We start from the raw sequence: 112597 nt of genomic DNA on the forward strand, positions 1-112597 counted from the left end.
GATCAAGGCCAAATCCAAGATCAAGGCCGTCGTCGAGCGTGAGCCGCCGCCGCGCGTGGTCGCGCTGGTCGAGCGCTATCTGCCGCGCCGGGTCGGGATCAGCCTGACCGTGCTGCTGTTGATCGGCAGCTGCGGCCTCGGCATCGTCAAGGGCGGCCACCTCCAGGATTTCATCACCGCCGTCAGCGACGCGCGCAACGCCGTGGCCAATTCGGCCGGCTTCCGCATCACCTCCGTCGTGATCAACGGCCGCAAGCAGCTGAGCCAGGACGAGGTCCTCGCGATCGGCGGCGTCAGCGGCCGCTCTTCGCTGTTGTTCCTCGACGCCGACGACGTCCGCGACAAGCTCAAGGCCAATCCGTGGATCGCGGATGCGACCGTGCTGAAGCTCTATCCGGGCCAGCTCATGATCGAGATTACCGAGCGGAAGGCGTTCGCGCTGTGGCAGGAGGCCGGCCGGCTCTCGGTCATCGCCGACGATGGTGCGCTGCTCGAGCCCTATGTCTCGCGCCGGTTCCTGACGCTGCCGCTCGTGGTCGGCAAGGGCGCCGATACCCAGGCGCGTGATTTCCTCACGTTGCTGGCCCGCTATCCGCAGGTCAATTCGGTGACGAAGGCCGCCATCTATGTCGGCGAGCGGCGCTGGAATCTGAGATTGAAGGACGGTCTCGACATTCGCCTGCCCGAGCAGGACGTCGGCAACGCGCTCGCCGCGCTCTCCAAGCTCGACAAGGATGACAGACTGTTCTCGAAGGACATCGTCGCGATCGACATGCGGCTGCCCGACCGGCTGGTGGTGCAGCTGTCCGATGACGCCGCCAAGGCGCGCGATGATCTGTTCAAGGACAAGAAGAAAAAGAAGGCCGGGGACGCCGCATGACCGGTCTTGATCGCACCCAGACTCCGAAGACGCGGCCGATGCCGCACAAGCGCGGCGGCCTGGTCGCCTGCCTCGACATCGGCACCAGCAAGATCGCCTGCATGATCGCGCGGCTGAAGCCGTCGGCGCCGAGCGAAGCGCTGCGCGGCCGAACCCACGCGGTGGAACTGATCGGTTACAGCCAGATCCAGTCGCGCGGCATGAAGGCCGGCGCGGTGGTCGATCTCGGCGAATGCGAGCAGGCGGTGCGCCAGGCCGTCGGGCTCGCCGAGAAAATGGCCAAGGTTCGGGTCGAGTCCGTTTTGTTGTCGGTCTCCGGCGGCCGGCTCGCGGGCCAGCTGGTCGAAGCCGCGGCCGATATCCGTGGCGGGGCGGTGACGCCGGCTGACGTCAGCCGCGTCACCTCCACCGGCATGCGCCACGCCACCGGCGAGGGCCGCACGGTGCTGCACGCGCTGCCGGTCGGCTATACGCTCGATGGCGTCAAGGGCATTCGCGATCCGCGCGGCATGGTGGCGCATCAATTCGGCGTCGACATGAACGTCGTCACCTGCGACGCCACCGTGGCACGGAACCTGATGCTGGCGGTGGAACGCTGCCATCTCAATGTCGAAGCCATGGCCGCCAGCCCCTACGTGGCGGGCCTGTCGGTATTGACCGACGACGAGGCCGATCTCGGCGCCGCCGTGGTCGAAATGGGCGCGGGCACCACCACGATCGCGGTCTATTCCGGCGGCCGCTTCGTGCACGCGGCCGGATTCGCGGTCGGCGGGCAACACATCACGATGGATCTCGCGCGCGGACTCTCCGCGACCATTGCCGATGCCGAGCGAATCAAGACGTTATACGGCACCGTCATCACCGGTGGATCGGACTCGCGTGAGCTGATGTCTGTACCGACAGCCGGTGACGACCAGGACCTGCCGCAGATCGTTTCGCGCGCCACCATCGCCAACATCGTCAAGCATCGTGCCGAGGAAGTCTTCGAAATGGTTCGGGACAAGCTGAAGGATTCGCCCTTCGCGGCAGAGCCCAAGGGCCGCGTCGTGCTCTCGGGCGGCGCCTCGCAGCTGACCGGTGTCGTCGAACTCGGCACCCAGATTCTCGGCCGGCCCGTGCGGGTCGGACGTCCGCTCGGTTTCGGCCGGCTGCCCAACGAGGCGAAGAACGCCGCGTTCGCGGTGCCGGCCGGACTTCTCGTCTACCCGCAATACGTTCACCACGAACATGTCGAACCGCGGCATACGCGGCAGCAGGTCAGAACAGGAACCGGCGGTTATTTCGGAAAGGTCGGACGATGGCTACGCGAGGGCTTCTGATGACTCATCTCCGCAAATGTCTGATTTCACCAACTCCCGCGGCCGCAGGCCGGGGCGAACCCACGCGCGCGTGATCGAGAGGCAAACATGACCATCAGCATCAACGTTCCTGATATTCACGAGTTGAAGCCCCGCATCACCGTGTTCGGCGTGGGGGGCGCCGGCGGCAATGCCGTCAACAACATGATCACGGCGGGCCTCCAGGGCGTCGATTTCGTGGTCGCCAACACCGACGCGCAGGCGCTGACGATGTCCAAGGCGCAGCGCATCGTGCAGATGGGCACCGCGGTCACGCAAGGATTGGGCGCAGGCTCGCAGCCGAACGTCGGCGCCGCCGCTGCTGAAGAAGTGATCGACGAGCTGCGCGACCATCTCTCCGGCGCCAACATGGTGTTCGTCACCGCCGGCATGGGCGGCGGCACCGGCACCGGTGCTGCCCCCGTCATCGCCAAGACTGCGCGCGACATGGGCATCCTCACAGTCGGCGTGGTGACCAAGCCGTTCCACTTCGAGGGCGGCCGCCGCATGCGCACCGCCGAAGCCGGCATCAACGAGCTGCACAAGGTGGTCGACACGCTTCTGATCATCCCGAACCAGAACCTGTTCCGGGTCGCCAACGAGAAGACCACCTTCGCCGACGCCTTCGCGATGGCGGACCAGGTGCTCTACTCGGGCGTCGCCTGCATCACCGATCTGATGGTCAAGGAAGGCCTCATCAACCTCGACTTCGCCGACGTCCGCGCCGTCATGCGCGAAATGGGCAAGGCGATGATGGGCACCGGCGAAGCCTCCGGCGACAAGCGCGCGCTGACCGCCGCCGAAGCCGCGATCGCCAACCCGCTGATCGACGATTCTTCGATGAAGGGTGCCAAGGGTCTGCTGATCTCGATCACCGGCGGCAAGGACCTGACCCTGTTCGAGGTCGACGAAGCCGCGACCCGCATCCGCGAGGAAGTCGACCAGGACGCCAACATCATCGTCGGCGCGACCTTCGACGAAGCCCTCGACGGGCTGATCCGCGTCTCGGTCGTCGCCACCGGCATCGAGCAGGCGGCGATCGCCCGCAACAGCCAGGCATCCTCCGCTCCGGTGGCGAACGCCGCGCCGCAGCAGCAGGCTCCCGCGGCTCCGGCCGTTGCTGCCGAGAGCCGTCTCGCCGACCTGACCGCGCGTCTGCGCGCCGACAACCAGCGTCTGGCCGAGCGTGCCCAGAAGATGGAATCGCAGATCCCGGCTGCGGCGCCAGCCGCCGCCGCGCCCGTCGCGCCGCGTCCCAATGTGGAGCGTGCGGCGCTTGCCGCCATCGCAGCTGCCGTTTCCGAAGCCCCTCCGGCGCCCGCCCCGCAGACCTATGGCGACGTCACCGTGCGCCCGATCGCGCAGAAGCCCACGCTATTTCCGGAGCCCGAGCAGGCGCCGGTCGCCATGCACGAGCCGATGACCCCGGAAACGTTCATCCCGCCGCAGGCCGAGCGCGCGCCGGTTCGCGCGCCGCGGATGCCGCGCCTCGAGGAGTTGCCGATGCCGGCCCAGGCCGAGCTTCGTCAGGCCCGTGGCGAGGTCGAGGAGGAGACCCCGCAGAAGACCCGCCTGTCGCTGCTGCAGCGCCTCGCCAATGTCGGCCTCGGCCGTCGTGACGAGGAGACCGAGGCTCCGATCGCCGCTCGTACCTCCGGCCCCGCCATGCCGGCGCTGCCCGAGCGCAAGCCGCAGCGGACCGTGCAGCAGCAGATCGCTGCCAGCGAACCGGTCTCGGAATATGCCCGCCGGCCCGCGCCGCAGGGTCTGGACGCCCATGGCCGTCCCGCACCTGTTGCTCCGGCGCCACAGGGAGACGACCATCTTGATATCCCGGCCTTCCTGCGGCGGCAGGCGACCTGAGGATTGTTACAATAAGGCAGACGCAAAAAGGTCCCGGCAACGAGCTTGCCGGGACCTTTCCTTTTGTCCCGTGCATCTCCGGATTGCGCGCTCAAGCAACTGATTTTAAACCATTAATTACTTGTTCGGTGCTTCAGTAAAGCCGCCGATAACGGAGCCAAATCCCGGCGCAATTTGGTTAAGCCTTGGCGCGAATACGGCGGGTTTGGGGTAACAATCGGTAAAAAAGCGTGAGTTGGCGCTGTTTGAGGCAGTGACTATGGTTCGACGTGACTTGGGGATACGGAGATTCGGACGGTCGATCTCAATCGATCAGTCTGGTCCAGTATAAGTCGCAGTGGGTCGTAGCGGGGCGGGTTCCTGATGAAATTTAGCCGGCAAACAACGCTTCGTGCGCAAGCCACAGTGGCCGGCGTGGGCGTTCATTCCGGTCTTCCCGTCACCCTCACGCTCGGACCTGCACCAGTTGATGCAGGTTTTATTTTCGTCCGCACCGGCCTTGAGGGAAGTGACCGCGAAGTCCAGGCGACCGCCGAGCAGGTGATTGCCACCGATTTCGCGACCGTTCTTGGCGACCGCAGCGGCCCGCTGGTTTCGACCGCGGAGCATGTGCTGGCGGCATTGCGCGGCATGGGCGTCGACAACGCCACCATTGAGATCGACGGTCCGGAAGTGCCGATCATGGACGGCAGTGCTGCGGCCTTCATCGCGGCCATCGATCAGGCCGGGATCGTCAGCCAGCCGGCACAGCGCCGGTTCATCCAGGTTTTGAAGCCGATCTCGGTCAAGGTCGGCGACTCCTTCGGTGAGATCAGACCCTACGGCAACGGCTTCCGCGCCGAAGTCGAAATCGACTTCACCAATCCCGTCATCGGTCGGCAGAGCTATGCCTTCGACCTCAGCCCGGAGCGCTTCCGCCGTGACGTCGGCCGCGCCCGGACCTTCGGTCTGATGGGCGACGTCGCCCGGCTCTGGAGCGCGGGCTATGCGCTTGGCGCCTCGTTTGAAAATACCGTGGTGTTCGACGACGAGCGGCTGCTCAACACCGAGGGCCTGCGCTACGCCGATGAATGCGCCCGCCACAAGGTGCTGGACGTGATCGGCGACCTTGCGCTGGCAGGCCTGCCGCTGCTGGGCGCCTATCGCTCGGTGCGTGGTGGCCACAAGCTCAACCACGCGGTCCTGACTGCGCTGCTCGCCGACCGTACGGCCTGGCGGGTGGTCGAGGGCGAGGTGGCCCGGCGCTCCACGCGTGCGGTGGCCGAGGTCGGTAGCGGCATCGTCGGTGGCCGGATCGCTGCGGCCTACGGGCCAGACGTGTCCTGAAAGCCGGTTGCGGCAGGCCGCCAGGCAAGACTTTCCCCGGGAAACTCCTGGTAACCATGATCGACCAGGATTGCGGCGATTTCGCCTTAATCCGGGCGGAATGCCTGCCTATCCGGTCGGCTCGAATGTTTTTCGGTTGCACCGCCGTGCCGTATGGCAGGCACCACGGTCAGATGTCGCGCCCGTGACGGGGATCATGGGCTTGCGGGCACGCATCACAGAGCGTCAGGTCTAAAATTCATGTCGGCACAGCGTATCACGCGCGGATCTTTATTAGTTTCGCCTCGGGCCCGTGGACTGCTTCAGGTCGCCACGCTTGTCCTGTTCGCGCTGCCGTTGGCCGGCTGCGGCACCGGCGCCCTATGGGACAAGTTCACCGCCAAGGACGACACCTTCGTCGAGGAGCCTGCCGACAAGATCTATAATGAGGGCTTGTACCTCATGAACGAAAAGAAGGACATGAAGGCGGCGAACAAGAAGTTCGAAGAGGTCGACCGCCAGCATCCTTATTCCGACTGGGCACGCAAATCGCTGCTGATGTCGGCCTACGCATCCTACCAGGGCGGCGACTATGACGGCTGCATCGGGGCTGCGACCCGCTACGTCACCCTGCATCCCGGCAGTCCGGACGCCGCCTATGCGCAGTACCTGATCGCCGCCTCGCATTACGACCAGATCCCGGACATCAACCGTGACCAGGGCCGCACCGAGAAGGCGATTGCGGCGCTGGAAGAGGTGGTGCGCAAATATCCGACGTCGGAATATGCGACCTCCGCCAAGGCCAAGATCGAGGGTGCACGCGACCAGCTCGCCGGCAAGGAAATGGCCGTCGGCCGCTACTACATGCAGAAGAAGGACTACACGGCCGCGATCAACCGCTACAAGGCCGTGGTGACGCAGTACCAGACCACCCGGCACGTCGAGGAGGCGCTCTACCGTCTCACCGAGGCCTATATGTCGATCGGAATCGTCGGCGAGGCCCAGACCGCCGCCGCCGTGCTCGGCCACAATTTTCCTGACAGCCGCTGGTACAAGGACGCCTATAATCTTGTAAAATCCGGCGGTCTCGAGCCGAGCGAGAATCAGGGGTCCTGGATCAGCCAGACCTTCAAGAAGATAGGCCTCTAGGTCTCGGCTAGGAAATTTGGTTCCATGCTGGCGCGTCTGTCGATCCGTGACATCGTCCTGATCGAACGGCTCGATATCGAATTCGCCACCGGGCTTGCGGTTTTGACCGGCGAGACCGGTGCGGGCAAATCCATCCTGCTCGATGCCTTTGCACTGGCGCTCGGCGGCCGCGGCGACGCCGGCCTCGTGCGGCATGGCGCGGAGCAGGGGCAGGTCACCGCCGTCTTCGATGTCCCGAAGAATCACCCCGCAACGAAGATCCTGGCCGAGAACGGGCTTGAGGATACCGGTGAGATGATCCTGCGCCGCGTCCAACTCGCCGACGGTCGCACTCGCGCTTTCATCAACGACCAGTCCATCAGCGTGCAGACGCTGAAGGCGGTCGGCGCCGCGCTGGTCGAGATCCACGGCCAGCATGACGAGCGCGCGCTGGTCGATGCGGCCACCCATCGCCGCCTGCTCGATGCCTTTGCCGGTCTCGAAAAGGATGTCGCCGCGGTAGAAGAGCTCTGGGACGCGCGCCGCACAGCCAACACCGAGCTCGAAGAGCATCGTGCCAGCATGGAGCGCGCCGCGCGCGAAGCCGATTATCTGCGTCATGCCTCGGCCGAGCTGAAGCAGCTCGCACCGAGGGACGGCGAGGAGACCGCGCTCGCCCATCGCCGCACCACCATGATGCAGGGCGAGAAGATCGCCTCCGATTTGCGCGAGGCGCAGGAGGTCGTCGGTGGCCACAATTCGCCGGTCACGGCGCTGTCGGCCGCCGTGCGCCGGCTGGAACGTCGTGGTGTGAATTCGCCGGCACTGGTCGAGCCTGCGGTCAAGGCGATCGATGTCGCCATCAATGCGCTGGAGGAAGCCGACCAGCATCTCCAGGCCGCGCTGGCCGCGACCGATTTCGATCCGGCCGAGCTCGAACGCATCGAGGAGCGGTTGTTCGCGTTGCGCGCCGCGTCCCGCAAATATTCGACGCCTGTCGACGGCCTCGCCGCGCTCGCCGCCAGATACGCCGCCGACGTCGTGCTGATCGATGCCGGCGCTTCGCGCCTGAAGAAGCTGGAGCAGGCCGCGGTCGAGGCAGATGGCCGCTATGCGGCTGCGGCGAAAAAGCTCTCAGCGGCGCGGCAGAAATCGGCCGAGAAGCTCAACAAGGCGGTCGACGCCGAGCTCGCGCCGCTCAAGCTCGACCGCGCAAAATTCATCACCCAGGTTACGACAGACGAGGCCGCGCCCGGACCGCAAGGCTTCGACCGCGTCGAGTTCTGGGTGCAGACCAATCCCGGCACCAAGCCGGGCCCGATGATGAAGGTCGCTTCCGGCGGCGAGCTCTCCCGCTTCCTGCTGGCGCTCAAGGTCGTGCTGTCCGATCGCGGCTCGGCCCCGACATTGGTGTTCGACGAAATCGACACCGGCGTCGGCGGCGCGGTTGCGGATGCCATCGGCGGTCGCCTGGCGCGGTTGGCGGGCAAGGTTCAGGTGATGGCCGTGACCCACGCCCCGCAGGTCGCCGCCCGCGCCGACCAGCATCTGCTGATCTCCAAGGATGCGCTGGACAAGGGCAAGCGCGTCGCCACTCGCGTCAATGCGCTGGCCGCCGACCACCGCCGCGAGGAGATCGCCCGCATGCTGGCCGGTGCCGAGATCACCGCCGAGGCGCGGGCGGCTGCGGACCGGCTGCTCAAGGCGGCGACGGCTTAGCTTTGTCCCGGACGCGCGTAGCGCGAGCCGGGACCCGGAATGTTGCGCTGGGCCCCGGCTCTGCATCGCACCGCTGAAGAAGCGCCGCGTGCGTCCGGGGCACAAGACTTTAACCGCCTTTACCGTCCCGCCCGCTCCGTCGTATCCAAACACCATGGCCAGAGCAGAAAAATCCAAAGCAAAGCCGCTTCGCGACGTCACGGACCTCACCAAGGCGCAGGCCAAGGTCGAGCACATGCGGCTCACGCTCGAACTCGAAGAGCACGACAAGCGCTATTATCAAGATGACGCGCCGACGGTGACGGACGCCGAATATGATGCGCTGCGCCAGCGCCTCAACGCGATCGAGAAGCGCTTTCCTGAACTCGTCAGCGCGGACTCGCCGTCACAGAAGATCGGCGCGGCGCCGTCCGGGCGCTTCAGGAAGGTCCAGCACTCCGTTCCGATGCTGTCGCTCGACAACGCCTTTGCCGAAGAGGACGTGCGCGATTTCGTCGGCCGCATCGTGCGGTTCCTCAAGCTCGACGACGACAAGATCAATTTCTCGGCGGAGCCGAAGATCGACGGCCTGTCGATGTCCCTGCGCTATGAGGGCGGCGAGCTCGTCACTGCGGCGACGCGCGGGGACGGTGCGGTCGGCGAGGACGTCACCGCCAACATCCGCACGCTCGAAGACGTGCCGCAGAAGCTGAAGGGGCGCAACGTCCCTGACGTCTGCGAGGTGCGCGGCGAAGTCTACATGACGAAGAAGGCCTTCCTCGCGCTCAACGAGCGGCAGAAGGCCGCCGGCGATACCATCTTCGCCAACCCGCGCAATTCCGCCGCCGGCTCGCTCCGTCAGAAGGACCCGACCATCACCGCCTCGCGTCCGCTGGGCTTCTTCGCCTATGCCTGGGGCGAGATGAGCGCGATGCCGGAGGAAACGCAAAGCGGCATGATCCACTGGTTCGAGCGTTGCGGCTTCAAGACCAACCCGCTGACGAAGCTGTGCCACTCCGTTGAGGAATTGATCGCGTTCCACCAGAGCATCGAGGAAGAACGCGCCGAGCTCGACTACGACATCGACGGTGTCGTCTACAAGGTCGATCGCATCGATTGGCAGGAGCGTCTCGGCTTCGTCTCGCGCACGCCGCGCTGGGGCATCGCGCACAAATTCCCGGCCGAGCGGGCCATGACGGTGCTGCGCGCCATCGAGATCCAGGTCGGACGCACCGGCTCGTTCACGCCTGTCGGCAAGCTCGAGCCGGTCGGCGTCGGCGGCGTGATCGTGCAGAACGTCACGCTGCACAACGAGGACTACATCAAGGGTATCGGCAACAAGGGCGAGGTATTGCGCGAGGGCCGCGATATCAGGATCGGCGACACCGTCGTGATCCAGCGCGCCGGCGACGTGATCCCGCAGATCGTCGACGTCGTCCTCGACAAGCGGCCGAAGAGCGCCGGGGAATACCGGTTTCCGAAGAAATGCCCGTGCCCGCTGCATACCGATGTCGTGCGCGGCGCGACGGCCGCCGGCGAGGAAGAATCTCGCGCCCGCTGCACCGGCGAGTTCGCCTGCCCCTATCAGAAGATCGAGCACCTAAAACTGTTCGTGTCGCGGCGCGCCTTCGATATCGATGGTCTTGGCGAGAAGCAGCTGCAGTATTTCTTCGATCAGGGCTGGGTCAAGGAGCCCGCCGATATCTTCACGCTGGAGAGCCGCAACGCCAAGCTCAAGCTCGAGGAGATCGAGGGCTATGGCGCGACCTCGGTGCGCAATTTGTTCGGCGCGATCGAGAGCCGGCGCAAAATCGCGCTGGAGCGCTTCGTCTATGCGCTCGGCATGCGCCATGTCGGCGAGACCACGGCCCTGGCGCTGGCGCGCGGCTACGGCTCCTGGGACGCCTTCCACGACGCCTGCCTCAAGGTCGCCAAGGGCGACGAGGAGGCGATGGCGGAGATGGACGCGCTCGACCAGATCGGCGATACCGTGATCAAGAGCATCGCCGACTATTTCGGCGAGAGCCACAATCGCGGCATCGTCGAACGGCTGACCAAGGAGGTCGAGATCATCGACGCCGAGAAGCCGAAGAGCAACTCGGCGGTCGCCGGCAAGACGGTCGTCTTCACAGGCTCGCTGGAGAAGATGACGCGGGACGAGGCCAAGGCGACAGCCGAGCGGCTCGGTGCCAAGGTATCGGGCTCGGTATCGAAGAAGACCGATCTCGTCGTCGCAGGCCCCGGCGCGGGCTCGAAGCTGGCGGAGGCCAACAAGCACGGCGTCCAGGTGCTGACGGAAGACGAGTGGCTGAAGCTGATCGGGGAATGAGGATTTTCTTCGTCATTGCGAGCGCAGCGAAGGCAATCCAGGGTCTCTCCGCAGTGGCAGTCTGGATTGCTTCGTCGCATGGGCTCCTCGCAATGACGGGCAGGGGGCGAACGGCCCCTTCACATCATCCCCGTCTCTTCCTCTTCCGCCTGCTCGATCAATTCCTCGCTCACCAGGACGTCGCGTCGGGGGACCACGAACGTCATCGTGCAGGCGCAAAGCAGCGAGATCGCGAGAACCGCCGAGGTGAGCGGTAACGTGGTCGCGGCGTGGCCGCCGAGATAGGCGCCGAATTGCGACATCAGCGCACCGATGCCTTGCTGCAGGAAGCCCATCGCGCCTGATGCGGTGCCGGCGGCTTCGGGCCGGATGCTGATGGCGCCGGCTGCGGAATTCGCCATCACGAAGGCATTGCCGACCATCACGATCATCTGCGTGCCGAACAGCCAGGCGGGCGCCTCGTTCCAGCCAGTCAGGCTCCAGAGCAGGTTCAGGAGGCTGCCGCAGAGTTGCAGGGCCAGCCCGAACCAGATCAGCTTTTCCAGCGAATGCCGTGGCGCGAAGCGCACGCAGAGCAAATTGCCGACCAGATAGGCGAAGCCGGTCGTTGCGAACCAGGCGCCGTATTCGGCGCTGGACCGGCCCATCTGCGTCACGACGATGTAGGGGCCGCCGCCGGCGAAGGTGAAGATGATCTGCGATGCCAACACCTGGCACATCACATAGCCGATGAAGGCGCGGCTCTTGATCAGCACGCCAACGTCGGCGCGAAAGCCGCCGCTGCCGGCCGCGGGGTCGCGGCGGGTCTCTGGGAGTGCGATCGCGATGCCGATCGCGACCGTGATCGCGCCGATCGTGACGGCGTAGAAAATGGCGCGCCAACCGAACGCGGTCTCGATCAGGCCGCCGGTGAGTGGCGAGACCATCTGGCCGATCATCAGCGCGGCGACCACGAGGCTGATCATCGAGGCGACGCGGTCGCGCTCATAGATGTCGCGGATGATGGCGCGGCTCACCACCATGCCGGAAGCGCCGCCGAGTGCCTGGAAGAAGCGCGCGGCGATCAGCTGCGGCAGGGTTTCGGCGAAGATACACGCAACGCTCGCCGCGACCATCAGCGCAAGGCCGCCAAGCAGGACCGGGCGCCGGCCGAACTTGTCCGAGAGCGGCCCCATGATGAGCTGTGACAGCGCGATGCCGACCATGTAGAGCGACACCGTCATCTGCGCAATCGAGATGTCGCGGCCGAACGTCGCCCCCAGCGCGGGCAGCGCCGGCACCAGGATGTAAAGCGAGATCGGCGCGATCCCGGTCATCGCGACCAGCAGCAGCAACATCAAGCGCGAGGTCGCGATGTTGGTCGCTGCTCCCGGCGGTCGGCTGATCATACCGTGCATGGATCGACACTAGCCGGATCGCCGCGGCCGCGAACATGGCCGTTTCGGTATGCGGCTATGCGTGATGCTGGAGCCTTGCGCCGATCGCGTAGTGCTATGCGGGCGCCGTCTAGGCCTTCAGCTCCGCGGTGGCCTGATCGAGCCAGGACTTCGCTGGCTCATCCAGCCCCGGTCCGACTTCAGCGCGGACGCGCGCGTGGTAGGCGTTGAGCCAGGCGAGCTCGTCGCGGTTCAGCATCGCGGTGTCGATCAGCCGGCGGTCGATCGGCGCCAGCGTCAGCGTCTCGAAGGCGTTCATCGATTTCTCGGCGCCCTCGATGTCGGCGGCGACGACCAGCTCGAGGTTCTCGATGCGGATGCCAAAACCGTCGGTCTTGTAATAGCCAGGCTCGTTGGAGAGGATCATGCCGCGCTTCAGCGGCGTGGTGCCGAGCTTCGAGATCCGCGCCGGGCCTTCGTGGACACTGAGGTAGCTGCCGACGCCGTGGCCGGTGCCATGCTCGAAATCGACGCCGGCGGCCCAGAGATATTGCCGCGCGAGCGTGTCGAGCTGCGCCCCGGTGGTGCCGTCGGGGAAGACGGCGCGCGCGATCGCGATATGGCCGCGCAGCACGCGGGTGAAGCGGTCGCGCATCTCCTCGGTGGGCTCGCCGATCGCCATGGTGCGGGTGACGTCGGTGGTGCCGTCTTCATATTGCGCGCCGGAATCGATCAGCAGCAGATCGCCGGGCACGATCCGCCGGTTGCTCTTGCGGGTGACGCGGTAATGCACGATGGCGCCGTTCGGGCCGGTGCCTGATATGGTTGGGAACGACACGTCCCTCAAGGCGCCGGTGTCGCGGCGAAAGGTCTCCAGCGCTTCGACCGCGTCGATCTCGGTGAGCTTGCCGCTTGGTGCCTCGCGATCGATGAAGGCGAGGAAGCGCGCCAGTGCGACCGCATCGCGCCGGTGCGCCGTCTGCGCGCCCTTGATCTCGGTCGCGTTCTTCACGGCCTTCAGCAGCGCGATCGGATCGCTGCCGCGTACGGGCTTGCCGCCCCCGCCCGCGATCAGCCGGCTCAGTGCGTCGGCCGCCGTGGCGGCGTCGAGCGCGATCGCCGCGCCGCTCTTGGCGAGCGCCATCAGGGTCGGCGTCAGCGCATCGGGCTCGCGCACGTCGGCCGATTGCTCGAGATGATCACGCGTCAGGTTGGAGAGCTTGCGGTGGTCGATGAACACGGTGGGACGGCCGACCTTGGGCACCAGCGCGTAGGACAGCGGCAGCGGCGTATGTGCGACATCGGCGCCGCGGATGTTGAAGGTCCAGGCCACCGCATGGCTGTCCGACAGCACCAGCGCGTCGGCGCCCAGTCTGTCGATCTCGCTCTTGATCTGCGCCACCTTCTCGGCCTCGGCGACACCGGCATATTGCAGGCCGTGGATCGCGACCGGTGCGATCGGCGGCTGCGGCCGGTCCTGCCAGACCGCGTCAATGGGATTGCTGTCGACTGCCACCAGTTCGGCGCCGGCCTTGGCGCAGGCGGCGGCGAGGCGCTCGGCTGCCGCGAAAGTGTGCAGCCACGGATCAAATCCTAGGCGGTCGCCAGATTTAAGATGCGCTGAGATCCAGCTCTCCGGCGGCGGATCGACCAGCGATTCCACCGTCCACGCCTTGGCGTCGACCTGCTTGGCCGCCTGGATCGTGTAGCGGCCGTCGACGAAAACCGCCGCCTTCTGGGTCAGCACCACCGCGAGTCCCGCCGATCCGGTAAAGCCGGTCAGCCAGGCGAGCCGCTCTTCGGAGGGCGCAACATATTCATTCTGCTGCTGATCGGCCCGCGGAATGACGAAGCCGGTCAGCTTGCGGCGGGCGAGCTCTTCACGGAGTGCGGCAAGCCGCGCCGTCATTGCGACGCCAGCTTCGGGCTCCTCGAATGTCTGGAAGTGCGCTTCGAACATGGCTCAGTTTAGGGTCATCAGGATCAGTCCGCAATGCGGACGCAATTGCATGGAATTTGGCACGGACTGTGCTTGAAAATGTTCCATCCAAACTGAGTGGAGTATTGGATGCGGCAGTTGCGCTTCGTCCGGACATCGGGGACATTCGAGCAGGTGGTTCATCTCAATGGCGAGGGGACACACGATGCCATCGTTCACGTTTGAGAAGATTTCGCCGCCGGTGCGTCGCGCGCCGGCAGCGCCGACACCGAAGAAGCCGCGCGGCCTCATCAGCCAGATGATCGACCGCGTCTCCGAGCGTCGCGCCCGGCGGGCGGTGCCGGCCGAGCCGCCGATGCGCCGGGATGACAAGCCGGCGGAGTAGGACGGCGAAGGGGCGCGTCACCCGTGAATGCGCCTCACCCCATCTTCCGCAGCAACAAACTGCTCCAGCCCTCGATCCGCAGATGCCGGAGCGGCATCAGGCCACGCGCGCGGTAGGCGGCGATCACGGCGGGGGCCTGATGGCTGAGCAGACCGGAGAGAATGACACGCGCGCCGGGTGCAAGATGCCGCGCCATCGGGCCGGCCAATTGCCGGAGCGGATTGGCCAGGATGTTGGCCAGCACCAGGTCGAACGGGCCGCTTCTGGCAAAATCCGGCGCGGCGAAGCCGGTGGCGCGGATCACCCGGACATGTTGACCGGCTTGGTTCAGCGCCGCGTTCTCGGCCGCGACCCGCACCGACGGCGGATCGATGTCGGAGGCCAGCACCGCACGGTGCAGCGATTTTGCGGCCGCGATCCCAAGCACCCCGGTTCCGGTGCCGAGGTCGAGCACGCGCTTTGGCCGCGCCTGTTTCAGGACATGGTCAAGCAGGAGTAAACAGCCGCGCGTGGTGCCATGGTGGCCGGTTCCGAAGGCGAGGGCGGCCTCGATCTCGATCGCGAGCTTGTTCGGTGCCACGCGATCGCGGTCATGGCTGCCATGGACAACGAAGCGTCCGGCCGGCACCGGGACCAGATCCTCCAGGCTCGCCTTGACCCAGTCCTTGGCTTCGACCGTGTCGAAGGCAAGGTTGGCGGCAATGTCATTTCCTGCTGAAGTTGCAATGATTTCGCGGAGCAATGCCTGATCCGGCGCCTCGGCGAAATGCAACGTGACATCCCATTGTCCGTCCGGCCGCTCGAACGCGGCCACTGCCGCATCGCCCTCGAGAAACACCTCGGTGAGTACGTCGACGACGCGCCTGGCGGCGGCCTCGTTGCCGATCGAGAAAGTAGCGCGATGGGTCGGGGACGGCTTCATTCCAGGGGCCTGTTGGTTTCAATTTGGGGAACTTTTGTTCCTGATTTCCGTATAACTTGTGGTTTCCCGGTTAACTTGACCGAAGGCTGCGCTCCGTAGATTTCCGGATGTTGGATCCAACGATACACCCTGGAAGTGAAACGGAGGCGAGTCTTGAAGCGCATGGTTTCGAAGTTTTGGTCTGATGAGTCTGGCGCGACCGCGATCGAATACGGCCTGATCGCAGCCGGTATCGCGCTGGCGATCATCACCGTGGTGAACAGCCTCGGCACCTCATTGAACGACAAGTTTGGTTCGGTTAGCAGCTCCTTGAAGTAATTTCTGCCTCCCAATTCCCAGCGGGGCCACTTTCTTCATAGACGGCTTTTCGATGAGCGCCCGCTGCGGAGATTGTCCGTTGGCGGGCGACGTCGTTTGGGCGATTATCGTGGCCTATACCCGCCAAATCGTTCGATGATGATTCACCGGCCTATACCCGGTTTATCAAGTCGCTTCTCCACAGCCCGCTCGGCGCTTATACGATGCGATCGAGCCGTGCCTCCACGGCTTCACCACAGCTTTGCCAACAGGCCTTTCCACAGTCCGTCCACAAATCTATCCACGGCTTGCGAACAGGCTGCGGTGATCCCGCAAGATCGCCTGCGCGGCATTGTGGCCGGGGGCGCCGGTGACGCCGCCGCCGGGGTGGGCGCCGGAGCCACAGTGATACAGGCCCTTCAGCGGCCCACGGTAGTCGGCATGGCCCAACATCGGCCGGGCCGAGAACAGCTGGTTGAGCGACAGCGCGCCATGGAAGATGTCACCCCCTAACAGGCCGAATTGCCGCTCGAGATCGAGCGGGGAGAGCATCTGGCGGCCGAGCACGCTGGACGCAAAGCCCGGCGCGTAGCTATCCACCGTCGCGATCATGAGATCGGCGACCTCGTCGCGATGGTCGTCCCAGGATTTGCCGTCGGGCAGTTCGGGTGCAACATGCTGGCAGAACAGGCTTGCAACGTGTTGGCCCGCAGGCGCGAGCGTATCGTCGAGCGTCGAGGGGACCAGCATCTCGACGATCGGCTGCCGACTCCAGCCCTGCGCCCGCGCATCGAGATACGCGCGGTCCATATAGCCGAGATCAGGGGCCAGGATGATGCCGGAGGTGAGGTGATCGCCGTGACCAGGCAGCGCCGTGAAGGAGGGCAGGCGATCCAGCGCCACGTTCATGCGGAAGGTGCCGGAGCCGTTCCTCCAGTGGCGAATGCGGGCGAGAAAATCCCGGGGTAGGGCATCGGCCGCGATCAGACGTGTGTAGAGCAGTTTGGGATTGACGTTGGCCGCGACGTACTTTGCGCGGATGGCCGTGCCGTTTTCCAGCACCACGCCGACGGCGCGGTCGCGCGCGACGATCACCTCGCGCACGCCGGCATCAAGCTCGATCGTGACGCCGCGCGCACGGGCGGCTCGGGCCATCGCCTGCGTGATCGCGCCCATGCCGCCGATCGCGTGGCCCCAGGCACCCTTCTTGCCGTTCACTTCGCCGAAGGCGTGGTGCAGCATCACGTAGGCTGAACCGGCGGCGTAGGGGCTCGCGTAATTGCCGACGATGGCATCGAAGCCGAACAGCGCCTTGACCAGATCGTGCTCGAACCGCTCATCCAGCATCTCGCCGGCGGAGCGGGTGAAGAGGTCGAGCAGGCTGCGGCTTTGCTCCAGCGTGAGGCCGCGCAGGATGTTGGCTGTCGTCAATGCGTTTGCGGCCTCGCGGATGGCGCCAATGCCGAAACTGCCGAGCAGGTTTGGCGGGGCGCGCAGCACGAACTGTCGCAGCACGTCGGCGATGTCCCCGAGCTCGCGCGAGAAGCCGTCGAGCGCATCGGCATCGCGCGCGCTGAGCCGCGCGACGGACGCCTTGGTCCGGCCCTCGCCGGTGAGGAGATAGTTGCCGTCGGGGGCGGGCAGGAAATTCTGTGCGCGCCGCTCGACCACGCGCAGGCCTTGTTCCGCAAGACCCAAGTCGCGGATGACCTGCGGGTTGAGCAGGCTCACCGTGTAGGCCGCGACCGAGTTGCGAAAGCCCGGATGAAATTCCTCCGTGACCGCGGCCCCGCCAACCACCTTGCGGCGCTCGACGACATGCACGCGCAACCCCGCCGTCGCGAGATAGGCCGCGCAGGTGAGGCCGTTATGGCCCGCGCCGATGATGACGACGTCGGTTTCGGTCATGACTTCCCTGGTTGCCGTCGCGATGCGGAGCATCGAATTACGGTGCGGGCTCCCGCATCGCAGAATCTCGAAATTCCGGGTTCGCGCTTCGCGCCCCGGAATGACATCTCTATATCAAGCATTGCTCCCTGCAACATCACGAGAGCATTTATTGCCCGTTCAGGCGCGGTGTGCTCCATTGCGCCCGCCCGGCGCCCGCCGGGCCTTTGTTCGACACGTTTTCTCGGGCGAACCGGTGCCCACTTCGCTGGAAAACGCTTTGGCCGGAGCTCCCATGGATTCGATCGTGCAACCCGCCGCCACGGAGCAGCCGTCCTTGTCGCGCAACCGGCTGCTGCTGGCGGTCTACACCGCCGCGATCTTCGTCAGTGCGCTGCTGCTGTTTTCGGTGCAGCCGCTGTTCACGAAAATGGTGCTGCCGCGGCTCGGCGGCTCGCCGGCGGTGTGGTCGGTGGCGATGGTGTTTTTCCAGTCGCTGCTGCTGGCGGGCTACGCCTATGCGCATCTGCTCATGCAGATCAGGAATCGCGCGGTTCCGGTCGTGGTGCATCTGGTGCTGCTGATTGCGGCCTTCATCACGCTGCCGCTCGGCATCGCCAGCGCCTATGGCGAACCGCCGGCGTCCGGTTATGCGGTCTGGCTGCTCGGCCTGTTCGTGATGTCGATCGGCCTGCCGTTCTTCGCGCTCGCCGCCAACAATCCGCTGCTGCAGGCCTGGTTCGTTCGCACCGGCCATCCTGACGGCCATGATCCGTACTTCCTCTACGCCTCCTCCAACATCGGCAGCTTCCTGGCGCTGTTGTCCTATCCGTTCCTGCTGGAGCCGATGTTCACGCTTCATGCGCAGAACCGGCTCTGGACCGGCGGCTATGGTCTCCTGATCCTGCTGATCGCAGCCTGCGGCGTGCTGCTGCTGCGCTCGCCGAAGCCGGCTGTCGTCGCTGCGCAAACCGAAGAGGCACATGCGCCGGCGCCCACAGTGGCGACGCGGCTGCGCTGGATCTTCCTTGCGGCGGTTCCGTCGGGACTCCTGATCGCAGTCACTGCGCACATCTCGACCGACGTCGCGGCCGCGCCGCTGCTCTGGGTGTTGCCGCTGTCGCTGTACCTGCTGACCTGGGTGGTGGTGTTCCAGAAGCGTCCCTTGCTGCCGCACAAATGGATGCTGATGCTGCAGCCGGTCGCGATCGCGGGCGTCATCTTCCTGCTCGCCTTCGGCGGCGAGCAGAATTTGCTGCTGACGCTCGGTGGCCACCAATTGTGCTTCTTCATCATCGCGATGGCCTGCCACGGCGAACTGGCGCGGACCCGTCCCGCAGCCAGATATCTCACCGGCTTCTATGTCGCGCTGTCGTTCGGCGGCATGGTCGGCGGTCTCTTTGCCGGCCTTGTCGCGCCCTTCACCTTCTCCTGGATCGCCGAATATCCGATCCTGGTCGCGCTCGCGGCGCTGTGCCGGCCGTCGGCGAACGAGCGTGTTGCGGGCATCGTGAGATGGTACTGGCTGGCGCTGGCCATGCTCGCGGTCGCGCTCGTTGTGCCGTCCACCATGACGGGCGATCTCTCGACCTGGTTCGAGGATCAGCGCGTCTGGGTCGCCTGCGCGGTCGGCATGCTCGCCGCGCTCCTGGCGCTGGCGTTCAATGCGGGGCGCTGGAAGATCTTTGCCACCGTCGCGCTGGCGCTGGCCTTGACGCGGATCTATCCTTCGGACGAAGGACGGGTCACCACCGTGCGCAGCTTCTTCGGTGTGCACAAGATCGTCGTGACGCCCGGCGGCTATTTCCATGTGCTGATGCACGGCACCACGATTCACGGCGCCGAGCGCTTCCGCAACAATGACGGCACGCCGGTCACCGGCCGGCCCGAGCCGATCACCTACTATCACAAGGACGGCGGGATCGGTCAGGCCGTCACCGCGGTGCGCGAGCGCAAGGGCGCGCCGTTGAAGGTCGCGGCGATCGGCGTCGGATCCGGCACGCTCGCCTGTGCCGCCGAGCCCGGCGAGGACTGGAAATTCTTCGAGATCGATCAGTCCATGGTCGATGCCGCGCGCGACCCGAAGAATTTCCGCTATATCTCGAGCTGCCAGCCGGACCTGAAGCCGGTGATCGGCGATGCGCGTCTCACCTTCGCGCGGGAGCCCGACGGTGTCTACGACCTCATTATCGTCGATGCCTATTCGTCGGATGCAATCCCGATTCATCTGGCGACCGAAGAGGCGATGAAGATCTACAAGGACAAGCTCGCTCCGCACGGCGCCGTGGTGATGCACGTCTCCAACCGCCATCTCGATCTCGAGCCCGTCGTGGTCGGCATTGCCGATGCCAACGACCTCAAAAGCTGGGTGTTTGACGAGGATTCGGGCCGCGACGCCGACTACATCTTCTCCACCGACGTCGTCATTTCCGCGCGGGAGGCTGAAGACGTCGGCAAGCTCGCCTCTTCAAAACAGTGGGAGGAGACCGAGGCGGACGAGAAGGTGCGGGTCTGGACCGACGACTATTCCAACGTCCTCGGCGCGCTGTACCGGCGCCTGCGATACGGGGAGCCGTAGATCCGACGCCTACGGCTGAACCGGCGTCCCCGCTGGCAGCTTTATTCCTTTTTCGCCGGCGACCTGTCGCAGCAGGTCTGGCCGATCAGAGATGATGCCGTCGACGCCGAACGCGATCATCCGCGCCATGTCGTCAGGCTTGTTGACGGTCCAGACCACGACGCGCAATCCCTGCGTATGGGCTTCGGCGACAAGTGCTGCGGTAACGTCGCCAAAATAGGGCGACCACACCGCGCCGCCCGCGGCCTTGATCGTGCGCGGCAGCGAACCGCCGTGATCGGCCGGGTTGAAGCCCGCCGTCCAGCTCGTGGCCTTGTCGAGGGTGACCGATGGTGCCGAGCCGCGCTGGATCGTCAGGTACACGGTCGGAATGGTCGGGGCCTGGCGCTGCACCAGCAGCAGCGTCCGCCAGTCGAACGACTGGATCATGACGCGGTCGGAGAATTTCTCGTCTTCGACGACCCCGAGCAGCTTGGCAACGAAGGCTTGCGGCTCCAGCGATTCTTCGGGGTGATCCGGATCGATCTTGGTCTCGATATTGAAACGCACGCGTTCGTTGCCGGATTTGCGCACCAGCGCGAACAACTCCTTCAGCGTGGGAATGCGGGTCCCCGGCAGCGCGCGCTGGTCGGGAAACTGCTTGGCATAGGCGCTGTCCGGCCGGATCTGGCCAACGTCGTAGCTCCTGACATCGGCGAAGCGCAGCTTCACGAACGGCGTTCCCGGCGCGGCGACATAGGCGCCATTGGCATCCCGTGCGAGATCGGGATTAAGCCCGCGCTCATGCGACACGACGACCTCGCCGTCGGCGGTCACGCCGACGTCGAGCTCGAGCGTATCCACCCCCATCGAGAGCGCGTTGGCAAAGGCCGGCAGGGTGTTTTCCGGCAGCAGCGCCCGTCCGCCGCGATGCGCCTCGATATCGAAAGCCATCGCTTGTCCAGTCATGGCGTGTCCTGTCGTGAGAACCGATAGCACGGTCAGAATTGTCGCAATGGGTGACGGCATCACGGTTCGCAACCCGAGTGAAGGGAAGAGCATATGACGCGAGAGCGATGTCGCCGGCAAGATTCTTATGGTCAATCTGCCGTTCGATCGCGGCGCTCGTCCCGACCCAGCCGTCGTGCGCGATATCCGATGCCGCTGCGAAGAAGCCCGCCGGCATCCTCGAGCCGGTCGCGCGCGTTCGTCGATGCCGTGGGAAGATCGTCGAACGCGGCGACGCCGCGTTCAAACGATAACATCAGTTCTGGTAGTAGTTGCGCGGCTGATAATACTGCCGCCGCTGCGGCTGATAGTAGTAGCCCTGCTGGCTATAGGCCGGGTCGTAGGTCGGCTGCGTTTGCGGCAGTTGCTGGTAGACCTGCGTACCGTAGGGGCGGGTGATCGGGCGCGGCGCCGGATAGCGCGCCCCGGTGTCGCTGCCGTCGGCGGGATAGATGTAGTTGTCGTCCTGCTGGACGTAGCGCCGCGCGGGCTGCAGCGGCGGCGTCAGGTTCACGGGATCGCCTGAGGTGGCGTATTGCTGCTCCTCGGCCGGCTGCTGCGCGCGGGCGACTGCGCTGTTGGTGCGACCGCGACTGCGCGCGAGCGCGACCTGCGCCGAGCCGGTCAACGTCACGGTGGTGTTGAGCACGCCCTGCTCCTGCACCAGCGCGTAGAGCGTCGAGGCGTTCTGGCGCGACAGCCGCACGCAGCCGTGCGAGGCGGGCGTGCCCAATCGTCCGACCGAGTCGGTGCCGTGGATGGCGTGTCCGACCTTGGTGAAGAAGATCGAGTGCGGCATCGGCGCGTCGTCGAATTCCTTGGAGAAATGATCCTCCTCCATTCGGAAGGCGCGGAAGGACCCGCTTGGCGTCTCGCGCGAGGGGATGCCTGTTGACACCGGCCAGTGATACCGCGTGACCCCGTCGACGACGACGGTCATCTGCTGATTGTCCTTGTCGACGGTAATGTCGACCTTGGCCTGCGCGGTGCCCGCGCTCAAAAGCATCAAGGAAGTGAACACAAAGAATAAGGAACGCATCTGACGTCTGGCCTCCGGCCTGTTCACGCCGAGCATGATCCGGAAAAGTGTGTAGCGGTTTTCCGGAAAGATCATGCTCAACCAATAACGCCGCGGCTCACCGTCCCCCGGCATGCACTATGCCTGCAATCCGGCTTTGGTTCCAGCGGCCTGCCGACCCATCGTTAACGTGATGCCGGGCGTAAGCAAGGCCGCTTTGTGCCGCGCATGTCCCGGCGGCGCTGACATTTTCGCGAGCGGGAGATGCGTTCACATCGCCGACAATTCGTCACAAAGGCGCAACCATTTGGCCGCTTCAGGCGTTGATCGTGTCCTGCCGGACAGGCGACTTTCGCCGTCAGTATCCCTTTAGGACCAAAGATGAACAAAGCTCGTATCACCGCCGCTGTCCTGCCGGCCGGCTTCCGCGTCCGCCTGCTGTTCGGGGCCGCCGTCGTCCTTCTTGCGCTGATGTCGCTGCCGCATCCCGGCCATGCCCAGGGCATCGTGCGCGGCGCCCAGGAGGGCTCCTATGAAGGCAACCGGATCGCTGGCCCGGTGGGCGGTGCAGTCGGAGGTGTCGTCGGTGCCGGGGTCGGCGGCGCTGTGGGCGCAGTCGACGGCATTCTGGGCATTCCCTATCACGGTCGCCGCCACTGCCGTGGATACTATGATGGCTATCACCACTTCCGCTGTTACCGGTAGTTGGGCGAGCGCGGAATGACGGGAAGGATCAGTTTTTCAACCTGTATCCGGTCCGGAAGATCCACCAGATCACGGCGAGACAGACCGCCAGGAATGCCACCGTCATGCCGATGCTGACGGATACGCTGACGTCCGCAATCTCGTAGAAGCTCCAGCGAAAGCCGGAGATCAGGTAGACGACCGGGTTGAGCAGCGCCACCGTGCGCCAGGTCGGCGGCAGCATGCCGATCGAATAGAAGCTGCCGCCGAGGAAGGTCAGCGGCGTCACCACGAGCATCGGAATCATCTGCAGCTTTTCGAAGCCGTCGGCCCAGATGCCGATGATGAAGCCGAACAGGCTGAACGTCACCGCCGTCAGCACCAGGAAGGCCAGCATCCAGACCGGATGGTGGATATGCAGCGGGACGAACAGCCCGGCTGTCGCCAGGATGATGAGGCCCAAAATGATCGACTTGGTCGCGGCGGCTCCGACATAGCCGAGCACGATCTCGAAATATGAGATCGGCGCCGACAGGATCTCGTAGATCGTGCCGGTGAATTTCGGGAAATAGATGCCGAACGACGCGTTGGCGATGCTCTGTGTCAGCACCGAGAGCATGATCAGGCCCGGCACGATGAAGGTGCCGTAGCTGACGCCCTCGACCTGGCTGATGCGCGAGCCGATCGCCGCCCCGAACACCACGAAATAGAGCGAGGTCGAGACCACAGGCGACACGATGCTCTGCAGCAGCGTGCGCCAGGTGCGCGCCATTTCGAACAGATAGATGGCGCGGATGGCGCGGTGATTCATGACGTCCTCACGAGATCGACGAAGATGTCCTCGAGCGACGATTGGGTCGTGTCGAGATCGTTGAAGCGGATTCCGGCGGTCCGGAGATCGCCGAGCAGGCTGGTGATGCCGGTGCGCTCGCCCTTGGTGTCGTAGTCGTAGACCAGCGTCTCGCCGCCGTCGCAGAGGTCGAGCTCGTATTGGCTGAGAGTCTCCGGCAGCGAGCTCACCTTGCCCTGCAGATGCAGCGTCAGCCGCTTCTTGCCGAGCTTCTGCATCAAGGTCGCCTTGTCCTCGACCAGCACGATCTCGCCCTTGTTGATGACGCCGATGCGGTCGGCCATCTCCTCGGCTTCCTCGATGTAATGCGTGGTCAGGATGATCGTGACGCCGGATTGCTGGAGCGTGCGCACCACCTCCCACATGCCCTTGCGCAGCTCGACGTCCACGCCGGCGGTGGGCTCGTCCAGGAACAGGATCTGAGGCTCGTGCGACAGCGCCTTGGCGATCATCACACGGCGCTTCATGCCGCCGGACAGAGTGATGATCTTGTTGTCCTTCTTGTCCCAGAGCGAGAGGTCCTTCAGCACCTTCTCGATATGATCGGGATTCTTCGGCTTGCCGAACAGGCCGCGGGAGAAGCTGACCGTCGCCCAGACGCTCTCGAAGGCGTCTGTGTGCAATTCCTGCGGCACGAGGCCGATCAGCGAACGCGCCTTGCGGTAGGAGGTCTGGATATCCTCGCCGCCGACAAGGACTTTGCCTTCGCTCGGATTGGCGATGCCGCAGACGATCGAGATCAGCGTGGTCTTGCCCGCGCCGTTGGGGCCGAGCAGCGCGAAGATCTCGCCGCGCTTGATGTCGAGATTGATGTTCTTGAGCGCCTTGAAGCCGGACCCATAGGTCTTGGACAAGTTGGCGACGGAAATCATGGAGGACATGGGGGCCGTGTGGGTGGGGGGAGGCGCCGAAACCCGCCCCCTGGCGGGCGGAGAGCAGCGGAACCCTGAAATAGGAATGGCCTTGCCCCGTCGCAATTGGCGAGAGAAAAATGGTCTCAAAACCGGGCGTTAAGCGGCAGGTTTAGAACGAGTGTTGCGCGATGGTCACGGGTTGCGGCTAAGATCATTGTTCACGCGGCTCTTTGTTGCGTCTGCGAGCAGGCCGTGGCTACGATTCCGGTCAATCGCGAAGCGTATTGTATGTCCCCAGGGAAACCATCGATGAGACCGAACGGCCGTCACACAGCCGGCGCCAGCCAGTTGCCCACTCTCCGCATGTGGGCGATCTGCCTGCTTCTGCTGTCAGCTGTTGCCATGACCCCGACCTCCGCCCGGGCAGCACCGAGCCAGGCCGCGGCGACGACGCATGTCTATCTGCTCCGTGGCGTGCTCAACATCTTCTCGCTCGGGCTCGACACGATCGGCGCCCGGCTGCAGGCGCAGGGTATCCCGGTGACCGTCGCAAACTTCGTGTCCTGGTCCTCGCTCGCCGATGAAGCCGCGACGGAATACAAGGCGGGCCGGCTCAAGACCATCATTCTGGTGGGCCACTCCTCGGGCGCGACCGCGCTGCCTGACATGATCGCCAAGCTCAACCATCTCGGCGTTCCCGTGAAGCTCGCGATCGGCCTCGACTCCGTGTTCAAGACCAAGCTGTCGACCGGCGCCGAGCGCTACATCAACATCTATATCGGCGACGGTCCGGGCGAGCCCGTCCGCGCCGCCGATGGTTTCCATGGCAAGCTCGACAATGTCGACGTGCGCGGCAGCGGCGTCGGCCACATCACCATCGACAAGAACGAGGCGATCCAGCGCCGGGTCATCGCCGAGATCGACGCCGCGATCGCCCGCTCGCGGGCTCCGGCGGGACCGGTCGCCGAGCCCCGTGCTCCGCGGGGGGCGCGTTCAGCGGCAGCAATGGCGCCGGCACGGAACTGAAACAGGCATGCGGCGGCTGTTGGCCGCCGCCGGCTCACTGCGCTCGCCTGGGGTCAAGGAAACGGCCCGCGGCCCAAATGATCCGTGCCGCAAATTCCGCCCAATCGGTGGTCACTAAGCGCCGCAAGGGAGGCGCTTGCCTCCGGTGGCGGGACTGCAGGGCTCGATGATTGATCCAAGGCGACTTCTGGTGTTGGCGGCGGTTGCGCTGCTCGCCTTGAACTCCGGTCTGGTCGCGGCCTCGCCCGCCAAACCGAAGCGTGCGGCCGTCACGACGCCTGCGCCGCCTCCTGATCCGCCACCAGCCGAGCCGCAGCCGCCGCCGAAGATTTACCTGTTCCGAGGCGCCATGGGGCCGATCTTCTCGACCGGCATCGACCGGCTGAGCGAGAGGCTGACCAAGGCCGGCTTCTCGGCCGACGTCTACGAATTCACCTTGTGCCGGCTGATCGGCAACCGCGCCATCGCCAGTTACAAGGAGAGCCCGGCGCCGATCGTGCTGATCGGCCATTCCATGGGCGGGCTATGCTCGGTTCTCATCTCCGAGATGGCGGCCAAGGAGAACATCCCGATCAGCCTCGTCATCACCATCGATCCCGCGCACGCGACCGATGACGTGCCGCTCAATGTCGAGCGCTTCATCAACATCTTCCTCTCCGACAGCGTGCTCGGCGGCGGCAACGTCGTGGCGGTGCCCGGCTATCGCGGCCATTATGCAAGCTACGACCTCAAGGAGAACAGCCGCGTCACGCACATCAACATCGAGAAGTCGGACGACATCCATCGACAGATCGTCGAGATGGTGACGCAACTGCCGCGCATCCAGGCGGCGCAGACCGAGGCCGATGCGGTGCCGCTGCGCTATCTCGTCCCCGCTGATACGCTGGTCGAATTGTGGGACAGCGGCGTGCGCATGCCGGTTCGCCGCGGCGATACCATGGAGAGCATTGCCGCAGCCAATCGCGTGCCGCTGTGGTCGCTCGCGCAGAGCAATTCGCTTGCGGAGAACGCAGCCCTCACCCCGGGGCAGTCGATCATCGTCCCGCGCCATTTGACGCCGCCGGACCCGACGGCGGCGATGGCGGTGCCGCCGACAGCGGCACCCTCAGGGCGGAAGTAGGATTCTCTCAGACGTTCGAGCCGTGGATCGCGTCGATCACGGCATCGGTCACTTCCTTCGTCGTCGCCTTGCCGCCAACATCAGGCGTCAGCACGCCGGCTGCGCAGACCTGCTCGACCGCCTTCATCAACCGTGCCGCCGCATCCCTCTCGCCGAGATGTTCCAGCATCTGCGCACCGGTCCAGAACGTTGCGACCGGGTTGGCAATACCCTTGCCCGTGATGTCGAAGGCCGAGCCGTGGATCGGCTCGAACATCGAGGGAAAGCGGCGCTGCGGATCGATGTTGCCGGTCGGTGCCACGCCGAGGCTGCCCGCCAGCGCACCGGCGAGGTCGGAGAGAATGTCGGCGTGGAGGTTGGTCGCGACGATGGTGTCGAGGCTCTTCGGATGCAGCGTCATCCGCACGGTCATGGCGTCGACCAGCATCTTGTCCCAGGTCACGTCGGGGAATTCGGTCGCGACTTCGGCGGCGATCTCGTCCCACATCACCATGCCGTGGCGCTGGGCGTTCGACTTGGTCACCACGGTCAGAAACTTGCGCGGCCGGGACTGCGCGAGCTGGAAGGCGTAGCGCATGATGCGCGTCACGCCGACGCGGGTGAAGACCGCGACCTCGGTGCCGACCTCCTCCGGCAGGCCCTTGTGCGCCCGGCCGCCCATGCCGGCATATTCGCCTTCCGAGTTTTCGCGCACGATCACCCAGTCGAGATCGCCGACGCCGACATTGCGCAGCGGCGAGGCGACGCCGGGCAAAATCTTGGTGGGCCGCACATTGGCGTATTGGTCAAAGCCCTGGCAGATCGGCAGGCGCAGGCCCCACAGCGTGATGTGATCGGGCACGTCGGGGGCGCCGACCGCGCCGAAATAGATTGCGTCGAACTTCTTCAGTTCAGTGAGGCCGTCCGCCGGCATCATCACGCCGTGCTTCTTGTAATAGTCCGAGCCCCAGTCGAATGTCCTGACCTTGAAAGCGATGTCGCCGCTGCGCTTGGCCAGCGCTTCCAGGACGCGGACACCCGCCGAGATCACCTCGGGGCCGATGCCGTCGGCGGGAATGGCTGCGATCGAATGGGTGCGCATGGGATGCTCCGTTTGGGATGTCAGTGGAATGCCTGCAATGAGCCTAGGCAGGGTCGCCGTCGCGCTCAATTCGCACTGGTTTATACAAAAAAATGATATAATCGCCGGCACGTCCGGTTCGGTCGATCGGGCGAGAGTGAGGACTTTGAATGGAATTGCATCAGCTCCGATGCTTCGTCGCGGCGGCCGAGCAGCTGCATTTCGGCCGCGCCGCGCAGAATCTCCAGATGCTGCCGTCCGCGCTTGGGCGCCAGATCAGGCTGCTGGAAGAGGATCTGGGCACGCGGCTGTTCGCGCGCACGACCCGCGCCGTCTCGCTCACCGAGGACGGCACGACGCTGCTGCGCGACGCCCGCGCCATTCTCGCCCGGGTCGAGGCCGTCGAGAGCAATTTGCGCAACCGCTCGCGCGAAGGCGTTGCACGGCGGCTGCGGATCGGCGCCATCGACAGCGCCGCAGCCGGCCTGCTGCCGCCGTTGCTGCGCGACTTCCGCAGCGGGCATTCCGACGTTTCGGTGCAGCTTGTCGAGGACAAGACCATCAGGCTGTTGCCGAAGATTCTGACCGGCGCGCTCGATCTCGCGTTCGTCCGTCCGCCCGACCGGGCGGACAAGCGGCTGGAATTCCGCCCGCTGCTTCAGGAGACCGCGATCGTCGCCTTTCCGCAGCGCCATGCGCTCGCCGCGCGCAAGTCGGTCATGCTGGCCGATATCGCCGATGAGCCGTTGCTGGTACCGGACCGCCGCTCGCGGCCGGACAGCCACGACCTCACGACAAAACTGTTCGAGCAGGCCGGATTGACGCCGCGCATCGTGCAGGTTGCCGACGAGAAGCAGACCATCATCAATCTGGTCGCAACCAAGCTCGGCGTTGCGATCGTGCCGCGCTGGACCGCGCGAATGGCGGTATCAGGCGTGCGCTTCGTGCCGCTCCGGCCGAAGCAGAGCGGCCCGGTCGGCCGGCTGCCGCTGGCTGCGGCCTGGTTGCGCGGCTCGCGCGATCCGGCCCGCGATGCGATTTTGGCGGTGCTGGAGAGGCGCCTGCGCAGCTATGCGCGCGAGGCGTGAGCGGCTATGACACGGCTCTGGATCAAAGGTGGGATGCAATGACGGATCAAAGAGCGCCGAACCAATTGCGGGTGGCCATCGCAGGCCTGGGCTCGATCGGCAGCAAGATTGCGACTGCGCTCGATCAGGGTATCGAGGGGTTGACGCTCTCCGCCGTGGCCGTCCGCGATCCCGCCAAGCATCGGGCGTTCCTCAGCGGTTTGCGCCATCCGCCACAGATCCTGCCGATCGAGCAGCTCGGCGACGCCGCGGATCTCGTGGTCGAATGCGCGCCGACCAGCCAGTTGCGTGCGATCGTCGAGCCGGCGGTGAAGCGCGGCAAATCCGCGGTGGTGGTCAGCGTCGGCGGGCTGCTCGACAATTTCGACCTCGTCGATCTCGCGCGCGCCAATGGCGGCCGCATCCTCGTGCCGACGGGCGCGCTGATCGGGCTCGATGCGGTCAACGCCGCCGCGGTCGGCACGATTCATTCGGTGAAGATGGTCACGCGCAAGCCGATCGACGGCTTGAGGGGCGCGCCGTTCATCGTTCAGAACACCATCGACATCGACAATCTGCGCGAGCCGCTCAAGCTGTTCGAGGGCAGCGCGCGCGACGCGGCGAAGGGCTTTCCTGCAAACGTCAATGTCGCCGTTGCGCTGTCGCTGGCGGGCATCGGGCCCGATCGCACCCAGATGCAGGTCTGGGCCGACCCCACCGTGACGCGCAACGTTCATCGCATCGAGGTCGAGGCGGATTCGGCGCGGTTCTCGATGGGCATCGAGAACATCCCGTCCGAGAATCCCAAGACCGGGATGATCACCGCGCTGTCGGTGATCGCGCTGCTCCGCAAGCAGCGCGCCACGTTGTGCGTGGGGACTTGAGTTCCCCACGAGGGGGAGGGAACGCACCTCTCTCGGGGCGCCGGTGGAGTGCTACTGCTTCAGATCTTACGCGCCCGTGACGCGCCAGATCACGTTGCCGACGTCGTCGGCCATCAGCAGCGACTTCTTGTCGGGACCGATCACGACGCCAACCGGGCGGCCGTAGGATTCCTTCTCGTCCGGGGACAGGAAGCCCGACAGGATGTCGCGAGCCGGGCCTGAGGGTTTTCCGTTCTCGAACGGGATGAACACCAGCTTGTAGCCGGACAGCGTGCTGCGATTCCAGGAGCCGTGCTGGCCGATCACCATGCCGTCTCCGAATCCCGGCAGGGTCCCTGCGGGCATCCAGCACAGGCCGAGCGAGGCGGTGTGACCGCCGAGCGCGTAATCCGGCGTCAGTGCCTTGGCGACCATCGCCGGGTCCTGCGGCACGCGGTCGTCCACTGTCTTGCCCCAGTAGCAATAGGGCCAGCCGTAGAAGCCGCCATCGCGCACCGAGGTCAGGTAATCCGGCGGCGTCTCGTCGCCGAGCCCGTCACGCTCGTTGACCACGGTCCAGAGCACGCCGGTCGTCGGCTCCCAGGCAAGTCCCACGGGGTTGCGCAGGCCCGCAGCAAAAATGCGATGCGTGCCGGCGGCGAGGTCGAGCTCGTAGATCGCGGCGCGGCCTTGTTCGACCTCCATGCCCATCTCGGCGATGTTGCTGAGCGAGCCGACGCCGGCGTAAAGCTTCTTGCCGTCGGGGCTTGCGAGCAGGCTGCGCGTCCAGTGGCCGCTTGGCTTGAAAGTGGTGAGCCGCTTGCCCGGCGCGGTGATGCCGTCGGCATTGGCCACATAGGGGAAGGCCATCACACCGTCGGTGTTGCCGACATAGAAAGTGTCGCCGACCAGCGCCATGCCGAAGGGCTGGTTGAGGTTCTCCATGAAGGCGCCGCGGACTTCCGCGACGCCGTCGCCGTCCTTGTCGCGCAGCAGCGTGATGCGGTTGGCGGACACGCCGAGCGCCGCGGCGCGGCGCATCGTCGCCTGCATCGCGTAGTGGAACACACTGCGCGGCGCACCTGCGATCTGCGTCGCCTCGGCGACCAGCACGTCGCCATTGGGCAGTACCTCGATCCAGCGCGGATGGTCGAGATCGGTCGCAAACGCGTTGACCTTGAGCCCCGGCGCGACCGTCGGCTTTTGGCCCTGGCTCCAGCCCCTCGCGGTCGGCATCTTCAAGGTGGGCAGCGCCCCCTGCGGCTTGGCTTCGGGAATGGCGGGCGCCTGACCCCAGGCGGGTGCGGGCGCGGTGCCCGAGAGCTTGCGCCATTGCAGCGCGACTCCGCCAACGAACGCGACGAACTGCGCAAAGATGCTGGAAAAACTCATGGGAAAGCCCTTGTCGAACATGCGGCACAGTGCAACGCCCGACCGCACCAAGCCCCGCGCGGGCTCAGGCCCATCGTCGATCTCTCCAGATCGACGATGGAACGTCGTCGTGCCAGTTTGCGCGCGCATCCAACTGGCTGGCGGTCAAAACGTCAACCGGGACGGAACTCACAGGGTGGCAATTCCGTGGGAATGGCAGCTGATCGAATTTGCATAGGGAGTTCCCGCCCGTCATCCCGATGAGGTGCGGAGTGGCGCGATGCATTCGCATCGGCGGCTTCGCACCTCGCAGGATGACGGGATCAAGTACCGGAGAAAGGCTAGAGAACGCCGCGCTCACCGCGGCGACGTGAACGGGACGATCATCGGCACGCGGCGGCAATAGGCGCCGTAGGCGTCTTCGCCGAGCTCCTTCGACAGGAAAACTTCTTCCATCCGGCCCTTCTGCCACATGCCGAGCGAGATCAGGATGGCGCCGAGGATCGTCGTGACGCCGCCGATCGCGAAGCCGGTGACGAGCATGCCGAAAATCAATCCCGTGTAGATCGGGTGACGCACGATGCCGTAGGGGCCGGTGTCGATGACGCGGTGGTCTTCCTTGTGTGTGATGGTGTTCGACCAGAATTTCCCGAGATGCAGCCGGCCCCACCAGGCGAAGGCGATGCCGGCGATCGAGAGGACCGCGGCGAGGGTGATGCCGGTGTTGCCGAGCACCCAGAGCGGCTTCCAGCCCAGCGCCGCCGCAATCCACGGCGTGTACAGGATGCCGCCGACCAGGATCGGCAGGCGATAGCGCTGCGAGTCCAGCGTCATGACCTGCTTCTTGGTGCGCCCCTGCCAGAATGAGGCGCCCACCCAGCTGGCGAGAAAGGCGAGCCAGATCAGAGCCAGGAGTTCGGTCGGCCAGGTCGTGGTCCAGCCGCCCCAGGCGACGGAGAGAAGCTTGCTGAAATCGAAAGACATGCGGAAAGGTTCTTTGGTTCGGGCGGCGGCCTCAGCTCGCGCGCGAGGAGAGCGCGTGATGCTTGATGGCGCCGGAGGGCTGCTGGCCGTTGCGGGCGAGCAGATGGGTGATGGTTTCGCGCAGCACCGGCTCGATCGGCCGCGGCGCATAGCCGAGCTCGGTGCGGGCCTTGGCGATCGAGAGGTCGCTCGCGGCCAGCGCGATGCGCACACCCTCGCCAGTGCCGTTGGGCGGCCGGCGCGTGATGCGATCGGAGATCTTCTCGAGCATGATCGCCGAGAGCTCGGCGATCTTGCCGGGAACGACGACCGGATATTGCCGCCGTCCGCTCATCGCCGACATCATCCGCAGGATCTGGCCGAGCCTGACGCAATCGCCGCCGAGGATGTAGCGCTGGCCAATGCGGCCGCGCTCCATCGTCAGCACGAGGCCCATGGCGACGTCGCGGACGTCGACGAGATTGACCAGGAAGTCGAGATGCGGCTGCACCTTCTTCTGGAGGAAGTACCACAGCATCGCGGTGGGCGGCGTCAAATTGTGGTCGGCGGCGCCGATCGGCATGGTCGGCGTGCCGATCACGAGCGGGAAGCCGCTCGCCGCCGCCTTCGCGGCATGATGTTCGGCGAGCGACTTCGAGCGCGTATAGGCGCCGGGCATCGCATCGGCCGGCTGCAGCGCCTCCTCGGCGGCAGCGCCGTTGAGATCGGCGTAGGGGAACAGGATCGATTCCGTCGAGCAGTGCAGGAAGCGTGAGACGTTGCGCTTCATCGCCGCCGCAAGCACGACCTCGGTGCCGCGGAAATTGACGTCGTGGAAGTCCTGCTTGTTGGCGACCCACATGCCGGGCAGGCCGGCCAGATGATAGACTTGCTCGACGCCTGAAACTGCAGCATCGACCGCGGCGCCATCAAGCACCGAGCCGTGCACATACTCGACGTCCGCGTTCGCGGCAGCCGGCGGCCTGACGTCGAGCACGCGTACCCGCTGCCCACGGGCGCGGAGCGCTTCGACGAGATGCTGTCCGATGAAACCGCTGCCACCGGTAACCAGTACGGAAGTCATGAAGTAGGTTTTGCTGTTCCGCTTCGAGAAAGCTATCGGGTTGAAAGGGAGTTGGCCGGAAGAGGCGCGAGAATCGCGGCAAGGTCGCGACGAAAACCCAGTGCAATGAATAATTTCGCCATGACGAACATCGGTCCAAGCAGGAAATGCGAGGGATGATCGACCATCGACGGTTGCCGTTCCTCAAATACCCGGTGGCCAACGATCTGGGACGCAACGCCGAGACCGATGAGCACCGCAAAAATCGACCACATCATGGCGGTCGAGACCTGATTGCCGATTGCGGTTGCGACCGAAAGCAGCACGATCATCGACGCGAGGATGCCGAGCCCGACGCCGGTATCCAGCATCAGCCAGTATGCCAGCACGGGCAGCGCCAAAATCACCGCCAGGCTCACCTCGACCCCGAACATCGGAAAGGCGACCCGCGTCAGCGGCAGCGTCGCGCCGGTGAAAAGCAGGAGAATGCCGACCACGTGCATCGCGCAATTCCAGGGATCGCGATGATATTCGACATAATCGGCCAGTTGGCGTTGAAAATAGCCAGCCATTTCAGTCTCGTCGGCACGGGGGCGGGAAGGATGAACGACAGCGTATAGCACCTGAGAGGGCAGCGCACAAACCGGTGCGAGTGTCGCGCAAAGCGGTGCTGTCGCGCTGTGAGACAGGTCACAAAATCGTCAAGACTTCAGCGGGTTCCGCCGGAAATCCCGTGCGCTCAATGCCTCTTTGCGGGCTTTTTTGCCGCAGGCGCCGGCGCTGCAGGGGGATGCGCAGGTGCAGCGTCGGGCACCTTGGCCAAGGTCAGGATCTGCATCTGGCCGTTGACCGCCGACGTCGGCTTGGCGCGGTCGAGGAACTGCTCCTCGCCGAGGCCGATCGGCTGCAGCCGCTTGGTCGAAATCTTGAACGTGTTCACCAGCACGTCGCGGATCGCATCAGCCCGGCGCTGGCTCAGGATCGCATTGGCTTCCCGCGTCTTCGAACTGGATTCGACGTGGCCGACGATCAGGAACGTATAGGGCAGCAGCGAGGCGTGAACCAGCGCGTCTGCGATCCGGCCGACGGTCTGGTAGGATTCCGGCTGGATGATCGGGGTATCGGCGTCGAACTGGATCTGGGCGTTGAAGGCGGGCAGCTTGGCGAGGTCAGGCGCGATCAGCGGCCGGTTCACCGGACCCGGATCGTTCTTGATCCGCGCCTTGGCCCGCTCCATGACCTGCTGCTTCAGGGCCGGAAGATCGACCTCGACGCCGTCCTCGAAATGATCGAGCTTGCCGACGATGTCGTCACGGGTCGGAGCCGTCTGGGCGCGGGCCGCGCCTGTCAGCAGCGCGAGGCCCAATGCGATGGCGAATCCGGCGGTGACGTGCCCGGTTGCGCGCATCATCGATACCCCGCGTCGTCGACGGCCTTCAGGCAATTGTTGCTGATGCCCTTGGGCGTCGAGACCAGGCAGGGGATCGACTTGCTGGTTTCCTTGGTCGAGCCGCCGCAAACCTTGACGATCTCGCGCTGGCAGGCGTTCGCGACCGTGGCACGGGCGGCAATGCGCTTCTGGATCGCGTCGAACACCGTGAGATAGTCGCTCTGGCACTGCGGAGAGAGCACGTCCCGGTTGCGCGACAGGCATTCCTTCAGGCGGGTGGAATCAGGATTGACGCCGCGGCAATTGGCGACGATTTCCGCACCGCAGCTCTTGGCCAAGAGCCCGATCGAATCGCCAAAGCTCATGGTCTCCGCCGTCGCAAGCGACGGCATCCCCAAAGCAAGTCCAACCAGTGTGATGAAGCCCCGGACCATGGGTGCATCTGATACGGGGAAGTTCGCCATGGTCAAGGGCTGATCGCCCCAGACCTGTCGAGAGTTCGGCCGGTGCGGCGAACAGTCCTCACTCCTCGAAATCGTCGCGCGGAGGAAATTCGATCAGGACGGCCGTGTGTTTCCCCATCGCGACGGCAAATTCCGGATCGGCCTCGAGCTCGTCCAATGTCCTTGGGCGCGGAAGCTCGCGGCCGTCCGCTGTCAGCTCCTCCGCGTAGAACGCCAGCGCCTCGGGCGCATTCTCCAGGGCCTCGTGGACGTCGTCGCCGCCGGAAATGCAGCCGGGCAGGTCCGGAAACCACAGGCTGACGTCGTCCGGGCCTGCGTCCTCGATGATGGCGACGTAGCGAGCCATGGCAGGCTGACGACCCCGAAAATTGTAACGATGGGTTGATTTCAATTATGAGTACCTGATTTGTGGAGGTAAGCAATTGAGCAATTTGACCTTGGCCGACGGCGCCGGCTCGTTCGTGTTTCGTGATGAAGGCGCCGTCCCTTCGCCGCGAACGATGCGGGTCTTCTCCTATTGCCCCCGCTCGCGCAGCCCGCGCACGCGCATCATCGTGGCGATGCATGGTGTTGACCGCGCCGCTGCGGAGTTTCGCGATCTGCTCGCGCCCCAAGCCGAACGCAACGGGCAAATCGTGCTGGTGCCGGAGTTCGATCCGGATCAGTTCCCGGGTGTCTACGCATATAATTTTGGCGGCGTGCGGCGGCCGCCGCCGGAGAACGCGGTTCTGCCGCGCGATCATTGGAGTTTCGGCGTCATCGACCGGCTGTTTCAGCACGTTCGACATGCGACCGGATCGAGCCGCGACAGTTTCGGCCTGTTCGGCAATTCCGCGGGCGCGCAATTTGTGTTGCGCTATCTCGCGCTCAACGAGGCTGGGTTCGTCGATCGGGCCGTTGCCGCCAATTGCGGCTGCTACATGCTGCCTGATCTCGCCAAGGACTATCCGGACGGCATGGGAGGGATTGGTCTCGACGAAAGCCATCTGCGGCGATATCTGGGGCGCCGGCTGATCATCCTGCTGGGCGAGGCCGACAACGACCCGGATGCCGCCGATTTGCCCCGCTGGGACGAGGCGATGGCCCAAGGTCCTCACCGTCTTGCGCGCGGTCTCTGGCATTTCGAGCACTGCACGACGCTGGCCAAAAGCCTTGGTGTGGAGCTGGGCTGGCGACTCGAAATCGCGCCCGGCGCCGGGCACGTCCACCAACTCATCTACGACCAGGGCGCCAACATCTTGAACGGCTGAGTGGATGGCCTCGCGTGCAGGGCCTGCTCACGCCCGCTGCACGAAGCTGTCGACGACCTTCTTCTCGCCGGCCTTGTCGAAGGCGATCGTGAGCTTGTTGCCGTCGATCTTGGTGACGCGGCCGTAGCCGAATTTCTGGTGGAAGACGCGGTCGGCGAGCGAGAATTCCGAGGTCGTGCCGGTGGATTTGGCGACCAGCTCGCCCTCGATCGTCATCGGCCCGCGGCGGCGCGAGGAGAAGCTGCCGAAATCGGGCCCTGACGAGGAGGAGGACGAGAACGTCGCGGCCTCTTCCTCGAAGCCGCCCCGCCCGCCGCCGCCATTGCGCCCGCCGCCTTTGTTGCGGTTGGCCTGAGCGCGCTGCCAGCCGGGCGTCGAATAGGTCGAGCCAAACGCTTCCATGTCGTCGAAGCGCGAGGCGCCGTAGCCGCCGGTGCCGCCCCAGGCCGAGCCGCCCTTGGATTCCGTGATCTCGACATTGGCGGCCGGCAATTCGTCGAGGAAGCGCGACGGGATCGTGGTCGACCAGGTGCCATGGATCCGGCGGTTGGTCGCGAAATAGATCATGGCGCGGCGCCGTGCACGGGTGAGGCCGACATGGCCAAGCCGGCGCTCTTCCTCCAGGCCCGCGCGGCCCTGTTCGTCCAGCGTGCGCTGGCTCGGGAACAGGCCCTCCTCCCAGCCGGGCAGGAATACGTTGTCGAATTCGAGGCCCTTGGCCGAGTGCAGCGTCATCAGCGACACCGCGTCGTCCTCGGCGCCGCCCTCGCGGTCCATCACCAACGAGATGTGCTCCAAAAACCCTTGCAGGTTCTCGAACTCCTCCATCGAGCGCACGAGCTCTTTCAGGTTCTCCAGCCGGCCCGCGGCGTCAGCCGAACGGTCCTTCTGCCACATCTCGGTGTAGCCGCTCTCGTCGAGCACGATCTGGGCGAGATCCGTATGCGCAGTGACCTCGCGCTGGGCGCGCCATCGGTCGAACTGGGCGACGACATCGCGCAGACTTCCGCGCGCCTTCGGCTTCAATTCGTCGGTTTCGACCACCGCGCGCGCCGCCTCGAACAGCGGAATGCGGCGCTTGCGGGCGTGGTCGTGCAGCAACTGTATGGTGGCATCGCCAAGGCCGCGCTTGGGCACGTTGACGATGCGCTCGAAGGCGAGATCGTCGGCCGGCGAATTGATGACGCGCAGATAAGCCAGCGCATCGCGGATCTCGGCGCGCTCGTAGAAGCGCGGACCGCCGATGACGCGATAGGGCAGGCCGAGCGTGACGAAACGGTCTTCGAACTCGCGCATCTGGTAGGAGGCGCGCACCAGAATGGCGATCTCGTTGAGCTTCTCGCCCTTGCGCTGGATCTGCTCGATCTCCTCGCCGATGCCGCGCGCTTCCTCTTCCGAATCCCACGAGCCCGTCACCGTGACCTTCTCGCCGTCGTGGTCTTCGGTGCGCAGCGTCTTGCCGAGCCGGCCTTCGTTGTGCGCGATCAGATGCGAGGCGGCAGCCAGGATGTGGCCGGTCGAGCGGTAATTGCGCTCGAGCCGGATCACCTTGGCGCCGGGAAAGTCGTGCTCGAAGCGCAGGATGTTGTCGACCTCGGCGCCGCGCCAGCCATAGATCGACTGGTCGTCGTCGCCGACGCAGCAGATGTTTTTGACGTGGGGCGTCTCTCTGTCTTCCTCCTTCACGGGGGCGCGACGAGCTTCGCTCGCGCTGAGAGGGACGGGGCGAGGGGCTCTCTCCACAAGCCCGGTGCTGGGAGAGTCCCCCTCACCCGCCGCGCTCTGCAGGCGGGGAGAGGCCAAGGACGAAGACGACGGCGCCTGCGACAGCAGCCGCAGCCACAGATACTGCGCAACGTTCGTGTCCTGATACTCGTCCACCAGGATGAACTTGAACCGCTGCTGATACTGCCGCAGGATGTCAGGATGCTCGCGGAAGATGCGGATGTTCTCCAGCAGCAGATCGCCGAAATCGGCGGCGTTCAGGATCTTCAGCCGCTCCTGGTAGCTCGCATAGAGCTTGCCGCCCTTGCCGTTGGCGAAGACGGCGGCTTCGCCCGAGGGCACCTGCGACGGCGTCAGGCCGCGGTTCTTCCACCCGTCGATCAGGCCGGCCAGCATGCGCGCGGGCCAACGCTTGTCGTCGATGTTGTCGGCTTGCAGCAACTGCTTCAACAGCCGCACCTGGTCGTCGACATCGAGCACGGTGAAATTCGACTTGAGCTGCGCCAGCTCGGCGTGAAAGCGCAGGATGCGGCCGCCGATGGAGTGGAAGGTGCCGAGCCAGGGCATGCCTTCCACGGCGTGGCCGAGCATCTGGCCGAGCCGGTGCTTCATCTCGCGGGCCGCCTTGTTGGTGAAGGTCACCGACAGGATCTCGGCGGGGCGGGCGCGCCCCTGGCTCAGGATGTGGGCGATGCGCGTGGTCAGTACGCGGGTCTTGCCGGTGCCGGCGCCGGCCAGCACCAGAACCGGGCCATCCAGCGTCTCGACCGCCTCGCGCTGCTCGGGATTGAGCCCGGCCAGATATTTCGGGCCGACGGAGGCGCGCGCACGCGCGGCGATGCCGCCGGCTGCGGGCTGGTGGTCGGGTACGCCTGTGATTTTGCTCGGCTCGGTCATGCGAATCATTGGCCCCACGATGGCACCGCGGGGTTGCGGAAGGGAGCCTTCATAACAGGGATTGGCGCCAATATGGGGGCGGCAGTGCCGGTTTTCCACGTGCGCGGTGGGGTGATTTTGTTCCTGGAGGGGCAGCGAATTTCCCGGCCGAGCGGGCCGGAACCATTGTTCCGAGATGGCGATTGTTTCTGCAAGTGAGGCGCCTCAGCCGCGCCGATCGCACACAGACAACGAAACAGAGGTTTTGACCATGCTGAGCTGGGTTGTGACGTTTCTGGTTATCGCCCTGATCGCCGGCATCCTGGGCTTTGGCGGCCTCGCCGGCGCGTCGATCGAAATCGCCAAGATCATCTTCTTCGTCGCGGTCGTCCTGTTCCTGGTCTCGGCCGTGGTCGGCCTCGCCCGCGGCAGGAGGATCTAGCGGTCATCTCTGCCTCTCCCCGTCGGGGAGAGGTGGATGGCAGCAGCTCTTGGCTATCTCTTCGAAGGCATCGCCACGTTTCGGCCGATGCCTTCCGGCCGCGCCACGGCGCGATGAGCCATGACGACGGCCGCGATGCGCTCGCTGATATCAGGCGGAAACGCCGCCACCTTGCGCGAGCTCATGTCGATGTGCAGCGACATGTTTTCCGATGTGGCCGACAGCCAGCCTTCGGTGGCGTGACGCAGCTCCTGGAAGGTGTGCAGTCGCTTGTCGTCGGCTTCCAGCAGCCAGACCGAGACCTGCACGGGATCGCCGAGATGGATCTCGCGCAGATACCGCACGTGGCATTCGGCCGTGAAGGTCGAACCGTTGCGCTCTTTCATGTAGCCGGGCCCGATCCCGAGTTGCAGCCACATCTGGTCGATCGCCCGGTCGAACATCACGTTGTAATAGGCCATGTTGAGATGGCCGTTATAGTCGATCCATTGCGGCTCGATCTGCATGATCGATGAGCGGAACGGCTCGGGCTTGGCGGCGGCACTGTCCGGCATGTCTCATTCCCTGCCTATGCGTCCGGTCGCTTGACTTGACCGGCGAGATGTCCTTTGCCACGGTTTCTTCTGTCGGGAGGACGATCCGTGGGTACTGCTATCACCAATAATCCGCCGCGGCCGGAGCCGAAAGCCCTCGCAAGCGCGCTGGAGCAGCTTGCCGCACGCTTCGGCAATCGCCTGATCACCTCGCAGGCCGTCCGCGAGCAGCACGGCCATACCACGACATGGATCGTCAACCAGCCGCCCGACGGCGTGGTGATGGCGCAGGAGACCGCCGACATTCAGGACGTGGTGCGGATCTGCGCGAAAAACGGCGTGCCCGTCATTCCCTTCGGCACCGGCACCTCGCTCGAAGGCCAGGTCAACGCGCCCGCCGGCGGCATCTCGATCGATTTGCGCGACATGAACAAGGTGCTCGCTGTTCATGCCGAGGATCTCGATTGCGTGATCCAGCCCGGCGTCACCCGCAAGGCGCTCAACGAGCATTTGCGCGACCAGGGCCTGTTCTTCCCGATTGATCCCGGCGCGGATGCGTCGCTCGGCGGCATGGCCTCGACCCGCGCCTCCGGGACCAATGCGGTGCGCTACGGCACCATGCGCGACAGCGTGCTGGCGCTGAAGGTCGTGCGTGGCGACGGCGAGATCATCACGACGGGCACGCGTGCCAAGAAATCATCTGCGGGCTACGACCTGACGCATCTGTTCGTGGGTGCCGAGGGCACGCTCGGCATCATCTCCGAATTGACCATCCGCCTGCGCGGCATCCCCGAGACGATCGCGGCCGGCGCGGTATCGTTCGTGTCAGTGCACGGCGCGTGTCAGGCCGTGATCCTGGCGATCCAGACCGGCATTCCCGTGGCGCGCATCGAGCTGCTCAATGCTGCGCAGGTGAAGGCCTGCAACGCCTATTCGAAGCTGACGCTGCCCGAGACGCCGCTGCTGCTGATGGAATTCCACGGCAGCGAGATCGAGGTTGCCGAGCAGTCCAAGGCCTTCGGCGAGATCGCCAGGGAGTGCGGCGGCGGCGATTTCTCCTGGACCACCAAGCCGGAGGATCGCACAAAATTGTGGCAGGCGCGGCATGACGCCTATTGGTCGGTCAAGGCGCTGCGTCCGGGCGACAGCATCGGCGTGGTCGCAACCGACGTCTGCGTGCCGATCTCGCGCCTTGCCGATTGCGTCAGCGAGACCGAGGAAGATCTCAAGCGCCTCAATCTGTTGTCGCCCATCGTGGGCCATGTCGGGGACGGCAATTTCCACTGCTCGCTGCTGTGTGACATCAACGATGCGGCCGAGATGGCGCGCGGCGAGGAGTTCATGCATCGCCTCGTCGAGCGCGCGCAGGCGATGGACGGAACCTGCACCGGCGAGCACGGCATCGGCCAGGGCAAGCAGAAATATCTCGAGGCCGAGCTCGGCCCCGAGGCGCTCGATGCGATGCGCGCGCTGAAGAAAGCGCTCGATCCGCAAAACATCTTCAATCCCGGCAAGATTGTGCCGGAAGCGTAGCGGCCTGCCGCACCGCAGCCGCGGGAACTTTCGGCAAGCGGGCCGGTTCCAATTCCCGACACGCTCCGATGCCTCCATGGCACTCTCGGGAGGATGCGATGTTGCGACCCGTCACTGGAATTGCCGCGATGGCGCTTGCCTGCGTGCTGGCCGGCACGGCTCTGGGCAAGGGCGGTGGTGGTGGTCATGGCGGCGGCGGTCATGGCGGTGGGCACGGAGGCGGTCACGCCGGCGGCCACCATTTTGGTGGCGGCCATTTTGGCGGTCATGGCTTCGGGCACGCGCATGGCGGGGGAGGGCATCATGGCGGACTCCATCTCGCAACAGGAGCTCGACATGGTGGCCCGAGCTTCGGTCAGATCCGCAATGCAGCCGTCCGCCCAGGGAATTTTCGTAAAGCCTTCAACTTCCACGCCGGTACCTTCCGCAATGGCCGGCTGATCGGCAATCCGGCGGCGCGAGCCCAGATCGCAGCGGCCGCCGCGCTGGCGGGCTGGCAAGGCGCCGGCAGCGGATGGTGGCAGCATCCGGGCGGCGGTTATGGCTGGGTCGGACCGTTGTTCTGGCCGTTCGCCTATAATGACTTCTACGACTACGCGATCTGGGGCGACGGTCTCGGCTTCTGGGGCTACGGCTATCGCGACATTTATGCCGGCATCTTCGGCCCCTATGGCTATGACGGTCTCGCGACCTATCTGCCGCAGCGACCGCAGGGGCGGCGACATGCGCGAGGCGTTGCGGTTGATCAGCTTTGCGGCAGCGACCGACGCGAAATCGTCGGTCTGCCGATCGACCAGATTGCCGCAGCGGTGCAACCGACCGAAGCGCAACGCGCAAGCCTTGACGAACTCGGCAATGCCTCGATCGATGCGGCCGGGATGATCCGTGCCTCCTGCCCGACGCAAGTCGCCGCGACCGCGCCCGGCCGGCTGGCAGCGATGCAGCTGCGCATCGAGGCGATGGAGAAGGCCGTCGATCTCGTTCAACCGGCCCTCGATAAATTCTACGGCTCACTCACTGACGAACAGAAGGCGCGCTTCAATGCGCTGGCCGAGGATCAGCGTCATGCCACGGCGTCCGGCAATAGCGGGGGATCGCTGGTCCAGAATTGCGGAGCGTCCGCTGCGCTCGATTGGCCTGGCGCCGACATCGAGGCGAGGCTGCATCCCAACGAGACCCAGCGCGCCGCGCTGCAGGTGCTTCAGGATACCAGCGCCAACGTCAGCTCATCTCTGAAGGCGGCATGTCAGCCTGGCGACGTGATGACGCCGCCGGCGCGCATGGCCGCGGTCCGCAAGCGGCTCGAAATCATGCTCGACGGCGTCAAGTCGGTACGCGCGGCGCTGGAGGATTTTTACGCGACGCTGAACGACGAGCAGAAGGCGCAGTTCGAGTCCATCGGACCGCGTCGAACATCCTGAATGCGCTCGGCGAAGGGGCGTGGTGCAAAAATCGTCTCGCCGATCTATGCTGAGTGGGCCTGAAGCGGAAGACTGCGTGGAATGGCGATGAAGTGGTTCGCGCGCAAGGCGCGGAAAGAGATCTGGGACGAAGCGGTCGAATGGCCGCTCGGCGACATCGAAGCCGTCGCGCGCATCCGCGCCATTTGTGATGCTGCGGCCCAGAGCGCCGCCGGCTCTGCGCGAAACGAGGACGGCGAGAGTGCGCGCTATGAGCGCGCCGCAAAGGTCGCGATGGAAATTGCGATGAAGATCTCCGACGGCCTGATGCGCGACGACGCGGTGCATCGCATCGTCGATCTCTGCATGACCGCGAACGACCTCAAGACGGCGCAGATCCTGTTCCGCGCGATCCACGCCAGCTGGATCCGCGAAACGGCGCAGCGGGACCATCCCACGCTGCTGTCGTGATTATTTCGCCAGTCTGTGCACGGCCTCGTCCACGCTGTGGAAGACGTGCTCCCTCGGCAGGACGTCGAACAATTTGAAACGCTCGAACGCGTCCTGTGCGCGCACCGATTCCAGCCGGGCCAGCGCCACCGTGACGCCTTGCGCGCTGCACGCCTTGAAGACGTCGAGCAGGATCTGCGCGGCGGTGAAGTCGATCTCGACCATGCCGCTCGCCTCCAGCACCAGCAGTTGCGGCGTGGCTGCCGTGATGACCTTGCTCACGTCGCTGCGGAAACCCGGCGCGTTGAGGAAGGACAGCGGCGCCTGAAGTCCGATCACCGCGACGCCATTGACGCGCTCGCCGGTGATATGCGGATGTGCCGGCCACCAGATCGTGGTGCCCGGCACGCGCTCGAACTCAACCAGCTTGGCGCGCGTGGTGCTCCAGATACCGTGTAGCAGCGACAGCACGATGCCGAGGAACGCGCCCTGCTGGATCGGCAGCACGATGATGAGTGCGGCGGTGGCGACGATCAGCAGGAATTCGCTGAACGACTGGCGGTAGATCGTGACGATCTGCCTCACGCGGATGATCCGCAGCGCCACGAACAACAGAATGCCGCCGAGGGCCGCATCAGGCACGTGGCGCAACAATCCCGTGCCGAAGGCAAGCAACAACAGCACGATCACGGCAGCCGCAAGTCCTGCGAGCTGCGATTGTCCGCCGGTCTCGGCGACGATGCCCGTGCGCGGCGGGCTGGCGTTGACCGGGAAGGCGCCGAACAGACCCGATAATACGCTGCCGGCGCCGGCGCCGACAAAGTCGCGATCGACATCGGCGGGCTGGTCGGGATCGGACGGGAAGGACCGCGTGGTGGCCGCGGTCTGCACCATCACGACGACCGTGATCACGAAGGCGAGGGGGACGATTCGGACCCATAGCTCCGGCGCGAGATCAGGAAAGGTCGGCCGCGGCAGCGTGCCGGGCACCACGCCGACGACGTTGACGCCCTTGCTCTCGAGGCCGAGCGCGATGGTGGCCAGCGTGGCGGCAACGAGCCCGATCAGCGCGCCCGGGATTTTCGGGCTGATATTCTCGGAGACGAAGACCACCGCCAGCACGCCGAAGCCAATGCAGAACGTGACAGGATTGGTGCGGCCGATCTCGGTTGCAAGCACTCCGATGCGATCGAGCGTCGGTCCGCTCGGCGAGTCCAGTCCCAGCACGCCAGGCAATTGCGACACGATGATATGGACGGAGATGCCGGCGAGAAAGCCGATCATCACCGGCATCGATAGCAGGTTCGCGATGCCGCCGAGCCGGAACGCGCCGCCGGCGAGCATCATGGCGCCGACCATCAAGGCCAGCGCGATCGCAAGGCCCTGATATTCAGGCGAGCCGGCCGCTGCGAGCGCGGCAAGGCCGCCGGCAAAGATCGGCGTGATCGTGGAATCGGCGCCGCAGGAGAGGAAGCGATTGCCGCCGAGCAGCGCAAAACCGAGCGAGCCCGCCATGAAGGCGAAGAAGCCGATCTGCGGCGCGAAGCCGCCGAGCCTCGCGGTCGCCATCTGCTCGGGGATCGCGATGGCCGCGAGCGTCAGCCCCGCCATGAGGTCGCCGGGCAGGGCATAGGATGCGAGCGAGCGGAAGACCGGCCATGCGTGCTTGGCGTGAACCTCTTGCGGCATCGACGAAAAATCTCCGAACATCCTGAGTCTGTCGATCAGACTACAGCATTTCCGGAAGAGAGGCAGGGTGCGGCCTCTTTGTCGTGCGAGCGGAGCGAAGCAATCCAGAATCCCTCCGCGGAAAAGACTCTGGATTGCTTCGCTCCGCTCGCCGTGACGGAGGGCAAGTTTACCCTCCGCTTCGCGATCAGTGACCTCAGTATCTGTTACCGCGGCTGTAATCGCCGTGCCCCATCTCGCCGCCGCGGCCGCCGCCACCCATACCCATGCCGATGCCAATCCCGATGCCGATGCCTTGCATCACGGCGCCGGGCGGCGGGCCTTGCGGCGGCGCGCGCTCGACGACGACCTCGTCGGGCGGCGGCCGGCGCTTCGGCGGCGTGTCGACGACCTTGCGCCTTGTCGGCGGGGGCGTGTCGTCGACGCGCTTCTTGATGACAGGCGCAACCGTCGGATTGATCGGCGTGGCCGGCGGCGTCGGGGCCGAGCAGGGGCAGGTCGGCGCCATGGCGACGGCAACCGGGAGCGCGGCGGCCGCAACCGGCAAGGCATAATTGCGGTTCTGCACGCGGAGCAGCAGCCGGCGCGCGGTGGCGGCGAGATCGCTGTTGTCCCAATTCGCAAGATAAGCCTCGTATGAGGCGCGGGTGTTGATCGCCAACGCGCGGTCCCATGCCAGCATCTGGCGCCGCCGCTCCAGCACCGTGCGCAGCCGCGGGGTGCGGATGTCTTGCGCGTACAGCTCGATATAGGCCTGATACGCAGGCACCGTGTCGTCGGCGATCACGAGATCATAGGCGACCTTGGCGTCCTTGCCCTGCAGATCCTTGCGCCACTCCTCGACGCTGCGGGTGGCGCCGGCGAGCGCCATCGCATTGGCGCCGGAAGCAGGAGGCGGCTGGTTGCTGCTCTCGCCGAAGAACCTGAAGTCTGTCGTCAGCGACGAGCTTTCCCAGGGGATCTGCCGCCCGTCGGTCGATTGCGCCACCGCGATGCGGATGCGCTTGAACACCTCCTCGATCGGGATGTTCGGTTGCTTGGCGACCGTCAATGCGGCCGTGGTGTAGGGACTGTCGGCGCCCGCGCCGTCCTCGGCTTCCGCCCCCGGCGAGGTCGAATATGAAATGAAGGAGCCCGGTGCACCGGCCTTGGTGTCGACGATGGCGAGGCCATGGCCGGCGCCCGACAGCGCCGGGAACGGATTGTTGCGGCAGGCATCGAGCATGAAGATGCGGGCCCGCGTCGGCAGCGCGCCGAGTGTATTGAGCAGATCGTTGAGCCGCACGCCCTGCAGCGGAATGTCCGCCTCGCGCTTGGGATCGAGATCGACAGGCACGAGATAGTTCTCGCCGTCGATCTGCAGGCCGTGGCCGGCATAGAACACCAGCGCGATGGTGTCGGCGCCGCTGGCGCTGACTTTGCCGGCGAAGTCCGAGATCGCCTGGCGCATCTCGTTCTGCGCGAGGTTCGGCGCTGCGGTGACCGTGAAGCCGGCATTGCCGAGCAGTTCGGCCATGCCCTTGGCGTCATTGGCGGCGTTGGGCAGCTCCGGCACCGTGCGATAGGCGGATTGGCCGATCACCAGCGCGAGACGGGCTTCGGCTGCAGCCTGGGACGGTGTCATCAAACGGGTGAGCGCAAGGAGACCGGCGGCAAGAACTAAAAGACGAAGGACTGGACGGCGCATGGTGTCACCTCCATCGGGCAATGGCGCGAGGATGTCACCTTCTCTAGTCGACCGCCATTGCTCTGTCTGTGCGCCAGCTCACGCTCGAGCAGATGGGGCAGGGCATCTGCCCGAGCCGACGCGTCATTGCGATGTCAAAACAGTCCACGATCCCAAGGAGGCTCTGGCCCGAAGCGCGCGGCGAGGAAATCGATGAAGGCGCGCACCTTCGCCGGCGGACGACGATCCGGCAGGTAGACCGCATGCACCGCGGAGGACTGCATCTCCGGCTGGTCGAGCGGCAGCGCGACCAGCGTGCCGGCGCGCAGATCGTCGGCCACGATGAAGGTCGGCTGCCGCGCGAGGCCAAGGCCCGCGAGCGTGGCCGCACGCAGCGCATCGCCGTTGTTGGCACGCAGGTTTCCGGAGACCTGGACGCGGATCTCACCCTCCGCGCCGAACAGCCATTCCGCCGCGCTGGCCTGCTGTGAGAGCGTGTAGCCGAGGCAATTATGCGCGGCGAGGTCGGCCACGCTGCGCGGGGTGCCGTGTTTCGCCAGATAGGACGGCGCCGCGCAGACCACCAGCCGGTTCGGCGCGAGCTTTCGCGCCACCATGGAGGAGTCGCGCAGCTTGCCGATGCGGATCGCGAGATCCCAGCCTTCCTCGGCGAGGTCGACGAGGCGATCATTGAGGCCGAGCTCGAGCGTCACCTCGGGATGGCGCTCCGAGAAGTCCGCGATGAGCGGCGCGATCTGCCTTGTGCCGAACACGACGGGCACGTTGACCCGCAATGATCCGCGCGGCTCGACGCGCTCGCGCGCGACCGCGGCATCGGCCGTCTCCATGTCGGCAAGGATCCGCTCCGAGGACTCCAGATAGAGGCGGCCGGCCTCGGTGATCGACAGCCGCCGCGTGGTGCGGTGGAACAGCTTGATGCCGAGCCGCGCCTCCAGCGAGGCGACATGCTTGGTCACCATGGTCTGCGACAGGCCCATCGCCCGGGCCGCGCCGGACAGGCTGCCGTTGGCCGCCACCTTGGCGAAGACCTCCAGGCTGGTCAGGCGGTCGAGCATCTATTTCGCTCCAATGGTGTGAAGTATATTTCCAAAATAGCGGATTATCATTCTTCTGAGAATATATCATACAGCGGCCAACAATGGAGACCGCTATGATCGATTCCCGTACCGCTCCCTACGCCGCGCTGGTGCTGCGCGTGACCTTGGGGGCGTTGTTTCTGGCCCACGCTGGCCTGAAGCTGTTCATTTTCACCCCCGCAGGCACTGCAAAGTTCTTTGGCAGCCTCGGCTTCCCGCCCGAGCTCGCCTACCTCGTCATGACCGTGGAAGTTCTCAGCGGCATTGCCCTGATCCTCGGAATCTGGACCCGCTATGCGGCGCTTGCCGGCATCCCGATCCTGCTCGGCGCGATCTTCACCGTGCATGGTGCCGCCGGCTTCTTCTTCACCAACCCGAAGGGCGGCTGGGAATACCCGGCGTTCTGGGCGATTGCACTGGCCGCGCAGGCGCTGCTCGGCGACGGCGCCTTCGCGCTGCGGCCTTCGCGCGATGTCGAGGCGGCGAACGGACAGCTGAGCATCGCGTCGTCACGCTGACGTCAGTCGTATCATTGAACTGCGAGAGCTGCGGGATCTCGGTCCCGCAGCTTTTTTGCTGCCTGCCCATCGATCCGCGTTCGGTATCGATCCATACCTGAATTGGATCGATCTACGTCAATCTTGCAGCCCGTTGTTCGGTCGCGTTGCGGCATGATTGAAAACATCGGCAATCATAGGCATTCCCCGGCCATCCTTGCCGCGCGCTCGCCACTTGCGCGCTCGCGCCGCCCCCAGCCGCGAGCCTTGCCTGCCCCGTCGCTTTGGCCATACTCTCCGCGCAACAGGCCATGGCAACGACCGCGGCTGCAAAACAACAATATTCGGGAGAGAGACCATGACCATCGTGCCATTCAGCCGTCGCACGTTCCTCAAGTCGTCGACGGCCGTGACCGCCGGCCTCGTGCTGTCTCCCGCCATCATCGGCCGCGCGGAAGCGGCGACGCTGAAGCTGAAATGCTCCTCCTCGCTGCCGAACGATCCCAAATTCGCCAACGGCCGCGTCTACTACGACAACCTCGTCAAGAATTTGAAGGGCAACGGGCTCGGCGACCAAGTCGAGGTCGCGTTCTTCCCGGACAACCAGCTCGGCCAGGAAATCGACGTCATCAATTCGGTGAAGCTCGGCGTCATCGATCTCATGGTGTCGGGCTCGTCGATCTCGGCCAATCTGGTGCCGCTGGTCGGCACCTATGATCTCGGCTTTCTGTTCTCGAGCTTTCCGCAGCAGACCAAGGCCTTCGACGCCGGCGCGGCCAGGCCGATCGAGGACGCGCTGCTCAAGGGCAGCAACATCCGCATCATCGCCTGGGCCTATAATTTCGGCTCGCGCAGCGTGCTTGCCAGGAAGCCGGTGAAGACGCCGGAGGATCTCGCGGGTCTCAAGATCCGAACGCTGCCAAATCCCGTCATCACGGAATGCCTGCGGCTGATGGGTGCCGCCGCGACACCGCTGGCGTTCGGCGAAATCTACACGGCGTTGCAGGCCGGCGTGCTCGACGGTCTCGAGCACGATCCGCCGACGATCCTCGCCAGCAAGTTCTATGAGACGGCAAAATTCTACGCGCTGACGCAGCACAATTTCTCGCCGCTCGCGATCTACTTCAGCGACATGACCTTCAACCGCATGGATCCGAAGCTGCGCGAGGGCTTCCTCGACGCCGCGAAGAAGGCGGCGGCCGACACGCGCGCCCATGGGCTCGCGGTCGAGAAGGAGGCACTGGCGGCCTTGACCGAGAAGGGCGTGACGGTGGCCGAATGCGATCGCGAGGCGTTCAAGAAGCGGGTGGCGCCGCAGACCGACAATTTCATCAAGGCGCGGCCGGAGTCCAAGGCGGTCATCGACATCATTCGTTCGACACAAGCCTGAGATGGTGGTGGCAGAAGCCGTACCGCTCCCGAACCGCCGCAACGGCGGCATCGCGTTGCTGCTGCGTTGCAGCGACGCGATCGCGGCCGTTCTGCTGGCCGCCGATCTCGCCGTCGTTTGCGCCTCCGTGCTGCTGCGCTTCTTCTTCAACGCGCCCGTCGAATGGTCGGACGACGTCGCGCGCGGATTGATGGTCGGCTCCGCCTTCTTCGGCGCGGCAAGCGCGCTCGCGCGCGGCGAGAATGTCGGCGTGTCCTTCTTCCGCGATCTGCTGTCGTTGCGGCTGCGGACGCTGGTCGATGCCGCCAGCGCCGTGCTCGTCGTGCTGATCTCCGCCTATGTCGCCTACAATGCGATCAAGCTGGGCTCGCTGACATCAGGGCAGACCACCGGTTCAGGCCTGCCGCTGGAGCTCACGTTCTACCCGATGGGCATCGGCGCGCTGTTCATGACGGTGTTCGCCATCGATCATCTCTGCGCGCGGCCGCTTCCGGACATCGTCGGAGGCCTCATCGCCATCGCCGTGGTGACCAGCCTCTACCTCATCTGGGACTACCTGTCCCCATCATCGGTGCCATCGGCGGGCATGCTGATGCTGATCGGCTTCTTTGCCACGCTGTTCGGCGGCTTGCCGATCGGTTTCGCGCTGGCGCTGGCCGCCCTGATCTTCATCTGGGTCGAGGGCGCGCTGCCCGGCGTCATCTTCGCCCAGCAGATGGCGCGCGGCATCGACAATTTCGTGTTGCTGGCGATCCCGTTCTTCATCCTCGTCGGCTACCTCATGGAAGCCAACGGAATGTCGGTGCGCCTGATCGAGCTGTTGCAGCGCGCGGTCGGTCGCATGCGCGGCGGCCTCAACGTCGTGATGGTGGCCTCGATGGTGCTGTTCTCCGGCATCTCGGGCTCGAAGATGGCCGATGTTGCGGCCGTCGGCTCCGTGCTGATCCCGGCGGCGCGCCGCTCGCGGCAGAACCCGGGCAGCGCGGTGGCGCTGCTTGCCGCGTCCGCGGTGATGGCGGAGACCATCCCACCCTGCATCAACCTGATCATTCTGGGCTTCGTCGCGAACCTTTCGATCGGCGGCCTGTTCATGGCAGGGCTGCTGCCGGCGGCGCTGATGGCGGCGGTGCTGATCGCGTTCTCCATCGCCTTCGGCAAGCCGCCTGGTGACGCCGAAGAGGTCGAGCGGCAGGTGCCGGTTTCGGGCCTGTGGAGCGGCGCGCTCGCCTCCTTCGGGCTGATCTTCATGATCTTCTTCGGCTTCAAGAGCGGCTTTGCCACGGCTACGGAAATCTCCGCCTTTGCCGTCGCCTACGCACTTGTCGTCGGCAGCGTGGTGTTCCGCGAGCTCAGTTTCAGATCGGCCGCGCGTGGTTTCGTGCAGGCGGCCACGCGTGCAGGCCTGGTGCTGTTCATCGTCGCCGCCGCGCAGTCGCTGGCATTCACGCTGACCTTGCAGCAGGTGCCGCATGCGGTCGGCGAGTTCATGCTGGGACTGTCCAGGACCTCGGGCATCTGGCTGTTCATGCTGCTCGCGATCGCTGTGCTGATCGTGATGGGCTCGGTTCTGGAAGGCGCGGCCGCGCTCATCATCTTCGGGCCGCTGCTGCTTCCGGTCGCGGTGCAGCTCGGCATCGATCCCCTGCATTTCGGCGTGGTGCTTGTCATCGCGATGGGCGTCGGCCTGTTCGCGCCGCCGCTCGGGCTCGGCCTTTACGGCGCATGTTTGATCGGCAATGTGCCGATCGAGCAGACGGTCAGGCCGATCCTGGGCTATCTCGGCCTCCTGTTGCTCTGCCTGCTCGTCATCGCCTTCGTGCCATGGCTCTCCACCGCGTTGCCGCGCGCATTCGGCTACTGAAGGAGTGCTGCCGTGAAAGTCCTGCTGGCCCACACGCCGGAGATGCGCCGCAACTATTACGGCGATCGCAGCCTGAACGGCCTGCGCGCCATTGCCGATGTGATGCTGCATGAGGGCGACCAGGCGCTCGACTCGGCTAGCCTCGTCAAGGCGGCTGAGGACGCCGACATCATCGTCGCCGATCGTATGACTGAAGGCCGCGGCGAGATATTTGCGCAGCTGCCGCGCCTGCGCGCCTTCGTCCGCTGCGCCGTCGACATCCGCAACGTCGATGTCGAAGCCGCCTCGCAAGCCGGCGTGCTGGTGACCCGCGCCGGCCCGGGCTTCGTGCAGGCGGTTGCCGAGCTGGCGATCGGCTTCATGGTCGATCTCTCGCGCGGCGTGTCGCGGGCCACGGCTGATTATCAGGCGGGCCGCAAGCCGGAGGCGCGGATGGGGCGGCAGCTCGCCGGCAGCCGGATCGGCATCATCGGCTATGGCAGCATCGGGCGCTATCTCGCCGAAATCGCCAAGGTGATGCGCATGGAGGTGCTGGTCTCCGATCCCTTCGCCGATGTCAGCGACAGCGCGATCAGGCAGGTCGGCCTCGACGAGTTGCTCGGGGCTTCAGACTTCGTCGTCTGCCTCGCCGTCGCCAACGAGCAGACCGAAAAACTGATCGGAGAGGCGGCGCTGGCGCGCATGCAGAAGCATGCCGTCTTCATCAACCTCTCGCGCGGCAATCTCGTCGACGACGCCGCGCTCGCGAAGGCGCTGCTGGAGAACCGCATCGCTGGTGCCGCGATGGATGTCGGCCGCGCCCCCGACCAGATGCCGACGCCGGAGCTGGCAAAGCTTCACAACGTTGTCGCGACGCCGCATGTCGGCGGCCTGACGCCGCAGGCCATCGAGTACCAGTCGCTGGAAACGGTGCGGCAGGTTGATGCCATCATCAAGGGCGAGGCCCCGCAGGGCAGCGTCAACGCCGACCGCTGGACGCGGCGGCCGTGACCGTCTCTGAATAGGCGCCGCCTGAGCCCCCTGATCGACCGGCCGCACAGGCGTCTCGCGCCGAACGGGCCCCCTCTGCGCCGCATTACTTCTCGGCGTTCGCGGAATGTTAAGCATGTCGTGCCTTCGCCGAACGCCGACGGGTTGCAAAAACGTCTTGGACACCATCGAAGCGTTAGCCTCGGGCCGAGTTTCGCATCTTTGCGATGTATCCGGATCCGACGATGCCTGGCTGCGACGCCCCTGTGCCCGAGATGCCTGACGCGCTGCGTGCGGCACTCGAATGCGCCGACGACGGCATCGTCATCGTCGATGGCGCGCGTCGTATCACGCATTTCAATGCCGGCGCAGAGCGGATCTGGAAGCTGGCGCGCGCTGACGCCCTGGGCGGCGATGCCGCAATTCTCACTCTCAGATGCCTTCAGGCCGATCCGGTCGTGGATTTCCGCGACGAGATCAGTCTGGTGCGGCGCGACGGCAGCCGGATCAAGGCGATGATCGCACTTTCCTCGGCGACCATCGGCGGCGCCACCCATCACATCGTATTCGCGCGCGACGTGACCGCGGACGCCGAGCGTCGCGTCAGAATCGGGCTCCTCAACGCGGTCTCGGACCAGACCAATCGCGCGGTGCTCATCACCGACGTCGAGCAGAACATCCGCTACGTCAATTCCTCCTTCACGACGCTGTTCGGTTACACCAGCGCGGAGGCGGAGGGCCGGCGCGCGGCCGAACTCATCGCCGGTCGCCATACCAACCGCACGGCGATCGCCAGGCTCGTCAAGCGGCTCGTCGATGGCGGACCGCGCGGCGAAGTCGAGACGCTGGTCTACACCAGGGACGGTCAGGAGATTTGGGTGTGCGCCCGGATCGACGTCTTCCGCGACAACAAGGGCCGCGTCAAGCACATCTTCGCGCTGCTCGAGGACATCACCGAGAGCAGGCAGCTGCGCTCGCTGCAGCAGCTCATCATGGGCGCGCTCGCCGACGAGGTGCCGATCACGGAGATTGCCGACCGGCTGTGCCGCCGCGTCGAGCAGATCGCGCCCGACGTCGTCTGCTCGCTGCTGCACGTCGATGCCGCAGGCCTGATCCACCCGCTTGGCGGCCCGAGCCTGCCCGAGGACTATTCCCGCGCACTGGATGGCCTCGCCGTCGGCCCCGATGTCGGCTCCTGCGGCACCGCCGCCTTCTATGGCGAGCCGGTTCTGGCTGAAGATCTCGACACCGATCCGCGCTGGCAGCCTTACAAGGCCATGCCGCTGGCGATCGGGTTGCGTGCCTGCTGGTCGACCCCGGTCAAGTCCAAGGACGGCCGTGTCATCGCGACCTTCGCCTTTTACTATCGCGAGCCGCGCGCGCCCAGCAACTGGCACCGGCGCATCGTCGATGCCTGCGTCAACCTCGGCGCCTTCGCGATCGAGCGCAAGGAGGCGCGCGCCGAGATCGCGCGGCTCGCCTATCACGACATCCTCACCGGCCTGCCGAACCGCGCGCAGCTGCGGCACCTGATCACCACCGCGATCGATGCCTGTCCGACCGGCTGCCATGTCGCGCTCGCCTTCCTCGACGTCGACCGTTTCAAGGACGTCAACGACACGCTCGGCCATGCCGCCGGTGACGAGCTCCTGATCCAGCTGGCGCAACGCCTGCGCGAGCAGATCGGGCCTCAGGACATGCTGGGCCGCCTCGGCGGCGACGAATTCGTCATCCTGCTGCCGCATCGCAATGCCGAGGGCGCCGAGCGCGTCGCGTCGCGTATCGCCGAGGCCCTCGCCGCGCCGTTTCGGCTCGGATCGAAGCCGATGGCGATGTCGGCCAGCATCGGCATCAGCCTTTACCCCGATCATGCCTCCGACATCGACACGCTGATGCAGCAGGCCGACGCCGCCATGTACGTGGCCAAGCTGGCGGGCCGGTCGACCCATCGCATGTTCTCTGCCGAGATGAAGGGGCTCGCCGAGCAGCGACTGGCGATGATCGCCGCGCTCCGCCGGGCCGTCGCGGAGGGGGCGCTGACGCTCAGCTATCAGCCGCAGATCCGCAGCAGCGACGGCACCGTCCACGGCGTCGAGGCGCTGGCGCGCTGGCACGATGCAGCGCTGGGCGAGGTCTCGCCCGCAAGATTCATTCCGCTCGCGGAAGAATGCGGCCTGATCGAGCAGATCGGCCTGTGGTCGGTGCGCGAGGCCTGCCGGCAAATGGCGCACTGGCGCCAGGCCGGGCTCAACATCCCCTGCGTCTCCGTCAACCTGTCGCCGCTCAACTTCCGCAACGTCACGCTGGCCGCGCGGCTCACGGACATCCTCGCCGAACACGCGCTGCCGCCGGACGCGCTGATGCTCGAGATCACGGAAGGAACTTTCATGCAGGACGGCGCTGCCGCGCTGGAGACGATGCATGCGATCCGCGCGCTCGGCATCGGCCTGTCCGTGGACGATTTCGGCACCGGCTATTCGAGCCTGAGCCGGCTCGCCCATCTGCCGATTCGCGAGCTGAAGATCGACCGCAGTTTCATGCGCGACGTCGACAAAGATGCTGGCGCACTCGCCATCGCCACTGCCGTCGTGCGCGTCGGCCAGGGCCTCGGCCTGACCGTCGTTGCCGAAGGCGTCGAGACCGAAGGCCAGCGCAAGATCCTGGCCGAGCTTGGCTGCGACGTCGTCCAGGGCTTCCTCTATGCCCCCGCGCTCGCGCCTGTCGCCCTTGAGCGCTGGCTGATCGAGTATTGCGCGGAACAGGCGAGGGCGATGCTCGGCCGGCTCGACGTCGCGGCGGCTGGTCGCGATGCGGTGAAACGGTCGGCCTAAGCGGCTCCTGAGCAGAGCGACTTAACGGGTCGACATTCCACAAGGCCGAGATCATTATCCCCGCAGACGTCGCGGCAAACAGCGACGCGACAGGGAGAAGTTTCATGCGTTGTTGCATTGCGGTGGCGGCAGTCGCCACCTTCGTCATTCTATCGAGCTCGGCCTCCTTCGCCGCCGACAAGCAGTACGATCCCGGTGCCAGCGATACCGAGATCAAGATCGGGCAGACGATGCCTTATAGCGGGCCGGCGTCGGCCTATGGCACGCAGGGCAGGGCGGAGGCCGCCTACTGGAAGATGATCAACAGCCAGGGCGGCATCAACGGCCGCAAGATCAACTTCCTCAGCATGGACGACGGCTACAGCCCGCCGAAGACAGTGGAGCAGACGCGCAAGCTCGTCGAGCAGGACGAGATCCTGGCCGACATCGGTTCGCTGGGCACGCCGACAAATTCCGCCATCCAGAAATATCTGAACGGCAAGCGCATTCCGCACCTGCTGATCTCGACCGGCGCCTCGAAGTGGAACGATGCGAAGAGCTTTCCCTGGACGACGCCGTTCTATCCGCCTTACGCGCAGGAAGCCAAGATCTACGCCAAGTACATCCTCAAGGAGCTTCCCGACGCGAAGATCGGCGTGATCTATCAGAATGACGATTTCGGCAAGGATTACCTGAAGGGTTTCAAGGAGGGCCTCGGCGACAAGGCTGGTCTCATCATCAAGGAGCTCAGTTATGAGGTGACCGATCCCACGATCGATTCCCAGGTCGTCACTCTGAAGAGCGCCGGTGCCGACGTCCTGATGACGATCGCCACGCCGAAATTCGGTGCGCAGGCGATCCGCAAGGTGACCGATCTCGCCTGGAAGCCGACGCATTTCATCGTGTCGGTTGCAAGCTCGATCGGCGGCGTGCTCGGGCCAGCCGGGTTGGAAGCGTCCACCGGCCTGATCACGGCGCTGGCATTCAAGGTCGTGGGCGACCCCGCATGGGACTCTGATCAGGGCGTGCAGGACTATCTGGCGTTCATGAAGCAGTGGTATCCGGACGGAAATCCGATCGATGGCAGCAACCAGGTCGGTTACACCTCCGCGCAGTTCACGGCGCTCATCCTGAAGAATTGCGGCGACGTGCTGACACGCGAAAACGTCTTGAAGCAGGCCACCAACATCAGCAAGGCCTCGCTGCCGCTTCTCCTGCCCGGCATCACGGTCTCGGTGACGCCAACGGACTATTCCACGTTCGACACCTTCAAGCTGGCGAAGTTCGACGGCAAGACCTGGAAGTTCTTCGGCGAGAACCTGAGCACGGCATCGCGCTGAGGGCAGCCAAAAGCCCCGCCGGAGGCGGGGCTTGAGACGAGACCGGCCGGATTACTTCTTGGCCGGCTGCCCAGACGTCGATGGCGGCGGGGCATTGTTCTGGTTGGTCTGTCCAGTCTGCGTGCTCTGGTTGGTGCTGGGCTGACCGGTCGACTGGTTGTTGCTCGGCGCTGGGGCCTGGCCGGTGGTCTGGCCTGATGGCGGTTTTGTGCTGGCCTGGCCCGAATTCGCGGGCTGGCTCTGCTGCGCCTGGTCAGATGTGGACGGCTGGTTCTGCGGAGCCTGACCCGTGGTCTGGTTCTGCTGCGCCGGCGCGTTGCTCTGACCGGTGCCTTGTCCGGTCGTGTTCTGCGGCGGCGTCGACTGGCTATTCCCGCCCTGGCCGACCGTCGTCGACTGACCCTGCGTGGCGCTGATCTGATTGGATACGCCAAGCGCAGCGACGGTGCGGCTGTCGATCGAGCCGGAGGCCTGGAAGCCCTCCTGCCGCTGGAAGGAGATCAGCGCGCGGCGCGTTTCCGGCCCGAGGACGCCGTCCGCTTCGCCGGACAGCATGCCGCGCTGGATCAGGACGCGCTGGACGATTCGGATCTCGTCGGGGCTGAGATCGAGCGCAGCGACGCTGCTGTTGCCGCTCGAGCTGCCGCGGCGGGCATAATGCGTCCGCGGACCGGCGGGGATGACGTCGACGATCCGGCGGCTCCGGTCGGTGACGACGATCTCGTCATCGACGACGAAGAAGCTGTCGTCGCGGTAGTCAGGATAGACGTCGATCAGCGCGGGATAATCCGCAACAGAGATGACCGAGATGTCCCGCGGCACGACCGCGCCGGCATCGACGCGGAAGTTGATCGCGTTGTCGTTGACCCGCACGCGCTCCACATTGCGGGAATTCAGGACCGACTGTTGCAGCCGTGTCTCCTGCTGCGCGTTCAGCTGCACGCGGCCGGACATGCTCTGGGTCGTCCCGTTCTGAGTCTGCGCCTGAGCGTTTGCCTGTCCTTGCGTGTTGGCGCCGGTCGTCGTGCCCTGCGCGCTCTGGCCCTGGGCGTTGTTGTTGCCCGTGTTCGCGCCGGTGGTCGTCTTGCTCTGATCCTGCGCGTTCTTGTTCTGCGCCTCGCTCCTGGTGTTCGCGCCGGTCGTGGTGGAGTTCGGAGCCTGCGCATTCCTGCCGGTGGCATTCTTCTCTTGTGCGGTCTTGTCCTGAGCGCTCTTGTCTTGCGCAGCCTTGTCCTGCGCACTCTTGTCCCGGAGGTTGTCCTTGGTGTTGGCGCCCGTTGTCGCGCTCTTGTTCTGCTCTGCGCCTTGCGACTGATGCATACGGTCGCCGCGGCTCTGCCCGACGGTCTGGTTCTTCTGTTCGCTCTTGTCGTTCTCGGATTTGGACTGACGCGCGTGGTCGCGATCGCCATGCGACTGGCCGACGGTCTGGTCCTTGCCTTGCTTTTCATGCTCTGATTGAGACTGGCGCATATTGTCGCGATCGGGGGCCTGGCCCACGGTCTGCTTGTCGCTCTTGTCGCCCTTGTCAGCGGCGCGCCTGCTATCCTGCATGGCGGAGGAGCCCTCGGCCCGGCCGCCGGCGCGGCCCTGCGTCATGCCTTCGCTGTGGGAAGCACCGCCCGCGCCATGCGACATCGCACCGCTGGAATGTTCCGCGCCACCACCGCTGGAGGTTCCGCCGCCAGCACTCATTCCGCCGCCGGCACCTTCGCGCATACCCTGCGCCGAGCCCTGCACAGACGCCAGGCTGACGCCGGCGAGCAGCACTGCTGTGCTCAGCAGGAACTTGTTCTTTCCAATGTTCATCTCGATCTCCCTGAGTTTGTCGCTTGCAGTTGCGCCGGCCCTGTCGCGGCCGCGCGCATCTCTCCCGGTCGAAGCCCAAGGAGTCGGCCTTTGGCATCGACCCGATATTTGACGTCGGGGGCTCAGCGTTCCGTGCCGAGCCTGTCGTGGCGCTTCACATCACCAGTGATGGTACCAACGATGGTGAAAGAAGTGCCGCCGTGGGAACGGGCCGCCGTAGTAAGCGTAAGCCGGACGCACGATGCGGCGATAGTGGTAGCCGTAATAGGCCGGCGCATACCCGGTGCTGTAGTAGGTCGTTGTGTAGCCGCCCCACGGATAAGGGTCGTAGCCGCCGTAATACGCAGGCGCGTAGCCGCCGTAGTACCCGTAACCCGGGCCATAGTAGCCGTAGCCCGGACCATACGCGTAAGCGGACGATGCCAGGCCGCCGAATATGGCGCCGGCGATCAATCCACCGGCCAGCGCTGGGCCGAAGCCACCATGCCAGCGGGCCTCCGCGGGCCTTGGTGCCGCTACGGCGCTCACGCCGAGTATCCCGACGGTTGCGAGAACCAGCGCGGTCTTCTTCATGTGCGTTCCTCCTCGTTGGTGTTGTGATGTCGGGCCAACATCAACGACGGGCAAAAGTTGCAAGCGCGCCTTCGGGAGAGACAAAGAGTCATGAAGATAAACGAGCGTTTATCTTGCGTGCTGGGCGACTGCCGTCCACAGCCTTGTAGCTGATCGCGACGGCAGAAGAGATCGGCGCGTTCCACTGCTTCGCGTTTGCCGACCGCTTGCGCGTTCCCCGGACTGCGACCGTTTAGCGCATGCGAAAGGCTTAGTCCGACGCCAATCCCGTCCTGCGCCGCAGATCCGTGATCGCGCGCAGAAAGCTGTCGGCCGGGGTCGTGTCCGGATCGATCAGCCGGTGCAGGCGGAAGCCGTCTTCCAGCGCCAGCACCACCGAGGCCATCCAGGGCGGGTTCAGCGTGTCGCCCATGCCGTTGTCCTTCACGGTCGCCTCGACGATGTCGGCGATCAGCTTGCGCCGGGCGCGCAGGCGTTTTGCCAGTTCCGGCCGGCGCTTCTCGGCGCGCGCAACGAACAGGATCATCTCCATGTGGAGGAGGGGCGAGCGGCCGAGCGGGTCCTGCTTGCTGCGGTCCATCGACTTCAGCGCGGCGATGAAGTCGTCGAGATTGTCGTGCTGGGCGAGGATGTCCATGTTGCGGCGGATCGACTGCTCGACATGGTCTTCGAGCATCGCAATGATCAGCTCGTCCTTGCTCTTGAAATTCGAATAGAATGCGCCGCGGGTAAAACCCGCAGCGGCCGCGATCGCTTCGATGCTGGCGCCGCCGATGCCGTCTTGCTCGAACACGTGCGCGGCCGCCTCGAACAACTTGTCGCGCGTGTCGTCCCTGGTCGGCCTGGTTCTCACCCTTGACATCGGGCCAGTTTAGGGCAGAATGCAACTCGATACAACAATGTATCGAGTTGATGATCTGATCAAGTCATCTTGGGGATGGTTACGCCGGGCTCCGGGCTCTGGCTGCGTATCGTGTCATGCGGCAACCGATGTGAGGTCACCATGAACGAGCAAGTGCAACCCGCAGGCGGCGATCCGCTGTTCAATCCATTGTCGCCGGACTTCATCCGCGATCCCTATCCGCATTACGACCGGCTGCGCACGATCGATCCGGTCCATGCGACGCCGTTCGGCCAATTCGTGGCCAGCCGTCATGCCGACGTGAGCCTCGTGATGCGCGACAAGCGCTTCGGCAAGGATTTCGTCGAGCGCTCCAAGCGCCGCTATAGCCCCGAGATCATGGAAGAGCCGGTCTTCCGCAGCATGAGCCACTGGATGCTGCAGTCCGATCCGCCCGATCACACCCGCCTGCGCGGCCTCGTGGTGAAGGCCTTCACCGCGCGCCGGGTCGAGGACATGCGTCCGCGCATCCAGGAGATCGTCGATCAGGCCATCGATGCGGTGATCGAGCGCGGCCATATGGACCTGATCGAGGATTTTGCGTTCCGCCTGCCCGTCACGATCATCTGCGAGATGCTCGGCATTCCCGAGGATCACCGCGAGGCCTTCTACAAGAGCTCGCGCGATGGCGGGCGGTTGCTCGATCCGGTTCCGCTCACGCCGGAGGAGATCGCGAAGGGCAACGCCGGCAACATGATGGCGCAGATGTATTTTCAGCAGCTGTTCGAGCTGCGCCGCCGCAATCCGGGGGACGATCTCACGACCCAGCTCGTGCAGGCCGAGGAAGACGGCAACAAGCTCACCAACGAAGAGCTGACGGCCAACATCATCCTGCTGTTCGGTGCCGGCCACGAGACCACTGTCAACCTGATCGGCAACGGTCTGCTGGCGCTCCATCGCAATCCGGACCAGCTCGCACTGCTGAAGGCGAGGCCCGAGCTCATGACCAACGCGATCGAGGAGTTCCTGCGCTATGATTCCTCGGTGCAGATGACCGGCCGCGTCACGCTGGAGGATATCGACGATCTCGGTGGCAAGAGGATCCCCAAGGGCGAGACCGTGCTCTGCCTGCTCGGCTCGGCCAACCGCGACCCGGCTGTTTATCCCGATCGCCCCGATCGCCTCGACATCACCAGGCCAAACGTCCGGCCGCTGTCGTTCGGCGGCGGCATCCATTTCTGCCTGGGGGCCCAACTGGCGCGCATCGAGGCCGAGATCGCCATCGCCACCCTGTTGCGACGGTTGCCGGATTTGCGCATCGACGACGTCGAGAACCCGGAATGGCGGCCGACCTTCGTGCTGCGGGGCCTGAAGCGTCTGCCGGCCAGCTGGTGATGGCCGGGTGCATTAACCTCCGCGCGCGACAGCCGCTGTGACTTCGCCACACTTCTCTTTATATAGGGGCAGTTCCGGCGCGCCTGAAGCTTGATTGAAGGCTTGGGTTTGACCCGGGTGCCGGCTTGGCCGAGGGGAGACCCGTGCAGACGACGCTGCTCGGATTGGCGATTGCCTTTATTTTAGCGCTTCTGGCTGCGCTGATCGGACCCTATTTCATCGACTGGAACCAGTTCAGGCCCCAGTTCGAGGCAGAGGCGACCCGTATCATCGGGGTGCCGGTGCGCGTCGGGGGCGAGCTGGATGCGCGGCTCTTGCCGGCGCCGACGCTGCGGCTGCGCTCGGTCACCTTCGGCGGCAACAACGATCTCGGCCGTCTGCGTGCCGACAAGCTCGACGTCGAGTTCAGCCTGAGCTCCCTGATGCGCGGCGAATGGCGCGCCACCGAGCTTTCGATTGGCGGCATGGCGTTGGACCTCGGCCTCGATGCCCGAGGCAAGGTCGATTTGCCGTCCACGGCGAGCGGCACCTTCAATCTGGCTTCGCTCGCCATCGAGCGGCTGAACCTCACCGGCCGCATCGCGCTTCACGACGCGGCCAGCCGCTCGACCCTGGAGCTCAACGACATCGTCTTCTCCGGCGACGTGCGCTCGCTCGCGGGCTCGGTGCGGGGCGACGGTAATTTCACCGCCAGAGGGGTACGCTATCCGTTCCGCGTGTCCTCCGGCCCGAGCCCCGATGGCAGCGCCACGCGTCTGCACCTCAATATCGATCCCGGCGAGCGCGCCGTTTCGGCCGATCTCGAAGGCGTGCTTGCCTTCGACAACCGCCAGCCGAAATTCGACGGCGCATTGACGCTGGCCGTGCCGCCGACGAAGAAGGCAGGCGGGGCGGGACCGGTGCCGTGGAAGCTCACCGCAAAACTCAAAGCCGATCCGGCAGGCGCCAAATTCGACCAGATCGACGCGAGCTTTGGCCCCGAGGATAGCGCGCTGAAGATCGGCGGCGTCGGCGATCTCAGGTTTGGCGCGTCCCCGCTCCTGCGTGCGGTCCTGTCCGCGCGGCAGGTCGATGCCGACAAGCTCGCGGGCAGAGACGACGCCGATCCGCTGCGCATTTTGCCGGCGCTGCGCGCAGGGCTTGCGGCGATCCCGCAGGCGCCGATCCCGGCGCAGATCGAGTTCAACGCCGACCAGATCATGCTGGGCGGCCGCCCGCTCCAGAACATCACGACCGAGCTGCAGACCGATGGCCGATCCTGGACCTTCCAGCGGCTCGAGCTGCGCGCGCCCGGCATGACGCAGCTGTCGCTCAATGGCGCGACGCCCGGCGCCGACAGCTTTAGCGGCCGCCTCAGCGTCGAGTCCTCCGATCCCGATACGCTCGTGGCCTGGCTCCAGGGCCGCAACGACATTCTCAGGCGCAGCACGCGGCCGTTACGCCTCGCCGGCGACGTGACAATCGCCGCCAACCATCTCGCCATCGACAAGTTGAAGGCCGACATCGAAGGCGGTGCGGTCGAGGGCCGCATTGCGTTCGTCCAAACGGGCGCCAGCAAGGGCTCGCGGATCGATGCCGATCTCAAGGCCGACCGTCTCGACCTCGATGCCGCCGCGAGCTTCGTGCGCGCGCTCGCCGGCCCTCAAGGCGAATGGCCGGAGGAAGCAAAACTCTCGCTCGACATCGGCCGTGCGATCTCGGCGGGGCAGGAGTTGCGGCCGTTCGCAGCCAGGCTCGGCTACGGTCCGACGTCGTTGTCGCTGGAGCAATTGCGGTTCAGCCAGGCGAGCGGCGTCACCACGGAGGCGAGCGGCAGCTTTGATCGGACCAAGGCCACCGGCAGGCTCGCACTGACATCGTCGGCCAACTCGCTGCGCGACCTCACGGCGCTGCTCGAGCCGATCGCGCCCGCCGTGCGCGCCCGCTTCGATGCCATCCCGGCGTTGCCTGGCGCGACGCGGTTGAAGCTCGACCTCAGCCTCGACAAGAGCGCCGAACATGCTGATCGCAGCGACGCGCGCGCCGTCTTCGACCTGGATGCGCCGCAGCTCAAGGCCATTGCCACGCTCACCGCGCAAGCGCCTGTGGCGGCGGTGAACGGCATCGACATCGAGAAATTGCGCAACAGCGACTTTACGCTGGAGACGAAAGTCTCGGCACCCCAGGCCGCCGCGCTGACGGAACTGCTCGGTCTCGATCGCATCGCCGCTGCGGGCGAGGGCGCTTCGCAGCTCGCGGGCAAGCTGAGCGGCGCATGGCGCGGGCCGATGCAACTGAACGCAAAGCTCAGTGGCGGCGGGCTGGACGCGGATGTGCAAGGGAATCTCGAATTGTCGGCGTCGGAGCCGAAGGCCAATGTCAATCTGCACGTGCGCAACGCCAATCTGGCGCCGCTGTTCGGGACCAGTCCGGCCGACAAATCGGCGCGGTCCGTAAACCTGTCCTCCCGCCTCGCGCTGTCAGGCAATCGGCTGACCTTTGACGATCTCGACAGCACCGCTGCAGGTTCGCATCTGCGCGGCCATCTCGTCATGACGCTCGATCAGGAGAAGACCGTCGACGGCGAGGTCGGGCTCGACACGCTCGATCTGGCGCCGGCGCTCGCACTGGCGATCGGCGCGGCCGGACGTGACAGCGGCGAGGCGCTCAGCGCCGGTCTCGTCACTGGCTGGCGCGGCCGTATCGCGTTTCAAGCCTTGCGTGGCAGCCTGCCCGGCGGCATCGAGCTGCGCCCGTTCAGCGGCACGATCAGGGGCGACGGCCAGTCGCTCGCGCTCGATGCGCTCAAGGGCGGCCTCGGTGGCGGCGAGATGACGGCAAGCCTCGATGCGCGCAACGGCGCCAACGGTCTGGCGCTGAACGCGCATCTCGATCTCACCAATGTCGATGCGACCTCGCTGCGCTACCGCGATCTCGCGCTGCCCAAGGGACGCGCCTCGGTGCAGATGACCCTGACGAGCCAGGGCCGCAGCGTCTCGGCGCTGACAGGCGCGCTCGCCGGCAACGGCACGGTGACACTGGACTCGGCCGAAATCAGCGGCCTCAATCCGCGCGCCTTCGAGATCGCCATCCGCGCCAGCGATGGTGGGCAGGTGAGCGACGACGCCAGGTTGCGTCAGCTGGTCGAGCCCGCATTGTCGGCGGCGCCCATAGCGGTCGCCTCCGCACAGATTCCGTTCACGATCCGCGACGGCCGCCTGCGCGTCGGTGCGACCCCGCTCGAAGCCAAGAACGCCCGCGCCATCGTCTCCGGCGGTTACGACATTCCGGCCGATCAGGTCGATATCCGCGCCAGCCTGACGCCGATCATGACCGGCCTTTCCGGCGCGCCACCGGAGATCCAGCTGTTCGCGGCAGGTCCGCCCGACAAGCTCAGCCGCACCGTCGATCTCACGCCGCTGTCGTCATGGCTTGCGGTGCGTACGATCGATCGCGAGACGCGGCGGCTGGATGCGATCGAGCGCGGCGAGCCGCCGCCTGCGACCGCCGCGCTGCCGACACTGGTCTCGCCCGAACCGGAGCCGCCTCCGGCGCTGACCGAGGTGCCGTTGCCGGGACGCGATCCGCGCCGCCCGGCGCCGAAGCTGAGGGTTGAGCCCAAGGCCGCACCGACGCCAAGGGCGCCGCTTGCCGCGCCCGCGGCGCCGAGCCCGCCGCTGGCAAGCCAGCAGGTGGCGCCGCTGCCGCCGCCGATCGACGTGCGGCCCGCCCCGGGCCTGCCGCCCGCAAGACCCAGGCCGAAGCCGCCGCTGGTCCTGACGCCGTCGAATCCGTAGGACGAAGGTGCGAGCCGTTCGGTGCCCACCTCCGGCGTGGGACAGGTGGCACCTGACGCGCCGGTAAACCCATTTCCCCGCATTTGAACGAATTTTCGTCGGCAAACTGCTGCGACGATTTTACTGGATTCTCGCGTTTGATCTCTAGGTTGGTTCCAGAGCAATCCGGAGTCCTGCCTGCAGACGCAGGATGGCGCGCGAGGAACTGGGGTTATCGACATGAACGGGGCGACGACGCTTCTACAAGATCTGGACGACGCGATCGCGCGTGGTACCGACGAAAGCAGGGCCAAAGCGCTGTGGCATGCGACCGACCTTTTGATCACAGGCCGCTATGTCGATGACGACATCAGCATGTTCGGCGAAGTCATCGGCCGGCTCGCCGACGAGATCGAGGTCGCCGCGCGGGCGCAGCTCTCCGAATTGATGGCGGGTTGCGATCACGCCCCTCTCAACGTCATCGAGAAGCTTGCCCTCGATGACGAGATCGAGGTCGCAGGGCCGGTGCTGCGCGGCTCCAACCGCATCGACGAGAAGGTGCTGGTCGAGAGCGCCATGACAAAGGGCCAGGCGCATCTGCTCGCGATCTCCCAGCGCGAGGCGATCGGCGAGGCCGTGACCGATGTGCTCGTCAAGCGTGGTAACCAGGAGGTTGTCACCGCCGTGGCCAGGAACGAGGGCGCGCGCTTCTCGGGTTCGGGCCTGCTGCACATGGTCCGCCGCGCCGAAGGCGACTCGATCCTCGCCGAGCAGCTCGGTCTGCGCAAGGACGTGCCGCGCCACATCTTCCAGCAGCTCATCTCCAAGGCGTCGGAAGACGTCCGCCGCCGGCTCGAGACCGAGCGTCCCGAGATGATGTCGCAGATCCAGACCTCGGTGACCGAGGTCACCGGCGATCTGCAGTCCAAGTTCGGTCCGTCCTCGCGCAGCTACTTCGTCGCCAAGCGCGTGGTGACGACGCAGTACCGGCAGGGCAACCTCAATCAGGTCTCGATCTCGAACTATGCGCGTCAGCATCGTTTCGACGAGGTGCAGATCGGCCTGTCGCTGCTGTCGTCGCTGCCGGTCGACGTGATCGAGCGGGCGCTGATGGATCGCAACCGCGAGATGATCCTGGTGCTGTGCAAGGCGCTCGACTTTTCCTGGGACACGACGATGTCTCTTCTGTTCCTCGGCGCCAAGGATCACCTGATCACGGCGCGCGAGCTCCACGACAACGAGCGCGATTTCGGCCGGCTCAAGATCGAGACCTCGCGCAGCATTCTGAAGTTCTACCAGTCGCGCAAGAACAGCGCCGGTGCCGATCCCGCGACGGGTCGTCAGCCCGAGCTCCAGCAGGTTCACTGAACGGGACATCGAGGGAGTATTTGTAATGTTGCCTCAATTCGGTACCGCAGTTCGCAAGAACAAGAGCCTTAACAAGAGCCTCGTTGGCGCCGGCGGCTCGGCTCCGGAGAAGGCCACGGTCGACGCCGCATGGCTCGTGCTGGAGGCCGCCAATGATCTCGGCGACCACGCCGCGATCGAAGCCTGCCGCCGCGTCATCGATGCCGAGCTGAACGGCACGGTGCCGGGCAGCTCGGACATCGATCTCGTACTGGGTTATTTCCGCTAGGGAGCACCCTCCCGGTCGCAACAGTGAGCGGGACATGGAACGTATCGTTCCGAATGACGGCCGGTTCGCGGGTGCTGTTTTTTGATCAAGGTGTCCGTTTCATCTCTCCCGGTCGGGAGAGGTGAAGGACGATCAGCCGCAATTCCAGATCGCGCCGATCGGCGTCCGCGTCCAGCACGGACCGAAGCTGCCGCCATTGTAGCGGGAGCCACCGAAGCCGGGCCGGCCGAAATAGTGCCATTCGCCGTCCATGTAGCGGTAGTAGGCCGGCACGCGATCGATATACCAGGGACGCTGGTTTTCGCGCGCGTAACGTCTGAAGCCGTTCTTCTGCATGTAGATCGGCTGGCTGTTGCTCAGCGGCTGGCGATAGCCCGGCAGGAAGCCGTAGCCATGCCAGGCTTGCTTTTTGTGGATTTGCGCGGCCGGTGCGGTGGCCGGCAGCAGCGACAGAATGACAGCAACGAAGAGGCACACGAAGCGGGACATGACCGAACCATAAACAGCCGATGCCGCGAAAGCCATTCAAATCCGAGCGGCCAAGTTCTGCTGATCCGCTCGGACAATGCTCCATTCGGACACAAAAAGGCCTCGCCGAAGCGAGGCCTCCTTGTTCACAGCGGTGGCACGGATTAATCGTCGTCCCAGTGGTGGCGGCGGATCACGACGCCGCGGTCGTAATCGCGATCGTGGTGGTACCAGCCATGATGCCAGCCGCGGTCATGCTCGTAGATGCGTGCGCGCGGGCCGTAATCATCGCGGTCGCCGCCGACATAGACGCCGAAGCCAGCCGCGTTGGCGATGGTGGGGGCACCGATTGCAAGTGTCGCGACCGCCGCGAGAGCGTAAGTCAGCTTCTTCATCTGTTCCTCCTCCTTCTGCTTCGTCGACGGGTCAACTTCTGCCGCCGCCGGCTGTTGCAGGAACTGGCAAGAAACTTTCTTGAATGGCTGTTCAGGTTCCACGCGCTCGACCGTCAGAAAGCCGGAACGCGTTTTGCACCCTGCGCGAACCGGAACATGGTTTGCGCGGAGATCATGCTCAAACAAGAAGCTAAGGCGCGATGACAATTCGGCCCAACCTTCAGGGTGTCGTCGGCGCCGCTCAGCACAGCGATTTCACGATGCGCTCCAGCTCCTCGATCTGGAAGGGCTTGCGCAGCACCGGCCTGTCGGCGAACGTGTCAGGGACGCCGCCGGAGCCGTAGCCGCTTGCGAACAGGAAGGGAATTCGTCGCGTCGCCAGCATGTCCGCGACGGGCGTGATGTGTGATCCGTCGACATTGATGTCGAGGATGGCGGCATCGAATGTGGAGCAGCTTGCCAGCGACATCGCCTCGTCGATCGTTCCCGCTTCGGCCGCCACGCGATGGCCGAGCTCCTCGATCATGTCGGCGAGCATCATCCGGATCAGCGCCTCGTCTTCGACGAGAAGAAAGGCCTTGGTCATCATGTCTCGATCCCTTGCTGCTTTTCTTGCGGATTGAAAATGAGCGTGCTGCGAAGGAAGAACGGTGCAAGGCGGTCGGCGACCCTGTTTCGTGACAGGAGATCGCGAGACGTCAGCCGCCGTTCGATCGCTTCGGCTCCGTCTCGCGCTCCGGTTCCGACCTCACCGCGCTGAGCGCCGCCGCGAGTTCGTCGATGTGGTACGGTTTCGGCAAAATTTGAATACCGTCAAGTTCGGCATCGCGAGCAGCGGCTTCCGAGTATCCGCTGGTCAGCAGCACGGGCATGTCGCCACGGCGTTTCCTGATCTCGCGCGCCAGCTCGATCCCGTTCATGCCGCCGGGCATCATGATATCGGAGAAGACGAGATCGACTGCGCGGCCATCGGCCAGGGCGCCGAGCGCGGCCGCGCCGCTCGCGGCCCGCGTCACCTCGTAGCCGAGTTGCCCGAGCATCTCGCTCACCAGAGCGGCGACCTCGTCGTCGTCCTCGACCAGAAGGATTTGGCCCTGGGTGCTTCGCGTCGGCCGCACCATGTTGAAATCGATGAGGTGCCGCTCCCTGGAGGGAACGTTGTGGGAGCGCGGCAGATAGAGCTCGATGCGGGTGCCCTTGCCAACTTCCGATCGAATGCGGACCGTCCCTCGTGACTGCGTCGCAAAGCCGTGGACTTGCGCGAGCCCGAGTCCCGAACCCTTTCCGACCTCCTTGGTCGTGAAGAACGGTTCGAAGACGCGGGACAGGATCTCGGGCCCCATGCCGACGCCGGTATCGACGACGGAGAGGCGCACGTAGTCTCCGGCGATCTGCTCGTCCTTCAGATCGGGCAGGTTCTCGCCGCGGACGACAATCGTGCCGCCGTTCGGCATTGCATCGCGAGCGTTGACGGCGAGATTGAGGATCACCAGTTCAAGCTCGCCGGGGTCGACCTCCACCGGCCAGAGGGTCTCGGGAAAGTCGAACTCGACGTGGACGTCGCCTCTCAGGCTTCGATCGAGCAGTTCGCGCATACCGCCCATTTGCGAGGCGACGTCGACGGGCTCGGGCCGCAGCGTCTGCCGGCGAGAGAACGCGAGCAACTGCCGGGTCAGGCTGGCCCCGCGCTGTGCGGCCTGGACCATCCCGTCCATCAGGCGACGACGGCGGGCAGGATCCACCTGACGGTCGAGCATGTCGAGGCCACCGGATATGACCATCAGCAGATTGTTGAAGTCATGCGCCACGCCACCGGTCAGCCGGCCGATGGCTTCGATCTTCTGGGCCTGGCGAAGCGTCTCCTCGACGCGGGCGCGCTCGTTCATTTCCAAACGCAGTTGCTCGTTGGCATCAGCCAAGGCACGTGTGCGTTCGACGACGAGCCTCTCGAGCTGCTGTGCCGTCTGCTCGCGCGCATCGAGGAGTGTCCGGATTTCGTATTGGCGCTCGCGGGCGCGCATCGCCGACTGAATGGCGCTGGTCAGCGTCATCGGCTGCACCGGTCGTTCAAGCAGCGAGACGTTGCGGAGCAGCGCGACGATATCGCGGCGCCATGCGACGACGGCAGGTTGTTCGCGATGACTGGTGAGGATGACGAAGGGAAGGTCGGACCACGGCGGCTGGTTCGCAGTCCATTGCGCCAGCGCCGTCGTGTCTTGCCCGAACAAACCTTCCTCGGCGAGGAAGACGGCGCCCACACCGGCTGTCATCTCGTTGACGAGCTCGGACAGGCTCCGGCAGTTGATGGCCGCAAGGTTCGCGCTGCGAAGAAGTTCGGCGGAAGCTGGTCCGTCGCGACCGATCGGAGCGTAGATGAGAACCTGTTGATCCCGGTCGGCGCTCATTCGGCCGATTCCTCGGGCATTGCTGTCCCCGTATATTGTGGATTGCCGGAGAAGATACCGCTGAAGTCCCTGAGCGGCGGACCGACCTTGATGCCGGTGGGGCCGAGACGAAATTCGCGGATGGTGTGCTCGTGATTGCCGCTGCGCTTCTTCACCACGGACAGAGCGCGACGCACGGTTCCACCCACCTCGAAGTAGCGCAGCATGATCACTGCGTCACTCAAATAGCTGAGGTCGAGCGGCGAATCGATGGCGCCCACCAGCCCGTGTTGGGCAAGAACCAGGATGGTCAGCACGCCCTGCTGCGCCAGATAGGTCAGGAGCTCGTGCATTTGCAGGATGAGAAATCGCTCGTCCGGCATCGCATTCAGGTAACCGTTCAGGCTGTCGATGACGATGACGCGGGCATTGTCGAGTTCGACGCTCTCCCGCACGAGCGCGGCGAACTCACCCGGTGACAGCTCGGCCGGGTCGATCTGTTGAAACCGGATCAGACCGGACTCGACGTGCTTTTCCAGCGGCAGCCCGAGTGTGCGGGCACGCGCTTCGACGGTCCCGCGCCCCTCGTCGAAGGCGAAGAATGCGGCGCGCTCGCCACGTTCGGCCGCTGCGATCGCGTAGGTCAGTGCGACGGAGGACTTGCCCACGCCGGCAGCCCCGATGAGCAGCGCGTTGGTGCCGCGCTCGAGGCCGCCTCCCAGCAGCTGATCCAGCTCGGCGCTGCCGCTCGGCGTGAAGTCACCGAAGAACGGCTTGTGGTGCTCGGCCGCGACGAGACGGGGGAATATCTGCAGGCCTCCCTTTTCAATGGTGAAATCGTGGAAGCCGCCGCGAAATCGGATGCCGCGCATCTTGATCACGCGAAGCCGCCGCCGTTCCGCGCCGTAATCGATGGCGAGCTGTTCGAGCATGACGACGCCGTGAGCGATTGAATGCAGTTGCAGATCGTCCTGGGACGACGAGAGATCGTCCAGCAGGATGACGGTGCAATTTCGGTTGGTGAAGAAATGTTTGAGGGCCAGCACCTGCCGCCGGTAACGGAGCGGGTTCTGGGCAAGCAGACGCAACTCGGACAGGCTGTCGAGCACCACGCGCGTCGGATTGATCCGTTCGACCTCCCTGAAAATCAGGCCCGTCGTTTCGCTCAGCTCCATCTCGGCGGGATGGAACACGGTGAGCTCGCGCTCGGGGTCGAGCGTCGTTTCCGGCGGGACCAGCTCGAAGATATCGACGCCGTCCAGCGACCAGCCATGGCGGCGCGCGACGAGGTCCAGCTCGCGCCTGGTTTCCGACAGCGTGATATAAAGCACCCGTTCTCCGCGACGCGCGCCCTTCAGCAGGAATTGCAGCGCGATCGTGGTCTTGCCGGTGCCTGGCCTGCCCTCGTAGAGATACATGCGGTTGGCATCGAAGCCCCCTCCCAGGATGTCATCCAATCCGTCGCTGCCGGTCGAAATTCTTGGCTGATCGCTGGGCTCGCTGCCTGAAGCGCCCTCGGATGAACCAGTCATTGAACCCCCTGCGCGTCTCTGGAAGCCCGGCTGCCCGAATCTCCGGGGCATGGCTGGGACAAGTAGGCCTGCAACAGGAACTCTTCAGCAGCGACCGAGTTCCCGGGCGGTGCTCCGATCTGCTTGTCAGCGCGTCCGTTCGCGGCTAGGCGGCCGGGAGCCCCGACGAGCTCGCCGATGCAGAAATGGGCCATGTGCGCGACAGCTTCGGCGCTGTGGTAGTCGCCGAACTCGGCGGTGGCCTCCTTGCCGGCGTACGTCCGGGCGATACCGGCCCACCCGGGTGACGGGGAACCCAGGCGGAGATGTCGTAGACCTTTCCTGCGATGATGGCCCAGCAGTCGTCTTTCGTGTTGTGCAGGGCGACCCCTGCGCGCGTGACGGGACGCCGCTCCCTGGCCGGAGCAGCCGGCGTCCAGAGCTGGCCGGTGACCGTGGCGTAATTGGCCTTGGCGGCCCGGCGGAAATCCCCACGGCCCCATCTCCTGTAAGGTAGCTGAGTGCCGATATTGCGCGCGTACGCGTAGATCCAGGAATCGTCCTCGCCGCCGCGCGAGACCAGCCACGTGCCGACCGGCGAGACTGCGGTGACCCCATCCTGCCCCTGTTTTGTCCGACGCTATATCGTATTTTCCGAAGTAACAGAATGTGACGATAGCGCGATCCGGGCAGATGGGTCCGCGCGGGAAAAAATCGTCGATTCTCGCTGCGCTCCCATCCGGGCTATCGATCAGGGCGGAATGATCGCGGCCCGATGACGGTCGCAGCGCGTCAGGTTGTCAACGCAACTTGATCTGGATCAACCGACGCGATCACCCGCTGCCGCAGAAGCGCAATGGGGCGTTTGCTGGTGGATGCGATGGTTGCGAGTTGGTACGTCACTTCGGAAGTGCGAAAGCGCGGTCTTCTATCCAGGCTGCGGAGTCCGCGCGAGACCAAGACGTTTGCAACGGAGAATGAAGCGAAGCTGTTCGCGCGCGCCAAGCTCGACGAAGGGCTTGCGGTCTTTGCGGGTACGATCAATCCCCACGTTCCGAGGCGGCTCATTCCAGCCGCCGGCATTCATGCGTGGCTCGCCGAAGATCAGGAGGGCGCTTCCGCGCCTCACCAGCATGATACCGGATAAGCACGTTGACGTGCACAGCGATCGCGTTTGGGTGTTGCCATTTTGATACGGGCCGAAACGGCCCCCGCGCATAGACTTTCAAGATGTTCGCAGGACTTACGCGCCCTCAGCCGACATAGCGGCGCGCTTTTTCGACCGAAAGAGATCTGAGCAAAGGGGATATCATGATGAAAAGGTTCTCGATGGCCGCAATCGGTTTTGCGGCGCTGAGCATGGCCACTCCGGTCATGGCGGCCGACATGGCTGTGAAGGCGGCGCCGCCGCCGGCACCCATGGTGGCGATTTATAACTGGAGCGGGTTCTACATCGGCGCCAACGGGGGCTGGGGGCAGAGCCGTGGATGCGTCGATTTCCTGACTCCTGCGGGGACTCTTGCCAGCGGTTGCGCCGATCGCTCGGGTGGACTTGTCGGCGGACAGATTGGGTACCGCTGGCAGACCAATCAGTTCGTGCTCGGCCTGGAAGCGCAGGGCGATTGGGCCGATATCAAGAACACACGCGTCAGCCTGATCGACCCGCTGGTCTCGACCACGGGCAAGACGGATGGCATCGGCCTTTTCACCGCGCAGCTCGGCTGGGCCTGGAACGCATCGTTGTTCTACGTGAAGGGCGGCGCCGCGGTGACACGCAATCGCTTCGACATCTTCAACAACGTCACGGGCGTCGGCCTCGCCTCGGCAGGTCACACGCGCTGGGGCGGCACCGCGGGTGTCGGCTGGGAATATGGCTTTGCGCCGAACTGGTCCTTCGGTGTCGAATATGACCATCTCTGGATGGGGCGTGACAATACCAGCTTCGCCGGCGTGGTCACACCCGGCGGCGTCACGCTGCTCGGCAGCGGTGTCAGCCAGGATGTCGACATGATCACGCTGCGTGTGAACTATCGCTTCGGCGGTTACGGTGCGCCCGTCACGGCTCGCTATTGAGCTTGCGTCCTCCCCGTGAACTCAGGCCCCGGCATCGGCCGGGGCCTTTTTCATGGGCGATACGAACGTGCGCCTCGGCAACTCAGTTCGGACGGTCAAATTCGGCCAGCTCTTGCCTGTTCAGAAGGACAATGTGACCGCTGGTTGTTGTCGATGAAGCGAACCCCCCGAGCTCGCGTGAATGGGACAGCGATCTGGGGTGGCGCTCATGCCGTTGCGCCGGTCACCAGTATCTGTAGCCGAACCACGCGTATTGCGCCTGCCGCGTTGCCAAAGCCGTTTGCGGTGGCTGCCGCCTTGATCGCATTGCGACGTGTCGCGTCTTGCGCGCTCGTTTCCGATCGACGGTTTCGCCTGGCTGTTGATCCGTTCGCGCCATGGCAAGTGCATTGAGAAAGGCCGGAGGCTCCGTCCTGACGACCGGTGGCTCCATCCGGTCGGCCAGAGGCGATTTCTCCATGTGCATGATTTCAGGCGTCGCAGCGACGGTTGTCGGCGCGCTGGTATCGAGGACAACGCGCTCCGGCCATCTGCGATCCGATTGAATGCGTATGGCCGGCCCGTCCACACTCGTCTTCCAGGCGACGGGCGCCTCGTCCAGACAAAAGTCCGCAACGAACAGGAGCGCGAGCAGCGCCGCGCCCACCTTCCAGAAATACGCCAGTAGCGGCATCTTGGTCGCTCCGCGCCCCCCATGATGGGCCCAGACTGCGACGACGTTGCGCCATTCTTGTCAGAAGCTGCGTGCAGCTCCGGTCCAGCACGACGGAGAGACCCCAGCCTTGCCCGTTGCCGACAAAAAGCGGCGAACCCGCAAACCAGTCCTCAGCGTCGCGCCCCGATGCGATTGACGCCGCCATTGGCGTTGCCGCCAACATTGTGACGGACCGCGGCACGCGCGACCGGTCGGGGCCGCAGCACGACGCCGGCTCTCGCAACGCAACCGGCGGGATAGCCAACATACGTGCAATACACGATTGCGGCAGCTGGCGCCGGGTTGAACGTGACGCCTGCAAGTCCCAGCAGTCCGCTGGCGGCGATTCCGGAAACGGTCATGGACTTGATCGAAATACGCATGATGATTCTTCCCTCTACATCCGCGAACGAAGGCGACGAGCGCGACTTCATCCGCGCCGGCTACAACCTGTTCTCGCAGGGGGCGGTGATGTTGATGTAGATCAAGCGCCGGCCAAGCCCGTCGCGGCGCTGACTGATGCGTTGCATGCGATCGCGATCAAGGCCACCGCCGCGGCTTGCGGCGACCGCACCGACGTGCAGAGGGCCGGAGATCGATCATGCCATCATGCCCGTGTTTTGCCCGACGGGTCAACCGATTTTCCGAATCTCGCGCCCGCAGACGCATCATCGGCTTTGTCGCCCTCACCGCTCATCATCCGGGCGGGGCATTCTACTGTGCATGGGGTTGTTTTCGCAGTTTTGCTCTGGAGAGGTGTCAGCCCGCCCCTAACGCGACCGCGACGTTGTAGGTCAGAAGGCTCGCCGCATAGGCCAGCACCAGCATGTAGGCGAAGGTCGCCGCCATCCAGGTCCAGCTTCCGGTCTCGCGCCGGATCACGGCAAGTGTCGAGGCGCATTGCGGGGCAAAGATGTACCAGGCGAGCATCGACAGCGCGGTCGCGAGCGACCATTTCGTCGCCAGCACCTGGCCGATCTGCTCGGCCGCTTCCTTGCCGCCTTCGATCGCATAGACGGTGCCGAGCGCCGCGACCGCGACCTCGCGCGCCGCCATGCCCGGGATCAGCGCGACCGCGATCTGCCAGTTGAATCCGACCGGGTGAAGCAGCGGCTCGATCGCCTTGCCGATCATGGCGGCCAGGCTGAAGTCGATCGCGGGTTCCGTCGCACCCGCCGGCGGCTGCGGGAACGAGGCCAGGAACCAGATCAGCACCATCATCGAGAAGATCGTGGTGCCGGCGCGGTGCAGGAACATCTTGGCGCGCGTGTAGACGCCGATCGCGATCGATTTCGGCCGCGGCATCTTGTAGTCCGGCAGCTCAAGCATGAACGGCGCCGGCGCGTAGTCGCGCAGCATGAAGAATTTGATGAGGAACGAGACCGCCAACGCGCTGATGATGCCGGTGGCATAGAGGCCGAACATCACGAGGCCCTGCAGGTTGACGAAGCCCCAGACGTCCTTGGCCGGAATGAAGGCGGAGATGATCAGCGTGTAGACGGGGATGCGCGCCGAGCAGGTCATCAGGGGCGCGATCAGGATCGTGGTCAGCCGGTCGCGCTTGTCGTCGATCACGCGCGTGGCCATGATGCCGGGAATGGCGCAGGCAAAGCTCGACAGCAGCGGAATGAACGCGCGGCCGTGCAGCCCTGCGCCGCCCATGATGCGGTCCATCAGGAACGCGGCGCGCGCCATGTAGCCGAAATCTTCCAGCAGCAGGATGAACAGGAAGATGATGATGATCTGCGGCAGGAACACGATGACGCTGCCGACGCCCGAGATCACGCCGTTCTGGAGGAAGCTCTGCAACAGGCCCGCGGGCAGGCTGGCATGCACCAACTCGCCGAGCGTATCGAAGCCGGACTGCAGCAACTCCATCAGCGGCTGCGCCCAGGCGAACACCGCCTGGAACATCACGAACAGGATCGCCGCAAGCACGATGAGCCCGCCGACCGGATGCAGCACGATTGCATCGATCCGCGCGGTCCAGGTGTCGGGGCGAGCAGGCAGGCTGACGCAATCGGAGATGATCCGATCGGCCTCGCGCTGGGTGGCGCGCAATTCGGCGACGCTGAGCGCCCGCCAGGTGTTTTCGGCCGGCTCGGCGGCGAGCTTGGCCGAGATCTCGTCGGTCAGCGCCAGCAGGTCGGCGGTGCCGCCCTTGCGCACCGCGATCGAGGTGACGACGGGCACGCCGAGCTCCTTGGCGAGCCTGTCGGCGTCGACCGAGATGCCGCGGCGGCTTGCGATGTCGAACATGTTCAGCACGAGGATCATCGGCCGTCCGGTGCGCTTGAGCTCGAGCAGGAGGCGGAAGGTCAGGCGCAGATTGGTGCTGTCGGCCACGCACAGCACGAGGTCGGGCAGGGTCTCGCCAGAGGCCTTGCCGAGCACGAAGTCGCGGGTGATCTCCTCGTCCGGGCTGCGGCCGCGCAGCGAATAGGTGCCGGGCAGGTCGACGACGGAGACCTGGCGTCCCTGCGGGGTGACGAAGAAGCCTTCCTTGCGCTCGACGGTGACGCCGGGATAGTTGGCGACCTTCTGCCGGCTGCCGGTCAGGGCATTGAACAGCGAGGTCTTGCCGCTGTTTGGCGTGCCCACCAGGGCGAGATGCAGAAGGGGTAATTCCATGGAAACAAATATCCGGCCGCGATCTCAGGCGACGATGATGGCCATGGCTTCGCGGCGGCGCACCGCGATGGTGATGTTGTCGACCCGCACGGCGATCGGGTCGCGCCCGACCAGCCCCTCATGCAGGACCTCGACCCGGGCGCCCTCGACGAAACCGAGTTCGATCAGCCGGCTCTCGAGCTCGATGTCCGTGAGCGCCGAACCCGCATCCTTGGCGGAGAGGTGCTGAATGACGCCGGTATAGCCGCGCTGGGCCAGGCCCAGCGGCATCTCGCGGCGCGTATCGTGGATGTCGGTCATGCCCTGTATTTTCAACGCAGGGCATCGAGGTCAAGCGCGCGCGCCCGTGGAAACTGCACCTTAGAGCGATTTTAAAGTGCAGATCACGAAGCCGTGGGCAATGCGCCGCAGGGCTACTGGGCCGGGACCTTTTCCTGCTGGATCGCGGCCATCGCGCGGCTCTTGAAATAGTCGAGCACGAACAGGCGGATCGCCGAGGACAGATTGCCCTGCTGGCGGGCGCCGTCGATTTCACCGACGAGCTCGGACAGCGTCATGTTGCGCAGACCCGAGATCTCCTTCATGCCGTTCCAGAACGCCTCTTCCAGGCTGACGCTGGTCTTGTGGCCGGCGACCACGATCGAACGTTTCACGACGGGCGACTTCATGGCTGCTCCTCGCGATCGATCCGATGCCGGTCCAGATGCGCCTTCGCCTGGTCCGCCTGCTTCGCCTCCGACGAACGCTCGGCCTTCGTGCGGCCGAACTTCGTTCGGTTGGCGTCCGCCTGCTTCGCCGACGCTTCCCGCTCGGCGCGCTTCCTGAAACGATTCAGGTTGATGACGTTCCCCATGCCGCGTCTCCATCATCCGATCCTCCTCGGGCAGGATGAAACTTCCAGAAACAGGGCGCCGCGTTGCGCCCCACAGGACTTGATCGTCATTCGCTGGTCCTCGTCAATCGGCCTCGCGGCCATCAAACGATGAATTTCGCCCCGTCAAGGGCACAGGGCGCTTTGCGTAGCACGGGCCTCCGTCGCCGCATTGACGGTAATCAAATCCTGTGCCTTAAGCCTCATAATTATGAGCCTTGAGGCTCCGTATCATTACGGATGACTATCGGAATTCGGAATTCATCCCGGACGCGTCATCTTCTCCGGCTGCACCAGACGGTCGAATTCGTCCGCCGAGACGAAGCCAAGCCGCAGCGCCTCCTCCTTCAGCGTGGTGCCGTTGGCATGCGCAGTCTTTGCCACCTTGGCGGCGTTGTCGTAGCCGATCTTCGGCGCCAGTGCGGTCACCAGCATCAACGAACGCTCCATCAGCTCCTTGATGTGGTTTTCATCGGCGCGGATGCCGCTGACGCAATGTTCGGTGAAGGAGCGCGCAGCGTCGGCCATCAGGCGGATCGAGTGCAGCATGTTGTAGGCGAGCACGGGCTTGTAGACGTTGAGCTCGAAATGGCCCTGGCTGCCGGCGACCGTGATCGCGGTGTGATTGCCGAACACCTGGCAGCACACCATGGTCATCGCCTCGCATTGCGTCGGATTGACCTTGCCCGGCATGATCGACGAGCCCGGCTCGTTCTCCGGCAGGATCAATTCGCCGAGGCCCGAGCGCGGGCCCGATCCGAGCAGGCGGATGTCATTGGCGATCTTGAACAGGCCCGTGGCGACGGAATTGATGGCGCCGTGCGCCAGCACATAGGCATCGTTCGAGGCCAGCGCCTCGAATTTGTTGGCGGCACTGGTGAAGGGCAGTCTGGTTATCTTTGCAACGTGCTTGGCGAACAGCTTTGCGAAGCGCGGCTTGGAGTTGAGGCCGGTGCCGACGGCGGTGCCGCCCTGCGCCAGAGGATAGAGATCCTTCACCGCGACCTTCAGCCGCGCGATGCCGCTTTCGACTTGCGCGGCATAGCCTGAAAATTCCTGGCCCAGCGTCAGCGGCGTCGCATCCTGGGTGTGGGTGCGGCCGATCTTCACGATCTTCGCGAACTCCTTCTCCTTCTTGCGCAGCGCGCGGTGCAACTCGCCGAGCGCGGGGACGAGATCGGCATTGATGCGGCTTGCGGCCGCGATGTGCATCGCGGTCGGGAAGGAGTCGTTCGACGACTGGCTCATGTTGACGTGGTCGTTGGGATGCACCGGCTTCTTGGTGCCGAGCTCGCCCCCGAGCAGTTGGTTGGCCCGGTTGGCGATGACCTCGTTGAGGTTCATGTTGCTCTGGGTGCCCGATCCGGTCTGCCACACGACCAGTGGGAAGTGATCGTCGAGCTTGCCGTCGATCACCTCGTGCGCGGCGCGGATGATGGCGTTGGCGCGGCGCCTGTCGAGCAGGCCGAGCTCGAGATTGGACTGTGCCGCCGCCAGCTTGACGATGCCGAGCGCATGCACGAGCGCGATCGGCATGCGATCGATGCCGATGCGGAAATTCTGGCGCGAGCGTTCGGTCTGCGCCCCCCAATAGCGATCGGCGGGGACCTCGATCGGACCAAAACTGTCGGTCTCGATGCGGGTCACAGGGCGGGCAGTCTTCGCAGCATTGGCCATGAGCACATCCATTCTGCCGCCCGAAACGCCGCGCGGCCTCTTGATATGCTCATCTATATAGGGAGTTTGGCCGGGCGCGATGGCCTCGCGGCCAACCTAGATCATTTCTTGCGGAAACGATCGAGCCGCACGACCTCGGCGCCGCCCTGGTTCGGCGGCGACGGCTCTTCGGAGGTCGCCGTCGGCTCGGCGGCAGGCGCAGGCACCGTGACGGCGGACGGGGCAGGAGCGGTTGGCAAAGTCTCGTCCGCGACCGCGCCGACATCGGAAACATCGAACTCGGCGCCAAACTTCACCGACGGGTCAAGGAAGCTCTTGATGGCGCTGAACGGCACCACGAGCCGCTCCGGGATTCCGCCAAAGGACAGACCGACCTCGAAGCGGTCCTCGAGCACGGTCAGGTCCCAGAACTGGTGCTGGAGGATGATCGTCATCTCTTCGGGATATTGCGCCAGCAGCCGCGGCGAGATCTTCACGCCGTCGGCCTTCGACACGAAGGTGATGAAGAAATGATGCTCGCCCGGCAGTCCATGGGCCGCGGCATCAGTCAGCACCTTGCGCAGCACGCCGCGCAGCGCGTCGCGTGTCAGCACATCGTATCGTATATGATCGGTCGCCATGGTGGTCCTGTTGCATTCCTGGAGGCGGGCTCTGCAGGCCCGACTCGCCAGGCAATAGTACCGCGCCTGACGGGCCGGCAGGAGTCCCCGCCGCGAAGGAAATCAGAGGTAAGTGGAGGCTTCTGTTGCCAGGTGCCTCCGAACCCCGCCTAACGGAGCTTAACCCGTTAGGACTTTAAGATGGTCTTTCAAACTGCGTTACGCAGCCTGAGCAACCGGAGCAAAGTTGTCGTTGGCAACTATTGCAGTAGCCCGATAACGGCGGAACAATACCGGGAAAAAGCACGCCCTTTACGCCCTCGTCGATCCTATTTCGCCCCCGCCGAAGCTCACACTGGACGGGCCGGAGCCCAATGAGCTTTGGTGGAGGCGCCGGGTACCGCCCCCGGGTCCGAATGGTTTATTGCGACGACCGTTTATTTCCATAGCCGGCGAACCGGCTCCCCCAATATAGGGGGCAAAGGTTTCAAAAAACAGGGGTTTCGAGCGAAGAGGACGCGGTTCCCTTTGGATAGGTCCGGGATGATCCCAGGACTGCTCTTGGCCGCCCTGCGGGAGGCGTTCTAAGCTCCTGACATGTCCACGGATTCAGCGCCGGCGGCCCAAGAGCCGGACCGTCTCACCACCCAGGCCGCGCAGCCGGGCCTGGCGGCACTGTTCCTGGCCTTTGCCCGGATGTCGCTAGCCGGTTTCGGCGGCGTCCTGGTGTTTGCCCGGCATGCCATCGTCGACCAGCACCGCTGGATGACCGCGGAGGAGTTCAACGAGACGTTTGCGCTCTGCCATTTCCTGCCCGGGCCCAACATCGTCAATCTATCGATGGTGTTCGGGTCGCGGCTGCGCGGCATCGCCGGCGGCGTTGCAGCCTTCACGGGGCTGTTGCTGCCGCCGACGCTGATCATGACCGTGCTCGCGATCATCTATGCCCGGTTCGGCGATGTGGAGGCGCTGCGTCGTGTTCTCGCAGGCATTTCCTGTGCGGCGGTTGGCCTCTTGATCGCCCTGGTCTTCCGGATGATGACGCCGCTGCTCAAGCGGATGGACGTGGTCGTGCTCGTCCTGATGCTCGGCGTGTTCACGGCCATCGGCGTTCTTCACTGGCCGCTGCAGGGGGTGCTGCTGGTCGCGGTCCCGCTCAGCATCGGCGCCACCTATTTGATGCGACGGAAGGTAGCAGCATGAGCAGCGAGAACCCGATCTGGGCGCTGATCTCCACCTTTGGACTCATGTCGCTGTTCGCGGTCGGCGGTGCTGCGGCGGCGGTGCCCGAGATGCACCGCATCGCAGTCGAGGTGCATCACTGGATGACCGACAAGCAGTTCGCCGATGCCTATGCGATCGCGCAACTCTCGCCAGGTCCGAACGTCCTTATCGTCACGTTGATCGGCTATGCCGTTGCCGGCATTCCCGGCGCGCTGGCGGCGACGCTGGCGATGTGCCTGCCGACGGCGCTGCTTGCCTACCATGTCAGCCGGCTCCTCAACCGGCCGAGCCAGTCGCACTGGCCCGCGCTGATCCAGGCTGCTCTGGTTCCGCTGTCGATCGGATTGATGGCAGCGAGTGCCCTGATCCTCACGCAGTCGACTGATCGCACCATTGCCGCAGCGCTTCTGACCGCGACGGTTGCATTGATCGCCTCCGTCTCGCGCGTCAATCCGCTATGGCTTCTGCTCGCGGGAGGCATGTTGGGTTTTGCTGGTATTGTGTGATGAAAATCGCTAGGCAATGAACCGGGGGCCGGGATCCATTTCCAGCCGATTAGAACAACAGTGCTCGTGACTTGCGGGTCGCGGAGGAGACATGCATGGCCGATGCAATGGGCCACTCGGCAACGGCCACAAGAAGCACATCTGTGGCCATCGGATTCTGTGTGCTGGCCATAGCGCCGCAGATTTTTGAACTGATCTGGTCGTTCGGGACGATCTTCGGCTGGGCTGCCGGCCGCGGTCCGCTACAAGTCGTGGCTGCACATGCGGGGGCGCTGGTCGCTGGCGCCCCGGCTGCGTTGCTCGGCGCGGCCGGCGGCGACGTCAAAAAGGCGTCATCGGATGTGCTGTTGGCTCTGATCTACTCCTATCCGCTGTTCGCGGTGGCGATCCTCACGCTGTTCATGACGATCCGGTCGGCACAGGATTATGTGGGCGGGATCGTCCTGATGGCGCTCGCGCTGTTCGCGTTGTGGGCCTCCAGCGATTTGCAGGGGATGCGCGGCTTCTCCTTTGGCGCCGGCACGGCGCCCCGGATGTTCGGTGGGCTTCTCGTCGCGCTTGGTGCCGGCATCGCGTTGACGGGGCTGTTGTCCGATGGACCTGCGATGGCGCATTATTCCTGGCGTGGGCCGCTGTTCGTGATGGCCTCGATCGTCTTCTTCGCCCTCGCGATCCGTCCGCTTGGCGTCGTGGTGGCGGCGTTCGTGAGCTTCCTGATTGCGGCAATGGGCACGCATGAGACGCGCTGGATCGAGACCATCACCGTCGGCGCCTGCCTGACACTCGGCTGCGCGCTTCTCTTCCCCTACGTGCTCGGCCTGCCGATGCCGATGTTCCCGCGTTTCCTGGCCCAGTGAGGGTGTGATGGATCTCTTCGCCAACCTCGCTCACGGGTTTGTCGTCGCATTCTCTCCGATCAATCTCCTGATGTGCCTGATCGGCGCGCTCGTGGGCACGCTGGTCGGTGTGCTGCCGGGCATCGGCACCATTGCGACCGTCGCGATGCTGCTGCCGATCACTTTCGGACTGCCGCCGGTCGGTGCACTGATCATGCTCGCCGGCATCTATTACGGCGCCCAGTATGGCGGCTCGACCACCTCGATCCTGGTCAACATCCCGGGTGAGGCGACATCGGTGGTCACCGCGATCGACGGGCACCAGATGGCCAAGCAGGGCCGCGCCGGTCCGGCGCTGGCGATCGCCGCGATCGGCTCGTTCTTCGCCGGCTGCGTCGCAACCGTGCTCATCGCCGTGCTTGGTGCGCCGCTGACCAAGCTCGCGCTCGCGTTCGGTCCGGCTGAATATTTCTCGCTGATGGTGCTTGGCCTGATCTTCGCCGTCGTGCTCGCCAAGGGCTCGGTGCTGAAGGCGATCGCGATGATCGTGTTCGGCCTTCTGCTGTCGATGGTCGGCTCGGACATCGAGACCGGCGCCTCGCGCATGGCCTTCAACATTCCAGAGCTCGCCGATGGTCTTGGCTTCGCAACGGTGGCAATGGGCGTGTTCGGCTTTGCCGAGATCATCCGCAACCTCGACGCCGGCGCGGAGATGAACCGCGATCTCGTGCAGCAGAAGATCACCGGCCTGATGCCGACCAGGAAGGACCTGATCGACTCGACGCCTGCGGTCCTGCGCGGCACCGTGCTCGGCTCGATCCTCGGCATTCTTCCGGGCGGCGGCGCCGTCATCGCCTCGTTCGCGGCCTACACGCTCGAGAAGAAGCTTGCCAAGAACCCATCGCGGTTCGGCCGCGGTGCGATCGAGGGCGTGGCTGCGCCGGAAAGCGCCAACAACGCGGCCGCACAGACCTCCTTCATCCCGCTGCTGACGCTCGGCATCCCGCCCAACGCGGTGATGGCGCTGATGGTGGGCGCGATGACAATTCATGGCATCGTGCCGGGCCCGCAGGTGATGCAGAAGCAGCCTGATCTGGTCTGGGGCATGATCGCCTCGATGTGGATCGGCAACCTGATGCTGATCATCATCAACCTGCCGCTGGTCGGCATCTGGGTCCGCCTGCTGCGTGTGCCCTACCGGCTGATGTTTCCCTCGATCGTGATCTTCTGCGCGATCGGCATCTATTCGGTGAACAACGCACCGGTCGACGTCATCCTCGCAGGCGTCTTCGGTCTCGTCGGCTACTGGCTGATCAAGCACGATTTCGAACCGGCGCCGCTGCTGCTCGGCATGGTGCTCGGACCGTTGATGGAAGAGAACCTGCGCCGCGCGCTGCTGATCTCGCGTGGTGACTGGAGCGTGTTCCTGACCCGACCGCTCTCCGCCGCGCTGCTCGCGATCGCGACATTCCTGCTCGTGCTGACGTTGCTGCCCATGCTGCGTGCCAAGCGCGACGAGGTGTTTACCGAATCCGAGAATTGAGCGCGTCGCAACAAGCGACTTAACCAGCTAGATCAAGCCGATAGGCGAGGGGCGAGAGGTGAGTTCCGCCCCTTGTCATTGGCGCCGGGAGCTCTCACTTTTCGGGGTATAATCGGCGCGACCAGCGAATCGCCGCTGTCACAGCGCGGGGGTGGCCGTTAAGTTCGCCGCCTCCCCAAAGGCTCATTGGCACATGCACCAGTATCAGGACCTGCTCGAGCGGATTCTTTCAGACGGCGCCGAGAAGACCGACCGGACCGGCACCGGCACGTTGTCGGTGTTCGGCCATCAGATGCGCTTCAATCTGTCCGCCGGCTTCCCCATGCTCACCACCAAGCGGCTGCCGCTGAAGGCGATCGTGCATGAGCTGTTGTGGTTCCTGAAGGGCGACACCAACATCAAGTATCTCAAGGACAACGGCGTCACCATCTGGGACGAGTGGGCGGACGCCAATGGCGATCTCGGCCCGGTCTACGGCCATCAATGGCGCTCCTGGCCCGCGCCGGACGGACGCAGCATCGACCAGATCTCCAATGTCGTCGACATGATCAAGCGCAACCCGGACTCGCGCCGCCTGATCGTCTCGGCCTGGAATCCGGCCGAAGTCGACAAGATGGCGCTGCCGCCGTGTCACTGCCTGTTCCAGTTCTACGTCGCCAACGGCAAGCTCTCGTGCCAGCTCTATCAGCGTTCGGCCGACGTGTTCCTCGGCGTGCCCTTCAACATCGCCTCCTATGCGCTGCTCACCATGATGGTTGCGCAGGTCACGGGCCTGAAGCCCGGCGACTTCGTGCATTCGTTCGGCGACACCCATCTCTACTCCAATCATCTGGAGCAGGCGCGGCTCCAGCTCACCCGCGCGCCGCGCGCGCTGCCGGTGATGCGGATCAATCCTGATGTGAAGGACATCTTCTCCTTCCGTTACGAGGATTTCGAACTCGTCGGCTACGACCCGCATCCGCACATCAAGGCGGAAGTCGCGGTCTAGCGCCGATGTCGCTCAGCATCCGCCGCGCGCGCCCTGGCGAAGCCGGGCTCGTTCTTGATTTCGTCCGTGAGCTTGCCGAATACGAAAAGCTCTCGCATGAACTCGAGGCGACCGAGGCTGACATTGCGGCCGCCTTGTTCGGCAGCGATCCCAGGCTGTTTTGTGCGATTGCCTGCTGGAACGGCGAGCCGGTCGGCTTTGCGGTGTGGTTCCTGAATTTCTCCACCTTCAGCGGCCGCCACGGCATCTATCTCGAAGACTTGTATGTGCGGCCGTCACATCGCGCCAAGGGCCTCGGCAAGGCGCTGCTGATCTATCTCGCGAAGGAATGCATCGACAACGGCTGGTCGCGCCTGCAATGGGCGGTGCTCGACTGGAATGGGCCGTCGATCGCATTCTACAGGTCGCTTGGCGCCGTGATGCTGGATGACTGGACGCTGTGCCGCGTCTCTGGTTCAGCGCTCACGCGTCTTGCGGGGAGCGCCCTCTGATGGAGATCGTCTTCGTCGTCGCGATTGCGGAGAACGGCATCATCGGCGCCGGCAACGCGCTGCCGTGGCGGTTGAAATCCGATATGGCGCGCTTCAAGGCGCTCACCATCGGCAAACCCGTGATCATGGGCCGCAAGACCTTCGAATCCTTGCCCGGGCGTCGGCCGCTTGCGAACCGCACCAACATCGTGATCACGCGCGATGCGGACTATCGCGCCGCCGGCGCCATCGTCGTGACGTCGGCTGCGGCCGCTGCTTCAGTTGCGCTTGGTGATGCCCTGCGGCGTTCAGCCGCTGAAATCGCCGTGATTGGCGGTGCCGAAATCTTCCGGCAGTGGCTCGATCGTGCCGACCGCCTCGAGATCACAGAGGTGCATGCGAGGCCGGACGGCGACACGCATTTCGACGTCGACAAGGCGCAGTGGGAGGAAACAGAGCGCGTCCGCCACCCGGCCGGCCCCCAGGATAGTGCCGCCTTCTCCTATGTGACATATCGTCGGCGGCCCTCTCATTAACTCCATTCGCCAATGTTTACATTGACTTTTCCGCCCCCGAGCATAGCTCGTGGGACGGTCAGGCTTGCGTTGTAAGGGTCCTTTCGGTCCCCTATAAAGCCGGTCCGGACAATGCCGGCCGGGCAAGTTCTAGTCCCGGTCTGCCGAGGAGAGCGTCGAATGCCGTGGAAGAATCAGGGCGGTGGCCCATGGGGCTCGGGTCCGAAAGGACCGTGGGGCTCAGGCCCGCAACCGGTCGGGCCGAGGCCGCCGGATCTGGAGGACCTTCTGCGGCGCGGCCAGGACCGGCTCCAGCAGATCATGCCAGGTGGCTATTTCTCGGGCATCGGCATCACGCTGATCCTGCTCATCATCGTCGCACTCTGGCTGCTGTCGGGCTTCTTCCGCGTGCAGTCGGAGGAGCAGGGTGTCGTGCTGCGTTTCGGCAAGCACGTCCGCACCGTCGATCCGGGCCTTAATTATCATTTGCCCTATCCGATCGAGACCGTGTTGCTGCCGAAGGCGCTGCGCGTATCCACCATTTCCATCGGCATGACGCTGATCGACGATCCCGCCCGCCGCGGCCGCTCGATCCGTGACGTGCCGGAAGAGAGTCTGATGCTGACCGGCGACGAGAACATCGTCGACGTCGACTTCACCGTGCTCTGGCGCATCAAGCCCAACGGCGTCGGCAATTTCCTGTTCAACATCCAGAACCCCGAGGGCACCGTGAAGGCGGTCGCCGAGAGCGCGATGCGCGAGGTGATCGGCCGCTCCGACATCCAGCCGATCCTGACCGGCGCGCGGACGCAGACCGAGACCACCGTGCAGGATTTGATGCAGAAGACGCTCGACGGCTATGGCGCCGGCATCCAGATCACCCAGGTGCAGATGCAGAAGGTCGATCCGCCGGCGCAGGTGATCGATGCGTTCCGTGACGTGCAGGCGGCTCGTGCCAATCTCGAGCAGTTGCAAAACGAAGCGCAGACCTATGCCAACAAGGTCGTGCCTGAAGCGCGCGGCAACGCGGCGCGCATCCTGCAGGCGGCCGAGGGCTACAAGGAGCAGGCGGTCGCCGAGGCCAAGGGCCAGAGCGCGCGCTTCCTGAAAGTGTACGAGGAATACAAGAAGGCGCCGGACGTGACGCGTGAACGGATCTATCTGGAGACGATGGAGCGCGTGCTCGGCGGCTCGGACAAGCTGATCTACGACGGCGGCTCCTCGGGCCAGGGCGTCGTGCCTTATCTGCCGCTCAGCGAATTGTCGACCAAGAAGCCCACGACGGCAGGCCAGTTGCCGAGCGGAGGCGCAAGATGAGGTCTCCCGTTACAGGCATCGTCGCGCTGCTTGCGGCGCTCCTGGTCGTGATCGTCGGCTACATGTCGTTGTTTACCGTGCAGCAGACCGAGCAGACCATCGTGCTGCAATTCGGCGCGCCGGTGGACGTCGTCACCGACCCCGGGCTGCACTTCAAGGCGCCCTGGAACTCCGTGATCAACATCGACAAGCGGATCCTCGACCTGGAGAACCCCTCGCAGGAGGTCATTGCCTCCGATCAGAAGCGACTCGTGGTCGACGCCTTTGCGCGCTATCGCATCAAGGATGCGTTGCGTTTCTATCAGAGTGTCGGCTCGATCCAGGCCGCAAACCTCCAGCTCACCTCGCTCTTGAATGCGGCGCTGCGCCGTGTGCTGGGCGAAGTCAGTTTCATCACCGTGGTGCGTGACGAACGCGAGAAGCTGATGGGACGCATCCGCGAGCAGCTCGACCGCGAGGCGGGCGGTTACGGCATCGAGGTCGTCGACGTCCGTATTCGCCGCGCCGATCTGCCGGAGCAGAACAGCCAGGCGGTGTACGACCGGATGAAGTCCGAGCGCCAGCGCGAAGCCGCAGAATTCCGCGCGCAGGGCGGCCAGAAAGCGCAGGAAATCCGCTCCAAGGCCGACCGCGATGTGACGGTGATCATTGCCGACGCGAACTCCCAGGCCGAGCAGACGCGCGGCGTGGGTGACGCAGAGCGCAACCGTCTCTTTGCCGAAGCCTATGGCAAGGATGCTGACTTCTTTGCCTTCTACCGGTCGATGACAGCCTATGAAAGCGGGCTGAAGTCCAGCGATACCCGCTATTTGCTGCGGCCGGACTCGGATTTCTTCCGGTATTTTGGTAACCCGTCCGGCAAGACAGCGGCCGAAACGCCGGCAAAACCGTAAGCTAGACAGGGGCGGCAGGTTTGGCCGCCCTTCGTCGGACAATAACATCACAACGGGAGGTTCCAATCCGATGAGGTCCATTGCGTTCGCCGACTTCCTCATCGGCTTAGGCATCCTGTTTGTGCTCGAAGGCTTGATGTTCGCGGCAAGTCCGAACTGGATGCGCAAGGCCATGAAAAGCGCCATCGCAACGCCGGACAATATCCTGCGGGCGGTCGGGATCGGTTCGGCCGTAGCCGGCCTCATCCTGATCTGGGTGATGCGACGTCCGATGTAGCCGCCGAGCCAACGTCAAAGTGAAGGCGAACGGCGGGTTTTCGCCGTATTATCCGGCTCTTGAGGCCCGCTAAGCTCGTGCTTGCGCCGTGCCCCCGTTCGAGCGCAGTCTTGACGTCGAATTCCTTTCTCTGGAGACCACCATGACCGCTGCCACCATTGTCCCGACCCGCTTGCGCCAACATGCGCGATTTGGGCTGGCCGCGCTCGCGTTCAGTGCTTTCAGCCTGTTCGGCTCGCCGGCGCAGGCGCGCGGGCCGGAGGGCATCGCCGACGTCGCCGAGAAGGTGATCGACGCGGTCGTGAATATCTCGACCTCGCAGACGGTCGAGGCCAAGGGCGGCAGCAACACCATGCCGCAACTCCCGCCCGGCTCGCCGTTCGAGGAATTCTTCGACGACTTCTTCAAGAACCGCAAAGGCCCCGGCGGTGGCGGCAAGGGCGGCGACAACGGCGGCGGCCTGCCGCACAAGACCAACTCGCTCGGGTCCGGCTTCATCATCGACACGTCGGGTGTGGTCGTGACGAACAACCACGTCATCGCCGATGCCGACGAGATCAACGTCATTCTCAACGACGGCACCAAGATCAAGGCCGAGCTCGTCGGTGTCGACAAGAAGACCGATCTCGCCGTGTTGAAGTTCAAGCCGCCGAAGCCGCTCGTCTCGGTGAAGTTTGGCGACTCCGACAAATTGCGCTTGGGCGACTGGGTGGTCGCGATCGGCAACCCCTTCAGCCTCGGCGGCACGGTGACGGCCGGCATCGTCTCGGCCAAGAACCGCGACATCTCCTCGGGGCCCTATGACAGCTACATTCAGACCGACGCCGCGATCAATCGCGGCAATTCGGGTGGCCCGCTGTTCAACCTCGAAGGCGACGTCATCGGCGTCAACACGCTGATCATCTCGCCCTCCGGCGGCTCGATCGGCATCGGCTTCGCCGTGCCGTCGAAGACGGTCGCTGGTGTCGTCGACCAGCTCCGGCAGTTCGGCGAACTGCGGCGCGGCTGGCTCGGTGTCCGCATCCAGACCGTCACCGACGAGATCGCCGAGAGTCTCAACATCAAGCCGGCGCGCGGCGCGCTGGTCGCCGGTGTGGACGACAAGGGCCCGGCCAAGCCTGCCGGCATCGAGCCGGGTGACGTCGTCGTCAAGTTCGACGGTAAGGACGTCAAGGATCCGAAGGATCTGTCCCGTGTCGTCGCCGACACCGCAGTCGGCAAGGAGGTCGACGTCGTCGTCATCCGCAAGGGCGAGGAGCAGACCAAGAAGGTTACGCTCGGCCGTCTGCAGGATCCGGAGAAGGTGCAGGCCTCGGTGAAGACCGACGAGCCGCCGCCCGAGAAGCCCGTGACGCAGAAGGCGCTCGGCCTCGATCTCGCCGTGCTGAACAAGGACCTGCGGACCCGTTATAAGATCAAGGACAGCGTCAAGGGCGTGGTGGTGACCAATGTCGACGCCAATTCCGACGCTGCCGAGAAGCGGCTCTCCGCCGGCGACGTCATTGTCGAAGTCGCACAGGAAGCTGTCGCGAGCGGCGACGACATCCAGAAGCGGGTCGACCAGCTCAAGAAGGACGGCAAGAAGTCCGTGCTGCTGCTGGTGTCGAACGGCGATGGCGAGCTGCGCTTCGTGGCGCTGAGCGTGCAGTAAGGGACTCTCGTCTTAACGTCGCGTCATGGCCGGCCTTGTCCCGGCCATCCACGTCTTTGTCGCGTGGATAGCCCCAATCGTGGATGCCCGGGACAAGCCCGGGCATGCCGGTGGTTCGGCATCAGCTTTCCACGAACTCGTCCCGCCGATACCCCTGCGCATAGAGCAGCGCGGTGAGATCGCCGTGATCGATCCGTGCCGCGGCTGCCGCTGCAACGGCTGGCTTCGCATGGTACGCCACGCCCAGTCCCGCTGCCTGGATCATCGCCAGATCATTGGCGCCATCGCCGACCACGACCGAGTCGATGTCGTCGAGATCGAACGATTCCATCAGATCAACCAGCGTCGCGAGCTTGGCCGCGCGACCCAGGATCGGCTCCTTCACTTCGCCGGTGAACTTGCCGTCGCGCACGACGAGCTCGTTGGCGCGGTTCTCCTGGAAGCCGATCTTGGCGGCGACTGCGCTCGTGAACAAGGTGAAGCCGCCGGAGACGAGGCAGGTATAGGCGCCGTTGGCGCGCATGGTGGCGACCAGCTCGCGGCCGCCGGGGGTCAGCGTGATACGCTTGGCCAGAACTTGGTCGACGACATTGGCGGGGAGACCCTTCAGCAGCGCGACGCGCTCGCGCAGCGCCGGCTCGAACTCGATCTCGCCCCTCATTGCGCGTTCCGTGATGGCGGCGACATGGGCCTTCATACCGACGAGATCGGCGAGCTCGTCGATGCATTCCTGCCCGATCATGGTGGAATCCATGTCGGCGAGAAAAAGCTTCTTGCGCCGGAAGCCGACAGGCTGCACCACGATGTCGATGGGCAGATCGCCGCGAAGCTCGCGCAGCCGCTCTTCGATGGCATGGCGATCGCCTTCGAGGTTACTGTCGGCGCCGAAGGGAATGTCGACCGCAACGCCGTCGAACAGCCAATGGGCCGGCACGGCGTTGGGCAGCACGGCGCGGACACCGTCGACGATGGTGGAGTCGAGGGCGGGATTGGCGGGGTTGCAGATCAGCGTGGCGACGAGCGACATTTGAGGTTTTCGTGAGCGAGAGGCATTCGAGCAAGGCCGTGCTTATCGCAGGCCCGACCGCCAGCGGCAAGTCGGCGCTGGCGCTGGAGCTTGCGCTGAACGTGGGCGGGGTCGTGATCAATGCCGATTCCATGCAGGTCTATCGCGACCTCCGCATCATCACTGCGCGCCCCACTGAGGACGAGCAGGCGCGCGTTCCGCATTGCCTTTACGGCCATGTCGATGCAGCCGTGAATTTCTCGGCCGGCGCCTGGGTGGCTGATGCCGCGACTGTTCTGGAACGGGCAAGGGCGGAGGGCCGCCTGCCGATCTTCGTTGGCGGCACCGGGCTCTATTTCAAGGCACTGACCGCAGGGCTCTCGGTCGTTCCGCCGATCCCTGGCGAGGTGCGCGAGAATGTGCGCGCGCGGCTGGAGCGGAACGGCGTCGAGGCCTTGCACGCGGAACTTGCGCGCCGCGATCCGCGCGCAGCCGAGCGATTGAATCTGCGCGATCGCGCCAGGATCGCGCGCGCGCTCGAAGTGGTCGAGGCAACCGGCCGCTCCTTGCTCGACTGGCACCACGACGGCCAGCCGCCGCTGTTGCCGAAGGACAGCTTTCGCGCCGTATTCCTCGCGCCCGAACGCGACGAGCTCTATGCCCGCATCGACGCCCGCTTCGGCGCCATGCTGGGCGCCGGTGCTCTTGAAGAGGTCGAGCAGTTGGGCGCCCGCGGGCTCGACCGGCTGCTGCCGGCGATGAAGGCCCACGGCGTGCCGGCCCTGATCCGATATCTGCGCGGTGAGCTTGGCCTCGAGGAAGCCGCTGCGATGGGCCGGGCCGACACCCGCCACTACGCCAAGCGCCAATTCACCTGGTTCAGGCATCAGCTGCCGGAATTCGAGTGGGTGAAGCCGGTGGAGGCGGGGGGCTGGCTGGCGGCCGCCGCCGGCGGGGCCGGCGGCCCGTGACACGCTTTTGTGCCTTGGGTTCCCGATTTTACCTCTCGCCGAACCCTGGGAACGCCGCTACACTGCCAAAATCGCGCGGAAGCGGCCGGTTTGCCTTGACATCGAGGCTTTGGTCGTTATGTTTCGCGCAACCTTTGCGAAGCTGAGCGGCCGCCATGCGTAACATTATTACCAAACTCCTTATTGCCGTCGTACCCAGGCACACCGCCGGGGGTGGCTAGCTGCCATCCACACGACAGGCGGTGTGCAGGGTCCCTCTTCGGGGCCTTTTTTATTTCCCGAAACCGACACGAACGAAGCCGCTGACGTCAGCGCATCCGGAGCAAGCCAATGAGCGACAAGAGCCACGATCCGAACCAGATGACGGGCGCCGCGATGATCGTCCGCGCGCTCATCGATCACGGCGTGACCGACATTTTCGGCTATCCCGGCGGCGCGGTGCTTCCGATCTATGACGAGATCTTCCAGCAGAGCGAAGTCCAGCACATCCTGGTCCGTCACGAGCAGGGCGCCGGGCATGCTGCGGAAGGCTATGCCCGCTCGACCGGCAGGCCCGGTGTTGCGCTGGTGACCTCGGGCCCCGGCGCCACCAACATGGTGACGCCGCTGACCGATGCGCTGATGGATTCGATCCCTCTGGTCTGCATCTCCGGCCAGGTGCCGACGCATCTGATCGGCAATGACGCCTTCCAGGAATGCGACACCGTCGGCATCACACGTCCCTGCACCAAGCACAATTGGCTGGTCCGCGACGTCAACGACCTCGCGAAGGTGCTGCACGAGGCGTTCTATGTGGCGACCACGGGCCGTCCGGGCCCGGTGCTGGTCGACGTTCCCAAGGACGTGCAGTTCGCCACCGGCACCTACCATCCGCCGCGCAAGTCCGATGTGCACCGCTCCTACGCGCCGCGCGTGAAGGGCGATGCGACGCAGATACGCAAGGCCGTGGCGCTGCTGGCCGGCGCCAAACGCCCGGTGATCTACAGCGGCGGCGGCGTCATCAATTCCGGTCCCGAAGCCACCAAGCTGCTGCGCGAGCTGGTCGAGGTCACCGGTTTCCCGATCACGTCAACCCTGATGGGCCTGGGTGCCTACCCTGCGTCGGGCAAGAACTGGCTCGGCATGCTCGGCATGCACGGCACCTACGAAGCCAACATGACCATGCATGATTGCGACGTCATGCTGTGCGTCGGCGCGCGCTTCGACGATCGCATCACCGGCCGGGTCGATGCGTTCTCGCCGAACTCGAAGAAGATCCACATCGACATCGACCCGTCCTCGATCAACAAGAACATCCGTGTCGATGTGCCGATCATCGGTGATTGCGGCAACATCCTTGGCGACATCCTCCAGGTGTTCAAGGCCGAGGCGAAGAAGCCCGACATCAAGAGCTGGTGGCAGCAGATCGCGCAGTGGCGCGCCCGCAACTCGCTCTATTACAAGAAGAGCAACGACGTCATCCTGCCGCAGCACGCGATCCAGAGCCTGTTCGAGGCCACGCGTGGCAAGGACACCTACATCACGACCGAGGTCGGCCAGCACCAGATGTGGGCGGCGCAGTTCTACGGCTTCGAGGAGCCGCACCGCTGGATGACGTCGGGCGGCCTCGGCACCATGGGCTACGGCCTGCCCGCTGCGATCGGCGTGCAGGTCGCGCATCCGGATAGTCTCGTCATCGACATCGCGGGCGATGCCTCGGTGCAGATGACGATGCAGGAGATGTCGACGGCGGTTCAGTACGAGCTGCCGATCAAGATCTTCATCCTGAACAACCAGTACATGGGCATGGTGCGGCAGTGGCAGCAATTGCTCCACGGCAACCGGCTGTCGCATTCTTACTCCGAGGCCCTGCCTGATTTCGTCAAGCTCGCGGAAGCCTATGGCGGCGTCGGTCTCCAGGTCTCCAGGCCCTCTGATCTCGATGGCGCGATCAAGGAGATGATCTCGGTCAAGCGTCCGGTGCTGTTCGACTGCCGTGTCGCTGCCCTGGAAAACTGCTTCCCCATGATCCCCTCCGGCAAGGCGCACAACGAGATGCTGCTGCCCGAGCAGGCCAACGACGAGGCGACCGCAAAGGCGTTCGCCGGCGGCAAGGCGCTGGTGTGAGTACGATAGGATTTTGAGGGGACGATCATGAACCAGCCGGCATCCGCCTATTTCATCGAAGAGCGCCACGATCCGAACGAGACGCACACCCTTGCGGTGCTCGTGCAGAACGAGCCGGGCGTGCTCGCGCGCGTCATCGGCCTGTTCTCGGGGCGCGGCTACAACATCGAGAGCCTCACGGTCTCCGAGACCGAAGCGCAGAAGCATCTGTCGCGCATCACCATCGTCACCACCGGAACGCCGATGGTGATCGCGCAGATCAAGCATCAGCTCGACCGCATGATCCCGGTCTACCAGGTCGTCGACATGACGCAGACCCGCCGCTCGATCGAGCGCGAACTAGCGATGGTGAAGGTGCGCGGACAGGGCGAGCATCGCGTCGAGGCGCTGCGGCTGGCGGACGCCTTCCGTGCGCGGGTGATCGATGCCACCACTGAGAGCTTTGTGTTCGAAATCACAGGCAATACGGACAAGATCAACCAGTTTATCGACCTGATGCGCCCGCTCGGCCTTGTCGAGGTGTCGCGCACCGGCGTCGCCGCGATCGGTCGCGGGCCTGAAGGGATGTGAATCATGCTGGCGCGCGACTGGTACTATAACGAGCGGAACCGGATGGGCATCGAGCCCGCGGTGGCGTCGATCTACGACGCCCACGACGATGCCGATCTGCGGGCGCGCGCCGCACTGAAAATGTTGGGAGTCCAGCGCGGCTGGCGTGTCGCCGATATCGGCTGCGGCAATGGCGTGCTCGCCGCTGAAGCCGCGCTGATGGGGGCCGAGGTCGACGCGATCGACATTTCACCGGCGATGCTCGCGCTTGCCGAGATCTATGCGCGCGACCGCAAGGCGCCCGTGCGCACGCAGTCCGCCGGCCTGCTCAGCTTTGCCTACCGCCCGGAATCCTACGATTTGATCGTCAGCGAGTTCACGCTGCATCATCTGCCCGACTTCTGGAAGGTCGTGGCGATGTCGCGGATCTTGCGTGCGCTGAAGCCGGGTGCGAGCTTCTACCTGCGCGACATCGTTTATGCCTCGATGCCCGACGCGATCGAGCGTGACGTCGAGCAATGGGCCGACTACCAGATCAAGAACCACGATTTCTCGCGCGCCAGCGTGGTGACGCATATGCGCGACGAATATTCCACTTTCGGCTGGGTGATGGAGCGAATGCTGACCGATGTCGGCTTCACGCTGGTCTCGGCCGATTATCACGCACCGATGCACGGCACATATCTCTTGCGCAAACCGAAAGCCGGCGAGCAAGGCTAGACGAGAAGAACAAGCAGGGCTGCACGACAGGGCAGAACCGGAAAACAACAATGAAGCCGGCTGACATCCTCATCGCCCTCTTGGTGGCGATCATCTGGGGGCTTGCCTTCGTGGCGAGCCGGATCGCGCTCTACGAGTTTTCGCCGGAGCTGATGACGGCGATGCGCTTCTCGATTGCCGCACTGCCGTGCCTGTTCGTTCCCAAGCCGAAGATCGCCTGGCCGCGCCTGATCGCGATCAGCTCTACGCTGTTCCTCGGCCAGTTCCTGAGCCAAGCCTATGGCATCGCCCACGGCGTACCGGTCGGCTTGACCTCGGTCGTCGTGCAGAGCCAGGCCTTGTTCACGATCGGTCTTGCCGCGATTGCGTTCGGCGAGCGGCCGACGCCGGTGCAGACGCTGGGCATCGCCATTGCCGCGGCCGGCCTTCTGATGATTTGCGGCACCGTTGGTTATGACTTCAGCGTCAGCGCCTTCGCCGTGCTGATGATCTCACCGGTCAGTTTTGCGATCGGCAACATCCTGCTGCGCGGTGCCCGCGGTGTGCCGATGTTCGACCTTTTCGCCTGGCTTTGCCTGGCGACCGCCATGCCGCTGTCCGTGCTCGCGCTCGTGGTCGACGGACCAGCGCCGACTTTCCAGTCGCTGATCCACATGTCGCTGACCGGCCTCATCTGCCTGCTGGCGATCGGCGCGGTCTCGACCAGCATCGCCTATTGGCTGTGGGGGCGGCTATTGCGTGACTATCCTGCTGCGCAGGTCGTGCCGTTTGCACTGCTCGTGCCGTTCGTCGGTTCTGCGGCGTCCAGCATCGTGTTTGGCGAGCGGTTCGGGCCGTTGCGTCTCGCCGGCATGCTGACCGTCATCGGCGGCATTGCGCTGATGGTGCTGGCGAAGCGTCCGCAAATCCTGAAGACGGCGTGAGGTGAATATGGCCAACTCGCTCTTCTATGCGTTCCTCGCCTTCATGGTGGTGATGTATTTCACCCCCGGGCCGAACAACATCATGCTGTTGTCCTCCGGGCTGACCTATGGCTTCCGGCGCACCATTCCGCATATCGTCGGCATCGTCCTCGGCTTTGCCTTCATGATCGCCGCGGTGGGGCTCGGGCTCGGCACCGTGTTTCTGGCCTACCCGGTCCTGCAGACCATCCTGAAATATGCCGGCGCCGCTTACCTGATTTACCTCGCTGCGGTGATCGCCTTCTCCGGCCCGACCAAGCCCGGCGAGGTTGACGGCCGCGGCCCGATGACCTTCTGGGGCGCGGCCATGTTCCAGTGGATCAATGCCAAGGGCTGGGTGATCGTGATCGGCACCATCACCGCCTATGCGGCCATTGCCCGGTTTCCAGTCAACATCGCGATCCAGACCCTGATCAGTCTCCTGGTCGGCACGGTCTCGACCGTGGTCTGGGCGTGCTTCGGCACCGCGCTACGGCCGGTGCTCACCTCGGAGCGGCTGGTCCGCGCCTTCAATATCCTGATGGCGCTCCTGCTGCTCGCCTCCCTCTACCCCGTTTTCATGGATGCATGATGTCGCGGATTTCCATGCAGAAACGGGTTTCCCTCAGGGGCCGAAATGCTCTAGACAGCCCCCGAAATCCGCAAATTTCACCCTTCGGACACTGACCATCGGCCGATTTCCGGCCCTCAACGAGGAAACGACTATGCGTGTTTATTACGATCGCGACGCGGACCTGAACCTGATCAAGGGGAAGAAGGTCGCCATCGTCGGCTATGGCAGCCAGGGCCACGCCCATGCGCTCAACCTGAAGGACTCCGGCGTCAAGGAAGTGGCGATCGCGCTGCGCAAGGACTCGAGCTCGGTGAAGAAGGCGGAAGCCGCAGGCTTCAAGGTGATGGAAGTCGCCGAAGCCGCCAAATGGGCCGACCTCGTCATGATGCTCACCCCGGACGAGCTCCAGGGCGACATCTACCGCGACCACCTGCACGACAACATGAAGAAGGGCGCTGCGCTGGTGTTCGCGCACGGCCTCAACGTCCACTTCAACCTGCTCGATCCGCGCCCCGACCTCGACGTGCTGATGATCGCGCCGAAAGGCCCCGGCCACACCGTGCGTTCAGAATATCAGCGCGGCGGCGGCGTGCCCTGCCTGATTGCGATCGCCAAGGACGTCTCGGGCAATGCCCATGACCTCGGCCTGTCCTACGCCTCCGCTGTCGGCGGTGGCCGCGCCGGCATCATCGAGACCACCTTCAAGGAAGAGTGCGAGACCGATCTGTTCGGCGAGCAGGTCGTTCTCTGCGGCGGCCTGGTCGAACTGATCAAGGCCGGCTACGAGACCCTGGTCGAAGCCGGCTACGCGCCGGAAATGGCGTATTTCGAGTGCCTGCACGAAGTGAAGCTGATCGTCGACCTGATCTATGAAGGCGGCATCGCCAACATGAACTACTCGATCTCCAACACCGCCGAGTATGGCGAGTACGTCACCGGCCCGCGCATCGTCACCGCGGAGACCAAGGCCGAGATGAAGCGCGTTCTCGCCGACATCCAGGGCGGCAAGTTCGCCCGCGACTGGATGCTCGAGAACAAGGTCAACCAGACCTCGTTCAAGGCGACCCGCGCCAAGCTCGCCGCACACCCGATCGAGGAAGTCGGCGCGAAACTTCGCGACATGATGCCCTGGATCAAGAAGGGCGCGCTGGTCGACAAGTCGAAGAACTAAGTGGCAATCTCTGGGCGTAGCGTCAGCGACGCGCTACGTTCGGGACGCGGGAGCGAAAAACAAACACAAAGCTTCTCGCCGAACCAAATCTTAAATCTTCGCGATTATATCTGGGCGAGATCGCTGATCGCGGTCTCGCTCTTTTCATCTTGCGCGAAGCATTGCTGCTTCATTCAAATTCTTCGTGAAGTTGAAGTGCTCATTGAGCACCAAGAACTGACGCTTAAACCACATTCTTGGGTTCGCGTCGTTTCTCAGGCTTTTTTCAAAATTGGCGATCGCCAAAAGTACTGTGTCCTCAGAGTCTAGGACTCGGCTCTTCATCCGCGCTCTCATCCCGCAGTCAATCGCCTGTCGCGACGTTCGCGCACCCCTTCATCTTAAGAACGGACACCGGATGCGCCTTCTTGCAGCGCCTATCGTTGCGCGCGGCTTGAGAAACGCGTGCCATTGCCGTGGCGCGGCCTCCCCCTACATTCTTCGGGCCGCTGCTCGGCGCGGACCCGTGGCCGAACGGTCGACCGCATTTTCGCCAAGCGGCTCGGCCTGTTGCCGCAGGGCTGATCGACGTTCAACCCGCTTCGGCCGTCCGTCCGCGTGGGTGGGCGGCCATTGCGATCATCCGCAACGTCATCACCGCGAGCAGCGGAATGAGGAACGCCGCGTAAGCGGGCATCGCCGGCACGCGCTTGCCGAACGACACCATGAACTGGAACCAGAGATAGTAACCGCCCACGAGGTGCAGCGTGCGCCAGGTGCGCGGTCCGATCATCGCGGCGGTGCGGTCGAACGAAGTCATGCTCATCGCGAGGATCGCAGCATAGCCGATTCCGCCAAAGACGTAGGAAGCCGGTGAGGTCGCCGCCACAAAACCCGCCGGATCCATCTTCGCGAATACGACGATGGCGACGGCATGAATGGCGTGGGAGGCTGCAAAGCTCAAGCCGAGATAGCGGCGGTTGCGGCGCTGCCAGCGCGTCCAGGCGTTGGGCCAGAGCCTCGCCAGCGCCGAGGCACTGAAGGCGAGGCAAAAGAGCAGCAGCGAGCTCCGGGCCGTGAAGCGGATCACCATGCGAACGCCGTCGACCTCGAACCGACGCATCGAGGCAATCCAGACGCTTAAGGCGATCAAGGTCAGCGCGAGCGCGGCGAGCACCCGCCAGCCTTCGAACCAGCTTTGACGTCGGGACATGGTCGTCTCCTTCAGCATGTAATCGGTGATTACATTCCCGGACAAGCCCCCGTCAATGATGTAATCGCTGCTTATACTCACGTTCGGGTGATGCTAGAAGGCGTTATGCCCGCCCGTCAGACCCCAAAACCCCGCGCCCGCCACCGGGCGTCCGAAGCTCGGCCCTATCATCACGGCGACCTCCGCCGTGTGCTGATCGATGCTGCGTTGCAACTGGCGGCCGAAGGCGCCGAGGTGTCGGTGCGCGAGGCCGCGCGTCGGGCCGCGGTGTCGCCCGGTGCACCGTTCCGGCACTTTCCCAATCGCGATGCCTTGATGGCTGCGGTGGCCGAGGAGGCGCAGCGGCGCTTTCGCGCCGAGATCGAGGCCACGCTGGCTGATGCTCGCCCCGCCGGCCCGCTGGCGCGTTTCCGCGCCTTTGGCCTCGCCTATGTGCGATGGGCCATGCGCAACCCGGCGCATTTCGAGATCATCTCCACCGGCCGATATTTTGCCCATGGCAGCTCGGCCGAGCTGACCCGGGACAATGCCGAGCTCGTCGTGCTGACCGAGCGGATGCTGGCTGAGGCGGCCGCGCAGGGCCTGCTGCGATCGACCGACCTCAAGCGCATCCTGATCGCCGGTCGCGCCCTGATCTATGGGTTCGCCCGCATGAATCTCGACGGCCATTTTCCGCGCTGGGGCGTGGGGGAGGGCGAGATCGAGCGGATGGCGGAAGGGGTGATCGACCTGTTCATTGCCGGGATCGCGAAGTCCTAGAGGGCAGCCGGGCGCGGCTCTTCGCCGCCCGCTAACACTAAGCGAAGGTCGGATGCTGGATCGCGTTGCCTGCCCGTGCCCGTTCCATTACAGTTTTATGACACGGTGCAGCCGGCTGCGCCGGACGTCCGGGCCGTATTGAGACCGGCCAGGCGGCTCTGCATCACCGCGCCGGACTTAAAGTTCAGCGTGCCGTCGATGGCGTCCGCGCCCAATCCAGGTCCTTCCGCCACCACTGCCGTCCTGGCGAGCGTTGCCGCGCTCGGCCTCTGGCGGCTGCTTGCGGTGGCTGCGCCGCATTTCGCTGCGCTCGCGCTGATGTACGAGACCGAGACCGATTTCGGCTCGCGTCTCTCCTTCCTGCTTGCCTGGGGCATCCTCAACTTCTCCTGGATCACGCTGTTGCGCCGGCCGGCGCCGTCGGGCGCGCTGTCGCTGACCATGGTCGTGGTGCTGGTGCTGCTGTCGCGGCTCAAGCACGACGTCGTCCAGATGACGGTGAACTTCATCGATCTGATGATGATCGACCGCGACACGGTCGCGTTCCTGTTCACGATTTTCCCGAACCTGCGCTGGTCGGTGATCGGTGCCGGCTTCGTCACGCTGCCGCTGATGTATGCGCTGTGGTGGCTCGATCCGTTCCGTATACGCCGCCTGCCGGCGCTCGCATCCATGCTCGCCTGCCTCGCCGGACTGGTATTCTATTCCGTCTATCATCCCGATGAAGCCTGGCGCGGCTATTACGACGACGGCTATCTCTCGAAGTTCTTCCGCTCGGGCGTCACCGCGGTTTCCGATTTCGTTCAGTACGGCTTTATGGAGTCGGCTGCGTCGACCGACGAGCGGCTCAACATTCCTCTGGTCGACGCCTGCCATCCGGCCGGTCGCCGGCCCAACATCATCATGATCCATGATGAATCGAGTTTCGACATCCGCGCCGCTGATGGCATCAAGGCGCCGCCGGGTTACGGCAGCCATTTCAAATCCTGGGACGGCAAGGCGCGCACCTTCCTGGCCGAGAGCAATGGCGGCCCGAGCTGGTTCACCGAATACAACGTGCTCGCCGGCCTCTCCTCGCGTTCGTTCGGCCGCTTCGCCTATTTCGTCACCCGCATTGCGTCCGGCCGCGTCGAGCGCGGCCTGCCGCTCAGCCTACGCCGCTGCGGCTACGAGACCATGTCGCTCTATCCTGCCTATGGTGGCTTCATGGGCGCGCGCAGCTTTCAGATGACAACCGGCGTCGAGCGTGTCTTCGACGCAAAGGATCTCGGTGCCAAGGACGTCGAGCCCGACAGCTTCTTCTACGACAAGGCGCTGCGGCTGATGGGCGAGCGGACGCCGAACAAGCCGCTGTTCGCCTTCGTCTATCTTGGCGCCAATCATTTTCCATGGGAGACGCGCTTCCGCCCCGATCTGCTGCCGGGTTGGCGGGCACCGGGCAACGAGCCGTCCATCGACGAATATCTGCGCCGTCAGGCCATGAGCGCCGAGCAATACAAGGCCTTCCTCGCGGGCCTGAAGAAAACGTTTCCCGGCGAGCCCTTCCTGATCGTTCGCTATGGCGATCACCAGCCCGAGTTCGCGCCCGGCATCCTCGAGCCCGGGCTCGACGAAGGCGCGATCGGCAAGATGCTCGACGCTTACGATCCACGCCTCTACGCGACCTATTACGCGATCGACGCCATCAATTTCGAGCCGGTGAAAAGCGACACCGTGATGGAGACGATCGACGGTGCTTATCTGCCGCTGGTCATCCAGGAAGCCGCTGGCATCCCGCTCGACCCGTCCTTCGCCGAGCAGAAACGGATCATGCTCCGCTGCAAAGGCATCTTCTACGGCTGCAAGGACGGGGCCGAGGCGCGCCGGCTGAACCGGCTGCTGATCGATGCCGGGATGATCCACGGGCTCTAGCATCCGCCTTCGCGTCGTCCAGGAGCGACGACAACATATCGCATTACGATGTATTAATCTTCTGACGCGGGATCGTGTTTTAAAACTAAAGTCTGAGCTGAAAAGGCTTGAGATCACCGACTTGTAATTGGTGCGGTGCCTCGCGTCCCAAACTTTGTCACGATTGCGCCCATCATCCGAAACGCCGCCGCCACGATCTTTTCAGTCGGCGTGTTGCAATCTCTGGGTCACCCTTTCCTTGCAGGAGTATCGTCCATGCGAGCGCTTGACGTCGCGCGTCTTGCATTTGCCCTCATGCTGTTCAGCCCGGTCGCCCATGCGGCCGAACCGACGCATGACATCAAGGGCCTCTATCTCATGACCGACTATCCGGCGGTCACCGTGCGTCCCGGCACCACCAGCAACATCTCCCTGCGTCTGCAAAACTACGATCTGTCGCCGCAGCGCTACCAGCTTTCGGTCGCGAACGTGCCAAGCGGCTGGACTGCAACGCTGCTTGGCGGTGGCCAGCCCGTCGGCGCAGCGATGCCGGCGCCGGACGGCAGCGTCGCGCTCCAGCTCAGGCTCGATGTTCCTGCCGGCAGCGATCTTAGCACGCATACGCTCACGGTGAAGGCCGAGGGACAGGGCAGCAGCGCAGAGCTTCCCATCGCCGTGTCGCTCGCCAAGGAACTGCCGGCGAAGCTCACCGTGAAGGCGAACCTGCCGTCCCTGCGTGGCAGCCCCAAATCCAATTTCGACTACACGCTCTCGATCAAGAACGACTCGGGCCGAAATCTCGTCGCCAGCTTCGCCGCCGAAGCGCCGGCCAATTTCGAGACCTCGTTCACGGAAGCCTATGGCACGCAGGAGCTGTCCTCGATCCCGATCGACGCCGGCCAGTCCAAGGACGTCAAGCTGAAGGTGCGTCCGCCAACCACGCTGGATGCCGGCCATTTTCCGGTGAAGGTCACCGTCAAGGCGGAGGATGCTTCCGCCTCGACCGAGCTCGCGCTCGACGTCGTCGGCGAGCCGCAGCTGCAGATATCCGGCCGCGACGGCCTCTTGAGCGCACGCGCCGTTGCGGGCAAGCAAAGCTCGATCCCGGTCGTCGTGACCAACACCGGTACGGCACCGGCCGAGAACATCGCGCTGGCGGGCACTGCGCCGAACGGATGGAAGGTGACGTTCGAGCCGGCCACGATCGAGCGTCTCGTGCCCGGGAAAGACAGTGAGGTGCAGGCGCTGGTTACGCCCAGCGACAAGTCGCTGGCCGGTGACTACCAGACCACCATCCGCGCCACCACGCGTGGCGAAAGCGCCTCGAGCCAGTTCCGCATCACCGTCGCCACGTCGACGGTGTGGGGCGTGGCCGGCGCCGGCGTCATCGGCGTCGCGCTGTTGTTGATGCTTGGTGCAGTTGCGAGGTTCGGACGGCGATGAGCGAGCTACAAACCGAACCCGACAGCCGGCCCCACGACCCCGTCATCAGGGCACGTGGCCTCATCAGGCGTTATGGAAAATCGGTCGCCGTCGATTCCATCGACTTCGGCATCGCCCGCGGTGAGGTGTTCGGCCTGCTCGGCCCGAACGGCGCCGGCAAGACCACCACCATCCTGATGATGCTGGGCCTCACCGAGATATCGTCGGGCGAGGTCAGCGTGCTCGGCTTCAATCCGGCGCGCGAGCCGCTGAAGGTCAAGCAGCGGGTCGGCTATCTGCCCGATGCCGTCGGCTTCTACGATCAGCTTACCGCTGTCGAAAACCTGGCCTACACGGCAAAGCTCATGGGCCTTGCCCGCGCCGAGCGGGCAGCGCGGATTGAGGCCGCGCTTGCCCGCGTTGGTCTGGCCGAGGTCGCCGAGAAACGCGTGGCAACGTACTCGCGCGGCATGCGGCAGCGGCTGGGGCTGGCCGAGATCATCATGAAGCGCGCCGAGATCGCAATCCTCGACGAGCCGACGTCCGGGCTTGATCCGCAAGCGACGCAGGAATTCCTCGGATTGATCGGCGAGCTGAAAGCCGAGGGCGTCACCGTGCTGCTGTCATCTCACATGCTCGACCAGGTCCAGCGCGTCTGTGACCGCGTTGCGCTATTCCGGAACGGCCGCATCGTGCTGATGGGGACGGTGCCGGAACTCGCCGTCAAGGTGCTCGGAGCCGGTTTCGTCGTGGAAGTCGAGGCCGAGGGACCGGGCATCGCCCGGCGGCTGGCGATGATCCCGGGCGTGACCCAGGTAGAGACCCTTGCTGCCGACCGTTACCGCATGACGGCCGAGCGTGACGTGCGTCCGGATGCGGCCCGCGCCGTGGTTGCGGGCGACGGGGCGTTGCGACGATTGTCGGTCGACGAACCGAGCCTCGAAACGATCTACGCACGCTATTTCCAGGACCAGTCCGCGGGAGACGTTCGTCATGCGGCGTGAAGGATCACCGTTTCGGGGATTGTCGACGGTCTTCATCAAGGAGCTCTCCGATCACGTCGCCAGCAGCCGAATGCTGGTGCTGGAACTGCTGATCCTCTCCACGGCGCTCGCCGCGCTCTACGAAGCGATCAGCAGCCTCCGGCAGAACACGGCCGAAGATCCGTTCCTCCTGCTGCGATTGTTCACGATCGACCAGGCGCCCTTGCCGTCCTTTGTCGCGATCCTCGGCTTTCTCATTCCATTGATGGCGATCGGGCTCGGTTTTGACGCCGTCAATAGCGAGCACAACAGGCGAACGATGTCGCGTATCTTGGCACAGCCGATCTATCGCGACGCGCTGCTGACGGGTAAATTCCTGGCCGCACTCGCCACGATCGGGATCAGTCTGGCCGCCTTGTGGCTGCTGGTGATCGGGCTCGGACTGATCTTCCTCGGCGTGCCGCCGGGAGGCGAGGAGATCGCGCGGTCTGCGGTGTTCCTGATCGTGGCGATCTTCTACGCCGGCGTATGGTTGTCGCTGGCGATGCTGCTGTCCACCGTGTTCCGGTCGGCTGCCACTGCGGCGCTGGTCGCGCTGGGCATCTGGCTGTTCCTGACGGTGCTCTGGCCGATGTTGGCCCCAGCCCTGGCGCAAGCGATCGCGCCGGTCGATCCGCGCTACGCGCTGCTCGGCCTGAACGATCCGGCCACCGCGGTCTGGATGCAGGAGCTGCTCCGGCTGTCGCCGAACGACCTGTTCGGGGAAGCGATGCTGGCTGTGCTGTCGCCGACGACCCGCACGCTGGGGCCGGTATTCCTCGATCAGCTCCGTGGGGCCGTGATGGGCGCGCCGCTGCCCTTCGGCGAGAGCATCATGATTGCATGGCCGCAGACCGTAGGCCTCATAGCCGGCACCATCATTTTGTTCGCGTTCAGCTATGTGCTGTTCCAGCGGCAGGAGGTGAGGGCGTGAATTGATCATGCTTTGCCCGTCTCATCCTCCAGAGATGGGCAGGAGGGGGTGGCTGGAGTCCCCTGCGGCCACCCCCTCAATCCGATCTACGGTCGGCCGACCTTCTCCCACAGCCACTTCGCCACCGCATCGGGGGACGAGTTCGCGTCGTTGCCGCTGGCGCGCAAATTGGCCTCGCGCATGGTGGTGATGTCGATCTTGCCGAGCAGCGGGCTCAGCGCCGCCTTGAGCCGCTCGTCGCCGGCGCGCTTCGGTGCCAGCAGCAGGATGGCGTCATAGGGCGGGATCGCCTGCTTGGGATCATCGAGCGCCACCAGATCGTATTTCGCGATCAGGCCGTCGCTGGTGTAGCCGGCGATCACGTCGACCTCGCCGCTGGCGGCCGCCGCATACATGAAGTCCGGCTGCATCTGGCGCTGTGCGCTGAACTGAAGACCGTAGGCCTTCTGTAGCGCCGCCCATTCGGGCCGCGAGAAGAACTCGTAGTCGCCGGCGATCGACATCGTCGAGGTGTGCGCGGCGAGGTCGGCAATGGTATGGATGCCGAGCGCGTCGGCGCGCTTTTTCGGCATCACCAACGCGTAGGCATTCTCGAAACCGAGCTCGCCGAGCAGCGTGATGTTGTCTTTCGCGAGCGCCGTCTTCAGATCTGCGACCAGCTCCGCGCGCGGCTTGATGTCGGTGCGGTGCAGCTGGTTGGCCCAGAGCGTGCCGGAATAGTCGACATAGAGATCGATATCGCCGGCCTTCAGTGCCCCGAAGATCACGCTGGAGCCGAGCCCCGATCGCGCGGTGGCGGAAAGACCCGCCGCCTGGAGGCGGTCCCTGAGCAGGGCCGAGAGCACATATTGCTCGGCAAAGGTTTTTGCGCCGACGACATAGCCGGACGATGAACGTCCCATCGCCGGCACCAGCGTCGCCGCAACCAGCGCTGCGATCCCTGCAGCGCCAAATATCGTGCGCAGACGACGCCGCTGGCGCAGACCACTCTCGATCAGGCCGAGCAGCTGATCGACGGCGAGCGCGAGCAGAGCCGAGGCCAAACAGCCGAACAGCACGAATACCCAGTTCTGAGTCTGAAGCCCTGCAAAAATGTAATTGCCGAGGCTGGTCTGTCCGATCGGCGTCGACAACGTCGCGGTGCCGATCACCCACACGGCAGCGGTGCGGATTCCGGCCATCATCACCGGCAGCGCCAGCGGCAGCTCGACCATCAGGAGCGACTGCCGCGCCGTCATGCCGACACCCTTGGCGGCCTCGATCAGCGCGGGGTCGATGCCGTTGAGCCCGGTGATGCCGTTGCGCAGCACCGGCAGCATCGAATAGAGGGCCAGAGCCAGCATCGCCGGCAGGAAGCCGAACGCGGAGAACGAGACACCAAGCCAGGCAAGCGTCACCGAGGCGGCCGCCAGCAGCAGCGGATAGAACAGCGCGAGCAGCGCCAGTCCCGGCACGGTCTGCACGATGCTGGCGAGCGCCAGCAGAATGGCGCGCGGCGCCGGGCGGTTGCGTGTGACGATTGCGAGCGGCAGGCTGACGATCAGGCCGAGCGCAAGTGCGGCGAGACTCACCCGCACATGATTGCCGAGATAGTCGGGCAAATGCGACAGCGCCTCGCCCCAGCGCGGATCGGTGAAAAGGCTCATGCCGCACCGCCTTGCGGCAGCAGTGCATTCAGCCGTTCCACCTGGCGCCGCGGCGTGCGCAGCAGCTCCAGCACATAGGCATCGCTGCTGTCGGACAGTTCAGCGGGCGTGCCCTGCGCCAGCAGCTTGCCGCCGCGCATCACCGCAATGCGATCCGCGAGCAGGATCGCTTCCGTCATGTCGTGCGTGATCATCACTGTGGTCAGGCCGAGCTTGCGATGCAGTTCACGAAAATCCTCGCCAAGTGCATCGCGCGTCAGGGGATCGAGCGCGCCGAACGGTTCGTCCATCAGCACGATGCGCGGCCTGGCTGCCAGCGCCCGCGCCACGCCGACGCGCTGGCGCTGCCCGCCGGAAAGCGCTTCCGGAAGCCGGTCACGATGGGCGGCGCGCTCGAGTTGTACGAGCTCGATCAGTTCGTCGACCCGGGCCGCGATCTCGGCTGCGGGCGCGCCGAGCAGCTTTGGGGTGATCCCGATATTGTCCGCGACGCTCAAATGCGGAAACAGCCCGCCGCTCTGAAAGACGTAGCCGATCCGGCGCCGCAGCGCGACCGGATCGATGTTCCGGACGTCCTCGCCCTCGACGGTGATGGAGCCGCCATCGGCCTCGATCAGCCGGTTGGCGAGACGCAGCAGCGTCGTCTTGCCCGAGCCCGACCGCCCGACGATGGCCAGAAACTCGCCCTCGGCGATGTCGAGCGACAAAGCGTCGACGGCCCTGAGGGGCCCGAAGCTCTTGGTGACGCGCGTGTAGCCAATCATCGGTCTGGACGGCATCCGACGTGCACTCAGCTCGCTTGCCCTCCGGGGAGGGTGGTGGTCGAGACCCATGCGTAGCACGCTTGGCGCCTTGATTGAACTTGGCCGCGCGAGCGGCTAAGGCATCGAGCCAAGTTTGGAGGAAACACATGACAACGCCCATGGCGGTGGCGCTGGAAGATGCCAAGGTCGCGTTCCGGCTGGGGGACGGGCGGGTCTACACCGCGGTGGAGAAGGCCCATCTGACGGTCGCGCAGGGCGAGTTCGTCGCCATCGTCGGTCCGACCGGCTGCGGAAAATCCACGCTGCTCAACGTCGCAGCCGGCCTGCTCAAGCCGGCTGCGGGCAGTGCCACGATCTTCGACCGGCCGCTCGCTGGGCTGAACCGGGACGCCGGCTATCTGTTCCAGGCCGACGCGCTGTTCCCCTGGAAGACCGCGCTCGACAATGTCGCGATCGGGCTCGAGATCAGGGGAACGCCGCGCGCAGAGGCGCTGCCCCAGGCACAGAAATGGCTGACGTCCGTGGGCCTGGGCGCCTTTGCGGGCCGCTATCCGCATATGCTCTCCGGCGGTCAGCGCAAGCGCGTGGCCCTGGCACAGGTCCTGATCCGCGACCCCAAGATCCTGCTGATGGACGAGCCGTTCGGGCCGCTCGATGCGCAGACGCGCCAGGTGATGGGCAATCTGCTGCTCGACCTCTGGAATGCCGACCGCAAGGCGGTGCTGTTCGTGACCCATGATCTCGAAGAGGCTATCGCGCTCGCCGATCGGGTCGTGATCATGTCGGCCGGCCCGTCCTCGCGCATCATCGGCGACTGGCGCGTCATGCTGCCGCGCCCGCGCGACATCTTCGAGGTGCGGATGGACAAGGAATTCCATGCGCTGCATCGCGAGATCTGGAGCGTGCTCAAGGACGAGGTAATGAAGGGCTACGCGCAATCTGCCCAAGCGACGGAGGCGATCTGATGTCGCGCGTCACGCTGCTTGCACTGCAAGTCCTGGTCGCGGTCGTCTGCATCGCGCTGTGGCAGTTCTTTTCGAGCGTCCCGGTCTTTGGAAGGGTCCTGCTGCCGCCGTTCTTCTTCTCCAATCCGGTCGATGTGTTCAGCCAGATCGCGAAGTGGTTCGCGACCGGAGTGATCTGGAAGCATCTGGCAATCACGCTGTGGGAATCCATCCTCGCCTTCGTGATCGGCTCGGTTGGCGGCGTGCTGATCGGCTTCTGGTTTGCGCGACAGCCGCTCGTTGCCGCCGTGTTCGATCCCTACGTGAAGATGGCCAACGCGCTTCCGCGCGTCGTGCTGGCACCGATCTTTGCGCTGTGGCTCGGGCTCGGCATCTGGTCCAAGGTCGCGCTCGGCGTGACGCTGGTGTTCTTCATCGTATTCTTCAACGTCTATCAGGGCGTCAAGGAGGTCAGCCGCACGGTGCTCGACAATGGCCGCATGCTCGGCATGAGCGAGGGGCAGCTGATGCGGCATGTCTATTGGCCGTCGGCGCTGTCATGGATGTTCTCCTCGCTGCATACCTCGGTCGGCTTCGCCGTGGTCGGCGCCGTCGTCGGCGAGTATCTGGGATCAGCCGCAGGCCTCGGCTATCTCATCCAGCAGGCCGAGGGCGTGTTCGACGTTGCCGGCGTATTCGCCGGCATGTTCGTGCTGTCGGCTTTCGTCATCCTGATCGATATTGGAGTGACGTTGGTGGAGCGGAGGCTGCTGGTGTGGCGGCCGACCGTGGATGGGCGGGGCTAGCGGCAAAAAAAGGCCCGCATTGGCGCGAGCCACGTCGCGACCCCTCAATCCAGCAGCTTGACGTCGTCGGGCGCCTGGGGCGGCGTCTTGATCGCTATCGCCTTGACCTGGCCGCTGATCGGCTTGGTGCCGCCATGCGCAGTGCCCTTCGGAATGATGACGAGGTCGCCCGGCTTCACCGTCACTTCCTTGTCGCCGAGCCAGATCGTCCCGGTGCCGTCGAGGATGTACTGGATCTCGTTGGTGTTGGGATGCAGGTGCTTCGGCACGTTGCCGACCTGGATCGAGACGGTGGCGCCGTCGGCGGTCATGAAGGTCTTGGAGCGATAGCCGACCTGGTTGGCGGGACCGAGCGCATCGCCTTCCATCTCGCCGGTATGGATGATCTGCGCGGTGATGCTTTCCGCGGCGAGCGCCGGCCGCAGCAAATGCGTTGCGCCGCATCCGGCGACGAAGGCGGCAGTGATCGACAGCCCGGCAGTCAAGCGATTCATGGACTATTCTCCCCGTCAGAGATTGTTGTTGCGGGCGCATGCTATTGCGCCAAAAGGCTGATGGCCAGTGCACTTAGCGGTCCTTCTCAAGCCAGTCCCGCTGCTCTATGGTGCCGCCAGCCGAACGGAGGAAACCAATGAAGAACACGATTGCCAGGCTCGCCGGCGCGCTGCTCGCGCTGACGCTCACCACCTCTTTTGCCGCAGCGCAAAGCAAGGTGACCATCGCGGTCGGTGGCGGCGCCTGCCTCTGCTATCTGCCGACGGTGCTGGCCAAGCAACTCGGCGAATACGAGAAGGCCGGTCTCAATGTCGATCTGGTCGATCTCAAGGGCGGCTCGGACGCGCTCAAGGCCGTGCTCGGCGGCAGCGCCGATGTGGTTTCCGGCTATTTCGACCATTGCGTGAACCTCGCCGCGAAGAAGCAGGAGTTGCAGGCCTTCGTGGTCTATGACCGCTATCCCGGGCTCGTGCTGGTGGTCGCGCCCTCGCACACGGGCGACATCAAGTCGGTCAAGGACCTCGCCGGCAAGAAAGTCGGCGTCAGCGCACCCGGCTCCTCCACCGACTTCTTCCTGAAATATCTCCTGAAGAAGAACGGGCTTGATCCCGCGGGCACTGCCGTGATCGGCGTTGGCCTCGGCGCCACCGCGGTGGCTGCGATGGAGCAGGGGCAGATCGACGCTGCGGTGATGCTCGATCCCTCCGTCACGGTGCTCCAGGGCAGCCACAAGGATCTGCGCATTCTCAGCGATACCCGTACGCAAAAGGACACGCTCGAGACGTTCGGCGGCGAATATCCCGGCGGTGCGCTGTACTCGACCGCGGCGTGGATTGCGGGGCATGACAAGGAAACGCAGGCGCTGACCAATGCGATGCTGGCCACGATTGCCTGGATCCACGCACATTCGGCCGAAGAGATCATGGCCAAGATGCCGGAGGAGATGGTCGGCAAGAACAAGGACCTCTATCTCGCGGCGCTGAAGAACACGATCCCGATGTTCTCCGAGACCGGCAAGATGGATCCGAAGGGCGCCGACGCCGTGCTCGCGGTGTTCAGCGTTGGTTCGCCCGAGGTGGCCAATGCCAAGATCGACGTGAGCAAGACCTTTACCAACAAGTTCGTCGACCAGGCCAAGAAGACCACGGGCAGTGCCAAATAGCTGACGCGATCTCGCGGTAAGCAGCGTCATGACCTCATCGACCATTCATCGTGTCACGACGCTTGATCTTGCCGTACGTCCTGTCGTCTGGCCGTTTGCCGAGCAGCGGCGCGCCGAGATCGAAGCGCATTTCGCCGAGCAGCGGCGCGAGCGGCCGAAACTCTGGAATGGCCGAGTCCTGCTCGGCCGCGATCCCGTCTTCGCCGACGGTCATCTCGCCGCGACCTATTTCGAGACTGACTTCGCGAGCTTCCTTGCCTGGCGCGATTGGGGCTTCCCCGATACGGCTGTCTTCAACGGGTTCGGCATGGGGGCGCTGCGCACGTCCGACGGCGCCTTCGTGATGGGCGAGATGGCTCGCCATACCGCCAATCCCGGGCGCATTTACTTTGCGTCGGGGACGCCCGATCTCGACGACGTCACGGACGGCAGGCTCGACATTCCCGGCAGCGTCGTCCGCGAGATCGAGGAGGAGACCGGCCTCGGCCCCGCCGATTATTCGGCGGAGCCGGACTGGCACTGCGTCGTCACCGGCAGAGCACTTGCAATGATACGGATCCTCAACCTGGATATGCCGGCTGAGGCGGTTCGCGCGCGGATCGAGGCCAATCTGGCCCGGCAGGACGAGCCGGAGCTCTCGGCCATCCATCTCGTGCGCGGGATGGATGACCTGATGCCGACCATGCCCCGATTTGTCACGGCTTTCATCGCGCAGCAGTTCGCCCCGCGCTGAAGCGCGAGGCTTGACATCGCGCGGTCCAGCCCATGTGATGGGCGAAAAGCAAAACAAAAAACTGCAGGGAGCGAGCTAGCGGAGCGCGGCGGTGCTGGAGGTCAGCGGGCTGGTGAAGCGGTTTGGCGGCTTCATCGCCGTCAACAACGTGTCGTTCAAGGTCGATCGGGGTGAGATCCTGGGCCTGATCGGCCCCAACGGCTCGGGCAAGAGCACGATCTTCAACATGCTTTCGGGCACGCTGGCGCCAAGCTCAGGCTCGATCCGGTTCGACGGGTCGGAGATCGCGGGGCTGGCACCGCACCGGATCATCAACCGCGGCATCGGCCGCACCTTCCAGATTCCGCGGCCGTTTCGCCGCCTCTCCATGTTCGAGAACGTCGCGCTCGCCGGATTTTACGGCCAGGGCCGGCATAGCCGCGTCAAGGCCGAGGAAGGGGCCGAGCGCGCGCTCGCGCTGGTGGGATTGCCGAGCGATCGTCATGCCAGCGTGGACGGCCTGGGCGCAGCCGGATTGAAGAAGCTCGAACTTGCGAAAGCGCTCGCGACCGGGCCGAAACTGTTGCTTGCGGACGAGAGCCTCGGCGGTCTCGACGAGGCCGAGATGGGGCAAGCGGCCGACATGCTGCGTAACATCCGCGACGAGCTCGGCATCACCATCATCTGGGTCGAGCACATCATGGGCGTGCTGATGCGGGTCGTCGACCGCGTCATGGTGCTCGACCACGGCGAGAAGATCTCGGAAGGCCTGCCGAGCGCGGTCGCGGGCGATCCGCGCGTCATCGAGGTCTATCTCGGCGCCGATGCCGAGACGACGCAGGCCGCAGCCGCCGAAGCGCGCCGTCGCGCGGGAGGCCAATGATGCTGGAGCTTCGCGGCGTCAGCGCCGGCTATGGCAGCTTCCAGGCGTTGTTCGACGTCGATCTCGACGTGAAGGCCGGCGAGGCCGTGGGCGTCATCGGCCCGAACGGCGCCGGCAAGACCACCTTGATGCGCGTTGTCTCCGGCTTGATCCGGCCCTCGCGC

At 64.9% G+C, this 112597-nt stretch carries 105 protein-coding genes and 1 other RNA gene (2 of these 106 running past the window's edge); 62 read left to right on the forward strand and 44 right to left on the reverse strand.

Annotated elements, in window-relative coordinates; genetic code table 11:
• The 7 genes from ACVWZ4_RS20525 to ligA all read left to right on the forward strand — a co-directional run.
• On the forward strand, window positions 1-880 hold the 3' portion of the coding sequence (locus ACVWZ4_RS20525) for a cell division protein FtsQ/DivIB (protein WP_456699040.1). It extends 161 nt beyond the left edge of the window; the window shows 880 of its 1041 coding nt (coding positions 162-1041); its start codon lies beyond the left edge, outside the window; its stop codon occupies window positions 878-880.
• On the forward strand, window positions 877-2199 hold the full coding sequence (ftsA, locus tag ACVWZ4_RS20530) for a cell division protein FtsA (protein WP_456699039.1): 1323 nt from the start codon (window positions 877-879) through the stop codon (window positions 2197-2199). Before ACVWZ4_RS20525 ends, ftsA begins: the two co-directional genes overlap by 4 nt.
• 87 nt (window positions 2200-2286) lie before the next feature.
• Entirely contained in the window at window positions 2287-4080 is a 1794-nt protein-coding gene (gene ftsZ / locus ACVWZ4_RS20535; RefSeq protein ID WP_456699038.1) for a cell division protein FtsZ, read from the forward strand.
• A 363-nt stretch (window positions 4081-4443) separates the two neighbouring features.
• Window positions 4444-5406 (forward strand): UDP-3-O-acyl-N-acetylglucosamine deacetylase, encoded by a 963-nt coding sequence (gene lpxC, locus ACVWZ4_RS20540; protein WP_456741053.1) that lies wholly within the window; start codon window positions 4444-4446, stop codon window positions 5404-5406.
• 240 nt (window positions 5407-5646) lie between these two features.
• Entirely contained in the window at window positions 5647-6534 is an 888-nt protein-coding gene (locus tag ACVWZ4_RS20545) for an outer membrane protein assembly factor BamD (protein WP_456741054.1), read from the forward strand.
• A 24-nt stretch (window positions 6535-6558) separates the two neighbouring features.
• Entirely contained in the window at window positions 6559-8232 is a 1674-nt protein-coding gene (gene recN / locus ACVWZ4_RS20550; protein WP_456741055.1) for a DNA repair protein RecN, read from the forward strand.
• A gap of 154 nt (window positions 8233-8386) precedes the next feature.
• A complete protein-coding gene (gene ligA / locus ACVWZ4_RS20555) occupies window positions 8387-10540 on the forward strand; it encodes an NAD-dependent DNA ligase LigA (protein WP_456699034.1) in 2154 nt (717 codons plus the stop codon).
• A gap of 119 nt (window positions 10541-10659) precedes the next feature.
• On the opposite strand, the gene ACVWZ4_RS20560 is transcribed toward ligA, so the two are convergent.
• Window positions 10660-11937: a multidrug effflux MFS transporter gene (locus ACVWZ4_RS20560; RefSeq protein WP_456736007.1), complete on the reverse strand. Its 1278-nt coding sequence runs from the start codon at window positions 11935-11937 to the stop codon at window positions 10660-10662.
• 109 nt (window positions 11938-12046) lie between these two features.
• Complete coding sequence (locus ACVWZ4_RS20565; protein ID WP_456741056.1) at window positions 12047-13876, reverse strand: aminopeptidase P family protein; 1830 nt, start codon at window positions 13874-13876, stop codon at window positions 12047-12049.
• 184 nt (window positions 13877-14060) lie between these two features.
• Between ACVWZ4_RS20565 and ACVWZ4_RS20570 the strand changes: the two genes are divergently transcribed.
• Window positions 14061-14240, forward strand: a complete 180-nt coding sequence (locus tag ACVWZ4_RS20570) for a hypothetical protein (RefSeq protein WP_456699031.1) — start codon at window positions 14061-14063, stop codon at window positions 14238-14240.
• Window positions 14241-14274: 34 nt separating this feature from the next.
• Here ACVWZ4_RS20570 and ACVWZ4_RS20575 read toward each other — a convergent pair whose 3' ends face one another.
• Window positions 14275-15162 (reverse strand): 50S ribosomal protein L11 methyltransferase, encoded by an 888-nt coding sequence (locus ACVWZ4_RS20575; RefSeq protein ID WP_456699030.1) that lies wholly within the window; start codon window positions 15160-15162, stop codon window positions 14275-14277.
• Between the two features lie 162 nt (window positions 15163-15324).
• Here ACVWZ4_RS20575 and ACVWZ4_RS20580 point away from each other — a divergent pair, with 162 nt between their 5' ends.
• Window positions 15325-15480, forward strand: a complete 156-nt coding sequence (locus ACVWZ4_RS20580) for a Flp family type IVb pilin (protein ID WP_092228302.1) — start codon at window positions 15325-15327, stop codon at window positions 15478-15480.
• 276 nt (window positions 15481-15756) lie between these two features.
• Here ACVWZ4_RS20580 and ACVWZ4_RS20585 read toward each other — a convergent pair whose 3' ends face one another.
• Entirely contained in the window at window positions 15757-17400 is a 1644-nt protein-coding gene (locus ACVWZ4_RS20585) for a phytoene desaturase family protein (protein WP_456736005.1), read from the reverse strand.
• 241 nt (window positions 17401-17641) lie between these two features.
• Here ACVWZ4_RS20585 and ACVWZ4_RS20590 point away from each other — a divergent pair, with 241 nt between their 5' ends.
• The gene (locus tag ACVWZ4_RS20590) at window positions 17642-19924 is read left to right on the forward strand and encodes a spermidine synthase (RefSeq protein ID WP_456741057.1); all 2283 of its coding nucleotides are present in this window, start codon (window positions 17642-17644) and stop codon (window positions 19922-19924) included.
• Between the two features lie 9 nt (window positions 19925-19933).
• On the opposite strand, the gene ACVWZ4_RS20595 is transcribed toward ACVWZ4_RS20590, so the two are convergent.
• On the reverse strand, window positions 19934-20872 hold the full coding sequence (locus tag ACVWZ4_RS20595) for a glycerophosphodiester phosphodiesterase (RefSeq protein WP_456741058.1): 939 nt from the start codon (window positions 20870-20872) through the stop codon (window positions 19934-19936).
• Between the two features lie 295 nt (window positions 20873-21167).
• Window positions 21168-21950 carry a L,D-transpeptidase family protein gene (locus ACVWZ4_RS20600; protein ID WP_456699026.1) on the reverse strand — a complete coding sequence of 261 codons (783 nt, stop codon included), beginning with the start codon at window positions 21948-21950 and terminating at the stop codon, window positions 21168-21170.
• 360 nt (window positions 21951-22310) lie between these two features.
• Here ACVWZ4_RS20600 and ACVWZ4_RS20605 point away from each other — a divergent pair, with 360 nt between their 5' ends.
• Window positions 22311-22634 carry a hypothetical protein gene (locus ACVWZ4_RS20605; protein WP_456741059.1) on the forward strand — a complete coding sequence of 108 codons (324 nt, stop codon included), beginning with the start codon at window positions 22311-22313 and terminating at the stop codon, window positions 22632-22634.
• 28 nt (window positions 22635-22662) lie between these two features.
• Here ACVWZ4_RS20605 and ACVWZ4_RS20610 read toward each other — a convergent pair whose 3' ends face one another.
• Window positions 22663-23424 carry an ABC transporter permease gene (locus ACVWZ4_RS20610; RefSeq protein ID WP_456699024.1) on the reverse strand — a complete coding sequence of 254 codons (762 nt, stop codon included), beginning with the start codon at window positions 23422-23424 and terminating at the stop codon, window positions 22663-22665.
• Window positions 23421-24344 carry an ABC transporter ATP-binding protein gene (locus tag ACVWZ4_RS20615; RefSeq protein WP_456741060.1) on the reverse strand — a complete coding sequence of 308 codons (924 nt, stop codon included), beginning with the start codon at window positions 24342-24344 and terminating at the stop codon, window positions 23421-23423. The genes ACVWZ4_RS20610 and ACVWZ4_RS20615 overlap by 4 nt, the downstream gene beginning before the upstream one ends.
• A 282-nt stretch (window positions 24345-24626) precedes the next feature.
• On the opposite strand from ACVWZ4_RS20615, the gene ACVWZ4_RS20620 reads away from it, so the two are divergent.
• Window positions 24627-25343: a hypothetical protein gene (locus ACVWZ4_RS20620; protein ID WP_456699022.1), complete on the forward strand. Its 717-nt coding sequence runs from the start codon at window positions 24627-24629 to the stop codon at window positions 25341-25343.
• A gap of 166 nt (window positions 25344-25509) precedes the next feature.
• Window positions 25510-26463 (forward strand): LysM peptidoglycan-binding domain-containing protein, encoded by a 954-nt coding sequence (locus ACVWZ4_RS20625; RefSeq protein ID WP_456736001.1) that lies wholly within the window; start codon window positions 25510-25512, stop codon window positions 26461-26463.
• A gap of 7 nt (window positions 26464-26470) precedes the next feature.
• Here the strand turns inward: ACVWZ4_RS20625 and ACVWZ4_RS20630 are convergent, their stop codons facing one another.
• Window positions 26471-27544, reverse strand: coding sequence for a tartrate dehydrogenase (locus ACVWZ4_RS20630; RefSeq protein ID WP_456699020.1), 1074 nt, complete (start codon window positions 27542-27544; stop codon window positions 26471-26473).
• Window positions 27545-27693: 149 nt separating this feature from the next.
• Here ACVWZ4_RS20630 and ACVWZ4_RS20635 point away from each other — a divergent pair, with 149 nt between their 5' ends.
• Both ACVWZ4_RS20635 and ACVWZ4_RS20640 read left to right on the forward strand, forming a co-directional pair.
• A complete protein-coding gene (locus ACVWZ4_RS20635; RefSeq protein WP_456699019.1) occupies window positions 27694-28611 on the forward strand; it encodes a LysR family transcriptional regulator in 918 nt (305 codons plus the stop codon).
• A gap of 38 nt (window positions 28612-28649) precedes the next feature.
• The gene (locus tag ACVWZ4_RS20640; protein ID WP_456736000.1) at window positions 28650-29474 is read left to right on the forward strand and encodes an aspartate dehydrogenase; all 825 of its coding nucleotides are present in this window, start codon (window positions 28650-28652) and stop codon (window positions 29472-29474) included.
• 66 nt (window positions 29475-29540) lie between these two features.
• Here ACVWZ4_RS20640 and ACVWZ4_RS20645 read toward each other — a convergent pair whose 3' ends face one another.
• The 7 genes from ACVWZ4_RS20645 to ACVWZ4_RS20675 all read right to left on the reverse strand — a co-directional run bounded on the left by ACVWZ4_RS20645 (window position 29541) and on the right by ACVWZ4_RS20675 (window position 35050).
• Window positions 29541-30845: a PQQ-dependent sugar dehydrogenase gene (locus tag ACVWZ4_RS20645; protein WP_456741061.1), complete on the reverse strand. Its 1305-nt coding sequence runs from the start codon at window positions 30843-30845 to the stop codon at window positions 29541-29543.
• Window positions 30846-31181: 336 nt separating this feature from the next.
• Entirely contained in the window at window positions 31182-31808 is a 627-nt protein-coding gene (locus ACVWZ4_RS20650) for a methyltransferase family protein (RefSeq protein ID WP_456735998.1), read from the reverse strand.
• A 31-nt stretch (window positions 31809-31839) separates the two neighbouring features.
• Window positions 31840-32871, reverse strand: coding sequence for an NAD-dependent epimerase/dehydratase family protein (locus ACVWZ4_RS20655; protein ID WP_456741062.1), 1032 nt, complete (start codon window positions 32869-32871; stop codon window positions 31840-31842).
• Window positions 32872-32903: 32 nt separating this feature from the next.
• Complete coding sequence (locus ACVWZ4_RS20660; protein ID WP_456699015.1) at window positions 32904-33422, reverse strand: Mpo1 family 2-hydroxy fatty acid dioxygenase; 519 nt, start codon at window positions 33420-33422, stop codon at window positions 32904-32906.
• Window positions 33423-33589: 167 nt separating this feature from the next.
• The gene (locus ACVWZ4_RS20665) at window positions 33590-34258 is read right to left on the reverse strand and encodes an OmpA family protein (protein ID WP_456742242.1); all 669 of its coding nucleotides are present in this window, start codon (window positions 34256-34258) and stop codon (window positions 33590-33592) included.
• A complete protein-coding gene (locus tag ACVWZ4_RS20670) occupies window positions 34258-34674 on the reverse strand; it encodes a hypothetical protein (protein WP_456735996.1) in 417 nt (138 codons plus the stop codon). The genes ACVWZ4_RS20665 and ACVWZ4_RS20670 overlap by 1 nt, the downstream gene beginning before the upstream one ends.
• A gap of 88 nt (window positions 34675-34762) precedes the next feature.
• Entirely contained in the window at window positions 34763-35050 is a 288-nt protein-coding gene (locus ACVWZ4_RS20675) for a type II toxin-antitoxin system HicB family antitoxin (protein WP_456699014.1), read from the reverse strand.
• Between the two features lie 76 nt (window positions 35051-35126).
• On the opposite strand from ACVWZ4_RS20675, the gene ACVWZ4_RS20680 reads away from it, so the two are divergent.
• Entirely contained in the window at window positions 35127-35954 is an 828-nt protein-coding gene (locus ACVWZ4_RS20680) for a hypothetical protein (protein ID WP_456741063.1), read from the forward strand.
• A 27-nt stretch (window positions 35955-35981) separates the two neighbouring features.
• Here ACVWZ4_RS20680 and ACVWZ4_RS20685 read toward each other — a convergent pair whose 3' ends face one another.
• Window positions 35982-38585, reverse strand: a complete 2604-nt coding sequence (locus ACVWZ4_RS20685) for an ATP-dependent helicase (RefSeq protein ID WP_456741064.1) — start codon at window positions 38583-38585, stop codon at window positions 35982-35984.
• 241 nt (window positions 38586-38826) lie between these two features.
• On the opposite strand from ACVWZ4_RS20685, the gene ACVWZ4_RS20690 reads away from it, so the two are divergent.
• The gene (locus tag ACVWZ4_RS20690) at window positions 38827-38997 is read left to right on the forward strand and encodes a DUF1328 domain-containing protein (protein WP_045006173.1); all 171 of its coding nucleotides are present in this window, start codon (window positions 38827-38829) and stop codon (window positions 38995-38997) included.
• Between the two features lie 53 nt (window positions 38998-39050).
• On the opposite strand, the gene ACVWZ4_RS20695 is transcribed toward ACVWZ4_RS20690, so the two are convergent.
• Window positions 39051-39551: a thioesterase family protein gene (locus tag ACVWZ4_RS20695; protein ID WP_456699011.1), complete on the reverse strand. Its 501-nt coding sequence runs from the start codon at window positions 39549-39551 to the stop codon at window positions 39051-39053.
• A gap of 87 nt (window positions 39552-39638) precedes the next feature.
• On the opposite strand from ACVWZ4_RS20695, the gene ACVWZ4_RS20700 reads away from it, so the two are divergent.
• From ACVWZ4_RS20700 to ACVWZ4_RS20710, 3 genes are all read left to right on the forward strand, one after another.
• Window positions 39639-41063: an FAD-binding oxidoreductase gene (locus ACVWZ4_RS20700; RefSeq protein ID WP_456735993.1), complete on the forward strand. Its 1425-nt coding sequence runs from the start codon at window positions 39639-39641 to the stop codon at window positions 41061-41063.
• 98 nt (window positions 41064-41161) lie between these two features.
• On the forward strand, window positions 41162-42484 hold the full coding sequence (locus tag ACVWZ4_RS20705) for a Spy/CpxP family protein refolding chaperone (protein ID WP_456741065.1): 1323 nt from the start codon (window positions 41162-41164) through the stop codon (window positions 42482-42484).
• Between the two features lie 87 nt (window positions 42485-42571).
• Entirely contained in the window at window positions 42572-42934 is a 363-nt protein-coding gene (locus ACVWZ4_RS20710; protein WP_456699008.1) for a hypothetical protein, read from the forward strand.
• Here ACVWZ4_RS20710 and ACVWZ4_RS20715 read toward each other — a convergent pair whose 3' ends face one another.
• From ACVWZ4_RS20715 to ACVWZ4_RS20725, 3 genes are all read right to left on the reverse strand, one after another.
• Window positions 42935-44602: a SulP family inorganic anion transporter gene (locus tag ACVWZ4_RS20715; protein ID WP_456735991.1), complete on the reverse strand. Its 1668-nt coding sequence runs from the start codon at window positions 44600-44602 to the stop codon at window positions 42935-42937.
• Window positions 44603-44798: 196 nt separating this feature from the next.
• The gene (locus ACVWZ4_RS20720) at window positions 44799-46289 is read right to left on the reverse strand and encodes a caspase family protein (protein ID WP_456741066.1); all 1491 of its coding nucleotides are present in this window, start codon (window positions 46287-46289) and stop codon (window positions 44799-44801) included.
• A gap of 134 nt (window positions 46290-46423) precedes the next feature.
• Window positions 46424-47344 (reverse strand): LysR substrate-binding domain-containing protein, encoded by a 921-nt coding sequence (locus ACVWZ4_RS20725; RefSeq protein WP_456699005.1) that lies wholly within the window; start codon window positions 47342-47344, stop codon window positions 46424-46426.
• A gap of 95 nt (window positions 47345-47439) precedes the next feature.
• Between ACVWZ4_RS20725 and ACVWZ4_RS20730 the strand changes: the two genes are divergently transcribed.
• The 6 genes from ACVWZ4_RS20730 (at window position 47440) to ACVWZ4_RS20755 (ending at window position 56232) form a co-directional block, all read left to right on the forward strand.
• Entirely contained in the window at window positions 47440-47883 is a 444-nt protein-coding gene (locus tag ACVWZ4_RS20730; protein ID WP_456699004.1) for a DoxX family protein, read from the forward strand.
• A 337-nt stretch (window positions 47884-48220) separates the two neighbouring features.
• Window positions 48221-49252 carry a TRAP transporter substrate-binding protein DctP gene (gene dctP / locus ACVWZ4_RS20735; RefSeq protein ID WP_456699003.1) on the forward strand — a complete coding sequence of 344 codons (1032 nt, stop codon included), beginning with the start codon at window positions 48221-48223 and terminating at the stop codon, window positions 49250-49252.
• A 1-nt stretch (window position 49253) separates the two neighbouring features.
• Window positions 49254-51113: a TRAP transporter large permease gene (locus ACVWZ4_RS20740; protein WP_456735990.1), complete on the forward strand. Its 1860-nt coding sequence runs from the start codon at window positions 49254-49256 to the stop codon at window positions 51111-51113.
• A 12-nt stretch (window positions 51114-51125) separates the two neighbouring features.
• Entirely contained in the window at window positions 51126-52103 is a 978-nt protein-coding gene (locus ACVWZ4_RS20745) for an NAD(P)-dependent oxidoreductase (protein WP_456735989.1), read from the forward strand.
• Between the two features lie 224 nt (window positions 52104-52327).
• Complete coding sequence (locus ACVWZ4_RS20750) at window positions 52328-54913, forward strand: EAL domain-containing protein (protein WP_456790318.1); 2586 nt, start codon at window positions 52328-52330, stop codon at window positions 54911-54913.
• 104 nt (window positions 54914-55017) lie between these two features.
• Window positions 55018-56232, forward strand: a complete 1215-nt coding sequence (locus tag ACVWZ4_RS20755; RefSeq protein ID WP_456790319.1) for an ABC transporter substrate-binding protein — start codon at window positions 55018-55020, stop codon at window positions 56230-56232.
• A 51-nt stretch (window positions 56233-56283) separates the two neighbouring features.
• On the opposite strand, the gene ACVWZ4_RS20760 is transcribed toward ACVWZ4_RS20755, so the two are convergent.
• The 3 genes from ACVWZ4_RS20760 to ACVWZ4_RS20770 all read right to left on the reverse strand — a co-directional run bounded on the left by ACVWZ4_RS20760 (window position 56284) and on the right by ACVWZ4_RS20770 (window position 59476).
• Window positions 56284-58041, reverse strand: coding sequence for a peptidoglycan-binding protein (locus ACVWZ4_RS20760; RefSeq protein ID WP_456741068.1), 1758 nt, complete (start codon window positions 58039-58041; stop codon window positions 56284-56286).
• 159 nt (window positions 58042-58200) lie between these two features.
• Window positions 58201-58614: a hypothetical protein gene (locus ACVWZ4_RS20765; RefSeq protein WP_456698997.1), complete on the reverse strand. Its 414-nt coding sequence runs from the start codon at window positions 58612-58614 to the stop codon at window positions 58201-58203.
• Window positions 58615-58864: 250 nt separating this feature from the next.
• Window positions 58865-59476, reverse strand: a complete 612-nt coding sequence (locus ACVWZ4_RS20770; protein WP_456698996.1) for a TetR/AcrR family transcriptional regulator — start codon at window positions 59474-59476, stop codon at window positions 58865-58867.
• Window positions 59477-59617: 141 nt separating this feature from the next.
• Here ACVWZ4_RS20770 and ACVWZ4_RS20775 point away from each other — a divergent pair, with 141 nt between their 5' ends.
• The 4 genes from ACVWZ4_RS20775 to ACVWZ4_RS20790 all read left to right on the forward strand — a co-directional run bounded on the left by ACVWZ4_RS20775 (window position 59618) and on the right by ACVWZ4_RS20790 (window position 66241).
• Window positions 59618-60850: a cytochrome P450 gene (locus ACVWZ4_RS20775; protein WP_456735985.1), complete on the forward strand. Its 1233-nt coding sequence runs from the start codon at window positions 59618-59620 to the stop codon at window positions 60848-60850.
• Window positions 60851-60993: 143 nt separating this feature from the next.
• The gene (locus ACVWZ4_RS20780) at window positions 60994-64626 is read left to right on the forward strand and encodes an AsmA family protein (protein ID WP_456741069.1); all 3633 of its coding nucleotides are present in this window, start codon (window positions 60994-60996) and stop codon (window positions 64624-64626) included.
• Window positions 64627-64845: 219 nt separating this feature from the next.
• Window positions 64846-65973 carry a DUF2336 domain-containing protein gene (locus ACVWZ4_RS20785; protein WP_456698993.1) on the forward strand — a complete coding sequence of 376 codons (1128 nt, stop codon included), beginning with the start codon at window positions 64846-64848 and terminating at the stop codon, window positions 65971-65973.
• 25 nt (window positions 65974-65998) lie between these two features.
• A complete protein-coding gene (locus ACVWZ4_RS20790; RefSeq protein ID WP_456698992.1) occupies window positions 65999-66241 on the forward strand; it encodes a hypothetical protein in 243 nt (80 codons plus the stop codon).
• Window positions 66242-66373: 132 nt separating this feature from the next.
• Here ACVWZ4_RS20790 and ACVWZ4_RS20795 read toward each other — a convergent pair whose 3' ends face one another.
• The 6 genes from ACVWZ4_RS20795 to ACVWZ4_RS20820 form a co-directional block, all read right to left on the reverse strand.
• Window positions 66374-66730: a hypothetical protein gene (locus ACVWZ4_RS20795; RefSeq protein WP_456741070.1), complete on the reverse strand. Its 357-nt coding sequence runs from the start codon at window positions 66728-66730 to the stop codon at window positions 66374-66376.
• Window positions 66731-66873: 143 nt separating this feature from the next.
• Entirely contained in the window at window positions 66874-67104 is a 231-nt protein-coding gene (locus ACVWZ4_RS20800; RefSeq protein ID WP_456698990.1) for a hypothetical protein, read from the reverse strand.
• A gap of 241 nt (window positions 67105-67345) precedes the next feature.
• The gene (locus ACVWZ4_RS20805) at window positions 67346-67693 is read right to left on the reverse strand and encodes a response regulator (protein ID WP_456698989.1); all 348 of its coding nucleotides are present in this window, start codon (window positions 67691-67693) and stop codon (window positions 67346-67348) included.
• Window positions 67694-67802: 109 nt separating this feature from the next.
• Window positions 67803-69509 (reverse strand): ATP-binding protein, encoded by a 1707-nt coding sequence (locus ACVWZ4_RS20810; protein ID WP_456741071.1) that lies wholly within the window; start codon window positions 69507-69509, stop codon window positions 67803-67805.
• Entirely contained in the window at window positions 69506-71020 is a 1515-nt protein-coding gene (locus ACVWZ4_RS20815) for an ATPase domain-containing protein (protein WP_456698987.1), read from the reverse strand. Before ACVWZ4_RS20815 ends, ACVWZ4_RS20810 begins: the two co-directional genes overlap by 4 nt.
• Before the next feature lie 145 nt (window positions 71021-71165).
• Window positions 71166-71582: a cytochrome b5 domain-containing protein gene (locus tag ACVWZ4_RS20820; protein WP_456742243.1), complete on the reverse strand. Its 417-nt coding sequence runs from the start codon at window positions 71580-71582 to the stop codon at window positions 71166-71168.
• A gap of 297 nt (window positions 71583-71879) precedes the next feature.
• Here ACVWZ4_RS20820 and ACVWZ4_RS20825 point away from each other — a divergent pair, with 297 nt between their 5' ends.
• Window positions 71880-72146: a hypothetical protein gene (locus ACVWZ4_RS20825; protein ID WP_456705051.1), complete on the forward strand. Its 267-nt coding sequence runs from the start codon at window positions 71880-71882 to the stop codon at window positions 72144-72146.
• A 167-nt stretch (window positions 72147-72313) separates the two neighbouring features.
• Window positions 72314-73072 carry an outer membrane protein gene (locus ACVWZ4_RS20830; RefSeq protein ID WP_456698986.1) on the forward strand — a complete coding sequence of 253 codons (759 nt, stop codon included), beginning with the start codon at window positions 72314-72316 and terminating at the stop codon, window positions 73070-73072.
• Between the two features lie 223 nt (window positions 73073-73295).
• On the opposite strand, the gene ACVWZ4_RS20835 is transcribed toward ACVWZ4_RS20830, so the two are convergent.
• Window positions 73296-73718, reverse strand: coding sequence for a hypothetical protein (locus ACVWZ4_RS20835; RefSeq protein WP_456741072.1), 423 nt, complete (start codon window positions 73716-73718; stop codon window positions 73296-73298).
• Window positions 73719-73897: 179 nt separating this feature from the next.
• Window positions 73898-74128, reverse strand: a complete 231-nt coding sequence (locus ACVWZ4_RS20840) for a hypothetical protein (RefSeq protein ID WP_456698984.1) — start codon at window positions 74126-74128, stop codon at window positions 73898-73900.
• On the opposite strand from ACVWZ4_RS20840, the gene ACVWZ4_RS20845 reads away from it, so the two are divergent.
• Window positions 74127-74249, forward strand: coding sequence for a hypothetical protein (locus ACVWZ4_RS20845; protein ID WP_456698983.1), 123 nt, complete (start codon window positions 74127-74129; stop codon window positions 74247-74249). The two genes, ACVWZ4_RS20840 and ACVWZ4_RS20845, sit on opposite strands and share 2 nt — an antisense overlap.
• 276 nt (window positions 74250-74525) lie before the next feature.
• Here the strand turns inward: ACVWZ4_RS20845 and feoB are convergent, their stop codons facing one another.
• From feoB to ssrA, 7 genes are all read right to left on the reverse strand, one after another.
• Entirely contained in the window at window positions 74526-76397 is a 1872-nt protein-coding gene (gene feoB / locus ACVWZ4_RS20850; RefSeq protein WP_456741073.1) for a ferrous iron transporter B, read from the reverse strand.
• A gap of 24 nt (window positions 76398-76421) precedes the next feature.
• Complete coding sequence (locus tag ACVWZ4_RS20855; protein ID WP_092228350.1) at window positions 76422-76697, reverse strand: FeoA family protein; 276 nt, start codon at window positions 76695-76697, stop codon at window positions 76422-76424.
• A 113-nt stretch (window positions 76698-76810) separates the two neighbouring features.
• Window positions 76811-77065, reverse strand: a complete 255-nt coding sequence (locus ACVWZ4_RS20860) for a ribbon-helix-helix domain-containing protein (protein ID WP_092228351.1) — start codon at window positions 77063-77065, stop codon at window positions 76811-76813.
• Entirely contained in the window at window positions 77062-77250 is a 189-nt protein-coding gene (locus ACVWZ4_RS20865; RefSeq protein WP_456698978.1) for a DUF4169 family protein, read from the reverse strand. Before ACVWZ4_RS20865 ends, ACVWZ4_RS20860 begins: the two co-directional genes overlap by 4 nt.
• 279 nt (window positions 77251-77529) lie before the next feature.
• Window positions 77530-78957, reverse strand: a complete 1428-nt coding sequence (gene fumC / locus ACVWZ4_RS20870) for a class II fumarate hydratase (RefSeq protein ID WP_456741074.1) — start codon at window positions 78955-78957, stop codon at window positions 77530-77532.
• Window positions 78958-79046: 89 nt separating this feature from the next.
• Window positions 79047-79565, reverse strand: a complete 519-nt coding sequence (locus ACVWZ4_RS20875; RefSeq protein WP_456741075.1) for an SspB family protein — start codon at window positions 79563-79565, stop codon at window positions 79047-79049.
• A 111-nt stretch (window positions 79566-79676) separates the two neighbouring features.
• Window positions 79677-80045: a transfer-messenger RNA gene (gene ssrA, locus ACVWZ4_RS20880) on the reverse strand.
• Between the two features lie 96 nt (window positions 80046-80141).
• On the opposite strand from ssrA, the gene ACVWZ4_RS20885 reads away from it, so the two are divergent.
• The 11 genes from ACVWZ4_RS20885 to ACVWZ4_RS20935 all read left to right on the forward strand — a co-directional run bounded on the left by ACVWZ4_RS20885 (window position 80142) and on the right by ACVWZ4_RS20935 (window position 89764).
• Entirely contained in the window at window positions 80142-80747 is a 606-nt protein-coding gene (locus ACVWZ4_RS20885) for a chromate transporter (protein WP_456741076.1), read from the forward strand.
• A complete protein-coding gene (locus tag ACVWZ4_RS20890) occupies window positions 80744-81274 on the forward strand; it encodes a chromate transporter (protein ID WP_456735978.1) in 531 nt (176 codons plus the stop codon). Before ACVWZ4_RS20885 ends, ACVWZ4_RS20890 begins: the two co-directional genes overlap by 4 nt.
• A gap of 95 nt (window positions 81275-81369) precedes the next feature.
• The gene (locus tag ACVWZ4_RS20895) at window positions 81370-82131 is read left to right on the forward strand and encodes a tripartite tricarboxylate transporter TctB family protein (protein WP_456741077.1); all 762 of its coding nucleotides are present in this window, start codon (window positions 81370-81372) and stop codon (window positions 82129-82131) included.
• A gap of 7 nt (window positions 82132-82138) precedes the next feature.
• Window positions 82139-83653 carry a tripartite tricarboxylate transporter permease gene (locus tag ACVWZ4_RS20900; RefSeq protein ID WP_456698972.1) on the forward strand — a complete coding sequence of 505 codons (1515 nt, stop codon included), beginning with the start codon at window positions 82139-82141 and terminating at the stop codon, window positions 83651-83653.
• Window positions 83654-83846: 193 nt separating this feature from the next.
• A complete protein-coding gene (locus tag ACVWZ4_RS20905) occupies window positions 83847-84641 on the forward strand; it encodes a thymidylate synthase (protein ID WP_456698971.1) in 795 nt (264 codons plus the stop codon).
• A 5-nt stretch (window positions 84642-84646) separates the two neighbouring features.
• Window positions 84647-85132, forward strand: coding sequence for an N-acetyltransferase family protein (locus ACVWZ4_RS20910; protein ID WP_456698970.1), 486 nt, complete (start codon window positions 84647-84649; stop codon window positions 85130-85132).
• Complete coding sequence (locus ACVWZ4_RS20915; protein ID WP_456735975.1) at window positions 85132-85647, forward strand: dihydrofolate reductase; 516 nt, start codon at window positions 85132-85134, stop codon at window positions 85645-85647. The genes ACVWZ4_RS20910 and ACVWZ4_RS20915 overlap by 1 nt, the downstream gene beginning before the upstream one ends.
• Before the next feature lie 159 nt (window positions 85648-85806).
• On the forward strand, window positions 85807-86943 hold the full coding sequence (gene hflK / locus ACVWZ4_RS20920; protein ID WP_456698968.1) for an FtsH protease activity modulator HflK: 1137 nt from the start codon (window positions 85807-85809) through the stop codon (window positions 86941-86943).
• Entirely contained in the window at window positions 86940-87836 is an 897-nt protein-coding gene (gene hflC, locus ACVWZ4_RS20925) for a protease modulator HflC (RefSeq protein WP_092228362.1), read from the forward strand. Before hflK ends, hflC begins: the two co-directional genes overlap by 4 nt.
• A gap of 70 nt (window positions 87837-87906) precedes the next feature.
• Window positions 87907-88113 (forward strand): DUF2065 domain-containing protein, encoded by a 207-nt coding sequence (locus ACVWZ4_RS20930; protein ID WP_456698967.1) that lies wholly within the window; start codon window positions 87907-87909, stop codon window positions 88111-88113.
• A gap of 142 nt (window positions 88114-88255) precedes the next feature.
• Window positions 88256-89764: a Do family serine endopeptidase gene (locus ACVWZ4_RS20935; protein WP_456698966.1), complete on the forward strand. Its 1509-nt coding sequence runs from the start codon at window positions 88256-88258 to the stop codon at window positions 89762-89764.
• Between the two features lie 121 nt (window positions 89765-89885).
• Here ACVWZ4_RS20935 and serB read toward each other — a convergent pair whose 3' ends face one another.
• Window positions 89886-90791: a phosphoserine phosphatase SerB gene (gene serB / locus ACVWZ4_RS20940; RefSeq protein ID WP_456741078.1), complete on the reverse strand. Its 906-nt coding sequence runs from the start codon at window positions 90789-90791 to the stop codon at window positions 89886-89888.
• Between the two features lie 11 nt (window positions 90792-90802).
• On the opposite strand from serB, the gene miaA reads away from it, so the two are divergent.
• The 7 genes from miaA to ilvC all read left to right on the forward strand — a co-directional run bounded on the left by miaA (window position 90803) and on the right by ilvC (window position 97802).
• Window positions 90803-91741 (forward strand): tRNA (adenosine(37)-N6)-dimethylallyltransferase MiaA, encoded by a 939-nt coding sequence (gene miaA / locus ACVWZ4_RS20945; RefSeq protein ID WP_456790320.1) that lies wholly within the window; start codon window positions 90803-90805, stop codon window positions 91739-91741.
• Window positions 91742-92071: 330 nt separating this feature from the next.
• On the forward strand, window positions 92072-93847 hold the full coding sequence (locus tag ACVWZ4_RS20950; RefSeq protein WP_456741080.1) for an acetolactate synthase 3 large subunit: 1776 nt from the start codon (window positions 92072-92074) through the stop codon (window positions 93845-93847).
• Window positions 93848-93874: 27 nt separating this feature from the next.
• On the forward strand, window positions 93875-94417 hold the full coding sequence (ilvN, locus tag ACVWZ4_RS20955) for an acetolactate synthase small subunit (protein WP_298885075.1): 543 nt from the start codon (window positions 93875-93877) through the stop codon (window positions 94415-94417).
• A gap of 3 nt (window positions 94418-94420) precedes the next feature.
• Complete coding sequence (locus ACVWZ4_RS20960) at window positions 94421-95116, forward strand: class I SAM-dependent methyltransferase (protein ID WP_456698962.1); 696 nt, start codon at window positions 94421-94423, stop codon at window positions 95114-95116.
• Window positions 95117-95166: 50 nt separating this feature from the next.
• Window positions 95167-96039, forward strand: coding sequence for an EamA family transporter (locus ACVWZ4_RS20965; protein ID WP_456741081.1), 873 nt, complete (start codon window positions 95167-95169; stop codon window positions 96037-96039).
• Between the two features lie 7 nt (window positions 96040-96046).
• Window positions 96047-96649: a LysE family translocator gene (locus ACVWZ4_RS20970; RefSeq protein WP_456698960.1), complete on the forward strand. Its 603-nt coding sequence runs from the start codon at window positions 96047-96049 to the stop codon at window positions 96647-96649.
• Between the two features lie 133 nt (window positions 96650-96782).
• Window positions 96783-97802 (forward strand): ketol-acid reductoisomerase, encoded by a 1020-nt coding sequence (ilvC, locus tag ACVWZ4_RS20975; RefSeq protein WP_456698959.1) that lies wholly within the window; start codon window positions 96783-96785, stop codon window positions 97800-97802.
• Window positions 97803-98373: 571 nt separating this feature from the next.
• On the opposite strand, the gene ACVWZ4_RS20980 is transcribed toward ilvC, so the two are convergent.
• Complete coding sequence (locus tag ACVWZ4_RS20980) at window positions 98374-98994, reverse strand: hypothetical protein (protein ID WP_456741082.1); 621 nt, start codon at window positions 98992-98994, stop codon at window positions 98374-98376.
• Window positions 98995-99183: 189 nt separating this feature from the next.
• Here ACVWZ4_RS20980 and ACVWZ4_RS20985 point away from each other — a divergent pair, with 189 nt between their 5' ends.
• The 5 genes from ACVWZ4_RS20985 to ACVWZ4_RS21005 all read left to right on the forward strand — a co-directional run bounded on the left by ACVWZ4_RS20985 (window position 99184) and on the right by ACVWZ4_RS21005 (window position 105021).
• Window positions 99184-99753 carry a TetR/AcrR family transcriptional regulator gene (locus tag ACVWZ4_RS20985; RefSeq protein WP_456698957.1) on the forward strand — a complete coding sequence of 190 codons (570 nt, stop codon included), beginning with the start codon at window positions 99184-99186 and terminating at the stop codon, window positions 99751-99753.
• Between the two features lie 198 nt (window positions 99754-99951).
• On the forward strand, window positions 99952-101664 hold the full coding sequence (locus tag ACVWZ4_RS20990) for a sulfatase-like hydrolase/transferase (protein WP_456742244.1): 1713 nt from the start codon (window positions 99952-99954) through the stop codon (window positions 101662-101664).
• Window positions 101665-101919: 255 nt separating this feature from the next.
• On the forward strand, window positions 101920-103086 hold the full coding sequence (locus tag ACVWZ4_RS20995) for a COG1470 family protein (RefSeq protein ID WP_456698956.1): 1167 nt from the start codon (window positions 101920-101922) through the stop codon (window positions 103084-103086).
• Window positions 103083-104069 carry an ABC transporter ATP-binding protein gene (locus ACVWZ4_RS21000; RefSeq protein WP_456741083.1) on the forward strand — a complete coding sequence of 329 codons (987 nt, stop codon included), beginning with the start codon at window positions 103083-103085 and terminating at the stop codon, window positions 104067-104069. The genes ACVWZ4_RS20995 and ACVWZ4_RS21000 overlap by 4 nt, the downstream gene beginning before the upstream one ends.
• Window positions 104059-105021: an ABC transporter permease gene (locus ACVWZ4_RS21005; RefSeq protein WP_456698954.1), complete on the forward strand. Its 963-nt coding sequence runs from the start codon at window positions 104059-104061 to the stop codon at window positions 105019-105021. The genes ACVWZ4_RS21000 and ACVWZ4_RS21005 overlap by 11 nt, the downstream gene beginning before the upstream one ends.
• A gap of 86 nt (window positions 105022-105107) precedes the next feature.
• Here the strand turns inward: ACVWZ4_RS21005 and ACVWZ4_RS21010 are convergent, their stop codons facing one another.
• Together ACVWZ4_RS21010 and ACVWZ4_RS21015 are read right to left on the reverse strand one after the other, a co-directional pair.
• On the reverse strand, window positions 105108-106667 hold the full coding sequence (locus ACVWZ4_RS21010) for an ABC transporter permease/substrate-binding protein (protein ID WP_456698953.1): 1560 nt from the start codon (window positions 106665-106667) through the stop codon (window positions 105108-105110).
• Entirely contained in the window at window positions 106664-107446 is a 783-nt protein-coding gene (locus tag ACVWZ4_RS21015; protein WP_456698952.1) for an ATP-binding cassette domain-containing protein, read from the reverse strand. Before ACVWZ4_RS21015 ends, ACVWZ4_RS21010 begins: the two co-directional genes overlap by 4 nt.
• A 131-nt stretch (window positions 107447-107577) precedes the next feature.
• Here ACVWZ4_RS21015 and ACVWZ4_RS21020 point away from each other — a divergent pair, with 131 nt between their 5' ends.
• Together ACVWZ4_RS21020 and ACVWZ4_RS21025 are read left to right on the forward strand one after the other, a co-directional pair.
• On the forward strand, window positions 107578-108396 hold the full coding sequence (locus ACVWZ4_RS21020) for an ABC transporter ATP-binding protein (protein WP_456741084.1): 819 nt from the start codon (window positions 107578-107580) through the stop codon (window positions 108394-108396).
• Entirely contained in the window at window positions 108396-109181 is a 786-nt protein-coding gene (locus tag ACVWZ4_RS21025) for an ABC transporter permease (RefSeq protein WP_456741085.1), read from the forward strand. The genes ACVWZ4_RS21020 and ACVWZ4_RS21025 overlap by 1 nt, the downstream gene beginning before the upstream one ends.
• A gap of 44 nt (window positions 109182-109225) precedes the next feature.
• On the opposite strand, the gene ACVWZ4_RS21030 is transcribed toward ACVWZ4_RS21025, so the two are convergent.
• Complete coding sequence (locus tag ACVWZ4_RS21030; protein WP_456698949.1) at window positions 109226-109675, reverse strand: cupin domain-containing protein; 450 nt, start codon at window positions 109673-109675, stop codon at window positions 109226-109228.
• A gap of 137 nt (window positions 109676-109812) precedes the next feature.
• Between ACVWZ4_RS21030 and ACVWZ4_RS21035 the strand changes: the two genes are divergently transcribed.
• From ACVWZ4_RS21035 to ACVWZ4_RS21050, 4 genes are all read left to right on the forward strand, one after another.
• Entirely contained in the window at window positions 109813-110838 is a 1026-nt protein-coding gene (locus tag ACVWZ4_RS21035) for an ABC transporter substrate-binding protein (RefSeq protein WP_456698948.1), read from the forward strand.
• Between the two features lie 28 nt (window positions 110839-110866).
• A complete protein-coding gene (locus tag ACVWZ4_RS21040) occupies window positions 110867-111571 on the forward strand; it encodes an NUDIX hydrolase (RefSeq protein WP_456741086.1) in 705 nt (234 codons plus the stop codon).
• A gap of 91 nt (window positions 111572-111662) precedes the next feature.
• Entirely contained in the window at window positions 111663-112433 is a 771-nt protein-coding gene (locus ACVWZ4_RS21045; RefSeq protein ID WP_456741087.1) for an ABC transporter ATP-binding protein, read from the forward strand.
• Window positions 112433-112597, forward strand: partial view of an ABC transporter ATP-binding protein gene (locus ACVWZ4_RS21050; RefSeq protein WP_456742245.1) — the start only. 540 nt of this gene lie beyond the right edge of the window; the window shows 165 of its 705 coding nt (coding positions 1-165); it begins with the start codon at window positions 112433-112435; the stop codon falls past the right edge of the window. The genes ACVWZ4_RS21045 and ACVWZ4_RS21050 overlap by 1 nt, the downstream gene beginning before the upstream one ends.

It is taken from the genome of Bradyrhizobium sp. USDA 4472 (assembly GCF_054058595.1).

Excerpts from the sequence above, each read along its gene's own strand:
- ftsA (WP_456699039.1), top strand. The coding sequence starts at position 877 with ATGACCGGTCTTGATCGCACCCAGACTCCGAAGACGCGGCCGATGCCG.
- ftsZ (WP_456699038.1), top strand. The coding sequence starts at position 2,287 with ATGACCATCAGCATCAACGTTCCTGATATTCACGAGTTGAAGCCCCGC.
- lpxC (WP_456741053.1), top strand. The coding sequence starts at position 4,444 with ATGAAATTTAGCCGGCAAACAACGCTTCGTGCGCAAGCCACAGTGGCC.
- ACVWZ4_RS20545 (WP_456741054.1), top strand. The coding sequence starts at position 5,647 with ATGTCGGCACAGCGTATCACGCGCGGATCTTTATTAGTTTCGCCTCGG.
- recN (WP_456741055.1), top strand. The coding sequence starts at position 6,559 with ATGCTGGCGCGTCTGTCGATCCGTGACATCGTCCTGATCGAACGGCTC.
- ligA (WP_456699034.1), top strand. The coding sequence starts at position 8,387 with ATGGCCAGAGCAGAAAAATCCAAAGCAAAGCCGCTTCGCGACGTCACG.
- ACVWZ4_RS20560 (WP_456736007.1), bottom strand. The coding sequence starts at position 11,937 with ATGCACGGTATGATCAGCCGACCGCCGGGAGCAGCGACCAACATCGCG.
- ACVWZ4_RS20565 (WP_456741056.1), bottom strand. The coding sequence starts at position 13,876 with ATGTTCGAAGCGCACTTCCAGACATTCGAGGAGCCCGAAGCTGGCGTC.
- ACVWZ4_RS20570 (WP_456699031.1), top strand. The coding sequence starts at position 14,061 with ATGCCATCGTTCACGTTTGAGAAGATTTCGCCGCCGGTGCGTCGCGCG.
- ACVWZ4_RS20575 (WP_456699030.1), bottom strand. The coding sequence starts at position 15,162 with ATGAAGCCGTCCCCGACCCATCGCGCTACTTTCTCGATCGGCAACGAG.
- ACVWZ4_RS20580 (WP_092228302.1), top strand. The coding sequence starts at position 15,325 with ATGGTTTCGAAGTTTTGGTCTGATGAGTCTGGCGCGACCGCGATCGAA.
- ACVWZ4_RS20585 (WP_456736005.1), bottom strand. The coding sequence starts at position 17,400 with ATGCTCCGCATCGCGACGGCAACCAGGGAAGTCATGACCGAAACCGAC.
- ACVWZ4_RS20590 (WP_456741057.1), top strand. The coding sequence starts at position 17,642 with ATGGATTCGATCGTGCAACCCGCCGCCACGGAGCAGCCGTCCTTGTCG.
- ACVWZ4_RS20595 (WP_456741058.1), bottom strand. The coding sequence starts at position 20,872 with ATGACTGGACAAGCGATGGCTTTCGATATCGAGGCGCATCGCGGCGGA.
- ACVWZ4_RS20600 (WP_456699026.1), bottom strand. The coding sequence starts at position 21,950 with ATGCGTTCCTTATTCTTTGTGTTCACTTCCTTGATGCTTTTGAGCGCG.
- ACVWZ4_RS20605 (WP_456741059.1), top strand. The coding sequence starts at position 22,311 with ATGAACAAAGCTCGTATCACCGCCGCTGTCCTGCCGGCCGGCTTCCGC.
- ACVWZ4_RS20610 (WP_456699024.1), bottom strand. The coding sequence starts at position 23,424 with ATGAATCACCGCGCCATCCGCGCCATCTATCTGTTCGAAATGGCGCGC.
- ACVWZ4_RS20615 (WP_456741060.1), bottom strand. The coding sequence starts at position 24,344 with ATGTCCTCCATGATTTCCGTCGCCAACTTGTCCAAGACCTATGGGTCC.
- ACVWZ4_RS20620 (WP_456699022.1), top strand. The coding sequence starts at position 24,627 with ATGAGACCGAACGGCCGTCACACAGCCGGCGCCAGCCAGTTGCCCACT.
- ACVWZ4_RS20625 (WP_456736001.1), top strand. The coding sequence starts at position 25,510 with ATGATTGATCCAAGGCGACTTCTGGTGTTGGCGGCGGTTGCGCTGCTC.
- ACVWZ4_RS20630 (WP_456699020.1), bottom strand. The coding sequence starts at position 27,544 with ATGCGCACCCATTCGATCGCAGCCATTCCCGCCGACGGCATCGGCCCC.
- ACVWZ4_RS20635 (WP_456699019.1), top strand. The coding sequence starts at position 27,694 with ATGGAATTGCATCAGCTCCGATGCTTCGTCGCGGCGGCCGAGCAGCTG.
- ACVWZ4_RS20640 (WP_456736000.1), top strand. The coding sequence starts at position 28,650 with ATGACGGATCAAAGAGCGCCGAACCAATTGCGGGTGGCCATCGCAGGC.
- ACVWZ4_RS20645 (WP_456741061.1), bottom strand. The coding sequence starts at position 30,845 with ATGAGTTTTTCCAGCATCTTTGCGCAGTTCGTCGCGTTCGTTGGCGGA.
- ACVWZ4_RS20650 (WP_456735998.1), bottom strand. The coding sequence starts at position 31,808 with ATGTCTTTCGATTTCAGCAAGCTTCTCTCCGTCGCCTGGGGCGGCTGG.
- ACVWZ4_RS20655 (WP_456741062.1), bottom strand. The coding sequence starts at position 32,871 with ATGACTTCCGTACTGGTTACCGGTGGCAGCGGTTTCATCGGACAGCAT.
- ACVWZ4_RS20660 (WP_456699015.1), bottom strand. The coding sequence starts at position 33,422 with ATGGCTGGCTATTTTCAACGCCAACTGGCCGATTATGTCGAATATCAT.
- ACVWZ4_RS20665 (WP_456742242.1), bottom strand. The coding sequence starts at position 34,258 with ATGCGCGCAACCGGGCACGTCACCGCCGGATTCGCCATCGCATTGGGC.
- ACVWZ4_RS20670 (WP_456735996.1), bottom strand. The coding sequence starts at position 34,674 with ATGGTCCGGGGCTTCATCACACTGGTTGGACTTGCTTTGGGGATGCCG.
- ACVWZ4_RS20675 (WP_456699014.1), bottom strand. The coding sequence starts at position 35,050 with ATGGCTCGCTACGTCGCCATCATCGAGGACGCAGGCCCGGACGACGTC.
- ACVWZ4_RS20685 (WP_456741064.1), bottom strand. The coding sequence starts at position 38,585 with ATGATTCGCATGACCGAGCCGAGCAAAATCACAGGCGTACCCGACCAC.
- ACVWZ4_RS20690 (WP_045006173.1), top strand. The coding sequence starts at position 38,827 with ATGCTGAGCTGGGTTGTGACGTTTCTGGTTATCGCCCTGATCGCCGGC.
- ACVWZ4_RS20695 (WP_456699011.1), bottom strand. The coding sequence starts at position 39,551 with ATGCCGGACAGTGCCGCCGCCAAGCCCGAGCCGTTCCGCTCATCGATC.
- ACVWZ4_RS20705 (WP_456741065.1), top strand. The coding sequence starts at position 41,162 with ATGTTGCGACCCGTCACTGGAATTGCCGCGATGGCGCTTGCCTGCGTG.
- ACVWZ4_RS20710 (WP_456699008.1), top strand. The coding sequence starts at position 42,572 with ATGAAGTGGTTCGCGCGCAAGGCGCGGAAAGAGATCTGGGACGAAGCG.
- ACVWZ4_RS20715 (WP_456735991.1), bottom strand. The coding sequence starts at position 44,602 with ATGCCGCAAGAGGTTCACGCCAAGCACGCATGGCCGGTCTTCCGCTCG.
- ACVWZ4_RS20720 (WP_456741066.1), bottom strand. The coding sequence starts at position 46,289 with ATGCGCCGTCCAGTCCTTCGTCTTTTAGTTCTTGCCGCCGGTCTCCTT.
- ACVWZ4_RS20725 (WP_456699005.1), bottom strand. The coding sequence starts at position 47,344 with ATGCTCGACCGCCTGACCAGCCTGGAGGTCTTCGCCAAGGTGGCGGCC.
- ACVWZ4_RS20730 (WP_456699004.1), top strand. The coding sequence starts at position 47,440 with ATGATCGATTCCCGTACCGCTCCCTACGCCGCGCTGGTGCTGCGCGTG.
- dctP (WP_456699003.1), top strand. The coding sequence starts at position 48,221 with ATGACCATCGTGCCATTCAGCCGTCGCACGTTCCTCAAGTCGTCGACG.
- ACVWZ4_RS20740 (WP_456735990.1), top strand. The coding sequence starts at position 49,254 with ATGGTGGTGGCAGAAGCCGTACCGCTCCCGAACCGCCGCAACGGCGGC.
- ACVWZ4_RS20750 (WP_456790318.1), top strand. The coding sequence starts at position 52,328 with ATGCCTGGCTGCGACGCCCCTGTGCCCGAGATGCCTGACGCGCTGCGT.
- ACVWZ4_RS20755 (WP_456790319.1), top strand. The coding sequence starts at position 55,018 with ATGCGTTGTTGCATTGCGGTGGCGGCAGTCGCCACCTTCGTCATTCTA.
- ACVWZ4_RS20760 (WP_456741068.1), bottom strand. The coding sequence starts at position 58,041 with ATGAACATTGGAAAGAACAAGTTCCTGCTGAGCACAGCAGTGCTGCTC.
- ACVWZ4_RS20765 (WP_456698997.1), bottom strand. The coding sequence starts at position 58,614 with ATGAAGAAGACCGCGCTGGTTCTCGCAACCGTCGGGATACTCGGCGTG.
- ACVWZ4_RS20770 (WP_456698996.1), bottom strand. The coding sequence starts at position 59,476 with ATGTCAAGGGTGAGAACCAGGCCGACCAGGGACGACACGCGCGACAAG.
- ACVWZ4_RS20775 (WP_456735985.1), top strand. The coding sequence starts at position 59,618 with ATGAACGAGCAAGTGCAACCCGCAGGCGGCGATCCGCTGTTCAATCCA.
- ACVWZ4_RS20785 (WP_456698993.1), top strand. The coding sequence starts at position 64,846 with ATGAACGGGGCGACGACGCTTCTACAAGATCTGGACGACGCGATCGCG.
- ACVWZ4_RS20790 (WP_456698992.1), top strand. The coding sequence starts at position 65,999 with ATGTTGCCTCAATTCGGTACCGCAGTTCGCAAGAACAAGAGCCTTAAC.
- ACVWZ4_RS20795 (WP_456741070.1), bottom strand. The coding sequence starts at position 66,730 with ATGTCCCGCTTCGTGTGCCTCTTCGTTGCTGTCATTCTGTCGCTGCTG.
- ACVWZ4_RS20800 (WP_456698990.1), bottom strand. The coding sequence starts at position 67,104 with ATGAAGAAGCTGACTTACGCTCTCGCGGCGGTCGCGACACTTGCAATC.
- ACVWZ4_RS20805 (WP_456698989.1), bottom strand. The coding sequence starts at position 67,693 with ATGATGACCAAGGCCTTTCTTCTCGTCGAAGACGAGGCGCTGATCCGG.
- ACVWZ4_RS20810 (WP_456741071.1), bottom strand. The coding sequence starts at position 69,509 with ATGAGCGCCGACCGGGATCAACAGGTTCTCATCTACGCTCCGATCGGT.
- ACVWZ4_RS20815 (WP_456698987.1), bottom strand. The coding sequence starts at position 71,020 with ATGACTGGTTCATCCGAGGGCGCTTCAGGCAGCGAGCCCAGCGATCAG.
- ACVWZ4_RS20825 (WP_456705051.1), top strand. The coding sequence starts at position 71,880 with ATGGTTGCGAGTTGGTACGTCACTTCGGAAGTGCGAAAGCGCGGTCTT.
- ACVWZ4_RS20830 (WP_456698986.1), top strand. The coding sequence starts at position 72,314 with ATGAAAAGGTTCTCGATGGCCGCAATCGGTTTTGCGGCGCTGAGCATG.
- ACVWZ4_RS20845 (WP_456698983.1), top strand. The coding sequence starts at position 74,127 with ATGGACTTGATCGAAATACGCATGATGATTCTTCCCTCTACATCCGCG.
- ACVWZ4_RS20840 (WP_456698984.1), bottom strand. The coding sequence starts at position 74,128 with ATGACCGTTTCCGGAATCGCCGCCAGCGGACTGCTGGGACTTGCAGGC.
- feoB (WP_456741073.1), bottom strand. The coding sequence starts at position 76,397 with ATGGAATTACCCCTTCTGCATCTCGCCCTGGTGGGCACGCCAAACAGC.
- ACVWZ4_RS20855 (WP_092228350.1), bottom strand. The coding sequence starts at position 76,697 with ATGACCGACATCCACGATACGCGCCGCGAGATGCCGCTGGGCCTGGCC.
- ACVWZ4_RS20860 (WP_092228351.1), bottom strand. The coding sequence starts at position 77,065 with ATGAAGTCGCCCGTCGTGAAACGTTCGATCGTGGTCGCCGGCCACAAG.
- ACVWZ4_RS20865 (WP_456698978.1), bottom strand. The coding sequence starts at position 77,250 with ATGGGGAACGTCATCAACCTGAATCGTTTCAGGAAGCGCGCCGAGCGG.
- fumC (WP_456741074.1), bottom strand. The coding sequence starts at position 78,957 with ATGGATGTGCTCATGGCCAATGCTGCGAAGACTGCCCGCCCTGTGACC.
- ACVWZ4_RS20875 (WP_456741075.1), bottom strand. The coding sequence starts at position 79,565 with ATGGCGACCGATCATATACGATACGATGTGCTGACACGCGACGCGCTG.
- ACVWZ4_RS20885 (WP_456741076.1), top strand. The coding sequence starts at position 80,142 with ATGTCCACGGATTCAGCGCCGGCGGCCCAAGAGCCGGACCGTCTCACC.
- ACVWZ4_RS20890 (WP_456735978.1), top strand. The coding sequence starts at position 80,744 with ATGAGCAGCGAGAACCCGATCTGGGCGCTGATCTCCACCTTTGGACTC.
- ACVWZ4_RS20895 (WP_456741077.1), top strand. The coding sequence starts at position 81,370 with ATGGCCGATGCAATGGGCCACTCGGCAACGGCCACAAGAAGCACATCT.
- ACVWZ4_RS20900 (WP_456698972.1), top strand. The coding sequence starts at position 82,139 with ATGGATCTCTTCGCCAACCTCGCTCACGGGTTTGTCGTCGCATTCTCT.
- ACVWZ4_RS20905 (WP_456698971.1), top strand. The coding sequence starts at position 83,847 with ATGCACCAGTATCAGGACCTGCTCGAGCGGATTCTTTCAGACGGCGCC.
- ACVWZ4_RS20910 (WP_456698970.1), top strand. The coding sequence starts at position 84,647 with ATGTCGCTCAGCATCCGCCGCGCGCGCCCTGGCGAAGCCGGGCTCGTT.
- ACVWZ4_RS20915 (WP_456735975.1), top strand. The coding sequence starts at position 85,132 with ATGGAGATCGTCTTCGTCGTCGCGATTGCGGAGAACGGCATCATCGGC.
- hflK (WP_456698968.1), top strand. The coding sequence starts at position 85,807 with ATGCCGTGGAAGAATCAGGGCGGTGGCCCATGGGGCTCGGGTCCGAAA.
- hflC (WP_092228362.1), top strand. The coding sequence starts at position 86,940 with ATGAGGTCTCCCGTTACAGGCATCGTCGCGCTGCTTGCGGCGCTCCTG.
- ACVWZ4_RS20930 (WP_456698967.1), top strand. The coding sequence starts at position 87,907 with ATGAGGTCCATTGCGTTCGCCGACTTCCTCATCGGCTTAGGCATCCTG.
- ACVWZ4_RS20935 (WP_456698966.1), top strand. The coding sequence starts at position 88,256 with ATGACCGCTGCCACCATTGTCCCGACCCGCTTGCGCCAACATGCGCGA.
- serB (WP_456741078.1), bottom strand. The coding sequence starts at position 90,791 with ATGTCGCTCGTCGCCACGCTGATCTGCAACCCCGCCAATCCCGCCCTC.
- ACVWZ4_RS20950 (WP_456741080.1), top strand. The coding sequence starts at position 92,072 with ATGAGCGACAAGAGCCACGATCCGAACCAGATGACGGGCGCCGCGATG.
- ilvN (WP_298885075.1), top strand. The coding sequence starts at position 93,875 with ATGAACCAGCCGGCATCCGCCTATTTCATCGAAGAGCGCCACGATCCG.
- ACVWZ4_RS20960 (WP_456698962.1), top strand. The coding sequence starts at position 94,421 with ATGCTGGCGCGCGACTGGTACTATAACGAGCGGAACCGGATGGGCATC.
- ACVWZ4_RS20965 (WP_456741081.1), top strand. The coding sequence starts at position 95,167 with ATGAAGCCGGCTGACATCCTCATCGCCCTCTTGGTGGCGATCATCTGG.
- ACVWZ4_RS20970 (WP_456698960.1), top strand. The coding sequence starts at position 96,047 with ATGGCCAACTCGCTCTTCTATGCGTTCCTCGCCTTCATGGTGGTGATG.
- ilvC (WP_456698959.1), top strand. The coding sequence starts at position 96,783 with ATGCGTGTTTATTACGATCGCGACGCGGACCTGAACCTGATCAAGGGG.
- ACVWZ4_RS20980 (WP_456741082.1), bottom strand. The coding sequence starts at position 98,994 with ATGTCCCGACGTCAAAGCTGGTTCGAAGGCTGGCGGGTGCTCGCCGCG.
- ACVWZ4_RS20990 (WP_456742244.1), top strand. The coding sequence starts at position 99,952 with ATGGCGTCCGCGCCCAATCCAGGTCCTTCCGCCACCACTGCCGTCCTG.
- ACVWZ4_RS20995 (WP_456698956.1), top strand. The coding sequence starts at position 101,920 with ATGCGAGCGCTTGACGTCGCGCGTCTTGCATTTGCCCTCATGCTGTTC.
- ACVWZ4_RS21000 (WP_456741083.1), top strand. The coding sequence starts at position 103,083 with ATGAGCGAGCTACAAACCGAACCCGACAGCCGGCCCCACGACCCCGTC.
- ACVWZ4_RS21005 (WP_456698954.1), top strand. The coding sequence starts at position 104,059 with ATGCGGCGTGAAGGATCACCGTTTCGGGGATTGTCGACGGTCTTCATC.
- ACVWZ4_RS21010 (WP_456698953.1), bottom strand. The coding sequence starts at position 106,667 with ATGAGCCTTTTCACCGATCCGCGCTGGGGCGAGGCGCTGTCGCATTTG.
- ACVWZ4_RS21015 (WP_456698952.1), bottom strand. The coding sequence starts at position 107,446 with ATGCCGTCCAGACCGATGATTGGCTACACGCGCGTCACCAAGAGCTTC.
- ACVWZ4_RS21020 (WP_456741084.1), top strand. The coding sequence starts at position 107,578 with ATGACAACGCCCATGGCGGTGGCGCTGGAAGATGCCAAGGTCGCGTTC.
- ACVWZ4_RS21025 (WP_456741085.1), top strand. The coding sequence starts at position 108,396 with ATGTCGCGCGTCACGCTGCTTGCACTGCAAGTCCTGGTCGCGGTCGTC.
- ACVWZ4_RS21030 (WP_456698949.1), bottom strand. The coding sequence starts at position 109,675 with ATGAATCGCTTGACTGCCGGGCTGTCGATCACTGCCGCCTTCGTCGCC.
- ACVWZ4_RS21035 (WP_456698948.1), top strand. The coding sequence starts at position 109,813 with ATGAAGAACACGATTGCCAGGCTCGCCGGCGCGCTGCTCGCGCTGACG.
- ACVWZ4_RS21040 (WP_456741086.1), top strand. The coding sequence starts at position 110,867 with ATGACCTCATCGACCATTCATCGTGTCACGACGCTTGATCTTGCCGTA.